Origin of the sequence: Pusillimonas sp. DMV24BSW_D (assembly GCF_011388195.1) — a bacterium.
In the GTDB taxonomy this organism is placed as follows: Bacteria; Pseudomonadota; Gammaproteobacteria; order Burkholderiales; family Burkholderiaceae_B; genus Neopusillimonas; species Neopusillimonas aestuarii.
Genome location: NZ_CP049990.1, coordinates 1,591,335 through 1,705,236 on the forward strand (window position 1 = coordinate 1,591,335; position 113,902 = coordinate 1,705,236).

109 protein-coding genes and 2 pseudogenes (2 of these 111 only partly in view) are annotated in these 113,902 nt (G+C 53.2%); 71 read left to right on the forward strand and 40 right to left on the reverse strand.

The annotated features are described in order from the left end of the window. From G9Q38_RS07760 to G9Q38_RS15375, 19 genes and pseudogenes are all read left to right on the forward strand, one after another. Positions 1-69: the 3' end of an imelysin family protein gene (locus G9Q38_RS07760; RefSeq protein WP_166129622.1), read on the forward strand. It extends 1,065 nt beyond the left edge of the window; only the last 69 of its 1,134 coding nucleotides appear in the window; its start codon lies off the left edge, out of view; it ends in the stop codon at positions 67-69. After that, complete coding sequence (locus tag G9Q38_RS07765) at positions 59-1,189, forward strand: DUF1513 domain-containing protein (RefSeq protein ID WP_166129624.1); 1,131 nt, start codon at positions 59-61, stop codon at positions 1,187-1,189. Before G9Q38_RS07760 ends, G9Q38_RS07765 begins: the two co-directional genes overlap by 11 nt. Positions 1,190-1,655: 466 nt before the next feature. Beyond that, positions 1,656-2,825, forward strand: a complete 1,170-nt coding sequence (locus tag G9Q38_RS07770) for a porin (RefSeq protein WP_166129627.1) — start codon at positions 1,656-1,658, stop codon at positions 2,823-2,825. Between the two features lie 173 nt (positions 2,826-2,998). Beyond that, positions 2,999-3,358 carry an NADH-quinone oxidoreductase subunit A gene (locus tag G9Q38_RS07775; protein WP_114419853.1) on the forward strand — a complete coding sequence of 120 codons (360 nt, stop codon included), beginning with the start codon at positions 2,999-3,001 and terminating at the stop codon, positions 3,356-3,358. A 66-nt stretch (positions 3,359-3,424) separates the two neighbouring features. Continuing rightward, positions 3,425-3,901: a NuoB/complex I 20 kDa subunit family protein gene (locus tag G9Q38_RS07780; protein WP_017524972.1), complete on the forward strand. Its 477-nt coding sequence runs from the start codon at positions 3,425-3,427 to the stop codon at positions 3,899-3,901. A gap of 36 nt (positions 3,902-3,937) precedes the next feature. Then, complete coding sequence (locus G9Q38_RS07785; protein WP_119440962.1) at positions 3,938-4,549, forward strand: NADH-quinone oxidoreductase subunit C; 612 nt, start codon at positions 3,938-3,940, stop codon at positions 4,547-4,549. A 1-nt stretch (position 4,550) separates the two neighbouring features. Further along, positions 4,551-5,807: an NADH-quinone oxidoreductase subunit D gene (locus G9Q38_RS07790; protein WP_166129631.1), complete on the forward strand. Its 1,257-nt coding sequence runs from the start codon at positions 4,551-4,553 to the stop codon at positions 5,805-5,807. A 34-nt stretch (positions 5,808-5,841) separates the two neighbouring features. Further along, positions 5,842-6,336, forward strand: a complete 495-nt coding sequence (gene nuoE / locus G9Q38_RS07795) for an NADH-quinone oxidoreductase subunit NuoE (RefSeq protein ID WP_114419848.1) — start codon at positions 5,842-5,844, stop codon at positions 6,334-6,336. Continuing rightward, the gene (gene nuoF / locus G9Q38_RS07800; RefSeq protein ID WP_166129634.1) at positions 6,333-7,700 is read left to right on the forward strand and encodes an NADH-quinone oxidoreductase subunit NuoF; all 1,368 of its coding nucleotides are present in this window, start codon (positions 6,333-6,335) and stop codon (positions 7,698-7,700) included. Before nuoE ends, nuoF begins: the two co-directional genes overlap by 4 nt. Positions 7,701-7,715: 15 nt before the next feature. Next, the gene (nuoG, locus tag G9Q38_RS07805; RefSeq protein WP_119516171.1) at positions 7,716-10,043 is read left to right on the forward strand and encodes an NADH-quinone oxidoreductase subunit NuoG; all 2,328 of its coding nucleotides are present in this window, start codon (positions 7,716-7,718) and stop codon (positions 10,041-10,043) included. Continuing rightward, a complete protein-coding gene (gene nuoH / locus G9Q38_RS07810) occupies positions 10,044-11,117 on the forward strand; it encodes an NADH-quinone oxidoreductase subunit NuoH (RefSeq protein ID WP_119516172.1) in 1,074 nt (357 codons plus the stop codon). A gap of 20 nt (positions 11,118-11,137) precedes the next feature. After that, the gene (nuoI, locus tag G9Q38_RS07815) at positions 11,138-11,626 is read left to right on the forward strand and encodes an NADH-quinone oxidoreductase subunit NuoI (protein ID WP_114419843.1); all 489 of its coding nucleotides are present in this window, start codon (positions 11,138-11,140) and stop codon (positions 11,624-11,626) included. An 18-nt stretch (positions 11,627-11,644) separates the two neighbouring features. Further along, positions 11,645-12,271, forward strand: coding sequence for an NADH-quinone oxidoreductase subunit J (locus G9Q38_RS07820; RefSeq protein WP_166129636.1), 627 nt, complete (start codon positions 11,645-11,647; stop codon positions 12,269-12,271). Then, the gene (gene nuoK, locus G9Q38_RS07825; RefSeq protein WP_114419840.1) at positions 12,271-12,579 is read left to right on the forward strand and encodes an NADH-quinone oxidoreductase subunit NuoK; all 309 of its coding nucleotides are present in this window, start codon (positions 12,271-12,273) and stop codon (positions 12,577-12,579) included. The genes G9Q38_RS07820 and nuoK overlap by 1 nt, the downstream gene beginning before the upstream one ends. 14 nt (positions 12,580-12,593) lie before the next feature. After that, a complete protein-coding gene (gene nuoL, locus G9Q38_RS07830; RefSeq protein WP_166129639.1) occupies positions 12,594-14,603 on the forward strand; it encodes an NADH-quinone oxidoreductase subunit L in 2,010 nt (669 codons plus the stop codon). Next, positions 14,600-16,102, forward strand: a complete 1,503-nt coding sequence (locus G9Q38_RS07835; protein ID WP_205962363.1) for an NADH-quinone oxidoreductase subunit M — start codon at positions 14,600-14,602, stop codon at positions 16,100-16,102. Before nuoL ends, G9Q38_RS07835 begins: the two co-directional genes overlap by 4 nt. A 12-nt stretch (positions 16,103-16,114) precedes the next feature. Next, on the forward strand, positions 16,115-17,599 hold the full coding sequence (gene nuoN, locus G9Q38_RS07840; RefSeq protein WP_114419835.1) for an NADH-quinone oxidoreductase subunit NuoN: 1,485 nt from the start codon (positions 16,115-16,117) through the stop codon (positions 17,597-17,599). Between the two features lie 52 nt (positions 17,600-17,651). After that, positions 17,652-17,747, forward strand: a pseudogene (locus tag G9Q38_RS15370) (DUF2818 family protein); the annotation flags it as partial. Positions 17,748-17,903: 156 nt separating this feature from the next. After that, a complete protein-coding gene (locus tag G9Q38_RS15375; protein WP_370523888.1) occupies positions 17,904-18,158 on the forward strand; it encodes a DUF2818 family protein in 255 nt (84 codons plus the stop codon). Positions 18,159-18,163: 5 nt separating this feature from the next. On the opposite strand, the gene serB is transcribed toward G9Q38_RS15375, so the two are convergent. Both serB and mfd read right to left on the reverse strand, forming a co-directional pair. Then, on the reverse strand, positions 18,164-19,009 hold the full coding sequence (gene serB, locus G9Q38_RS07850) for a phosphoserine phosphatase SerB (protein ID WP_166129645.1): 846 nt from the start codon (positions 19,007-19,009) through the stop codon (positions 18,164-18,166). Between the two features lie 61 nt (positions 19,010-19,070). Continuing rightward, positions 19,071-22,562 (reverse strand): transcription-repair coupling factor, encoded by a 3,492-nt coding sequence (gene mfd / locus G9Q38_RS07855; RefSeq protein WP_166129648.1) that lies wholly within the window; start codon positions 22,560-22,562, stop codon positions 19,071-19,073. Between the two features lie 29 nt (positions 22,563-22,591). Between mfd and ispD the strand changes: the two genes are divergently transcribed. Further along, complete coding sequence (gene ispD, locus G9Q38_RS07860) at positions 22,592-23,350, forward strand: 2-C-methyl-D-erythritol 4-phosphate cytidylyltransferase (RefSeq protein ID WP_166129650.1); 759 nt, start codon at positions 22,592-22,594, stop codon at positions 23,348-23,350. Further along, a complete protein-coding gene (gene ispF / locus G9Q38_RS07865) occupies positions 23,347-23,832 on the forward strand; it encodes a 2-C-methyl-D-erythritol 2,4-cyclodiphosphate synthase (RefSeq protein ID WP_119440948.1) in 486 nt (161 codons plus the stop codon). Before ispD ends, ispF begins: the two co-directional genes overlap by 4 nt. Positions 23,833-23,836: 4 nt before the next feature. Here the strand turns inward: ispF and G9Q38_RS07870 are convergent, their stop codons facing one another. The 3 genes from G9Q38_RS07870 to ompR all read right to left on the reverse strand — a co-directional run bounded on the left by G9Q38_RS07870 (position 23,837) and on the right by ompR (position 26,566). After that, entirely contained in the window at positions 23,837-24,385 is a 549-nt protein-coding gene (locus G9Q38_RS07870) for a peroxiredoxin (protein ID WP_119440947.1), read from the reverse strand. Positions 24,386-24,457: 72 nt separating this feature from the next. After that, positions 24,458-25,753 carry a sensor histidine kinase family protein gene (locus G9Q38_RS07875; RefSeq protein ID WP_440971557.1) on the reverse strand — a complete coding sequence of 432 codons (1,296 nt, stop codon included), beginning with the start codon at positions 25,751-25,753 and terminating at the stop codon, positions 24,458-24,460. A gap of 78 nt (positions 25,754-25,831) precedes the next feature. After that, positions 25,832-26,566, reverse strand: coding sequence for an osmolarity response regulator transcription factor OmpR (ompR, locus tag G9Q38_RS07880; protein WP_114419823.1), 735 nt, complete (start codon positions 26,564-26,566; stop codon positions 25,832-25,834). 171 nt (positions 26,567-26,737) lie between these two features. Between ompR and tsaB the strand changes: the two genes are divergently transcribed. Further along, the gene (gene tsaB / locus G9Q38_RS07885) at positions 26,738-28,012 is read left to right on the forward strand and encodes a tRNA (adenosine(37)-N6)-threonylcarbamoyltransferase complex dimerization subunit type 1 TsaB (RefSeq protein ID WP_228276077.1); all 1,275 of its coding nucleotides are present in this window, start codon (positions 26,738-26,740) and stop codon (positions 28,010-28,012) included. Further along, the gene (locus tag G9Q38_RS07890) at positions 28,009-28,848 is read left to right on the forward strand and encodes a uracil-DNA glycosylase (RefSeq protein ID WP_114419821.1); all 840 of its coding nucleotides are present in this window, start codon (positions 28,009-28,011) and stop codon (positions 28,846-28,848) included. Before tsaB ends, G9Q38_RS07890 begins: the two co-directional genes overlap by 4 nt. Before the next feature lie 4 nt (positions 28,849-28,852). Here G9Q38_RS07890 and lplT read toward each other — a convergent pair whose 3' ends face one another. Beyond that, complete coding sequence (lplT, locus tag G9Q38_RS07895) at positions 28,853-30,157, reverse strand: lysophospholipid transporter LplT (RefSeq protein WP_114419820.1); 1,305 nt, start codon at positions 30,155-30,157, stop codon at positions 28,853-28,855. Between the two features lie 153 nt (positions 30,158-30,310). Here lplT and smc point away from each other — a divergent pair, with 153 nt between their 5' ends. From smc to ligA, 3 genes are read left to right on the forward strand one after another with little or no spacing between them, the layout of a single operon-like run. Next, on the forward strand, positions 30,311-33,838 hold the full coding sequence (smc, locus tag G9Q38_RS07900; protein ID WP_166129656.1) for a chromosome segregation protein SMC: 3,528 nt from the start codon (positions 30,311-30,313) through the stop codon (positions 33,836-33,838). A gap of 46 nt (positions 33,839-33,884) precedes the next feature. Further along, on the forward strand, positions 33,885-34,916 hold the full coding sequence (locus G9Q38_RS07905) for a cell division protein ZipA C-terminal FtsZ-binding domain-containing protein (protein WP_119516182.1): 1,032 nt from the start codon (positions 33,885-33,887) through the stop codon (positions 34,914-34,916). Further along, positions 34,913-36,955 (forward strand): NAD-dependent DNA ligase LigA, encoded by a 2,043-nt coding sequence (gene ligA, locus G9Q38_RS07910; protein WP_228276079.1) that lies wholly within the window; start codon positions 34,913-34,915, stop codon positions 36,953-36,955. The genes G9Q38_RS07905 and ligA overlap by 4 nt, the downstream gene beginning before the upstream one ends. 45 nt (positions 36,956-37,000) lie before the next feature. On the opposite strand, the gene G9Q38_RS07915 is transcribed toward ligA, so the two are convergent. The 4 genes from G9Q38_RS07915 to msrB are packed head-to-tail and all read right to left on the reverse strand — an operon-like array spanning position 37,001 to position 39,001. After that, positions 37,001-37,777, reverse strand: a complete 777-nt coding sequence (locus G9Q38_RS07915; RefSeq protein WP_114419815.1) for a peptidylprolyl isomerase — start codon at positions 37,775-37,777, stop codon at positions 37,001-37,003. An 8-nt stretch (positions 37,778-37,785) separates the two neighbouring features. Next, on the reverse strand, positions 37,786-38,070 hold the full coding sequence (locus tag G9Q38_RS07920; protein ID WP_114419814.1) for a BolA family protein: 285 nt from the start codon (positions 38,068-38,070) through the stop codon (positions 37,786-37,788). Beyond that, positions 38,067-38,609: a septation protein A gene (locus tag G9Q38_RS07925; protein ID WP_114419812.1), complete on the reverse strand. Its 543-nt coding sequence runs from the start codon at positions 38,607-38,609 to the stop codon at positions 38,067-38,069. Before G9Q38_RS07925 ends, G9Q38_RS07920 begins: the two co-directional genes overlap by 4 nt. Then, positions 38,606-39,001: a peptide-methionine (R)-S-oxide reductase MsrB gene (msrB, locus tag G9Q38_RS07930; RefSeq protein ID WP_114419810.1), complete on the reverse strand. Its 396-nt coding sequence runs from the start codon at positions 38,999-39,001 to the stop codon at positions 38,606-38,608. Before msrB ends, G9Q38_RS07925 begins: the two co-directional genes overlap by 4 nt. Positions 39,002-39,223: 222 nt before the next feature. Between msrB and G9Q38_RS07935 the strand changes: the two genes are divergently transcribed. The 3 genes from G9Q38_RS07935 to G9Q38_RS07945 are packed head-to-tail and all read left to right on the forward strand — an operon-like array spanning position 39,224 to position 42,870. Continuing rightward, positions 39,224-40,261 (forward strand): branched-chain amino acid ABC transporter permease, encoded by a 1,038-nt coding sequence (locus G9Q38_RS07935; protein ID WP_114419809.1) that lies wholly within the window; start codon positions 39,224-39,226, stop codon positions 40,259-40,261. Between the two features lie 3 nt (positions 40,262-40,264). Further along, positions 40,265-42,109 carry a branched-chain amino acid ABC transporter ATP-binding protein/permease gene (locus tag G9Q38_RS07940; RefSeq protein WP_119516183.1) on the forward strand — a complete coding sequence of 615 codons (1,845 nt, stop codon included), beginning with the start codon at positions 40,265-40,267 and terminating at the stop codon, positions 42,107-42,109. Further along, positions 42,106-42,870 carry an ABC transporter ATP-binding protein gene (locus G9Q38_RS07945; RefSeq protein WP_119516184.1) on the forward strand — a complete coding sequence of 255 codons (765 nt, stop codon included), beginning with the start codon at positions 42,106-42,108 and terminating at the stop codon, positions 42,868-42,870. Before G9Q38_RS07940 ends, G9Q38_RS07945 begins: the two co-directional genes overlap by 4 nt. Here G9Q38_RS07945 and G9Q38_RS07950 read toward each other — a convergent pair. The 6 genes from G9Q38_RS07950 to fdxA form a co-directional block, all read right to left on the reverse strand. Beyond that, the gene (locus G9Q38_RS07950; RefSeq protein WP_119516185.1) at positions 42,821-43,591 is read right to left on the reverse strand and encodes an ATP-binding cassette domain-containing protein; all 771 of its coding nucleotides are present in this window, start codon (positions 43,589-43,591) and stop codon (positions 42,821-42,823) included. The genes G9Q38_RS07945 and G9Q38_RS07950 overlap by 50 nt on opposite strands. 92 nt (positions 43,592-43,683) lie before the next feature. Then, positions 43,684-44,328 (reverse strand): endonuclease III, encoded by a 645-nt coding sequence (gene nth, locus G9Q38_RS07955; RefSeq protein WP_119516186.1) that lies wholly within the window; start codon positions 44,326-44,328, stop codon positions 43,684-43,686. Continuing rightward, positions 44,325-44,960: an RnfABCDGE type electron transport complex subunit B gene (locus tag G9Q38_RS07960; RefSeq protein ID WP_119516187.1), complete on the reverse strand. Its 636-nt coding sequence runs from the start codon at positions 44,958-44,960 to the stop codon at positions 44,325-44,327. The genes nth and G9Q38_RS07960 overlap by 4 nt, the downstream gene beginning before the upstream one ends. Further along, positions 44,957-46,189 (reverse strand): polyhydroxyalkanoate depolymerase, encoded by a 1,233-nt coding sequence (locus tag G9Q38_RS07965; protein ID WP_119516188.1) that lies wholly within the window; start codon positions 46,187-46,189, stop codon positions 44,957-44,959. Before G9Q38_RS07965 ends, G9Q38_RS07960 begins: the two co-directional genes overlap by 4 nt. A gap of 35 nt (positions 46,190-46,224) precedes the next feature. Then, entirely contained in the window at positions 46,225-47,010 is a 786-nt protein-coding gene (locus G9Q38_RS07970; protein WP_119516189.1) for a ferredoxin--NADP reductase, read from the reverse strand. Positions 47,011-47,013: 3 nt separating this feature from the next. Then, a complete protein-coding gene (gene fdxA, locus G9Q38_RS07975; RefSeq protein ID WP_114419798.1) occupies positions 47,014-47,337 on the reverse strand; it encodes a ferredoxin FdxA in 324 nt (107 codons plus the stop codon). A gap of 187 nt (positions 47,338-47,524) precedes the next feature. Here fdxA and pncB point away from each other — a divergent pair, with 187 nt between their 5' ends. The 5 genes from pncB to accD all read left to right on the forward strand — a co-directional run bounded on the left by pncB (position 47,525) and on the right by accD (position 54,013). Continuing rightward, positions 47,525-48,700: a nicotinate phosphoribosyltransferase gene (pncB, locus tag G9Q38_RS07980; protein WP_114419796.1), complete on the forward strand. Its 1,176-nt coding sequence runs from the start codon at positions 47,525-47,527 to the stop codon at positions 48,698-48,700. Between the two features lie 14 nt (positions 48,701-48,714). Beyond that, on the forward strand, positions 48,715-50,976 hold the full coding sequence (locus tag G9Q38_RS07985) for a RelA/SpoT family protein (RefSeq protein WP_166129659.1): 2,262 nt from the start codon (positions 48,715-48,717) through the stop codon (positions 50,974-50,976). A gap of 93 nt (positions 50,977-51,069) precedes the next feature. Continuing rightward, on the forward strand, positions 51,070-52,269 hold the full coding sequence (trpB, locus tag G9Q38_RS07990) for a tryptophan synthase subunit beta (RefSeq protein WP_166129662.1): 1,200 nt from the start codon (positions 51,070-51,072) through the stop codon (positions 52,267-52,269). Next, entirely contained in the window at positions 52,266-53,102 is an 837-nt protein-coding gene (gene trpA, locus G9Q38_RS07995) for a tryptophan synthase subunit alpha (protein WP_166129664.1), read from the forward strand. Before trpB ends, trpA begins: the two co-directional genes overlap by 4 nt. 29 nt (positions 53,103-53,131) lie before the next feature. Then, positions 53,132-54,013: an acetyl-CoA carboxylase, carboxyltransferase subunit beta gene (gene accD / locus G9Q38_RS08000; protein ID WP_166129667.1), complete on the forward strand. Its 882-nt coding sequence runs from the start codon at positions 53,132-53,134 to the stop codon at positions 54,011-54,013. Between the two features lie 73 nt (positions 54,014-54,086). On the opposite strand, the gene G9Q38_RS08005 is transcribed toward accD, so the two are convergent. Next, positions 54,087-57,080, reverse strand: coding sequence for an Rne/Rng family ribonuclease (locus G9Q38_RS08005; protein ID WP_166129670.1), 2,994 nt, complete (start codon positions 57,078-57,080; stop codon positions 54,087-54,089). Between the two features lie 501 nt (positions 57,081-57,581). Here G9Q38_RS08005 and G9Q38_RS08010 point away from each other — a divergent pair. Genes G9Q38_RS08010 through G9Q38_RS08025 form a run of 4 tightly spaced genes read left to right on the forward strand, consistent with a single transcriptional unit; the run spans position 57,582 to position 60,806 of the window. Next, positions 57,582-58,553 carry an RluA family pseudouridine synthase gene (locus tag G9Q38_RS08010; RefSeq protein ID WP_166129673.1) on the forward strand — a complete coding sequence of 324 codons (972 nt, stop codon included), beginning with the start codon at positions 57,582-57,584 and terminating at the stop codon, positions 58,551-58,553. Then, positions 58,550-59,218: an HAD family hydrolase gene (locus tag G9Q38_RS08015; RefSeq protein WP_166129676.1), complete on the forward strand. Its 669-nt coding sequence runs from the start codon at positions 58,550-58,552 to the stop codon at positions 59,216-59,218. The genes G9Q38_RS08010 and G9Q38_RS08015 overlap by 4 nt, the downstream gene beginning before the upstream one ends. 44 nt (positions 59,219-59,262) lie before the next feature. Continuing rightward, positions 59,263-60,219, forward strand: coding sequence for a protein-methionine-sulfoxide reductase catalytic subunit MsrP (gene msrP, locus G9Q38_RS08020; RefSeq protein ID WP_166129679.1), 957 nt, complete (start codon positions 59,263-59,265; stop codon positions 60,217-60,219). Between the two features lie 14 nt (positions 60,220-60,233). Beyond that, positions 60,234-60,806 (forward strand): protein-methionine-sulfoxide reductase heme-binding subunit MsrQ, encoded by a 573-nt coding sequence (locus G9Q38_RS08025; protein ID WP_166129682.1) that lies wholly within the window; start codon positions 60,234-60,236, stop codon positions 60,804-60,806. 47 nt (positions 60,807-60,853) lie between these two features. On the opposite strand, the gene G9Q38_RS08030 is transcribed toward G9Q38_RS08025, so the two are convergent. Next, positions 60,854-61,561, reverse strand: a complete 708-nt coding sequence (locus G9Q38_RS08030; RefSeq protein WP_166129684.1) for an SAM-dependent methyltransferase — start codon at positions 61,559-61,561, stop codon at positions 60,854-60,856. A gap of 2 nt (positions 61,562-61,563) precedes the next feature. Continuing rightward, positions 61,564-62,148, reverse strand: a complete 585-nt coding sequence (locus G9Q38_RS08035; protein WP_166129687.1) for a Maf family nucleotide pyrophosphatase — start codon at positions 62,146-62,148, stop codon at positions 61,564-61,566. Positions 62,149-62,234: 86 nt separating this feature from the next. Between G9Q38_RS08035 and G9Q38_RS08040 the strand changes: the two genes are divergently transcribed. The 19 genes from G9Q38_RS08040 (at position 62,235) to G9Q38_RS08130 (ending at position 78,343) form a co-directional block, all read left to right on the forward strand. Beyond that, the gene (locus tag G9Q38_RS08040) at positions 62,235-62,765 is read left to right on the forward strand and encodes a YceD family protein (protein ID WP_166129690.1); all 531 of its coding nucleotides are present in this window, start codon (positions 62,235-62,237) and stop codon (positions 62,763-62,765) included. A gap of 50 nt (positions 62,766-62,815) precedes the next feature. Continuing rightward, complete coding sequence (gene rpmF, locus G9Q38_RS08045; protein WP_114419776.1) at positions 62,816-62,998, forward strand: 50S ribosomal protein L32; 183 nt, start codon at positions 62,816-62,818, stop codon at positions 62,996-62,998. Between the two features lie 39 nt (positions 62,999-63,037). Then, positions 63,038-64,120 carry a phosphate acyltransferase PlsX gene (plsX, locus tag G9Q38_RS08050; RefSeq protein WP_166129692.1) on the forward strand — a complete coding sequence of 361 codons (1,083 nt, stop codon included), beginning with the start codon at positions 63,038-63,040 and terminating at the stop codon, positions 64,118-64,120. 28 nt (positions 64,121-64,148) lie between these two features. After that, positions 64,149-65,123, forward strand: coding sequence for a beta-ketoacyl-ACP synthase III (locus G9Q38_RS08055; protein ID WP_166129695.1), 975 nt, complete (start codon positions 64,149-64,151; stop codon positions 65,121-65,123). 51 nt (positions 65,124-65,174) lie between these two features. Then, positions 65,175-66,113: an ACP S-malonyltransferase gene (gene fabD / locus G9Q38_RS08060; RefSeq protein ID WP_166129698.1), complete on the forward strand. Its 939-nt coding sequence runs from the start codon at positions 65,175-65,177 to the stop codon at positions 66,111-66,113. Further along, positions 66,110-66,850 (forward strand): 3-oxoacyl-ACP reductase FabG, encoded by a 741-nt coding sequence (fabG, locus tag G9Q38_RS08065; RefSeq protein WP_166129700.1) that lies wholly within the window; start codon positions 66,110-66,112, stop codon positions 66,848-66,850. Before fabD ends, fabG begins: the two co-directional genes overlap by 4 nt. Before the next feature lie 172 nt (positions 66,851-67,022). Continuing rightward, positions 67,023-67,262, forward strand: coding sequence for an acyl carrier protein (gene acpP / locus G9Q38_RS08070; protein ID WP_114419768.1), 240 nt, complete (start codon positions 67,023-67,025; stop codon positions 67,260-67,262). A gap of 146 nt (positions 67,263-67,408) precedes the next feature. Continuing rightward, on the forward strand, positions 67,409-68,638 hold the full coding sequence (gene fabF, locus G9Q38_RS08075; protein WP_166129703.1) for a beta-ketoacyl-ACP synthase II: 1,230 nt from the start codon (positions 67,409-67,411) through the stop codon (positions 68,636-68,638). 12 nt (positions 68,639-68,650) lie between these two features. After that, positions 68,651-69,085 carry a hypothetical protein gene (locus G9Q38_RS08080; RefSeq protein WP_166129706.1) on the forward strand — a complete coding sequence of 145 codons (435 nt, stop codon included), beginning with the start codon at positions 68,651-68,653 and terminating at the stop codon, positions 69,083-69,085. Further along, positions 69,072-69,674, forward strand: a complete 603-nt coding sequence (gene rpoE, locus G9Q38_RS08085; protein ID WP_114419765.1) for an RNA polymerase sigma factor RpoE — start codon at positions 69,072-69,074, stop codon at positions 69,672-69,674. Before G9Q38_RS08080 ends, rpoE begins: the two co-directional genes overlap by 14 nt. 12 nt (positions 69,675-69,686) lie before the next feature. Next, positions 69,687-70,175 (forward strand): sigma-E factor negative regulatory protein, encoded by a 489-nt coding sequence (locus G9Q38_RS08090; RefSeq protein WP_166129709.1) that lies wholly within the window; start codon positions 69,687-69,689, stop codon positions 70,173-70,175. A 17-nt stretch (positions 70,176-70,192) separates the two neighbouring features. Continuing rightward, a complete protein-coding gene (locus G9Q38_RS08095; RefSeq protein ID WP_166129712.1) occupies positions 70,193-71,191 on the forward strand; it encodes a MucB/RseB C-terminal domain-containing protein in 999 nt (332 codons plus the stop codon). Between the two features lie 23 nt (positions 71,192-71,214). After that, positions 71,215-72,693, forward strand: coding sequence for a DegQ family serine endoprotease (locus tag G9Q38_RS08100; RefSeq protein WP_166132348.1), 1,479 nt, complete (start codon positions 71,215-71,217; stop codon positions 72,691-72,693). 120 nt (positions 72,694-72,813) lie between these two features. After that, positions 72,814-74,607, forward strand: a complete 1,794-nt coding sequence (gene lepA, locus G9Q38_RS08105) for a translation elongation factor 4 (RefSeq protein WP_166129714.1) — start codon at positions 72,814-72,816, stop codon at positions 74,605-74,607. Positions 74,608-74,640: 33 nt separating this feature from the next. Next, positions 74,641-75,528 carry a signal peptidase I gene (gene lepB / locus G9Q38_RS08110; protein ID WP_166129717.1) on the forward strand — a complete coding sequence of 296 codons (888 nt, stop codon included), beginning with the start codon at positions 74,641-74,643 and terminating at the stop codon, positions 75,526-75,528. Then, positions 75,528-76,289 (forward strand): ribonuclease III, encoded by a 762-nt coding sequence (rnc, locus tag G9Q38_RS08115; protein ID WP_119440908.1) that lies wholly within the window; start codon positions 75,528-75,530, stop codon positions 76,287-76,289. The genes lepB and rnc overlap by 1 nt, the downstream gene beginning before the upstream one ends. Beyond that, positions 76,286-77,173, forward strand: a complete 888-nt coding sequence (era, locus tag G9Q38_RS08120) for a GTPase Era (RefSeq protein ID WP_166129719.1) — start codon at positions 76,286-76,288, stop codon at positions 77,171-77,173. Before rnc ends, era begins: the two co-directional genes overlap by 4 nt. Then, positions 77,166-77,753: a DNA repair protein RecO gene (gene recO / locus G9Q38_RS08125; RefSeq protein ID WP_166129722.1), complete on the forward strand. Its 588-nt coding sequence runs from the start codon at positions 77,166-77,168 to the stop codon at positions 77,751-77,753. The genes era and recO overlap by 8 nt, the downstream gene beginning before the upstream one ends. Continuing rightward, complete coding sequence (locus tag G9Q38_RS08130) at positions 77,750-78,343, forward strand: PIN domain-containing protein (protein ID WP_166129725.1); 594 nt, start codon at positions 77,750-77,752, stop codon at positions 78,341-78,343. The genes recO and G9Q38_RS08130 overlap by 4 nt, the downstream gene beginning before the upstream one ends. Here the strand turns inward: G9Q38_RS08130 and G9Q38_RS08135 are convergent. The 3 genes from G9Q38_RS08135 to G9Q38_RS08145 form a co-directional block, all read right to left on the reverse strand. Further along, the gene (locus G9Q38_RS08135; RefSeq protein WP_114419756.1) at positions 78,314-79,024 is read right to left on the reverse strand and encodes a Bax inhibitor-1/YccA family protein; all 711 of its coding nucleotides are present in this window, start codon (positions 79,022-79,024) and stop codon (positions 78,314-78,316) included. The genes G9Q38_RS08130 and G9Q38_RS08135 overlap by 30 nt on opposite strands. Before the next feature lie 118 nt (positions 79,025-79,142). Then, positions 79,143-79,595, reverse strand: a complete 453-nt coding sequence (locus G9Q38_RS08140) for a DNA polymerase III subunit chi (protein ID WP_166129728.1) — start codon at positions 79,593-79,595, stop codon at positions 79,143-79,145. Between the two features lie 5 nt (positions 79,596-79,600). Beyond that, a complete protein-coding gene (locus G9Q38_RS08145) occupies positions 79,601-81,106 on the reverse strand; it encodes a leucyl aminopeptidase (RefSeq protein ID WP_166129731.1) in 1,506 nt (501 codons plus the stop codon). Positions 81,107-81,162: 56 nt separating this feature from the next. On the opposite strand from G9Q38_RS08145, the gene lptF reads away from it, so the two are divergent. The 3 genes from lptF (at position 81,163) to G9Q38_RS08160 (ending at position 83,754) form a co-directional block, all read left to right on the forward strand. Further along, positions 81,163-82,272: an LPS export ABC transporter permease LptF gene (gene lptF, locus G9Q38_RS08150; protein WP_166129733.1), complete on the forward strand. Its 1,110-nt coding sequence runs from the start codon at positions 81,163-81,165 to the stop codon at positions 82,270-82,272. A gap of 92 nt (positions 82,273-82,364) precedes the next feature. Further along, on the forward strand, positions 82,365-83,315 hold the full coding sequence (locus G9Q38_RS08155) for a CysB family HTH-type transcriptional regulator (protein ID WP_166129736.1): 951 nt from the start codon (positions 82,365-82,367) through the stop codon (positions 83,313-83,315). An 88-nt stretch (positions 83,316-83,403) separates the two neighbouring features. Continuing rightward, complete coding sequence (locus G9Q38_RS08160; protein ID WP_166129739.1) at positions 83,404-83,754, forward strand: DUF2325 domain-containing protein; 351 nt, start codon at positions 83,404-83,406, stop codon at positions 83,752-83,754. On the opposite strand, the gene G9Q38_RS08165 is transcribed toward G9Q38_RS08160, so the two are convergent. Further along, positions 83,697-84,341 carry a C40 family peptidase gene (locus G9Q38_RS08165; protein ID WP_166129742.1) on the reverse strand — a complete coding sequence of 215 codons (645 nt, stop codon included), beginning with the start codon at positions 84,339-84,341 and terminating at the stop codon, positions 83,697-83,699. The two genes, G9Q38_RS08160 and G9Q38_RS08165, sit on opposite strands and share 58 nt — an antisense overlap. A gap of 206 nt (positions 84,342-84,547) precedes the next feature. Here G9Q38_RS08165 and G9Q38_RS08170 point away from each other — a divergent pair, with 206 nt between their 5' ends. From G9Q38_RS08170 to acs, 3 genes are read left to right on the forward strand one after another with little or no spacing between them, the layout of a single operon-like run. Then, complete coding sequence (locus G9Q38_RS08170) at positions 84,548-84,955, forward strand: heme-binding protein (protein WP_166129744.1); 408 nt, start codon at positions 84,548-84,550, stop codon at positions 84,953-84,955. A 38-nt stretch (positions 84,956-84,993) separates the two neighbouring features. Next, positions 84,994-86,343, forward strand: coding sequence for an MFS transporter (locus tag G9Q38_RS08175; RefSeq protein WP_166129747.1), 1,350 nt, complete (start codon positions 84,994-84,996; stop codon positions 86,341-86,343). A 5-nt stretch (positions 86,344-86,348) separates the two neighbouring features. Next, the gene (acs, locus tag G9Q38_RS08180; protein WP_166129750.1) at positions 86,349-88,331 is read left to right on the forward strand and encodes an acetate--CoA ligase; all 1,983 of its coding nucleotides are present in this window, start codon (positions 86,349-86,351) and stop codon (positions 88,329-88,331) included. 72 nt (positions 88,332-88,403) lie between these two features. On the opposite strand, the gene G9Q38_RS08185 is transcribed toward acs, so the two are convergent. Further along, positions 88,404-90,050, reverse strand: a complete 1,647-nt coding sequence (locus G9Q38_RS08185; RefSeq protein WP_166129753.1) for an electron transfer flavoprotein-ubiquinone oxidoreductase — start codon at positions 90,048-90,050, stop codon at positions 88,404-88,406. A gap of 121 nt (positions 90,051-90,171) precedes the next feature. Between G9Q38_RS08185 and G9Q38_RS08190 the strand changes: the two genes are divergently transcribed. The 7 genes from G9Q38_RS08190 (at position 90,172) to G9Q38_RS08220 (ending at position 98,306) form a co-directional block, all read left to right on the forward strand. Further along, on the forward strand, positions 90,172-91,965 hold the full coding sequence (locus G9Q38_RS08190; RefSeq protein WP_166129756.1) for an aminopeptidase P family protein: 1,794 nt from the start codon (positions 90,172-90,174) through the stop codon (positions 91,963-91,965). Between the two features lie 68 nt (positions 91,966-92,033). After that, on the forward strand, positions 92,034-93,692 hold the full coding sequence (gene pyrG, locus G9Q38_RS08195; RefSeq protein WP_166129759.1) for a CTP synthase: 1,659 nt from the start codon (positions 92,034-92,036) through the stop codon (positions 93,690-93,692). Continuing rightward, positions 93,689-94,537 (forward strand): 3-deoxy-8-phosphooctulonate synthase, encoded by an 849-nt coding sequence (gene kdsA / locus G9Q38_RS08200; protein ID WP_119440894.1) that lies wholly within the window; start codon positions 93,689-93,691, stop codon positions 94,535-94,537. Before pyrG ends, kdsA begins: the two co-directional genes overlap by 4 nt. A 20-nt stretch (positions 94,538-94,557) precedes the next feature. After that, positions 94,558-95,934: an MBL fold metallo-hydrolase RNA specificity domain-containing protein gene (locus G9Q38_RS08205; protein WP_166129762.1), complete on the forward strand. Its 1,377-nt coding sequence runs from the start codon at positions 94,558-94,560 to the stop codon at positions 95,932-95,934. Positions 95,935-96,011: 77 nt separating this feature from the next. Continuing rightward, positions 96,012-97,298 (forward strand): phosphopyruvate hydratase, encoded by a 1,287-nt coding sequence (gene eno, locus G9Q38_RS08210; protein ID WP_166129765.1) that lies wholly within the window; start codon positions 96,012-96,014, stop codon positions 97,296-97,298. A gap of 44 nt (positions 97,299-97,342) precedes the next feature. Then, on the forward strand, positions 97,343-97,630 hold the full coding sequence (ftsB, locus tag G9Q38_RS08215; RefSeq protein WP_119440892.1) for a cell division protein FtsB: 288 nt from the start codon (positions 97,343-97,345) through the stop codon (positions 97,628-97,630). A gap of 397 nt (positions 97,631-98,027) precedes the next feature. After that, a complete protein-coding gene (locus tag G9Q38_RS08220) occupies positions 98,028-98,306 on the forward strand; it encodes a hypothetical protein (RefSeq protein ID WP_166126486.1) in 279 nt (92 codons plus the stop codon). Positions 98,307-98,309: 3 nt separating this feature from the next. On the opposite strand, the pseudogene G9Q38_RS15380 reads toward G9Q38_RS08220, so the two are convergent. From G9Q38_RS15380 to G9Q38_RS08290, 15 genes and pseudogenes are all read right to left on the reverse strand, one after another. After that, positions 98,310-98,477: pseudogene (locus tag G9Q38_RS15380) on the reverse strand (TadE/TadG family type IV pilus assembly protein); the annotation flags it as partial. A 58-nt stretch (positions 98,478-98,535) separates the two neighbouring features. Continuing rightward, the gene (gene hslO, locus G9Q38_RS08225; protein ID WP_166129771.1) at positions 98,536-99,450 is read right to left on the reverse strand and encodes an Hsp33 family molecular chaperone HslO; all 915 of its coding nucleotides are present in this window, start codon (positions 99,448-99,450) and stop codon (positions 98,536-98,538) included. Between the two features lie 37 nt (positions 99,451-99,487). Next, positions 99,488-100,009: a gamma carbonic anhydrase family protein gene (locus tag G9Q38_RS08230; RefSeq protein ID WP_166129775.1), complete on the reverse strand. Its 522-nt coding sequence runs from the start codon at positions 100,007-100,009 to the stop codon at positions 99,488-99,490. A 22-nt stretch (positions 100,010-100,031) separates the two neighbouring features. Further along, positions 100,032-101,405, reverse strand: coding sequence for an AMP-binding protein (locus tag G9Q38_RS08235; RefSeq protein ID WP_166129778.1), 1,374 nt, complete (start codon positions 101,403-101,405; stop codon positions 100,032-100,034). Between the two features lie 121 nt (positions 101,406-101,526). Continuing rightward, positions 101,527-102,042 (reverse strand): RDD family protein, encoded by a 516-nt coding sequence (locus G9Q38_RS08240; protein WP_166129781.1) that lies wholly within the window; start codon positions 102,040-102,042, stop codon positions 101,527-101,529. A 158-nt stretch (positions 102,043-102,200) separates the two neighbouring features. After that, entirely contained in the window at positions 102,201-102,395 is a 195-nt protein-coding gene (locus G9Q38_RS08245; RefSeq protein WP_114419737.1) for a hypothetical protein, read from the reverse strand. Positions 102,396-102,551: 156 nt separating this feature from the next. Continuing rightward, on the reverse strand, positions 102,552-103,916 hold the full coding sequence (locus G9Q38_RS08250; RefSeq protein ID WP_119516210.1) for a THUMP domain-containing class I SAM-dependent RNA methyltransferase: 1,365 nt from the start codon (positions 103,914-103,916) through the stop codon (positions 102,552-102,554). A 14-nt stretch (positions 103,917-103,930) separates the two neighbouring features. Then, positions 103,931-104,347: a CopD family protein gene (locus tag G9Q38_RS08255; protein WP_119441350.1), complete on the reverse strand. Its 417-nt coding sequence runs from the start codon at positions 104,345-104,347 to the stop codon at positions 103,931-103,933. Positions 104,348-104,355: 8 nt separating this feature from the next. Then, positions 104,356-105,621 carry a glutamate-5-semialdehyde dehydrogenase gene (locus G9Q38_RS08260; protein WP_119516211.1) on the reverse strand — a complete coding sequence of 422 codons (1,266 nt, stop codon included), beginning with the start codon at positions 105,619-105,621 and terminating at the stop codon, positions 104,356-104,358. Continuing rightward, positions 105,618-106,697 (reverse strand): DNA polymerase III subunit delta, encoded by a 1,080-nt coding sequence (holA, locus tag G9Q38_RS08265; protein WP_119440886.1) that lies wholly within the window; start codon positions 106,695-106,697, stop codon positions 105,618-105,620. Before holA ends, G9Q38_RS08260 begins: the two co-directional genes overlap by 4 nt. Before the next feature lie 18 nt (positions 106,698-106,715). After that, positions 106,716-107,408: an LPS-assembly lipoprotein LptE gene (locus G9Q38_RS08270; RefSeq protein WP_228276081.1), complete on the reverse strand. Its 693-nt coding sequence runs from the start codon at positions 107,406-107,408 to the stop codon at positions 106,716-106,718. Then, positions 107,401-110,061, reverse strand: coding sequence for a leucine--tRNA ligase (gene leuS / locus G9Q38_RS08275; RefSeq protein WP_166129784.1), 2,661 nt, complete (start codon positions 110,059-110,061; stop codon positions 107,401-107,403). The genes G9Q38_RS08270 and leuS overlap by 8 nt, the downstream gene beginning before the upstream one ends. A gap of 151 nt (positions 110,062-110,212) precedes the next feature. After that, entirely contained in the window at positions 110,213-110,380 is a 168-nt protein-coding gene (gene rpmG / locus G9Q38_RS08280) for a 50S ribosomal protein L33 (protein ID WP_003810296.1), read from the reverse strand. Positions 110,381-110,408: 28 nt separating this feature from the next. After that, entirely contained in the window at positions 110,409-110,645 is a 237-nt protein-coding gene (gene rpmB / locus G9Q38_RS08285; protein ID WP_114419731.1) for a 50S ribosomal protein L28, read from the reverse strand. A gap of 171 nt (positions 110,646-110,816) precedes the next feature. Continuing rightward, the gene (locus G9Q38_RS08290; protein WP_228276082.1) at positions 110,817-112,004 is read right to left on the reverse strand and encodes a multidrug effflux MFS transporter; all 1,188 of its coding nucleotides are present in this window, start codon (positions 112,002-112,004) and stop codon (positions 110,817-110,819) included. Positions 112,005-112,193: 189 nt separating this feature from the next. On the opposite strand from G9Q38_RS08290, the gene G9Q38_RS08295 reads away from it, so the two are divergent. Next, the gene (locus G9Q38_RS08295) at positions 112,194-113,510 is read left to right on the forward strand and encodes a class I SAM-dependent methyltransferase (protein ID WP_166129787.1); all 1,317 of its coding nucleotides are present in this window, start codon (positions 112,194-112,196) and stop codon (positions 113,508-113,510) included. Between the two features lie 3 nt (positions 113,511-113,513). On the opposite strand, the gene G9Q38_RS08300 is transcribed toward G9Q38_RS08295, so the two are convergent. Further along, positions 113,514-113,902, reverse strand: the 3' portion of a protein-coding gene (locus G9Q38_RS08300) for an MATE family efflux transporter (RefSeq protein ID WP_166129789.1). The gene runs 1,018 nt beyond the window's last position; only the last 389 of its 1,407 coding nucleotides appear in the window; its start codon lies off the right edge, out of view; it ends in the stop codon at positions 113,514-113,516.

The window sequence follows — 113,902 nt, forward strand, 5'->3', positions numbered from 1 at the left end:
TTAACCGATGCCGATCTTGCGTTGGCGTTAGGTGTCAACGTAGGGTTTAACGCACTCGATGGGGATTAACCGACGACAATGGCTGGGCTTGGCATTTGTGGCCGCTGTGGCACCTCAGCGAGCGGTCAGGGCGGCGGTGGAGCCCGGCTCCGCGTTACGCGGACCACTGTATCTGGCGGCACGTAAGTTTGGCGGCAATTATGAGGCGGTGCTGCTAACGGAAGGGGGGCAGGTCTTGCGCTCCGTCAGGCTGTCAGGGCGGGGACACAGTTTTGCGCTTGACTCAAGCAGCGGCACAGTGGTGGCGTTTGCGCGACAGCCAGGTACGCAAGCGGTGATGTTTTCCTGTGATCCCGGCAAATTGAACGAGCCGGCACAGGTTTTTCATACCCCACAAGGGCGCCACTTTTCGGGCCATGGTGCGTTTTCAGCCGATGGGCAATTACTGTATGCGGCTGAGAACGATTTTGAGGCCGGGCGTGGCATGATTGGTCTTTATCGGTTGAACCCATCCTCGGGCGGATTCGACAGAGTGGGGGAGTGGGCGTCTGCAGGTATCGGCCCCCACGAAATAATTCTTGATGTAAAGCAACACCGTTTATGTGTTGCCAATGGCGGCTTGTTGACGCATCCGGATTACGACAAGCTGGTATTGAATCGCGACACCATGCAAGCGTCATTGGCCTATTTGGATGTATCCAATGGCCAAATGCTGTCGCGCCACGTTTTACCCGCTCACCAACATCAGCAATCTATCAGGCACGTGGTTCTGGATCATCAGCAATCTGTGTGGTTTGGCTGCCAGTATCAAGGAAGTCGTGCGCATCAGGTACCTTTGGTGGGTTATCACAGCGGGCCGGGCCCCCTTGAGTGGGTGCAGGCCGACGACGAAATCTGGCATGCCATGCAACATTATGTGGGTTCAATCGCGTTCGACCCCATCACCCGTGTTGTCGCGGCAAGTAGCCCGGTAGGGGGGGTGGTGGCCTATTGGGATGCCGAAAGCAAGACGTTTCTTGCGATGCACGATCTGCCCGACGGGTGTGGTGTTGCACCGGCTTCACAGGGGGGGGTCATCGTGAATAGTGGGTTTGGTCGGTGGGCGTACTGGCGCTCCGGTATGGACGAGCCCAAAGTGATAAAAAGCGATCAATCGGTAGCGTGGGATCACCACTTGCGCACCCTTTAGAAAGCCCTTGAAATATGACAAAAATGTTTCAGTTTTGATTTTGGTATTAGAACTATCCCGTAGTCGATTGTTATTACACGTTTTTCTAAATTGACAGTCTCTTTTATGATTTATATTTGTACTGTACGGTACAGAATTTATAATTAGAAAATATTAAATGAAACAAATGTTTAACAATTCTATTTAAAATAAAACATCGGTTTAAAGTTGGCTTTTTTATTCTTTTGGAAGAAATTTTCCTAGGGTTATTCAGATCAGTGAAAACCCTTTGTTTTGATCATTTTTTGATCACTTTTGTTGTCGGTTAGCAACACAAAAACAGAAAGAACCGGGTTTTTGCGTGTTTGTGATGGCAAGAAGTCGGGATTTTTGTTGGAATACTCTTCAACTTCCCATCGCGGAGTTCAACAAGGCAACTGGGCAATGACCGGGTTGCCACTCAACTCAAATCTACGGAGATTTACTCATGAAAAAAAGTCTGCTTACAGCCGCGTTGATCGCCGGCTTCGCTGCAGGTGCGGTACAAGCTGAAACTTCCGTTACGCTGTACGGCCGCGTTGACGGTGGTTTTGGTTACCAGCAATTCAAAGGTACTGATGCTGCCGGCGCCGACGTTAAAGGCACAAACACTGGTATGGTCAGCGGTATCAACTCCGGCAACCGCTGGGGCTTGAAGGGTACCGAAGATCTGGGTGAAGGTCTGAAGGCGGTTTTCCAATTGGAAAGTGGTTTCGACCTGGGTACAGGTGAATCCGGTCAGGGTCAGCGTTTGTTCGGTCGCCATGCTACTGTTGGTTTAATGTCCGATTCCTGGGGGCGTCTCGACTTTGGCCGTCAAGCCAATATCGCCTCGAAATACTTCGCGGATATTGCAACTCCTTTTGGTACGACTTTCGGCCAAGCGAGTGTTGGATCGGCATTTAGCGTTGCTGGAAATCACCGCCTCGACAACATGATCATGTATCAAACCCCCAGCTTCTCCGGCTTCCAGTTCGGTGTTGGTTATTCCTTTAATGCCGACGGCAATCAGGAATTCAAGCGTTCGGGTGGCGGTGATCCCAACGTGCGTTCCTGGACAACGGGTTTGCGTTACGCAAACGGCCCTCTGGCCGCCGCATTGGTTTATGACCAGTTCAAGAACAGCGAAGCTGCCGGCGTAGCTGCTGCTGACAGCGGTGTAACAGTTAAGTCCTGGAATCTGGCTCTGAGCTATGACTTCGAAGTAGTTAAAGTTCACGCTGCAGGTGGTCAAACACGTAATGGCTGGTTCTCCGCTAACTCCAGCTTGGGCAGCAACAGCTACCTGGGCGACTTCCAGGGTAACTTGTCCGACGGTCTTGAACTCGATTCGTTCGCCGTTAACGACAACCTGAAAGTGAATTCCTACGCTTTGGGTCTGAGCGCACCTGTTGGTTCCGCCGGCAAGATCATGGCCAGCTGGATGATGTCTGATCCCAGCAACGCTGGTATCTACAACTGGGGTGAGGACAAGCAGAGCGTATACAGCCTTGGCTACAGCTACAAGCTGTCCAAGCGTACCAACATCTACGCTTTGGGTTCTTATGCTGACAACGTCAACTTCCAAGACGACCTGAAAGCTACTCAGTTCGCTGTTGGCTTGCGTCACCAGTTCTAATTTGAAGTTGTATTTCGCTTCAAATCTGAACGCGTCGTAAAAGACAAAAGCCACCTCTCGGGGTGGCTTTTGTTTTGCGTCGTTGTTTTGTATCAAAACAGGGTTAACCCCCAAATGTGCGTTCGCAAAATGATACAATCCAAAAGTTTACTTATCACGGTTGGACGCATGGCATGAACCTGCAAGAGTATTTCCCCGTTCTGCTGTTTGTTATTGTTGCCACGGGCATTGGCTTTGCGCTTTTAACGGTTGGCCGCGTGTTGGGGCCTCATCGCCCTGATGCTGAAAAGTTGTCTCCCTACGAGTGTGGTTTCGAAGCATTCGATGATTCGCGCATGAAGTTCGATGTGCGTTATTACCTGGTTGCCATTCTCTTCATTTTGTTCGATCTTGAAATTGCCTTTCTTTTCCCCTGGGCAATTGCGAACGATGCCCTGGGCATGGTTGGGTTCTGGACTGTAATGGTATTTCTGGCGGTGCTCACCGTTGGTTTCCTTTACGAGTGGAAGAAGGGCGCGCTCGACTGGGAGTAGTCGACGCTGCGCGTGGCAGATTTGTTATGGCCGGCATACGGCATTTATCGTTATTTGGGCTAAATCATGGCAATCGACGGCATTCTGAAAGAAGGCTTTATCACGACCAGTGCAGACAAGTTTTTGAACTGGGCCAAAACCGGTTCTTTGTGGCCAATGACATTCGGTCTGGCTTGCTGTGCCGTGGAAATGATGCACGCCGGCGCGGCGCGCTACGACCTTGACCAATTCGGTATTATTTTTCGCCCCAGTCCGCGTCAGTCCGATCTCATGATCGTGGCCGGCACTTTGTGCAACAAAATGGCACCTGCCTTGCGCAAGGTTTACGACCAAATGCCTGAGCCGCGTTGGGTGGTTTCCATGGGCTCCTGTGCGAACGGGGGCGGCTATTATCACTATTCTTATTCTGTCGTCAGGGGCTGCGATCGAATTGTCCCGGTCGATGTTTATGTGCCGGGGTGCCCCCCCACAGCGGAAGCGCTGGTTTACGGGCTTTTGCAAATGCAAAATAAAATTCGCCTCACCAACACCATCGCCCGCTAATTTGCGCGCCCCTTTAAATCGTCCGACGAATTTATTATGACCCGGCTTGAAACTCTGAAAAATCACCTGCAGACACAGTTTGCCCAAAACTGTTCCCTGAAGGAAGCGTTGAACGAGCTCACTCTTGATGTCCCGGCGGGCCAGTGGGTAGATGTCTGCACTGCTTTGCGTGATACACCGGCATTGTCTTTCGAACTATGCATCGATTTATGCGGGGTCGATTACGCCACATACGGCGAACCCGCCGCGCAGGTTGCGCCGCCCAAGTTTCCTCAACGTTATGCCGTTGTGATTCACCTGCTGTCTGTTGCGCACAATTGGCGGTTGCGAGTTCGTACATGGGTGCAAAACGATGAATTCCCCGTGATAGATACGCTGTTCAATGTCTGGCCTTCGGTGAACTGGTTCGAGCGCGAAGCATTCGATTTGTATGGCATTGTGTTCGAAGGTCACCCTGATTTGCGGCGCATTCTTACCGATTATGGGTTTATCGGGCATCCCTTCCGCAAAGATTTCCCTCTGTCGGGCAACGTTGAAATGCGTTACGACACCGAGCAGAAACGGGTGATTTATCAGCCGGTTTCCATTGAGCCGCGCGAAATTACGCCGCGTATCGTGCGTGAAGAGGGCTACGGAGTAGAGCGATAACATGGCTGAAATCAAGAATTACACCCTGAACTTCGGGCCTCAGCACCCTGCGGCACACGGCGTGTTGCGCCTGGTTCTTGAGCTCGACGGCGAAGTTATTCAGCGAGCCGATCCTCACATTGGTTTGTTGCATCGCGCTACCGAAAAACTGGCCGAGCACAAAACTTATTTGCAAAGCTTGCCTTACATGGATCGTCTTGATTACGTTTCCATGATGTGCAATGAGCACGCCTATGTGATGGCGATTGAAAAGCTCGCCGGCATAGATGTGCCGTTGCGCGCGCAGTATATCCGGGTCATGTTCGACGAAATCACCCGGATTCTGAATCATTTAATGTCTCTCGGCTCGCATGCGCTCGACGTGGGCGCCATGGCGGTATTTCTTTATACGTTCCGCGAGCGTGAAGACTTAATGGATTGTTACGAAGCCGTGTCTGGTGCCCGCATGCATGCGGCATACTATCGCCCGGGCGGCGTGTATCGCGACCTGCCTGACACCATGCCGCAGTATGGTGAAAGCAGCCAATACCGCAGTGCCAAAGAATTAAAAGCCATGAACGATGCACGTTCCGGCTCATTGCTCGACTTCATCGAAGATTTCACCAATCGTTTCCCAACCTGTATTGATGAATACGAAACACTGCTAACCGACAATCGCATCTGGAAGCAGCGTTTGGTGGGCGTTGGTGTAGTCGACCCGGATCGCGCCAAAGCGCTGGGCTTTACCGGGCCTATGCTGCGTGGTTCCGGTGTGGAATGGGATTTGCGTCGCACACAACCTTACGAAGTGTACGATCGCCTCGATTTCGACATACCGGTAGGTGTGAACGGCGACAGCTACGATCGTTATCTGGTGCGTGTGGCTGAAATGCGTGAAAGTAACCGCATTATTCGCCAGTGCGTTGAGTGGTTGCGCAATAACCCCGGCCCGGTCATCGTCGACAACCACAAAGTCGCGCCGCCTTCGCGCGAGGAAATGAAAACCGGGATGGAAGATCTCATTCACCATTTCAAGTTGTTTTCCGAAGGGATGCATGTGCCGCGTGGCGAGGCCTACAGTGCGGTTGAACATCCCAAAGGCGAATTTGGTATTTACATGATTTCCGATGGGGCCAATAAGCCGTATCGCTTGAAAATTCGTGCGCCGGGGTTTGCGCATTTGCAAGCGCTTGATGAAATGTCACGTGGGCACATGATTGCCGATGCGGTAACCATTATCGGTACGCTCGATATTGTGTTTGGTGAAATTGACCGCTAACGGGCGCAAGCCAAGGTAACGACCGGATCAAACTATGCTGCTTTCCGAAAAAGCCTATCAGAAAATTGACCGGGAACTGATCAAGTTCCCCGAAGAACAGAAGCAATCAGCCATTATGGCTGCATTGGCCATAGCCCAAGACGAGAAAGGTTGGGTTTCTATCGACGTTATTGAAGATGTTGCCCGTTATTTGCAGGTTCCACCTATTGCTGTTCAAGAGGTGGCAACGTTCTACAACATGTTCGATACCCAGCTTCCTGGTCGTTTCAAAATATCCGTGTGCACTAATTTGCCCTGTGCTTTGCGCGACGGCGTTAGCGCAGCGGAGCATTTGAAGAAAACGTTGGGTATCGGTTTTCATGAAACAACGCAAGACGGTCTCTTCTCATTGGTTGAGGGTGAGTGCATGGGCGCTTGTGGAGATTCCCCGGTCATGTTGGTGAACAACAAGCACATGTGTGTGCGCATGATGCCGGAAAAGATCGATGCCATGATCAATGAATTGAAACAGAACGGGGGGGCGCAATGAGCACCGCCGCTATTTTGCAAAAATTTTCGGAAGGCCTCGATATTGCGCCCAACAACGACTTGTCGCGCAGTATGATTTTTCATGGTCGTCATATCAGCCCGCAAATCGTGGCCGGTCTCGATGGCACGAATTGGCGCCTGGAAGATTACGTAAAGCGGGGCGGGTATGAAGCCTTGCGCAAAATTTTGTCCTCCGGCATGACACCGGAAGACGTCATTGAAGAGGTTAAAACCTCTGGTTTGCGTGGTCGTGGGGGGGCAGGCTTTCCCACCGGTTTGAAGTGGAGCTTCATGCCCCGCAACTTACCTGGTCAGAAATATCTGGTGTGTAACTCAGACGAAGGCGAACCGGGTACGTTCAAAGATCGCGATATTCTTCGCTTCAACCCGCATATTGTCATTGAAGGTATGGCCATTGCAGCTTACGCCATGGGTTGCAGCGTGGGCTACAACTATATTCACGGCGAAATTTTCGAAATATATGATCGTTTCGAAGAAGCGCTGGAAGAAGCGCGTAAAGCCGGTTTTCTGGGTGACAAAATCCTGGGCAGCAATTTCAGCTTCCAGTTGCACGCATTCCATGGTTACGGCGCCTATATTTGCGGGGAAGAAACCGCATTGTTGGAGTCGTTGGAAGGCAAGAAAGGTCAGCCACGTTTCAAACCGCCTTTCCCCGCCAGCTACGGTTTATACGGCAAGCCCACCACCATTAACAACACGGAAACGTTCGCTGCGGTGCCCTGGATTTTCCGCAACAGCGGTCAAGCCTATCTGGAAACCGGTATCCCCAATAATGGCGGCACAAAGCTGTTTTCTGTGTCGGGCGACGTTGAATTGCCCGGGAATTATGAAGTTCCAATGGGCACGCCGTTTTCGGAGCTTTTGAAGTTGGCAGGCGGCATGCGTGGCGGGCGTAAAATCAAAGCGGTGATTCCCGGAGGGTCGAGTGCTCCGGTGGTGCCGGGCGACGTCATGATGGAAACCACCATGGATTACGACGGCATTACCAAGGCCGGCTCGATGCTGGGTTCGGGGGCCGTCATCGTCATGGACGAAACCCGCTGCATGGTGAAATCTTTGATGCGTCTGTCTTATTTTTACTATGAAGAAAGCTGCGGGCAGTGCACACCGTGTCGCGAGGGTACGGGCTGGTTGTATCGCATGGTGCATCGAATTGAGCACGGTCAAGGGCGTCCGGAAGACCTTGAGGTTCTTGATTCCGTTGCGCATAACATTATGGGCCGCACGATTTGTGCACTGGGCGATGCTGCAGCCATGCCCGTTCGCAGCTTTATCAAGCATTTCCGCGACGAGTTCGCACACCACATCGAGCATAAAAGCTGTGTGGTGCCCAAATATTTGTAGGGTCAGGATACGCTAATGGTTGAACTCACCATCGACGGCAAGAAAGTTGAAGTGCCCGAAGGCAGCATGGTTATGCATGCGGCCAATAAGCTCGGGCTGTATGTGCCGCATTTTTGCTATCACAAGAAATTGTCTATTGCGGCCAACTGCCGCATGTGTTTGGTTGAGGTTGAGAAAGCCCCCAAACCCATGCCCGCTTGTGCCACCCCGGCCTCCAACGGCATGGTTGTTCACACCGCGTCTGAAAAAGCGGTGGCGGCACAAGAAAGCGTCATGGAGTTCCTGCTGATCAATCACCCTCTCGATTGTCCCATTTGCGATCAGGGCGGTGAGTGCCAATTGCAAGATTTGTCGGTGGGCTACGGCGAGTCGGCTTCGCGCTATAAAGAAGAGAAGCGCGTGGTCTTTCATAAAGAGATGGGGCCGCTCATTTCCGCAGAGGAAATGCCGCGCTGTATTCATTGCACACGTTGTGTACGCTTCGGTCAGGAAATCGGCGGCATGATGGAACTGGGGATGATTAACCGGGGAGAACACTCCGAAATTACCAGCTTCGTGGGTCGAGCAGTCGAGTCCGAACTGTCGGGAAACATGATCGACATCTGCCCGGTTGGGGCGCTGACCTCCAAGCCGTTCCGCTATTCGGCACGTACATGGGAGCTGGCGCGTCGCCGGTCGGTTAGCCCGCACGACAGCCTGGGTGCGAACCTTGTTGTACAAGTGAAGAACGATCAGGTGATGCGTGTCGTTCCCTTCGAAAATGAAGAGGTTAACGAGTGCTGGATTTCCGACCGTGATCGTTTTGCCTATACCGGTTTGTATGCCGGCGATCGCCTGGCGCATCCCATGGTGAAAGACGCCGACGGCAATTGGTCGGAAGCGTCTTGGGGCGATGCGTTGCAGGCTGTAGTGAAAGGCCTGAACAAAGTACGCGACCAACACGGTGCGAATCAAATCGGCGCATTGGGCAGTGAACTGGCTACGGTGGAAGAGTTATCGCTATTGGCCCGGCTTACGCGCAGCCTTGGTTCGGAAAATATTGATTTTCGTCTGCGCTATAACGATACGGATTTTGTCCAGGCATTCCAGGGTGCCCCTTGGCTTGGCATGCCGGTTGCCGAGTTGAATACGCTGGATCGTGTTTTGGTTGTAGGCAGTTTTATCCGCAAAGATCAGCCTCTCATGGCGCAACGCTTGCGTCAGGCCGCCAAAATGGGTACCCAGATCGCATTTATTGGTAGCGCCTACGACGATCCGCTCATGAATGTTGCGTCCCATTTTGAAGTAAAACCTTCAGCCCTGCCCAACGCGCTGGCGGAAGTCGCGGTGGCATTGGCTGAGTCTGCCGGTGAATCACCTGCTCAGGCTTTCGCGGGTGTCAAAATCTCGGACGCGGCAAAACGTGTTGCCGAAATGTTGGCTTCAGGTCAACGTGTTGCCATTTTGTTGGGTAACACCGCGGTCACTTCGCCTTTTGCTTCTCAGATTGCGGCCAATGCACAAGAGGTTGCACGGCTGGCGAAAGGGCGTCTTGGGTTGCTGACAACCGGTGGTAACACGGTAGGTGGTTATTTGGCAGGGGCTGTACCGGCCGTCGGCGCGCAAACGGCTGCGCAAATGCTAAGCAAGCCATTAAAAGCGTATGTTGTCATGCACGCTGAACCCCTGTTTGATGCCGATAACGGCCGGCAAGCTGTGCAAACCCTGAAGCAGGCGGAGTTCAACGTGGCGCTTACCCCTTACGCCAATGCGGCTGCTGATTGGGCCGATGTTATGTTGCCGGTTTCTCCCTACACAGAAACGTCGGGCACGTTTGTGAATGCGGAGGGGCGTGCGCAAAGCTTCCGTGGCACAGCGGCGCCATTCGGTGAAACGCGTCCAGCCTGGAAAGTGTTGCGTGTTCTGGGTAACTTATTCGAATTGTCGGGTTTCGACGAAGAGACATCAGAGGCGGTGCGCGATGCCGTGTTGTCGCCCAACGCGCATGAAAGGCTATCCAACGAAGTTCGTATTGCGCCGGCCTTGGTGAATGAGGTCGAGGGGCTTGAACGCGTTGCCGATGTGCCGGTGTATCGTAGTGACTCAATTGTTCGTCGCGCCAAACCTTTGCAGGAAACGCCGGCCTCCCGTCCGCCCGTTTTGCGCGCGCATGTCGAAACATTGAAGCAATATGGTTTGCAAGCAGGCGATGCCGCGCGGGTTCGTTCAGAAACCGGGCAGGTGGTTTTGCAAGTACAGGCAGACGACGCCGTGGCGCCGGGTACTGTGCGTGTTGCTACAGCGTTTCCGCAAACCGTTGACCTGGGTAGTGCCTTTGGCCAAGTTACGTTGGAGCGTGCCTAAATGGAATGGCTGAACACAATTAACGAGTTTGGGGCGGGTCTGATCGGGCCAACTGCGTGGTATGTGGTTTGGACGCTGGTAAAAATTGTGGTGATTGCCGTTCCGATCATTCTTTGCGTTGCCTACCTTACCTATTGGGAACGGAAAATGATCGGTGCCATGCATATTCGCCTGGGGCCCACACGGGTGGGGCCGCGGGGGCTGCTGCAACCGTTTGCCGACGTTTTTAAATTGCTCACAAAAGAACTGGTGGTTCCCAGTCAGGCGAATAAGGTTTTGTTTATTCTGGCACCGGTTGTCACGCTAATGCCGGCTTTAGCCGCCTGGGCCATCATTCCGTTTGGGCCCGAGCTCGTGCTTTCCGATATTAATGCGGGCTTGCTTTACCTGATGGCCATTACGTCGGTGGGGGTCTACGGCGTTATTGTCGCAGGGTGGGCATCGAATTCGAAATATGCTTTTTTGGGCGCAATGCGCGCAGCGGCTCAAATGGTTTCGTATGAACTGGCAATCGGGTTCGTGTTGGTTACGGTACTGCTGGTATCGGGTTCGCTGAATTTAAGCAATATTGTGTTGGGTCAAGACCGTGGCCTGTTTGCCGATATGGGGCTGAACTTCCTGTCGTGGAACTGGCTGCCACTGCTGCCGCTGTTTGTTATTTACGTGGTGTCCTGTGTGGCGGAAACCAACCGACATCCATTCGATGTCGTGGAAGGTGAGTCGGAAATTGTTGCCGGCCATATGGTGGAGTACTCGGGTACGGCTTTCGCGCTGTTCTTCCTGGGCGAGTACGCCAATATGATTCTGTTGTCGGCCATGGCCTCCATTATGTTTCTGGGTGGTTGGCTGCCCATTATTGATATCGCACCCTTCACCTGGATTCCAGGCTGGTTGTGGCTAGGTCTCAAGACCTTTTTCGTAGTTTCCCTGTTTGTGTGGTTCCGTGCAACGTTTCCCCGTTATCGCTACGACCAAATTATGCGCCTGGGCTGGAAAGTATTTATTCCATTGACGGGTGTCTGGCTGGTTGTTGTGGCGATCTGGATGCAAACGCCGTGGAATATTTGGCAATAAAGGGTTAACTGGGGCTAGATATGGAAGCGATTAAAGATTTTTTTGGCAGTTTAATGCTTACCGAAATGCTTAAAGGCATGCGGTTAACCGGCAAAAATTTTTTCAAGCGGAAAGTGACGTTGCGCTATCCGCAGGAAAAAACGCCTGCTTCACCGCGTTTTCGCGGGTTGCATGCATTGCGTCGTTATCCGAATGGTGAAGAGCGTTGCATTGCCTGCAAGCTCTGTGAGGCAGTGTGTCCTGCCCTGGCCATTACGATTGAATCGGAAGAGCGCGATGACGGCTCCCGCCGTACTAGCCGCTACGACATTGACCTGGCCAAATGTATCTTCTGTGGGTTTTGTGAAGAGAGCTGTCCAGTCGATTCTATTGTGGAAACGCATATCCATGAATACCACGGTGAAAAACGGGGCGATCTCTACTACACCAAAGACATGTTGCTGGCGATCGGTGATCGCTACGAATCTGAAATTGCGCGCCGTCGATCCGAAGACGCGCCTTATCGCTGATCATCAGGACTGACTCTTATGACATTTGCTACTGTCCTGTTTTATTTGTTGGCCGTTGTTCTGGTGGTGGCCGCGTTTCGCGTTATTACCGCTGCAAGCCCGGTTACCGCCGTATTGAATCTGATTCTGGCATTCTTTAATGCTGCAATGCTGTGGATTCTGATCGGTGCAGAATTCCTTGGTTTGTTGCTTGTGCTGGTTTATGTGGGCGCGGTGATGGTGCTTTTCTTGTTCGTCGTCATGATGCTTGATGTGCGGATGGAAAATCTGCGCCGTGGAGTGAAAGCGTATTTGCCCATGGGTCTGATTATCGGGTTGATCATGGTGCTGGAAATGGCCTTTGTGCTCATTACCACATGGGGCGACAGCGGCGGCCCGGCAGCGCAGCAAGCGGGTTACAACAATACCGCTTCACTGGGCGAGCTCATGTACGGCCAATATTTTTTCGCCGTTGAAGTTGGTGCGGTTATTTTGCTGGTCGGCATGGTTGCGGCAATTGCACTTACCCTGCGTCGTCGACGCGATGTGAAGTACAGCAATCCGTCGCAGCAGGTAAAAGTGCGGGCCAAAGATCGCGTGCGTCTGGTTAACCTGCCGTCTCAAACTGAAAAGGTCGATGAGTCGCGCGACCAGGGGGAAAAATAATGACCATTACCTTGGCCCACTATCTGGTTCTGGCAGCCATTCTTTTCTGCATCGGTGTTTTTGGTTTTTTTGTGAATCGACGAAATTTGTTGATTCTGCTCATGTCCATTGAGCTGATTCTTCTGTCGGCCAATATTAATTTTGTGGCGTTTTCCACCTGGCTGGGCGAAGCCTCGGGTCAGGTCTTCGTGTTCTTCATTCTTACCGTTGCCGCCGCTGAGGCTGCAATCGGTCTGGCTATTTTGGTGTTGTTGTTCCGTAACCTGAACACCATCAATGTTGAAGAACTGGATCACCTGAACGGTTGATGGAATAAATAACTATGAGTTCAACCACTTTATATCTTGTTGTTGCCTTGGCTCCATTGGTGGGGGCGATATTGGCGGGTCTTTTCGGTACAGGGTTTCTGGGGCGTCAGGTGGGTCGCTCGGCTGCCCATAGCATCACCATTCTGGGTGTGCTTATTTCGTTCATTGGCTCGGTTGTGGTGCTGTTTCAGGTACTGAATGGGGAAACCTTTAATGGCGCCGTATACACATGGAATGCCATTGGCGGCACCTCTATCGAAATCGGCTTTTTAATCGATAGCCTGACTGCTTTAATGATGGTGATCGTCACGTCAGTTTCACTCATGGTGCACATTTACACCATTGGCTATATGGCAGATGACCCGGGTTACCAGCGCTTTTTCGCCTACATTTCATTGTTCACCTTTTCCATGCTCATGCTGGTTATGGCCAACAATATGCTGCAACTGTTTTTCGGTTGGGAAGCGGTGGGCTTGGTGTCGTATTTGCTGATTGGTTTCTGGTATACCCGTCCAACCGCTATTTTCGCCAATATGAAAGCGTTTCTCATTAACCGTGTCGGCGATTTTGGTTTTATTTTGGGTATTGGCTTGCTGTTTGCCTATACCGGCAGCATGAATTACGACCAGGTTTTCTCACAGGCAGGTTCACTGGCGGAAACGTCGTTCCCCGGCACCGATTGGTCGCTTATTACGGTGGCGTGTATTTGCCTGTTTATCGGTGCCATGGGTAAATCCGCCCAGGTGCCGTTGCATTCCTGGCTGCCCGATTCGATGGAAGGCCCGACACCTATTTCGGCGCTGATCCACGCAGCCACAATGGTTACCGCCGGTATTTTTATGGTGGCCCGCTTTTCACCGGTATTCGAACTTTCCGATACGGCTTTGTCATTCATTATCGTCATTGGTGCCATCGGCGCCCTGTTCCTGGGTATTCTGGGGATTATCCAGAATGACATCAAGCGCGTTGTCGCTTATTCCACGCTTTCCCAGCTGGGCTACATGACAGTTGCGCTGGGTGCATCAGCATACTCGGTGGCCATTTTCCACTTAATGACGCACGCTTTTTTCAAAGCGTTGCTGTTCCTGGGTGCGGGCTCCGTCATTATCGGCATGCATCACGACCAGGATATTCGCAACATGGGTGGCCTGCGAAAATATATGCCGATTACCTGGATTACTTTCCTGATGGGGACGCTAGCCCTGGTGGGTACCCCGTTCTTTTCAGGTTACTACTCGAAGGAACACATTATCGAAGCGGCCGGCGCGGCAAATGTGTGGGGCGCGGGTTTTGCCTATTACGCAACCCTGATTGGCGTATTGGTGACTTCGCTTTATTCCTTCCGCGTATATTTTCTTGTCTTCCATGGCAAAGAGCGCTTCCCTGCGCATGGCACGCCAGAGCATGGTAGCCACGGTCACGATGATCATGCTCATCATGGCGGTGCGCCCCATGAATCACCCTGGGTGGTAACGCTACCGCTGGTATTGCTGGCGATTCCGTCGGTGATTGCAGGTATCTGGTTTGTCGACCCCTTGCTGTTCAACGGCTACTTTAGTGGTGTTATTGCAAACCTGCCGTCGCACCCGGCCATGGCGGATCTGTCTGAAGGCTGGCACGGCTGGCTGGCTTATGGCTTGCACGGTTTTATCACGCTGCCATTCTGGTTGGTGGTCGCAGGCTTCGTTATTTGCTGGTATTGCTACATGGTGAATCCTGCCGTGCCGGCAGCCATCAAGTCGAAGCTTTCCGGGCTGAACACAGTGCTGGAAAACAAATACTATGCCGACTGGTTCAACGAGCAGGTTATTATGCGCGGCGCGCGGTGCCTGGGTCGTGGCCTGTGGCAGAAGGGTGACCGCGGCTTCATCGACGGTGTGCTGGTTAATGGCAGTGCCCATGTGGTTGGCATGGTGGCGGCCGTTAGCCGGCATATCCAGTCCGGCTACATTTATCACTACGCGTTTGCCATGATTATCGGCATTCTGGCGTTTCTAACCTATTTTGTGCTGATGGTTCACTGATGGCTAGCGATATGGCGTCTTCCTCTCTTCCTTGGCTTACCTTGTCGATTTTTGTGCCCATAGTGGCAGGCCTTCTGGTGCTGCTGCTGGGCCGCGACGACCGGCCCGGTCTGACGCGCTGGCTGTCATTGGCGGGTGCTGTTCTGGGCTTTCTGGCCACGTTGCCCTTGTATGTCGGTTTCAACAACAACACAGCCGACATGCAGTTCGTGGAAAAATCACCATGGATTGAAACGTTTGCCGTTAATTACCACCTCGGCATCGATGGAATCTCCCTGTGGTTTGTGCTGTTGACCGCGTTTATTACTATCATTGTGGTGGTGGCCGGTTGGGAAGTCATTACGCGCAAAGTGGCGCAGTATATGGCTGCGTTCCTGATTTTGTCGGGTTTGATGGTGGGTGTGTTTGCCGCGCTCGACGGTCTGCTGTTTTATGTTTTCTTCGAAGCCACCCTGATACCCATGTACATCATTATCGGGGCATGGGGCGGTCCGAATCGGGTCTATGCGGCATTCAAGTTTTTTCTGTATACCTTGTTGGGTTCGTTACTAACGTTGGTTGCGTTCATCTATTTGTGGCACGCCTCCGGCGGCTCTTTCGATATTCAAACCTGGCATCAACTGCCGCTGGCCTACACCCCTCAAGTGCTGATCTTCCTGGCAATGCTGGCTGCCTTCGCTGTGAAAGTGCCGATGTGGCCGGTACATACCTGGTTACCCGATGCACACGTTGAAGCACCGACGGGGGGGTCGGTAGTGCTGGCCGCTATCATGTTGAAGCTGGGGGCTTATGGTTTCTTGCGCTTTTCGCTGCCGATCGCGCCCGATGCATCACAAGATCTCGCCTGGCTCATGATTTCACTGTCGTTGATTGCAGTGATATACATTGGCCTGGTCGCCATTGTGCAAGACGACATGAAAAAACTGGTGGCGTACTCTTCGGTGGCGCATATGGGCTTTGTGACCCTGGGCTTTTTCATTTTCAATACCGCCGGTGTTGAAGGGGCCATTGTTCAAATGATCTCGCATGGTTTCGTTTCAGGTGCGATGTTCCTTTGTATTGGCGTACTTTACGACCGCATGCATACACGTCGCATCGACGCGTACGGCGGCGTAGTGAATGTCATGCCGCGTTTTGTCACCTTGTTTGTGTTGTTTTCCATGGCCAATGCCGGCTTGCCTGCAACCAGTGGTTTTGTCGGCGAATTTACGGTCATTATGGGCGCAGTTGAATACAACTTCTGGATTGGCTTGCTGGCGGCCACTGCGTTGATTCTCGGCGCTGCGTATTCATTATGGATGGTCAAGCGCGTGGCTTTTGGTGACATCACCAACGAAGAAGTACGCGGCATGTCGGATCTGAATGCGCGCGAATTCCTCATTCTGGGTGTGATGGCGGTCGCTGTGCTTTACATGGGCATTTATCCGAAGCCGTTTACCGATGTCATGCATGTCTCGGTTGAGGCATTGCTGCAACATGTCTCTGTTTCGAAACTGTAGGCCTGAATCATTATGCAATATCAATTTTTGTTCTCTATGGCATTACCCGAGATTCTGCTCTTGATTCTGGCCATGGCCGTATTGCTGATCGATGCGTTCAGCGACAGCCAGACCCGTTTACGTACTTATGGGTTGACGCTGTGCACTTTGGGGGTGCTGACGGTTGTCAGTGCCTATCAGTGGATGCAGGGCCTTGAAGGGGCGACATTCAACGGTTTGTATGTCGTCGATGACCTGTCGCATTTTCTTAAGATTGCTTCTTACATTGCCGTTGCCGTAACGCTTATCTATGGGCGGGAGTATGCCGAAAAGCGCGACATGATGGCGCGTGGAGGGGAGTTCTACACGCTGACGCTGTTTGCCCTGTTAGGGCAAATGGTGATGATTTCGGCCGGTAATTTGTTAACCGTCTATCTAGGCATTGAGCTGATGTCGTTCGCTTTGTATGCACTGATAGCATTGCGTCGTGACCACATTCAATCGACGGAATCCGCCATGAAGTATTTCGTGTTGGGCTCCCTGGCGTCCGGCATATTGCTTTACGGTTTGTCCATGTTATACGGTGCCACCGGTAATCTCGATTTGGCAGGCATTGCGCAGGTTATCGAAAGTGATCAAGCTGAAACGCTGCCCTTGGTGTTCGGGCTGGTTTTCGTTGTGGCGGGTTTGGCGTTTAAATTGGGGGCAGTACCATTTCATATGTGGGTGCCCGATGTTTATCAGGGCGCACCTACCTCCGTAACCCTCATCGTAGGCGCCGCGCCAAAAATTGCCGCTTTTGCCATTGTGATGCGTTTGCTGGTCGACGGCCTGCACGGTTTGTCGAGTGACTGGCAGCCGATGTTACTGATTTTGGCTGTATTGTCGCTGGCCATTGGTAATCTTACGGCCATTGTGCAAACCAACTTTAAACGCATGCTGGCGTACTCAACCATTTCGCATATGGGCTTTGTGTTTCTGGGCTTGCTTTCGGGTGTCACTCAAGATCAACCGCTGGTCTCTACCGAAGCTTACGGCGCTGCGTTGTTTTATATGTTGGTGTACGTGCTCACAACGCTTGCCTCGTTCGGGATTATTTTATTGCTGAGTCGCCAGGGCTTTGAGTGTGAAGAAATTTCTGACTTGAAGGGGTTGAACCAGCGTAGCCCCTTATTGGCCGGGATTCTTTTGCTTGCCATGTTTTCATTGGCGGGTATTCCTCCACTGGCAGGGTTCTACGCCAAGCTGACCGTACTGCAGGCCTTAATCGGAGCAGGTCATGTGACTGTTGCTGTCATTGCCGTATTGTTCTCGCTTATTGGGGCGTTTTACTATTTGCGTGTTGTAAAGGTAGCGTACTTCGACGAACCTGAAGAGGGGGCGCCCGCTGTACCGGCAGGAACGGTATCCAGTACATTAATGTCGGTTAACGGTCTGGCCATTCTGGTTTTGGGTATTTTGCCGGGCGGTTTAATGGCCTTATGCGTTGCGGTTATCGATAGCTCGCTCGGGTTTTAAGCGTGTCGTTTTGCCTGAACGTAACGTAACAACTTAACGGAAGCTGCCGGCTATGGATCTTACGCTTGCCATTGTGCTTTTAGTGGGCTTGTCACTGGTAACAGCGAATCTGCCGTTTCTGGTCGAGCGCTCTTATCTGGTAGTGCCCTGGGCGGCTCCCGGCGGTCGATTCCCAAATGGGCCGCTTCGTTGGCTGGAGTCTTTGCTGTTTTTTGCTGTTTTAGCGGCCTTCGCCTGGATTACATGGGTGTGGATTGGCAGAAGTATTGCCGGGCCTCTTGGTCTGATCTTGCGCGTGGTCGTAATGAGTGTGCTGTTTGGGGCGGTGTTGGCCTACCCAGGGCGGCGGATGCACAAAAGTGGCGTTAAGCCATTTTTGCTTCGCTTGTGTGAAGTTTTGGTTTTTTATTGCCTGATTGGTTTGCTGGCCTTTGCGTTTGAGGCCAGCATGGGCAATGTGTTTCAGCAAAACTGGGAATTCTACGTGATTACGTTAAGCCTTTTTTTGGTTATGGCTTACCCCGGTTACGTTTATCGTTATCTGCTGCGTCGTCGCTAATAGGATTAGTGCTTGAACCAGTTCAGTACGGCGTCAAGGCCGCTTACGTTCAAACTGAAATGGGTTTGTTGCCGAACAATGGGTTTGGCACGATAAGCAACCGAATAATACGATAGCGCCAGCATCTTTAAATCATTTGCCCCGTCTCCCAGCGCAATGATCTGTGAAGGCTCGGCTTGTGTTTCTTTGGCCAGCCAGGTTAAGTGGTCTGCTTTGCCTTGCGCGTCAACAATGTCGCCCAGAACCTTCCCAGTGAGTTTTCCCTGTTCTATTTCAAGGGTGTTGGCAAAAGCGAAATCCAGACCCAGCTTTTCCTTCAGGCGCTCGGTATAGAGCGTGAACCCACCGGATACCAGCATGGTTTTCAGCCCAGCCGCCTGAGCTGTTTGAATAAGTTTTTCGGCGCCGGCATTCAGGCGCAACCGCTCTTCAAACACCTTGTCCAGATCATGAACGGAAACGCCCTGAAGTAACGCCACGCGACGCCGCAGGCTTTCGGCAAAGTCTTTTATTTCGCCTCGCATGGCAGCTTCCGTAATCGCGGCAACTTCAGGCTTACGGCCAACCATATCCGCAATTTCATCGATACATTCAATATTAATGAGCGTTGAGTCCATGTCCATGGCCAGCACGCGGCAATCAGAAAAAGGTTTGATTTCTTCAAGAAATGCGCCGTCGACACCCAATGCGTCGCATGTTTGCCTAATCAACTCCTGTTCTTCAACGTCGATATTCTGCAGACAAGTGGCCGTGCTGCTGATGCGTTGTATGCTTGCCGCCTGAGCGACCGCTGCGACTTTCTCAACGTGGGTAGGATTTAAGTTCGGTGCTTGAATGACGAGATGGGTCATGACAAAAGGTGATAACGATTTAAGTGAAAACGCTTGTCGTGGCGCGAAGGTGGGTGGGTCTTTATTCCAGCGCGTTCAGAATATTGCGCAAGACGGTTATTCTGGCTTGAATGAGTTCTAGCGAAGTGTTCTTTTCGACGGGTTTCATTTCAATTTTCAATTTGTCCTGCCCCGCCAGTTTAACGTGGCGCTGACTTTGCACCAGTTCGATAATCTTGACGGGGTCGACATTAGGTTTTGCTGAAAACTGGATAAGCGCCTGCGTTTCTCCAGCATCGATTTTGGTAATACCCAATGGCTCTGCAACCAGACGCAATTGATGCGTAGCCAATAAAGTCCGGGCGGCATCGGGCAGTTTGCCATAACGATCAATTAATTCTTCCTGAATCGATGTGAGGTCGTCGGGGCTGGTGGCATGCGCCATTTTCTTGTATAGCCCAAGGCGTGCGTGAACGTCCGGGCAATAGTCGGCCGGCAATAACGTAGGGGTGTGCAGGTTAACCTCGCATTTGGCGTCGAAAGGCGATTCCAGGTCGGGCTCTTCGCCATTTTTAAGCGCTTTAACTGCTGTATTCAACATGTCGGAGTACATGGCGAAGCCCACTTCCTGGATATTGCCTGATTGCGATTCCCCCAGAACTTCGCCGGTTCCCCGGATCTCCAGATCGTGCATGGCCAGGAAAAAGCCAGAGCCAAGTTCCTCCATGGCTTGAATGGCTTCTAGTCGTTTCTTGGCGTTGCTTGTAATGGCATCTTCGCCGGGCGTTAGCAAGTAGGCATAGGCTTGATGGTGCGAACGACCCACCCGGCCACGCAATTGGTGTAATTGAGCCAACCCCAGGCGATCGGCGCGGTGGATAATAATGGTGTTGGCACTGGGAACGTCGATACCCGTTTCAATAATAGTGGTGCATAGCAACACATTGAAGCGTTGCTGATAAAAGCCCTTCATGACATTTTCCAGTTCACGCTCGGGCATCTGGCCGTGTGCCACAGCGATACGCGCTTCCGGAACCAATTCTTCCAGCCGTGCCCGACGGTTATGGATGGTGTCGACTTCGTTATGCAGAAAGTACACCTGGCCGCCGCGTTTCAGCTCGCGCAACACTGCTTCGCGGATGGTACTGCCATCCTCACGGCGCACGAACGTTTTGATTGCCAGTCGTTTCTGAGGTGCGGTGGCGATTACCGAGAAATCCCGGATGCCTTCCAACGACATGCCCAGAGTACGGGGAATCGGTGTGGCGGTTAGTGTCAACACATCGACTTCGGCGCGAAGGGCTTTCAACGCCTCTTTCTGGCGGACACCGAAACGATGTTCTTCGTCGATGATGACCAGCCCCAGAGATTTGTACTTAACGTCTTTTGACAGAATTTTGTGCGTGCCGATCACGATGTCGACTTTACCGTTCTTGAGCCCTTCGATCGCCGCATTGACTTCTTTGGTAGAGCGAAAGCGCGAGAGCTCAACAATATTGACCGGCCAGTCGGCAAAGCGGTCGGAGAAGGTTTGCGCATGCTGCTCCGCCAATAGTGTCGTGGGACATAGCAACGCGACTTGCTTGCCGTTGGCTACGGCAAGGAAAGCAGCACGCAGGGCAACCTCGGTTTTGCCGAAGCCGACATCACCGCATACAAGACGATCCATGGGTTTGTTGGAGGTCATGTCTTGAAGCACGGCTTCAATCGCGTTGGCCTGATCAATCGTCTCTTCAAAACCGAAGCCTTCTGCGAAAGTTTCGTAGTCGGTAATGGGGAGCTTGAACTGATGGCCTTGTCGGGCGGCGCGCATGGCGTAAAGCGCCAGTAATTCGGCAGCGGCATCGCGCACATTCTTTGCAGCCCTGCGCCGCGCTTTATCCCACTGGCCTGAGCCCAGTTGATGCAGCGGGGCATGTTCCGGGTCGGTACCACTGTAGCGAGAGATCACGTGCAGTTGAGAAACCGGGACATATAGGGTGCTGCCCGAGGCGTATTCCAGGTGCAGGAACTCCATCGTGCCTTCACCCAGGTCCATGTTGATCAGGCCTTTGTAGCGTCCGATGCCATGATCAACGTGTACCACCGGATCGCCTTCGCGCAATTCCGACAAATCACGGACCATAGCCTCAACATTGCTGCCCCTTTCCTGGCCGCGCCGCTGGCGTCGCACTCCGTGTGTATGACCGGGGTATAGATTGTTTTCGGTTAAGAGCGTGAGCGGAACATGGGGCAGTTGAAAGCCGCGATCAAGGGGAGCGACGGTAAGAATAAAACCGGGAGCATGTCGCAACGCATCGTTCAGGGAGTCAACAATTGCGTCCGGGCGCAAATCAAACTCAGTGAGCATTTGCAACAAGGTTTCCCGACGCCCCGCAGAGTCGGCGCAAAGGACGATTTGCCCGGAGGAATGCGTAACGAGTTGGCGCAGTTTGGCCAGTGGGTCATCCGCACGCCGCGCCACCGCGACATCCGGGTTGGCTTGAATTTCAACATGTTCCCCTTCGTCTGCCACGCTGACTCGGGCGAACTCGCCTAGTGTGTGAAAAAACGTCTCTGCATCGAGGAAGAGGGTTGACGGCGGCAGTACGGGTCTTTCCCGGTCGCTTTTCAGGAATTGATAACGGCTTTGGGTGTCTTGGGTGAAATGGGTAATGGCGTTTTCAACCAGGCCCAGGGTAACGACAAGTGTATCGGCACTCAAGTAATCAAACAGGGTGGCCGTCTTTTCAAAGAAAAGCGGCAAATAGTACTCTACCCCGGCGAACGCAATGCCGTTTCCAATGTCGCGATAGGGCAGCGCCCGTGAAGGATCGCCTTCGAAAACCTCACGAAAGCGCGCACGGAATTGATTGCGTGCTTCCTCGTCCATGGGGAATTCCCGGCCAGGTAAAAGCTGGACCTCTTTAACCGGATAAATACTGCGTTGTGTGTCAACGTCAAAACTTCGAATCGTCTCAATTTCATCGTCGAACAAGTCGATGCGATACGGCACGGCCGACCCCATGGGGAAAAGGTCAATCAGGCCACCACGTATACTGAATTCTCCGGGCGCGGTAACCTGACTTACATGCGCATAGTTGGCCAACATGAGCTGTTCGCGCAATGCCTCTTCATTCAACGAGTCCCCTTGGCGAAATGAAAAGGTATAAGCTGCCAGGAACGCGGGCGGAGGCAGGCGGTAAAGCGCTGTGCTGACAGGTACCGTCAGAATATCGACGTTTTGCTGCATCAAGGCGTGCAGGGTGTGAAGGCGTTCTGAAACGAGGTCCTGATGAGGTGAGAAGCCATCGTAAGGCAGTGTTTCCCAGTCGGGTAAAGGTCTAACGTTTAATTTGGGATTGAATAAATGTATTTCGTCGGCGAGACGTTGTGCAGTGAGTGGTTCGGCGCATAGAACGAGAATGGGGCGTTTGGCCTGTGTGCTGAGTTCGGCAAGCAACCAGGCGTCGCCCGAACCGGCCGGTGGCGGTATTGCATATCGCGCACCGGGTTTAACGGCCTTGAGCAGTTGAGATAATGAGGGCAGCAAATTGGGGACGGCGTGAGCGTCGGAAAATATTTCGGTTGTCATTTCACTGTGCATTATAAAATCGGTTTGTTATGTCTAAGAAAATTATTGCGATCGTGCCCGCAGCCGGAGTGGGTCAGCGCGCTTTGGATACCTCTAACGAAGGCGCTGCCGTGCCCAAGCAATATCGATTGCTTAAGGGCAAGCCCATGTTGCGCTGGTCGGTGGAGGCGTTGTTGGCTGATCCGCGCGTGGAGCAGGTCAGGGTTGTGGTCGCAGCCGACGATTCGCGAGCCCAGGCAGTGCTTGACGGTTTAGCGCGGGTGGTTGTGCGCCCGGTGGGCGGGCCAACACGGGCTGAAACCGTTTCGGCGGGTCTGGCTGATGCCGCTTTAGATAATGACGCCTGGGTTTTGGTCCATGATGCGGCACGACCAGGGTTGCCGCTTTCCAGTTTAAATCGCTTAATTGACATCTGTTTGTATGAACAACAGGGCGGTTTGTTGGCTCTGCCGGTTGCAGACACAGTTAAAAAGGCGCATAAAGCGGCTGCATTTGCTCCGGCCGAGGGTTGCGTTTTAACCGGCACTGCCGGCAAGCCCGCAACCCGTTATGCCGTTGCCGGAACGCTTTCCCGGGAATCGTTATGGTTGGCTCAAACACCGCAAATGTTTCCTGCTGAGCTGTTGCGCAAAGCGCTTTTGCAGGCCCACCGGGCTGGTGTCGAAATCACGGATGAGGCGTCGGCCATGGAGCGTTATGGGGTTGAGCCACGCCTGATTCCGGGCGATCCGCGCAATTTCAAGGTAACGTGGCCAAGTGATTTTGATTTGATGGAAAAGTGGTTATGAGTTTGTCTATTCGTGTTGGGCAGGGGTTTGATGTTCATGCGTTTGTTGAGGGTCGTCCACTTATTCTGGGCGGCGTGACAATTCCCTATGAGAAAGGTCTTCAGGGGCACTCCGACGCCGATGCGTTGCTGCATGCGCTTACCGACGCTTTGCTCGGCGGGGCAGGGCTGGGGGATATTGGTCGTCATTTTCCTGATACTGATCCACGTTTTAAAGGGGCCGATAGCCGCATACTGTTGCGAGATGCTTACCAGTTGGTACGTGAAGCCGGCTGGTTGGTGGGCAATATCGACGCCACAATACATGCACAGGCGCCAAAAATGGCGCCTTATGTCGCAGACATGATTCAATATATAGCGGATGACCTTCAAATTGACGCCGGTCAAGTCAACATCAAGGCGAAAACAAATGAAGGTCTTGGCTACCTGGGGCGTAAGGAAGGCATTGCAGCCAACGCAAGCGTGCTGCTATTTCGCCCCTAGTGTCTTAAAGCGTTTCACCACCGGGCTCGCGACCGCAGGGGCACAACTCTTCCGTTTGCAAGGCATCGAGAATTCGCAAAATTTCTTTCGGATTGCGTCCTACGTCGAGTGTATTAACCGAGACATGCTGAATAACGTTGTCGGGGTCGATAATAAAAGTGGCGCGTAACGCGACGCCCTCGTTGCGTTCACGAATGCCCAGTTGGTCGATTAATGCACCGCTGGTGTCGGCGAACTGGAAATGGGCAAGCTTGGCCAGATCGGCGTTTTCACGGCGCCATGCCAGTTTAACGTGTTCGTTATCAGACGAGCCTCCCATGAGAATCGCGTCGCGCTTATCGAACTGTTCAGTCAGGTCGTTGAAACCAACAATTTCGGTGGGGCAAACGAAAGTGAAATCTTTCGGGTAAAAATAAACGACTTTCCATTTGCCCGGGAATGAACTTTCCGTGATGTCCTCGAACGCAGACACCCCGTTTTCCTCATGCTGACTAAAGCCGGGTTTCACGCCGGTAACCTTGAAAGGTTCCAGTTTGTCTCCCACTGTTTTCATGTGCACTCCTGCGAGGTTTTTCTGGGCACAACTTTGCGCCCGCTCAGTTGATTGTATGCGATTCAGCCGGTTTTAGTGGCGAGCCAGGGGCAGGGCAATGCGTGCAATAAGGCCGCCTGAGGGTGGTGAGATGAGCGTTAGGCGGCCGCCAACATGCCCCAGCAGGCGCTCGACAATGGCTAACCCCAGGCCTGCTCCGCTAACGCCGGTTCGCGCCGCTTCCCCGCGTGAAAACGGGCGTAACAGACGTTCGATCTCAGAGGCTTCAACACCCGCCCCCTTGTCGCTGACCTCGATCAAGGTTTGTGATCGCTCTTGTCTGGCACTTAAATGGATGTGACAACTGTCGTCGACGGGTGAGCGACCATAGCGGCGTGCGTTCTCAATGAGGTTGCCGACAATACGTTTTAAGTCGTGCGCGGTGATACGGGCGGTGAGCTTGTCGGGGATGTCTGCCGTCAGGTGGCCACCTAGTGCCTCTGTGTGTGTTCTTTCACGCTCGTAGATATCGTGCAGAACTTTCGAAATATCAATGCCTTTTTCGGGCAGGGCGGCCGCCGGCCGAGCGTATTCCATAAGCTGCCCAATGCTGTGGTCGACCTGCGCCAGATCTTCATCGATTGCCTGTCGGGCTTCATCGTCGACATTGCTCATTTCTATTTCCAGACGCATGCGTGCCAGCGGGGTGCGCAAGTCGTGGGAAATACCGGCCAGCATAATTTCGCGATCGGCTTCAATACGACGCAGGTCACTGAGCATGCGGTTGAACGCGTCATTCATTTCCCGCACTTCCAGTGGGCCCGCTTGTGGCAGGGGGGACGGTATTTGCCCCCGGGCGACTTGTCGGGCCACTCTGGCCAATTGGGCCAGCGGGCGATTGACAAAGCTGACGCTGATTGCCGAGCCGATCAGTGCCAGCAAAAGTGCGGTAGCGCCCCACCAGAACCATTGCAAGCCAACGGTTAGCCCGAGTTGTTCGCGATCAAACACCAGCCAGTAGTGGTCATTTTCAATATCGAAACTGACCCAAATGCCGGGAACCTGGTTAACCGACCACATGACCTGCGCGTTGGGCCCCAGACGGGTTTTTATTTCCTCAACAACATGATCCCAATAACTTGACTCCGGGATCGGTTCAAGTTCATCTGTTGGTTCGCGGGGTTGGACGCGCAAGCTTTCTTTGGTTGCCAGATCCAGCAACAGAGCGGGTCTGACCTCTTGCGGTGCATAAATTAACGCAGATCGGGTGATACTGACCGATGTTGTGACCCGTTGCGCCATTTGGGTGGCGCGGGGGCCTTCTTCCATGCTGAAAAATACGTGCAGCCATGTTCCCAGGCTAACCAGCATCAGAAGGGCGAGGAGCAAAAAAGACCGGCTGAAAAGACTCAGCCGGATCTTCGAAGTGAAACGCTGCAACTGTTTTTTCAGAAGCGGCATTTTTGTTTAATTACCGCCATCGGGGATAAAAACGTACCCCAGCCCCCAGACGGTTTGAATGAAAATGGGTTTGGACGGGTTAGGCTCGATCAGTTTGCGCAAACGGGATATTTGCACATCGAGACTGCGGTCGAACGCTTCATATTCGCGCCCACGTGCCAATTCCATGAGTTTGTCGCGTGATAGGGGAATTTTAGGGTGGCGCGCGAATACTTTCAGAACCGAGAATTCGCCCGTCGTAATGGGGACGGTCTCGTTGTTGCGCGTGAGCGTGCGGGTAGACAGATTCAGCACATAAGGCCCGAATTCGATTGCCTCGTTATCCTGGCTGGGTGCGCCGGGGTGCTCTTCAGTACCACGGCGGCGCAAAATTGCATTCACACGGGCCAATAATTCGCGCGGATTGAATGGCTTGGACAAATAGTCGTCGGCCCCCATCTCAAGCCCGACAATGCGATCAATTTCTTCAGCTTTGGCTGTAAGCATGATAATGGGTGTGTTGTCGTGGCTGCCGCGTAAGCGCCGGCAAATCGACAAACCATCTTCACCGGGCAGCATGAGGTCGAGCACCAGAAGGTCGAAGTGCTCGCGCTGCCAAAGTTTGCTCATTTCCTTGGCGTCTTCGGCAACAAATACGTTGAAGCCTTGTTCAGATAAGTAGCGACGCAATAGGTCGCGCAGACGTGGATCGTCGTCGACGACCAGTATTTTTCGTGCAGGAGACGGGTTTTGTGTGTTCATGGTCGAAAATGTAACAGGGACGGGCAAGCCCGTATAGTAGCCGGTAGCAAGATATTACATAATTTTCATTCTCTTTAAGCTTATCACCGCCTTGGCGTTTTTGGTAATTTTTTTAGTGCACCCGGCCGGCGTTGCGATCTCTCCATGGCACCTAGGCGCAACTGGCATAAAATGCCCGACATGGCCTTCAATCTGATTGCATTTGAAACATCCACAACAACCTGCAGCGTGGCGCTCTTGACCGAGCGTGACGGCGCACTGCAGGTTGTGTCTGCGAGTCACTCGTCGCAGGGGCATGCCGAACAGGTTTTGCCTTTGGCGGAGCGTTTGTTGAATCAAACCGGGTTAACACGTGACGACCTGGATCTGGTGGTTTTTGGGCAAGGCCCTGGTGGGTTTACTGGTTTACGGGTGGCGTGTGGGGTGGCGCAGGGAATGGCTTACGCGTTAGGGGTATCGGTTGTGCCAGTGCCGACATTGCAAGCAATCGCGGCGTCTGCAGGCCCGGTCAGGGCGCCGGGAGTGTGCCGCATTGTGGTTCAGGACGCCCGGATGGGCGAACTTTATGTCGCTGCCTACTGGCTCGCTTCAGGCATGCGGGAAACACAAGCAGCCTGGCAGGAAATTCAACCGTGTGTGCTGGTGGCAGCGGAAGATTTCGACTATTGGCTGGACCAACAAGCCCGCGAGTGGGTGCTGCCCGGTGCCATTGGCTATGTGGAAATGGTGGGTGATGGTATTCAGGCCCATCCGTCACTGCAGTTTACTGCAACAGTTGTGGTCGCCGGTAACGCGTACCCGTTGCAAGTGCTCTCCGGCGTTCCTCTCGACGCAAAGTCCATTGCCTTGCAGGGGTTGCAGTTATTTCAATCCGGTCACTTTATGACACCTGCCGAAGCTGCACCGCTCTATGTGCGCGACAAAGTCGCGTTCACGACGCAAGAGAGAGAAAAAGGGCTGGGGGGGAATCCCAGGGTGCACGGCAAGTTGCGTATTGAACCCATGCGTCTGGAACATTTGGATGCGGTCGTTGATATCGAAGCAGAAGTTCAATCGTTTCCCTGGACGCGAGGCAATTTTGCCGATGCCTTGAACGCAGGCTATGGCGCCTGGGTCGCGCTTCAGCAAAACAAGGTAGTTGGCTTTAGTGTGGTTATGTTCGCACCCGATGTGGCTCACTTGCTGGTTATTGCAGTGGCCCCCCAACTGCAGCGTGGAGGCGTCGGCTACGTGCTTTTACGCCATGCCGAACAGGCAGCACGCGACAAAGGCCTGGTTTCGATGTTGCTCGAGGTTCGCCAGTCCAATTTGAAAGCGTTGAATTTTTATCGTAATCGCGGCTTTCAATCGTTAAGCGTCAGGAAAGGGTATTACCCGGCCGCTCGTGGCCAAAGGGAAGATGCTTTGGTTTTGCAAAAAGATTTGAGCGCGACGGGGGCGTCATGACAAGGCCCGAACGATTTCACGTTTTAACGCCCCTGCAGATGGCATGGTTGCAGGAATTGGGTCTCGACCGACGCCTGTTGCAGGTTGCATTTGATGCGACACAGACAGATGCTGATAAAGATGCAGATTCCCCCCAGGGTTTGAAGAGGCAAGCGTCGACAAAGCCTGAATCAGAGCCGACTAAGTTGCCAGGTCTGCCGACCAAACGGGAAAAGGCTCCTGCCGTTGTCGAACAGGCGATTTTGCCGGCAGATCTTGATTCCTTGAAAGCAGAGGCAGCCGGATGTACCCGCTGTGGTTTACATGCCGGGCGTCATCAGGCGGTCTTCGGCAATGGCCAAACCGCGTCACCCGACTGGATGGTCATTGGTGAAGCTCCGGGAGACCACGATGATCAGGTCGGACTGCCTTTTCAGGGAGCGGCCGGCCGGTTATTGCAGCTTATTTTTGAGGCCTCAGGTCTGGCCCCGCATGCCTCGTTCTATTATGCGAACGCAATAAAGTGTCGGCCTCGCGGGGGGCGTGTTCCCAGGAAAGAAGAAATAGAGGCTTGCTTACCGTTTTTGCAGGCGCAAATTGAACAGATTCGACCTCGGGCCATTCTGGTGTTGGGCTGGTTGGCTGCCGGAGCGTTGCTGCAGGAAAAGGACGATATTGAACAATTACGTGAGCGCGTGCACACCTACACCGCGCCGCATGGCCGAATTCCCGTAGTGGTGACTTATCACCCCGCTGCGCTACTGTTGCGTGGTCGGCACAAGGCCCAGGTCTGGCGGGATATGCAATTGGCGCGACGGCTTAAGGAAAGTTCTTCAGAAAGCCAGACGAACGAGTAACGCGTTAGTGCAATGCCTGGCCGTGGCCATGTTGCCCGATTTGGTCTTTTAAAGAGGGGTCGCGTTTCTGGTTCAGGTAATGCCAACGTGCAAAAACAATCATTAACAGGGCAACCAGCAGGCCAAAAATAACAATAATGATATTGATGGGCAAATTAAGCCAGAGCAGTAAACTGTATATGCCCAGCATCAACAGAATGTTCAATTGTTCATTGAAGTTTTGCACCGCAATTGAGTGCCCCGCCGAAAGAAGCACGTGTCCCCGGTGCTGCAACATGGCATTCATGGGCACAACGAAAAACCCCGACAAAGCCCCAATTAAAATCAATAACGCATAAACAGTCCAAGGGGAGTACACCACGGGCATCAGCAGCACGACAAACCCCATGATCACACCAAGCGGCAATACCGAGAAGGCTTTTTTAAGCGGTACACGCCCGGCAAATACGGCCCCTATTACGGTGCCGACAGCGGCCACGCCCATCAGTATCGAAGCCTGATCCAGGCGGTAGCCCAAATGCTGCGCACCCCACTCAATAAGAATGAGCTGCAGTGTTGCGCCGGCGCCCCAGAATAATGTGGTTACAGCTAACGATATTTGTCCTAGTTTGTCGCTCCACAGCGTTTTAACGTAGTAACTGAATTCGCGCACAAGTTTGAGGGGGTGCGTTTGTTGTTTGGGGTAACTAATGTTGGTGTTTGGAATCAGAAGGTTGCAGGCCGCCGCCATGAAATACACAAGACCAATCACAAAAATGGCTGCCTCACCCCGGCTTTCGACTACGCTGCCAATAACGGGGTTCGCCAACAAAACGGCGGAAACATTTGGGTTAATAAGTATGCCGCCCAGTACCGTGCCGAAAATAATGCTAAGCACCGTCAGGCCTTCAATCCAGCTATTGCCTTTAACCAGTTGGTCGGGGGGAAGCATTTCAGTAACGATGCCGTATTTTGCCGGTGAATAAGCGGCTGCGCCCACGCCAACCAGCGTGTAAGCGCAGAAAATAAGCGCAAGCTGGCCGCCAACTTCAAAACCGAAGCTTTGATAGCTGAACATGATGATGCAGCCTGTGACCTTTACGGCATTGGTGGCAAACATGACTTTCCCTTTCGGGAACGAGTCGGCGAAAGCGCCTACAAAAGCAGCCAACACAACGTAAGAAAGTGCGAACCACCATTTCATCATCGGGGCCATCCAGTCGGGGCCCTGAAGATCCACAATAATTGCAATGGCGGCAATGAGTAGCGCGTTATCAGCCAGCGACGAGAGCGCCTGGGCCGCCATGACCAGATAAAAACCTTTTTTCAATCTAAACGCCCCAGTTGCGGGTTAGAGTGCCGGGTAGCCGGAAACCATGTTTGGATACAGAGTATAGCGCCCCGACTGAGGCGCTTTGTCCTGGGGTATCATACAAACGATAAAATTCGACCTTTCCGTAATCGTTTTGAAGACTCTTGCATTGTGCGTCTAACTCAAATCAAGCTCGCTGGTTTCAAGTCGTTTGTTGAGCCCACTGTCATCCCAACGCCCAGTCAACTGGTCGGGGTGGTGGGCCCCAACGGTTGCGGCAAGTCGAATATTATCGATGCAGTGCGCTGGGTGCTTGGTGAAACCCGTGCGTCGGAATTGCGTGGGGAATCCATGCAAGACGTCATTTTTAATGGGTCAGGTCAGCGTAAAGCCTCAGCAAGGGCGTCGGTGGAGTTGGTTTTCGACAATAGCGATGGGCGTGCGTCGGGGCAATGGAGCACGTATGCAGAGATTGCCGTGCGTCGCGTGCTGACGCGTGATGGAACCAGCAGCTATTACATTAATAATCAGCAAGTTCGCCGTCGCGACATCCACGACATTTTTCTGGGGACGGGGTTAGGTACGCGCGGCTACGCCATTATTGGCCAGGGCATGATTAATCGTCTCATCGAAGCGCGCCCCGAAGATCTTCGTGTTTATCTTGAAGAGGCGGCGGGGGTTTCCCGCTATAAAGAGCGTCGCCGTGAAACTGAAAATCGCCTGGCGGATACTCGTGAAAACCTAAGTCGGGTTGAGGATATTCTGCGGGAGCTCGATACCCAACTTGAAAAGCTTGAGGCTCAGGCGGAAGTGGCGACGCGCTATCGCGGGTTGCAGGAAGAAGGCGAACGCAAACAGCATGCATTGTGGTTGTTGAAAGAAGAGGGTGCGCGTAACGATCAGAAAACGAAATTCGTTGCGATTGAAAAAGCACAAACCGAACTTGAGGCGGCGGCGGCCGGCTTAAGACGGATTGAGTCTGAGCTTGAGTCGCGTCGACAGGCGCATTATGCGGCCGGTGACCGTGTGCACGCGGCCCAGGGCAAGTTGTACGAAGCGGGGGCGCAAGTAAGTCGTCTTGAGGCTGAAATTCGCCATGTTGTGGATTCTCGCGCAAGAGTGCAGGCACGTCGCACGCACTTGGAAACCCAGCAGCAGGAATGGCAGGCACAGCAAATGCACTGTGAAGAGCAAATCGCCGCCTCCGACGTTGCTCTGGAGGAAGCGGCCGCGCAAACGGAGGAGCTTAGACTCCAGGTCGACGACGCTTGCGCGGCATTGCCGGGAATTGAAGAGCGGGTGCGTTCGGCCGGCGCCGCCCGTGACGACATGCGTTCCGGTTTATCACGTATAGAGCAGGATTTGGCGTTGGCGGCTCAGTCCCAACGTGATGCTGATCGTCAGCTTGAAGCGTTGACGGTACGCCGGGAGCGTCTGGAAGCCACGTTGCGCTCACTTGATGCGCCCGACCCCGAGCGTATTGACCAATTGGCGGGCGACATGGAAATGTTGTCGGGTCAGCAAGAAGAGGCTCAGGCGCGTTTACTGGAGCTTGAAGAACGCCTGCCGGAGCTCGATGAAGGGCGGCGCGACGCCCAACGTAGTTCTCAGGAGGAAGCGGCTGCGCTTGCACGCCTTGAGGCGCGTTTAACCGCTTTGGAAAAATTGCAGCAAGATGTCCAAACGCAAGGCAAACTTCAACCTTGGCTTGAAAAGCATGGCTTGGCGAATATGTCGCGGTTGTGGCAGCACTTAGGTATCGACTCTGGCTGGGAGCCGGCGTTGGAGGCCGCACTGGGCGATGTCATGGGTGCGCTCGAAATGCGCCAGCTTGAAATGGCTCAGGCGTTTGTTAACGACCCTCCACCCTCGAAGTTAGCGTTTTATCAACATCCTATCGCCGGTAAACCACCGTCAAATCAAGCGTCGTTAACACCGTTGTCGCGTTTGTTGCGGGTTAATGACGCCGATCTGCGCAGCTTGCTGGAGCATTGGCTGGCCCATGTTTATACCGCCGACTCCATAGAACAAGCCATGCGTTTGCGTAGCGACTTACCCAACGGTCAAGGGTATTTCGTCGTGCCGTCAGGGCATATTATTGATGCCCACAGTATTCGTTACTATGCGCCCGATACCGATCAGGCGGGCATGCTGGCACGGCAGAAGGAAATCGCTAATCTGCAAAGGGAAATAAAGGCGCGCCAGCTGATGGCTGATCAGGCAGTCGCGGCTGTGGCCCGCGCGGAGGCCGCCTGGAAAGAGGCGGGTCAGGCGCTGCCTCCGGCACGTACCCGGGTGGCGGAAATGACGCGCCGTTTGCACGATATACAACTTGAACACTCCCGGCTCGTTCAGCTTGCCGAACAGTCGGGCCAGCGTGCCAATCAGATTCGCGACGAGTTAACCGAGATTGCAACTCAAACGGAAACGTTGAAAGGCATTCGCGAAGAAGCCGAAATGCGTTTTCAGTCGCTGGATGAGTCGTTGGCAGAGCAACAAGGCCGTTACGAAGATGCGCAACTGTCGGGGGAGGCGCTTGCCAATGAGGCGGAACAAGCGCGCCGGCGCGTGCGTGAACTTGAGCGTCGGGTACAGGAATCCGAGTTTGCAGAACGTACCTTGCAAACACGTATCGACGATTTGCGCCGCAATTTCAGTCTGGCGCGCGAGCAGGGTAGCAAAGCCGTCGACGAACTGGCCTCGCTGCAAAATGAATTAGCGGAACTGGATGCTTCGGCGGCCCAGGCCGGGTTGCAAGATGCATTGGAAGAACGCGCTGCTTGTGAGGAGGTGTTGGGCCAGGCTCGAATCGAACTCGATAATCTGGCCGCCGGGCTGCGTGAAGCCGATGAAAAGCGGCTGGAAAATGAGCGTCAGTTGGAGCCGCTGCGGTCAAAAATTACCGAATTGCAGTTGCAGGAGCAGGCGGCAAGACTGGCCGTTGAGCAGTTTTCAGAGCAGCTCGATGCTCAGCAGGTTGATCGCGATACGTTACGACGTTTTCTTGAAGAGCAGGCTGAGTCATGGCAGCGCGTGGGTTGGCTGCAATCCGAAGTACAGCGTATTTCGCGCGAGGTAGATGGCTTAGGCGCAGTAAATCTGGCGGCGCTTGAGGAGCTGGGGCAGGCGCGCGAGCGTAAATCATATCTGGATTCCCAGCATACCGACTTATGTAATGCAATTGAAACGCTGGAAGATGCAATCCGCAAAATTGATCGGGAAACCCGCGCGTTGTTGCAGGAAACATTCGACACCGTCAATCATCATTTTGGTGAGCTGTTTCCAAAATTGTTTGGTGGTGGTGAAGCCAAGCTGATTATCACCGGCGAAGAAATTCTTGATGCCGGCGTACAGGTAATGGCGCAGCCTCCGGGCAAGCGAAACAGCACAATTCATTTGTTGTCGGGGGGAGAAAAAGCCTTAACCGCAACGGCATTGGTTTTTGCACTGTTTAAACTTAACCCGGCGCCGTTTTGTTTGCTCGACGAGGTTGATGCCCCATTGGATGATGCCAACACCGAACGTTATGCGAGCCTCGTCACCAATATGAGTGAGCAAACCCAGTTTTTGTTTATCTCACATAACAAAATTGCCATGCAGATGGCACGGCAATTAATTGGTGTCACAATGCAGGAGCAGGGCGTTTCGCGTATTGTTGCAGTCGATATCGAGTCTGCCATGCAATTGGCGCAAGCGTAATTGAATACACTATGAAAACCATGAAACCGCTAAGCGGAGTGCGTACATGAGCGATTTGCAGATCGGGCTGGTTGCCCTGGGGGTTGTCCTGATTTTTGCCGTGCTGGTTTTTAACTGGTGGCAAGACAGGCGTGTACGTCGGCATATGCAGGAAAATTTTCCGCAAACTGATGAAGATCCGTTGTTGGGAGGCCTGCCGCCAACCGTTGGTCGTCGCGAGCCGGGTCTGGGGGAAAGTCTTGACGTGGTTGCTGAAAGTGAATCCGGTGGTGATGATGTCGACGAGGTTGATCCCTTGTGCGAGGCGGTGATTGATGTTGTCTTCGCGCAACCCGTATCTGGTGCCCAATTGAAAGATGCAACTCGAACTTTGGCGGTCAGTAGCAGCAAGCCGGTACGTATTTTTGCAGAAACTACTACTGGTGTTCATCGCGCCGGTTTACCTGCAGAGGAGTCGTGTGTGTCAATCCAATTGGCGATTTTGCTCGCCAACCGTGCCGGCCCGCTCACTGATGTCGAGTGGTCTCGTCTTTGGACCGCGGCTCAGGGCTTGGCCGAACGATTTGATGGCTCCGTCGAAGGACCCGAGCAAGATGAAGTTGTAAGTCGTGCTGAGCGGCTGGACGAGTTTTGCGCCAACCTGGATGCCCAGGTGGGCTTGGTGGTTCAACTCAACGGCGCGCAACCTCTTGGCAAAGTATGCTCGGTTGTGGAAGACGCTGGTTTCGTGATGCTGGTTAATCAGTATGTTTGGGTGGCCGAGTCCGGGCAAGCCCGCTTCGCGCTTATGTTTGATGGTGAAGCGGCTGCCGGCTTCAAGGGTGCAAGCGTCTCGCGTCTTGATTTGCTGCTTGATATTCCGAACAGTCCCAGTGACAGTCAAGCATTCAGCCGAATGGCGGGAGTGGGGCGTGACCTGGCTCAGCGTTTCCAGGCTCAGTTGGTGGATGACCAGGGGCGCCCTGTTACTGAGTCGGCCGACGCACGTATCGATGAGCAGCTTACGCCACTTTATGAGCGCTTGGAGCAAGCCGGGTTTACGCCGGGCGATGAGCGTACGGCAAGGTTGTTTTCGTGACCGGTTCATTGTTTGATATTTCGGAAACGGTGCTCAAGAAGGTCGCCCGGTTGCGCGACGATATCGCGCTGCATAACCATCGGTATTACGTTTTGGACGCCCCTGTGATTTCCGATGCACAGTACGACCGGCTGATGCAGGAGCTGGCTGACCTTGAGGCACAGCATCCCGAATTGGTTACGCCCGAGTCTCCCACCCAGCGCGTCGGCGCAGCACCGCTGGATGCTTTTGATAGTGTGCGACATAAAGTACCGATGTTATCGCTGGGTAATGGCTTTGACCCAGACGATATCCAGGCGTTCGACCGTCGCGTGACGGACGGTCTGCTGGGCAGCGGTTTGTTGAAAGACGGCGAGCATGTGGCTTATCACGCCGAATATAAGTTCGATGGGCTGGCCGTGAACTTGCGTTACGAGGCGGGCAGACTTGTGCAGGCAGCGACACGGGGTGATGGTCAGGAAGGGGAGGACATTACATCCAATATTCGCACGCTGCGCTCTGTGCCCCTGCAGTTGAAGCAGGGTTATCCCAGTGTGCTCGAAGTGCGTGGCGAGGTGTTCATCAATATTCGCGACTTTCAGCGTCTGAACGAAAGCCAGCAAGCACGTGGCGAGAAAGTTTTTGTGAACCCGCGCAACGCAGCTGCCGGCAGTTTAAGGCAGCTCGATCCCCGGATTACCGCCCGTCGCCCATTGCGTTTTTTTGCTTATGGGTGGGGTGAAATCGACACTGATTTGCGTGCCACGCAAGCTGAGATGCTCGACTGGTTCGATCAACTGGGCTTGCCGGTTAATCGTGACCGCGAAGTGGTTAAAGGTGCGCAAGGCATGTTGGATTTCTACGGTAACGTCGGGCAACGGCGCTCTTCTTTACCCTTCGATATCGACGGCGTCGTGTACAAGGTGAATTCGCTTGAGGCTCAGGAGGTGCTCGGTTTCGTAGCACGTGCCCCACGTTTTGCCATTGCCCACAAGTTCCCCGCCCAAGAGGAAACGACCGTGTTGTTGGGTATCGATATTCAGGTTGGGAGAACGGGCGCGATTACACCTGTTGCCCGTCTGAAACCGGTTTTTGTGGGCGGGGTAACCGTAACGAACGCCACGTTGCATAACGAAGACGAAATTCGCCGCAAAGATGTGCGTATCGGCGATACGGTGGTTGTCCGGCGCGCCGGCGATGTCATTCCCGAGGTGGTGGGGCCGGTGCCTGAGTTGCGGCCGGAGAGCGCCGCTTTTTTCGTGATGCCGAAACAGTGTCCTGTTTGTGGGTCGACAATTCATCGGCTTGAGGGAGAGGCGGTCTCCCGTTGCACGGGTGGGCTTTTTTGTGCTGCACAACGTAAACAAAGCCTGATACACGCCGCGGGTAGAAAAGCGCTTGATATTGAAGGTTTGGGCGAAAAACTGGTAGATCAACTGGTCGACAGCGGGCGTATAAAGTCTATTGCCGATTTGTTTTCATTGCGCGTTGAAGAGTTGTTGAACTACGAGCGAATGGGCCGCAAGTCGGCCGAAAATCTTGTGAAGGCAATTGATGCTGCCCGTGCGCCGGCTTTGGGGCGTTTGGTGTTCGCGTTAGGTATCCGGCATGTTGGTGAAACGACGGCACGTGATCTGGCTCGTCATTTTGGTTCCATACAGGCCATCATGAATGCCGACGAAGACGCGCTCATGACGGTTCCTGATGTCGGGCCGGTTGTGGCGCATTCCGTTCTGGAGTTTTTCGCCGAGGCTCACAATCGCGATATTGTGCATTTATTGGAGCAGGCCGGTGTGCAGGCCAAGGTGGAAAGCGAACCAAACCGCCAGTTGCTGGCCGGCAAGACCTTTGTATTAACGGGTACGCTTCCGTCCTTAACGCGCGATGAAGCCACGCGCATGATTATGGCTGCCGGTGGAAAAGTAAGTGGGTCTGTTTCAAAGAAAACCGCGTATGTGGTTGCCGGCGACGACGCAGGCAGCAAATTGACCAAGGCTCAAGAACTTGGGGTTGCGGTTCTGGATGAGCAAGGCTTAAGGGAGCTGCTGGCTCAGGCCTGATTTCACCTGAGCGCAGCTTAACCCTTTTTAACTGTGTTTCAAGCCTTATTGGATCTTTGCTTTTTCCATTAATTCTTCCTGGTATTGCGACAATTTTTCCTGTTGCAGCATTTCCTGTAACTGGGGCTTAACTTCGGCCAGCGCAGGGAAAGTAACCGGCCGGATATCTTCCAGTTCAATAATATGCCAGCCAAATTGCGATTGCACCGGGTCGCTGGTGCGTTGCCCTTTTTCCATGCTTTCAACAGCCTGTGCAAATGGCGGTACATAGCTACTGGTGGTCGACCAGCCTAAATCACCGCCTTGGCTGCCTGTTCCTTTGTCTATTGAGTGTTCCTTGGCAGCATTTTCAAAGCTTATTTCGTTCGCTTCGATTTGGGCGAGAAGGTCGCGGGCGGCCTGTTCTTCCTCAACCAGAATGTGACGGATTTTGTATTCTTTGCGATCAGACTGGGCTTTCTTGATAGCTTCGTATTCCTCTTCAATCTGTTTATCCGTAACGGGATTTTTTTCGAGATAGTTTTCCATAAGGGCGCGAACCAGAATACCTTGGCGCGCCAGTTCCAGCTCCTGACGCACTTCGGGTTCCTTGTCGACACCGGCACGCTCAGCCGCTTGCACGGCAACCAGACGACCGATCATTTCTTGTTTTACCTGTTCGCGCAGTTCCGGGGATTCTTTTGCGCCCTGACTGACCAGCAAACTAATAAATTGGTCGAGCTGGTCTTGGGTGATGGCTTTGCCATTCACTGTAGCCACGTTCTGGGCGTACAGCGGAGCGGAAACGGCAAAAGCAGCAGCGAACATAACAAGTTTCTTCATACACATCCTTAAGCGTTGGCTGTGGCCACAATGGCCAAAGCATGAATGGGAAAGGGGATCAGATCCTGGACCTGATCATACACGAGGCGATGACGGGCAAGCGGGCGCAGCCCGTTGAACTGCGCACTGCTGATGATGACACGTAAATGACTGGCTCCGGTTTGTGCACCGGCATGACCCGCATGCAAGTGCGACTCATCAATAATTTCAAGGGTTGACGGTGCGAGCGTTTGCAGGCGCTCGCGAACAAGTTGGATACGGTCTTGAGTTTGAGATGATTGGGGGTGGTTCATGGGGTATCTTTCATGTGGCGGCTAAGCCAAATAGATTGCACAACAACAAAAACCAGCAATAAAGCCATTAGGCCGAAAACCTTGAAGTTGACCCATTGCGACTCTGAAAACCGGCCTGAAAATGCAACGTAAAGATTCAAGGCGCCTGAGCAAATAAAAAACGTTGCCCAACTTATGTTGAGTTTGTCCCAAACAGCAGGCGGAAGTTCAATTTGTGCCCCCATGAGTTTTTGCATAAGGTTGCGCTTGAACAAATAACGGCCTCCCAGCAAGACGATGCCGAAGATCCAGTAAAGAACCGTGGGCTTCCATTTAATGAACGCATCGTTCTGTAATAGCAGCGTGGCGCCACCGAACAAAACGATCACGGTCAGGTTGATCCAGTGAGTGGCTTCAATTTTTTTTGCCATCGCTTTTAGCCAAACGAACTGGCCGATGGCTGCGACGATAGCTACGCCGGTTGCCAAGTAGATGTCGGCATACCGATAAGCGATAAAAAACAGAATTAGGGGGAAAAGGTCGAACAGCAGTTTTTTCATTTTTCCGGTTCGAATTTTAATGAAAGGGAGTTGATACAGTAGCGCAGGCCCGTTGGCGGTGGGCCGTCGGGAAAAACATGGCCCAGATGCGAGTCGCATACTTTGCAGATGACTTCAGTGCGAATCATGCCGTGCGACGTATCCGTTTCTTCCAGAACCAGATCGGGATTGAGAGGGGCAAAATAGCTTGGCCACCCGCATCCGGCGTCAAACTTGGTATCGGAAGCAAATAGCGGTGTTCCGCAACCCACGCAGCGATAGATTCCCGATTCGGTTGTGTTCCAATATCGGCCTGTGAAGGCACGTTCCGTGCCTTTTTCGCGGGTAACATAGTATTCTTCGGGCGTAAGCTGCGCCCGCCATTCGGTTTCCGACTTGCGAATTTTTTCCATTCTGAGCCTTTTAGTACCAGTAACATCTATGCGGAGTTAACTCTAATGTTAAACGACTTTGATAAAGACAACAGGGAAACCCCGTAAAGACACCGGTTGATGAATTAGGCATAATTCTTTAGGTTTAGAAAGTAAGCTGGTTTGCGAATATTAGGTGAACGCTGTTTCATGAGCGACTTTTCTACGTCAAGACACGTTGTTGTCTTTTTTTTGGTGTTGTAGATGGACTCAACAATTTTTCTTATTTTGCTCCAAGACGGGGTTCTGAATGGTGCAGTGTATGCGCTGCTTGGGCTTGCTCTGGTGCTTGTTTTTGCCGTTACCCGGGTTATTTTCATTCCCCAGGGCGAGTTTGTTGCTTATGGCGCGCTCACGTTGGCCTTTATGGCGAATGGGAAAATTCCCGGTACGGTAGCCATGTTGCTTATTGCGGGGGTGGTGACATTTCTCATGCAGCTCTGGTCAGCGGCGCGCAATAAAGACTGGTCGACATTGCCCCGGGCGGCCCTTGGTTCCCTGGTATTGCCTGTTGCGTTGTATTTATTGGCACCGTATGTCATTAGCGAGACTACGCCGCTCTGGTTGAACGTCGTGTTTGCGCTAGCGTTGGTTATTCCGTTGGGCCCGATGATCTATCGTATTGCCTACCAACCGGTGGCGGAAGCCAGTGTATTGGTTTTACTGATTATCTCGGTTGCGGTTCACTTCGCCATGTTGGGTCTGGGCCTGGTGTTTTTCGGTGCAGAAGGGTGGCGTACTCCGGCCTTCCTGGAAGGTGAGGTGTCCATGGGGGTTATTTCCTGGTCGGCACAAACCTTCTTCGTATTGGGCACAGCAGCGGTCCTCATCATTGCGTTGTGGCTGTTTTTCGGTAAAACCCTGTATGGTCGTGCGTTGCGCGCCACAGCCGTGAACCGGCGCGGGGCGCGGCTTATGGGTATTAGCACCAATATGTCGGGCAGTCTTACATTCACGCTTGCAGCCGCCATTGGCGCGCTGTCCGGCATGCTTATTGCACCGGTAACCACCATTTATTACGACACCGGCTTTTTAATTGGGCTTAAAGGTTTTGTCGCCGCCATTATCGGCGGTTTGGTCAGCTACCCCGTTACTGCCGTCGGTGCGCTTTTCGTGGGTATTCTCGAGGCATTTTCATCGTTCTGGGCCAGTGCTTACAAAGAGGTTATTGTGTTTACACTGATCATTCCTGTGCTGTTGTGGCGTTCGTTCGGCACTCATCATCACGACGACGAGGATTAAGCCATGAACAGATTCATACTCATTCTCTTCGTTGTTTTTATGGCGTTTGTGCCTCAATGGTCGGCTACCCCGGAATTCTGGGTCACGCAGTTGAATTACATTGGCCTTGCGTCTTTGGTCGTTTTAGGGCTTGTGCTGCTTACGGGCGTGGGCGGGTTAACGTCTTTCGGTCAGGCGGCGTTTGTGGGGTTGGGTGCCTACTCCACTGCTTACCTCACTACGGCAGCGGGCTGGTCTCCCTGGCTGGCGCTTATCATCGGCTTGGTGCTGACGCTGGTCGTGGCTTATGTGCTTGGTGCCATCACGTTGCGTTTGTCAGGGCATTATTTGCCGCTGGGCACAATCGCCTGGGGTTTGTCGCTTTATTACCTGTTCGGGAACATGGCGTTTCTGGGCCAGTACGACGGGATTGCCGGCATTCAGCCCGTTAATGTGTTTGGCTTTTCCCTGGACAGCGGGCGCGAAATTTTCTATTTGATCTGGGTGTGCGTGCTGTTGGCTATGTGGGGTACGTATAACCTGCTGAGCTCCCGCCCTGGGCGAGCCATTCGTGCTCTCAAGAGTGGTTCGGTCATGGCTGAGTCTTTCGGCATCAATATGGCATCGTACAAAATTATTATTTTTGTTTATGCCGCTTTGTTGGCTTGTCTGTCGGGCTGGTTGTATGCACATATGCAACGCGCAGTGAGTCCCAGTCCTTTTGGCTTGAACTACGGTATCGAGTATTTGTTCATGGCCGTGGTTGGGGGGAGCAGCAGTGTCTGGGGCGCTATCGTTGGTTCCGGAGCTATCCTGACACTTAAAGACCAAATCCAGAATGTCCTGCCTGCTATTCTCGACACGACAGCGAACTTCGAGCTGGTTGTGTTTGGGGTTCTGATGGTGTTGGTGCTGCAATATGCGCGCGATGGTATATGGCCATTGATTGCGTCTGCGTGGAATAGTGTTACTGGGCAAGGTGCAACCCGCCGTATGGCGCCGCCGCCCAAGGCGGAGCAACTGCCGCAACGCACTCGGCCCGAGCAAGGCAAGTTGGTGCTTGAGGTTGAAGGTGCTCGCAAAGAGTTCGGGGGGTTGGTTGCTGTTAACGATATTAGTTTCAAACTGAAGGCCGGCGAAATCATGGGCCTGATCGGCCCTAATGGTGCAGGTAAAAGTACAACGTTTAATCTAATAACAGGTGTTCTGCCGGTTACCAGCGGAGCGGTAAATTTTATGGGCCATCAGCTTGAAAAGCTGCGTTCACGCGAAATTGCAAAGTTGGGCGTGGGCCGTACGTTTCAGCATGTTCAGTTGCTGCCTACCATGACCGTCCTCGAAAACGTCGCAATTGGCGCGCATTTGCGCCGCAACGTAGGGGTGGTGTCGGCCACGCTGCATACCGAACGCAAGAGTGAAGCCGAGCTACTTCACGAAGCGGCTGTTCAGCTTGAGCGTGTGGGTCTAGGTGATCATCTGTATGAAGAGGCCGGCAATCTGGCGCTGGGGCAACAACGTATTCTCGAAATTGCGCGGGCTTTGGCGGCTGATCCCGTGTTGCTGCTGCTCGATGAGCCTGCGGCTGGCCTGCGTTACAAAGAAAAGCAGGAGTTGGCGAAAGTGCTGGATCAACTGCGTAATGAGGGCATGAGTATTCTCTTGGTTGAGCACGATATGGATTTCGTGATGAACCTCACCGATCATCTGGTGGTGATGGACTTCGGTACCAAAATTGCCGAAGGTCGCCCGGAAGAAATCCAGAAGAACCCGGCAGTGCTTGAGGCTTACCTGGGGGGCATCGAAGAAGGGCTTGATCTGGACGACGGTGTCGATGGACACGCGTCGGCAACGGCAGGGGGTGTGGCATGAGCGCAACGGAAAATCTGGTCTTGCAGGTGAACAGCCTGACATCACAGTATGGCAAGGTGACTGCCCTGAATGAGGCGAGTATTAAAGTGGCCCAAGGCCATATTGTTACCGTCATTGGGGGCAACGGCGCGGGTAAGTCGACCTTACTGAATTCGCTTATGGGTTCTTTGCCCAGTAATGGACACTGCACGGGGGAAGTGCGGTATCGCGACCGTGATATTTCCGGTTGGCAGGTTGAGCAAAGGGTGGCGCATGGCATCTCCCTTGTTCCTGAAACGCGTGAATTATTCGGCAGTATGTCTGTTGAAGACAATCTGTTATTGGGTGGCTTTCGTCTTTACCGCGCCGGCAAAACGGGCTGGAAAGATAAAATCGATGAGGTTTATGAGCTTTTCCCCCGTTTGAAAGAGCGTCGCATACAGCATGCCGGCACGCTTTCCGGCGGTGAACGGCAAATGCTTGCAGTGGGGCGTGCGCTAATGGCGCAACCGGAATTGCTAATGCTTGACGAGCCTAGTCTTGGTCTGGCGCCGCGTATTGTGCGTGAAATTTTTCAGATTATTGCACGGTTGCGGCAGACCGGCGTTTCGATTTTGCTGGTCGAGCAAAATGCCCGTGCTGCCCTGCAGGTGGCTGATTACGGCTACGTGCTGGAAACCGGCGAGGTGATTCTCGAGGGGCCGGCCAAAGAGCTTAGCGACAATCCGCGTGTTATCGAGAGCTATCTGGGGCTGGGGAACAAGAAGGCTGAAGTGGCATAGGGGGTGCAGCTTGTGGGGGCGCAGGTGGTGTATCCAGCTCGTCCCAGGTAGGTGCCGGTGAAAAACTATTCAGTAGCTGCCCATTTTTAATGACGTGAAAGTAGTCGGTAACCTGGGCGGCAGCGCCCGGTTGATGATCCGCCATGACAATGGTGTAGCCCTGTGTTTTCAGTGTGCTAATGGCGTGGCTGAGAATGTGGGCTATATTGGGCGTGATGCTGTCACTGATTTCGTCTAGCAACAGTATGTTGGTTCCCTGCCGCAATACTTTTGCAACAGCAAGTAATTGCCTTTCAGGCGTTGATAAATGTGCTACGGGGTGATGCCGGAAATGTCGTAAAAGCGGCATGAGTTCGTAAATGCCCGCCAATGACATCCCCCCGCCCAGTGTCTCTGTTGCCTGCATTGGTTTGAGCAGGTTTTCTTCGCAGCTTAGGTCTTCGGCAAGCGTGTGTTCGTCAGGCCCGTAACTAATACCTAAATGGGCGATTTTCTGTGGGGGCATATGAATGGACTCAACACCGTTGACTCTCACTGAACCGGTTCTGGTGCCTGTTAGGCCGAGAAGTGAGCGAAGCGTGGTTGTGCGGCCGGAGCCATTGTCGCCGAGTAAACCAATAACCTGGCCGGGCATGACGGTAAGGTCGATGCCTTTGAGGACGTGGGTATGATCGTCGTACCACGCATTCAGGTTTTTGATTTCGAGGGCAGGGTGCGCCATGCAACCCCCTTATGATTGCTTGTGAAATACAGAACAGTGTTCAGCCAGACGTCAGTATGACGGGACTCGAACCAAAAGCAAATGAGGGTTTGTCATAGCGGGACAATCCCTGATTTTTCTTTGTATTCACATAAATCGTTAATGCCGCATTGCTTGCATTTGGGTTTACGTGCCAGGCATACGTAGCGACCATGCAAAATCAGCCAATGATGTGCGTCCAGCTTGTATTCTTGCGCAACCACCTTTTCCAGTTTTCTTTCAACCTCCAGCACTGTTTTGCCCGGAGCCAGGCGTGTGCGGTTGGCGACACGGAAAATATGCGTATCAACTGCGATGGTGGGATGACCAAAGGCCGTGTTGAGCACGACGTTGGCTGTTTTTCGGCCTACCCCGGGCAGTGCTTCAAGTGCCGCGCGATCTTGGGGGACTTGGCCATTGTGTTGTTCCAAAAGGATCCGGCACGTTTTGATCACATTTTCCGCTTTGGTTCGATAAAGCCCAATTGATTTGATTTTTTCGGTTAGGCCTTCCAGCCCCAGAGACAAAATACCTTCGGGTGTTCCGAACTCAGGAAAGAAACGGGCGGTGGCAAGATTGACCGATTTGTCGGTTGCTTGCGCCGATAGGATGACGGCAATCAGCAACTGGAAGTTGGTTTCATATTCCAGTTCGGTGGTGGGGTTCGGATTGGCGCTCTGCAGGCGGGCAAAGATGGCTTTGCGTTTTTGTTGATTCACGGTGTTTGGCCCCGACGTCGGGCCCGTGCACGTGCCAGCGCATCAGCAATGGTTTTTTTGCGGGCTTCTGCATCATTGTTGGCAGAAGCAGTTAGTGCGGCCTTGTTGCTGAGCGTGCGTGCAGCCAGTGGTTGGTCTTCAGGATGCTTGCGTTTCAGACGCGCTTCGCGACGCCGGGTGTTTGTACGTGCCTTGTCGGCATCTTCGGCAGTCCATTCCCGTTCAGCCGGAACCATATTGATACAGTCTACCGGGCATGGGGCAACACAAAGTTTGCATCCCGTACAGGAGTCGGGTAGGACGGTGTGCATGAGTTTTGAAGCGCCCACAATGGCGTCGGTTGGGCAAGCCTGTATGCACAGGGTGCAACCAATGCAATGCGCCTCGTCGATTTGGGCTACTTGCAGTGGTTCAGGCTGCCCGCAGTTTGTGTCAAGTGCGGTAACAGCGCGGTTCAACAAGCGAGACAAGGCCTCAATGCCGGCGTCCCCCCCAGGGGGACATCGATTGATGGGTGCATGCTCGGTGACAATGGCTTGCGCATAGGGCAGGCAGCCGTTGTACCCGCATTGCGTGCATTGTGTTTGCGGCAAAATTGCATCGACTTGTTCAACAAGCGCGTTCTGGTTCATGAAGCTGGACGTGCATTGGCAATGAATTGAGCCAGTTCCGGATAAATAATATTCCTCCAGCGCCGGCCGGAAAATATACCGTAATGCCCTGAACCCGCTGCCGTGTAACGATGTTTGTACTTGGCTGGAATGGCGGTGCACAGTTCATGCGCGGCATGCGTTTGACCTTGTCCGGAAATATCGTCGAGTTCGCCCTCAATGGTTAACAGGTGGACGCCCTTTATTTTCCCTGGATCAACACGCTCTCCTTGTACATCCCAGCATCCGCGTGGCAGAAGATGTTGTTGGAATACGATATCGATTGTGTCCAGATAGAACTCAGCCGGCATGTCGAGAACGGCGTTATATTCATCGTAGAAACGACGGTGCGATTCAGCGTCGTCATCGTCACCCTTGACCAAATCCAGATAGAAATCGTAATGCGATTCCATGTGGCGATCCGGATTCATGGCGATAAACCCCGCATGCTGCAGAAAGCCGGGATAAACCCGACGGCCGGCGCCCGGGTATTTGGCCGGAACGCGATGGATCAGGTTGTTTTCGAACCACGAGTGTGATTGCGTTGTGGCAAGACGGTTAACTTGCGTGGGAGACTCCCGCGCATCGATGGGACCGCCCATGAGGGTCATGCTGACGGGCAGGCATGGGTCGCTGTCTGCAGCCATAAGTGATACCGCGCCCAGTACGGGAACAGTGGGTTGGCATACCGACACCACATGTGCGCCGGGCCCCAGGTAGTGCAGGAAATCACGAATGTAGTTTACGTAATCATGTAAGTGAAAAGCGCCGTCGCGCAGCGAGACCATGCGGGCATCGACCCAATCGGTAATGTATACCTCATGCGCAGGTAAAAACGACTTTACTGTGTCTCTTAACAGCGTGGCGTGATGTCCGGATAAGGGCGCAACCAGTAATACGGTTGGCAGGTCTCGGTCGACTGGTTCTTCACGCTTGAAATGGATGAGCTTACAAAACGGAAGTTCTTTGACGCTTTGCGGTTCTACCGGAATTTTTTTTCCGTCGATGACAGTGTGGTCAATGTCCCATTCGGGCTTTTCATAGGCTTTGCCCAACCGGTGCATGAGCTCGTATGTTGCGGCAATATGGCGAGATACCGGTGTGTACGAGAGGGGGCTGTATGGGTGGGTAAATAGTTGCGAGCCCTGACCGGTAAAGGAAACGAGCGGCATGAGAAAAGTGCGTTGCAATTCGTGTAGATCGTAAAGCATTGCGAGTGGTTTCCTTTTTGTGACAGGGGATGGGTTTACCAATAATTTTCAACGGCAAGATTGCCCGGGTTGCCGCGTCGACCGACGGCAAAACCTTTCTTCTTCAGTATGGCACGGGCGTCAGCCAGCATTTCAGGGTTTCCGCAAAGCATGATTTTGTTGCGGTCCGGGTCTAATGGGCAGTGGGCCAGTTTTTCGAGCTCGCCATTCTCGATAAGTGTCGTAATGCGTTCTTGTGGAACGCCGGGCATGGGCTCACGGGTTGGGATGGCAAGGTAGACAAACTTTGCCGGCAAGGCTTGGGTGCCGCTATCAGCCTGCCACTGGCGTATTTCTTCGCTGTAAGCAAGTTCGTCTTTGGTGCGTACGCCGTGAATCAGGATGATTTGATCGAAGGCCGCCCATGTGGCGGGATCGTTCAGCATCGACAGGTACGCCGACAGCCCGGTTCCGGTGGCGATCATCCATAGCGTACCACCCGGTTCAAAGCGGTCGGCCGTCAAAAAGCCGAAAACCGTGTTGTCGATGTAAATGGTGTCGCCCGGTTTCAAGGCGGCCAAACGAGGGCTGAACTCACCTTCGGGCACGACGATGGAATAAAACTCCAGTGGTGTCTGGTCAGGCCCATTCACCATTGAATACGCCCGCCAGATTGAAGGTTCGGTGTCTGTTTCGATTTTTTCCGATAGCCCAAGACGTGCGTATTGGCCGCCTTTGAACTTGAAGTTGTCTGGGCGGCTTACCTTGATGGATAGCAACTTCCCCGGTACCCACTCACGAACTTGTAAAACTTTCTGGCGTGTGTATTTCTGTTCAGTCATGCCCTATCTTTCCAGATGCTGTTCTTTACCTTCAACCCCATTCCATTCATCGGCGTCGGGCAAGCCGCCTTTCGAGCGGTTTATGGGTCCGAATTCCGGGGAAAGATCTGCATTGATCTGGATAAAGCGAACCTGGTCGGCAGGAACATCCTCTTCCGCGAAAATGGCGTTGGCCGGGCACTCAGGCACGCAAACCGCGCAGTCGATGCATTCGTCGGGGTCGATAACGAGAAAATTGGGCCCTTCCCGGAAGCAATCGACAGGGCAGACGTCGACACAATCAGTGTACTTACATTTAATACAGTTTTCGGTAACCACGTGGGTCATTCAGAGACTCCGGCAAAAATGACATTCAGGTTTGTGACGTATACCTTGCGCGACCGCAATGTGAGATGCCAGGTTAAACATTACAATGCCTGTTTTGATACATTGGGTAAAACCCCTTACGGGCATTTTACCTAATAATGATTCAATTACCCGGAAGGCAACCCGCGTAGGCAGCGCAAGCGAACACATGATCATTACATCACTTTTGGATACCGACCTATATAAATTCACCATGATGCAAGTGGTTTTGCATCATTTTCCCGCTGCGCAGGTGGAGTATCGGTATAAATGTCGCACGCCCAACGTCAATTTGGCGCCTTATCTCGATGAAATCCGTGAAGAGGTGCATGCCTTGTGTCAATTGGAATTCACCGATGATGAGCTCGAGTATTTGCGCGGGCTGCGGTTTATTAAAAGTGATTTTGTTGATTTTCTCGGGTTGTTTCATTTGCCCGAAAAATGTATTCATATTGATCATGGCGAACTTCCCGGCGAAATCGCCATTTCCGTGAAGGGGTCGTGGCTGCACACCATTCTGTTCGAAATACCTGTTCTGGCCATTGTGAATGAAGTGTTTTTTCGCAATACCTGCAAAGAACCTGGTTGGGATGAAGGGCGCCGTCGGCTACGTAAGAAAATGAATCTCGTGATAGATGATCCGGCGCTGGCGGATTTCCGCGTTGCAGAGTACGGCACGCGACGTCGGTTTTCCAAGCAATGGCACGATGAAGTAGTGGAAACGATGCACGATCAAATGGGCGCGCATTTCGCCGGAACGAGCAATATATTTCTTGCGCGAAAGCATGGCGTGACCCCTTTGGGTACCATGGGGCATGAGTATCTGCAGGCGTGCCAGGCATTAGGGCCGCGTTTGCGCGACTCACAGGTTTTTGCGCTTGAAACCTGGGCGAAGGAATACAGGGGCGACTTGGGTATTGCGTTGTCAGATGTATACGGTATGGACGCTTTCTTACGCGATTTCGACATGTATTTTTGCAAGCTCTTCGATGGCGCGCGTCACGACTCCGGCGACCCATTCCAGTGGGGTGAACGCCTGCTCGCGCATTACGTCGCCAATCGGGTCGATCCACGAACCAAAACGTTGGTTTTTTCCGACGCTTTAACCTTTCCGCGCGCTATCGAGCTGGCCAAGCAGTTTTCCGGCCGTTGTAAAGTGTCGTTTGGAATTGGTACCAATCTGACTAACGATCTGGGTCATGAGCCACTGCAAATTGTGATGAAAATGGTACGTTGCAATGGGCAGCCCGTTGCCAAAGTGTCTGACGCACCTGAAAAAACAATGTGTGATGATCCGGCCTACTTGGCTTATTTGCGGCAGGTGTTTCAATTGCCGCCTGTTTGAGCATGAGGTGAAGCGTGACGTCTGAGTCTGGTGACACCGCTGGGCTGCAAGCGCCATTCAACGCTGTTTGGCTGGCACAAGCAGCTGAAGGTCTTGATCCCCCGGGGCATGCGCTACTGGTTCAGGCTGTGCGCACCGCCCAACCTTTACTTGAAGGGCAGCGTGCCAGCACTGGTGAGCCATTGGATACGCATGCCGCGGCCGTAGTTTGTATTCTGGCGGAAATGAAAGCCGATGCGGCAACGCGTGCAAGTGCGGTGCTTGCGCCTATTTCGTCGGAAGACACTTTTTTAACGGGGCGTAAAGATCCACTGGTAAAGAAATTTGGCAGCGAGATCGCGTCTTTGGTGCAGGGAGCCCGAAAGCTGCTTGGTATGAGCAGGATGGCCAGGCTTAATACTGATGACCCACGAACCGGTGTAGATCAAAGAGAGCTGCAGCGCAAAATGTTGCTTGCCATGGCGGCCGATTTGCGAATCGTTCTGCTGCGCCTGGCTTCCCGGTTGCAAACGTTGCGTTGGCACGCTAGCTCCAAAACAGTATGTCCTCCGAACCTGGCCCAGGAAACCATGGAGTTGTATGCGCCGTTGGCTAACCGCCTCGGAATTTGGCAATTAAAGTGGGAAATTGAGGATTTGGCTTTTCGCTTTTTGCAGCCGGAAACGTACAAAATGATTGCCAAGGAACTGGAGGAAAAGCGGGTTGAGCGCGAGCAGTTCATTGACCGGGTAGTAAGCCGGCTTAGGCAGGCGTTGCAAAACGAGGGGGTGCAGGCCGATGTGTCGGGGCGACCCAAACACATCTACAGCATCTGGAACAAGATGCGCAACAAACAGTTGTCTTTCGGGCAACTGTACGATTTGCGTGCATTGCGGGTGATTGTTAATGATGAGCGCGACTGCTATGCAGCGCTTGCCCTGGTGCATTCCATGTGGAGTCCGATCAGCGAAGAATTTGATGATTACATTTCGAGGCCCAAGCCGAATGGTTACCGATCTTTGCATACGGTTGTTGCAGATGCCGATGGCAAGCCTTTCGAAGTGCAGATTCGTACCCACGAGATGCATCAGTTTGCTGAATACGGTATGGCCGCGCATTGGCGTTATAAAGAGGCCGGCCCTAAAGGTGGAACGCAGGTTGCCGCCTCGGAGTACGACCGTAAAGTGGCCTGGATGCGTCAGCTTTTGTCCTGGGGCAAAGCCGACGACGCGTCCCCCAAAGAAGCTTCGCCAGGCAGAAGTTCGGCCGCAAGCGCTGCAAAAACTGTGGCAGATGAGCGAATCTACGTTTTAACGCCGCAGGCGCGTGTTATTGAGTTGCCGGCCGGCGCTACACCGGTTGATTTTGCTTATGCGTTGCATACTGATTTGGGCCATCGCTGCCGCGGAGCCCGGGTGGATGGCCAGATGGTGCCACTGCTGACAAATCTGCAAACCGGCCAAACCGTTGAAATCATTACGGCAAAGTCGGGGGGGCCGTCGCGCGATTGGCTGAACACGCAACTGGGTTATCTGGCCAGCAACCGTTCTCGCGCCAAGGTCAGGGCCTGGTTTAATGCCATTGAGCTACAGGAACGTATTGCTCAGGGGCATGCACTGGTTGAGCGCGAGTTGCAGCGACTTGGCAAAACCGCTGTCAACCTGGAGCAGTTGGCAGACCAATTGGGTTTCGCCCGTGCTGATGATCTGTATGTTGCTGTGGCGAAAGATGAATTCAGCCTGCGCCATATTGATCAACATTTTCGTCAGGAACGTGATGGGAGCGTAAGCGAAACCACACCTGTTGGGCCTGGGCGACTTCAACTGGAAGGCGCGGCGGATAACGTGACCCGGTCGGGTAAGAGCGGTGTGCTGGTTGTGGGCGTTGACTCACTCATGACACAGTTGGCACGCTGTTGCCGCCCGGCTCCACCCGATGATATTCGCGGGTTCGTTACAAGAGGGCGCGGTGTATCGATTCATCGGTCCGACTGCCAGGCATTCTCGGCACTCGCCATCAAGCACCCGGAGCGTATCATTGAGGTGAGTTGGGGCGACACCCAGGATCGCGTCTATCCGGTTGCCGTGAGTATTCATGCCCCGGATCGACTGAATCTTTTGCGAGATATTACCGATGTTTTCGGTCGTCTTCGCTTAAATGTAATTGGTGTCAATACGCAAAGCCGTCGTTCGTTGGCCCATATGATTTTTACCGTTGAAGTGCAAAATGGTGATCAAATCACCCGCGCCCTGACCGCCCTGAATGAAATTCCAGGCTTTAGCGCGACCCGCTTGTAACTGCGTGCGTTCCGCGGGAAAGTTCGGTCGCTGTTAAAATGGCCCTAAGTTGTTATTAAGCCGCTAATACCGGCCCAACCAGAGAGTTATTCCTTGAAACCTTATCAGTTCCCAGACGAAAAAGGGCATTTCGGGCCCTACGGTGGTTCGTTTGTTGCCGAAACCCTGGTGCACGCACTCGACGAGTTGCGTCAGGCCTATGACAAATTCAAAGAAGATCCCGACTTTCTGCGTGAGTTCGATTACGAGCTAAAGCATTTCGTGGGGCGGCCCAGTCCGGTGTATCACGCCAAGCGATGGTCGGAAGAGCTCGGGGGCGCCCAAATCTGGTTCAAGCGTGAAGACCTTAACCACACGGGGGCGCACAAAATCAACAACTGCATTGGGCAGATATTGTTGGCCCGACGTATGGGCAAGCCTCGCATCATTGCCGAAACCGGAGCAGGGCAGCATGGCGTGGCCACGGCAACCGTAGCAGCGCGTTATGGTCTTGAGTGCGTTGTATATATGGGCAGTGAAGATGTCCGACGTCAAGCGTCCAACGTATATCGCATGAAGCTGCTGGGCGCCACAGTCGTGCCGGTAGAGTCCGGCTCGCGCACATTGAAAGATGCTTTGAATGAAGCCATGCGCGATTGGGTGACCAACGTCGAAAACACCTTTTACATCATCGGAACGGTTGCGGGGCCGCATCCTTACCCTGCGATGGTACGCGATTTCCAATCTGTTATCGGCACTGAGTGTCTTGCACAAATGCCGGAGTACGCGGGTCGTCAGCCGGATTACGTGTTGGCGTCGGTCGGGGGGGGGTCCAACGCCATGGGCATTTTTTACCCCTATATCAACGAGTCGAATGTGAAGCTGATTGGTGTTGAGGCGGCGGGAGACGGGCTTGATACCGGTCGCCATGCTGCGTCCCTTAATGCCGGAGTGGTGGGGGTTCTGCACGGTAATCGCACTTATATTATGCAAGACGAGCATGGACAGATTCAGGAAACACACTCAATCTCTGCCGGGCTTGACTACCCTGGTGTTGGGCCTGAACACGCCTGGTTGAAAGATTCGAAGCGTGCCGAGTATGTGGGCATTACGGATGCCGAGGCGTTGGAAGCATTTCACAAGTGCTGTCGTACCGAGGGAATCATGCCTGCGCTGGAGTCTTCCCATGCCATTGCGCACGCCGTCAAGCTGGCACCTACGTTGTCGAAAGACCAAATTATTTTGGTGAATTTGTCCGGTCGCGGCGATAAGGATATGCACACCGTGGCTGAAATGAGCGGAATCAAATTATGAGTCAGGTAACACAAGCCCAAACCGATCGTTTGGCAGCGGCCTTCGCGAGAACGAAGGGGCGGGCGGCGCTCATCCCCTACATCACGGCAGGCGACCCCTCGCCACAGGCAACGGTTCCGCTCATGCATGCGCTTGTTGCGGCCGGTGCCGACGTTATTGAGTTAGGTGTGCCTTTTTCCGATCCGATGGCCGATGGCCCGGTAGTGCAACGTGCAACCCAGCGTGCCATCGAAAAAGGGGTTGGGATGCGCCATGTTTTCGACATGGTTCAGGCGTTTAGGGAAAGTGATAAAACAACACCGGTGGTGTTAATGGGTTATGCCAACCCGGTTGAACGTTACGGGCAGCTTGAGTTCGCCCGGAAAGCGCGGGAAGTGGGCGTAGACGGCGTGTTGGTTGTTGATTACCCACCCGAGGAAATGCTTGAGTTCGCCCGCTATCTAGACGACGTCGACGTTGCCCCTATATTTTTATTGGCCCCCACATCTACCGATGCGCGAATTCAAAAAGTTGCCGAAATCGCGCGCGGATATGTGTACTATGTGTCATTGAAAGGGGTAACCGGCGCTGCCACCATCGATCTTTCCGAGGTTGAGCAACGTGTACAGGCGATTCGCCGTCATGTTTCCATTCCTATTGGGGTGGGCTTTGGCATTCGCGATGCACAAAGCGCGCAGCGTGTGGGGCAGGTGTGCGACGCCGTTATTATTGGCAGTAAATTGATTGAAACCATGGAAGAGGCCGTGGCCCAGGCAAATGGTCATGAGGCCGATCAGGCCGCAGTCAAGGCAGCCGGAGCGTGGTTGGCGGGGATTCGTCAGGCTCTCGGTTAAACAATAAAACTTCAATCAGGAAAATTACAATGAGCTGGATTGACAAAATTCTGCCGCCGCGGATTAACCGGAATAATGATGCTAGTTCGCGGCGTGTCCCAGAGGGCTTGTGGATTAAGTGTCCGGGCTGCGAATCAGTACTCTATAAAGACGACTTGGCGGCAACGCTGAATGTTTGCCCCAATTGCAGTCACCACATGAGAATCGGCGCGCGCCGGCGTATTGATGCTTTGCTCGACCCGGATGGGCGGGTGGAGATCGGTGAAAATACCCGGCCCGTCGATCCTTTGAAATTCAAAGACTCCAAAAAGTATCCCGACAGGGTGACTCAGGCCACCCGGCAAACAGGTGAAACTGAGGCAATGGTGGTCATGAGTGGGCGGATTCTTACATTACCTGTCGTGCTGTCGTGCTTTGAGTTCGAGTTCATGGGTGGCTCAATGGGCTCGGTAGTGGGTGAACGTTTTGTTAGAGGCGTACAAGAAGCGATTCGTTTACGCTGCCCGTTTATTTGTGTGGCAGCCTCGGGTGGTGCGCGCATGCAGGAAAGCTTGTTTTCGCTCATGCAAATGGCTAAAACGAATGCCATGCTCACGCGCCTGTCGCAAGAAGGATTGCCGTTTATTAGTGTTCTTACCGACCCGACAATGGGTGGGGTATCCGCCAGTTTTGCTTTTATGGGCGATGTGGTGGTGGCGGAGCCCAAGGCGTTAATTGGTTTTGCCGGCCCTCGGGTAATTGAACAAACAGTCAGGGAAAAACTGCCTGAAGGCTTTCAGCGCGCGGAATTCCTGCTTGAGAAAGGCGCGATTGATTGTGTGGTTGATCGTCGTGAGATGCGCAAAGAGCTCGCGCATATCCTGGCGTTGCTTACCCGTCAACCCGTTGAGGCAATCGCTCGTATGGAATGAGCGTTAGTTATTAAGTAAAAAAATGGCCGGAAAACCAAATAGTTTCCCGGCCATTTTTGTTGCTTCAAAAGGATTATTGCTTGGCGCTCGTTTCGACTTGTTGTAACGGCTCGTCGTGAATGACGACCGCCGATTTACGTGGCCGGCCAAGTGAAGCAGATGCTGAAGTGGCCGTGCTGTTTTGAGGCTTGACAGCATCAGGGCGTGTCTCCACCAGCTGCAGCCCCGATGAGGCAACAAGGTCTTTTAGCGAGGAGCCCGTATCGGCAACCTTGGAGTGATGCAAGCCGTTGGCTTTATGGGTTGCGGTTGACACTTGTTGCGGTTGCTCTTTCGCCTCTGTCTCAGACGGTTCGGTGACTGCTTCTGTGGTTACTTCAGTTCCGTTTTCGGTATCGGCGGTGAGTACCTCACCCGTTTGAACGACTTCCGCGTTCTGTTTTGCTGCGTCAGGCTGTGCCTCAGGTTTGGCAGCTTCAACAGGTTCAACATTTGCCGGGGTTTCCTCTTGAGCAACGGCAGGTACTTCCTGAGCCGTTGGCTCTTCTTGAACCGCTGGTGCTTCTTGAGCCGTTGGCGCTTCTTGAACCCTTGGTGTTTCCTGAGCGGTTGACTCAGAGGCATTAGCAGTTTCTTCAGCCGCTTCAAGTTTGGCGGTGTCTGCCTGTTCTTGATTGGCAACAGGAGCAGGAACGGCTACAGGTTCTGAAGTGGTTTTGGCTGTTTGTGCTTCCGTATTCTGATCCGCTGAGAGATCAGTGTTCGACTCGGCGCTTGCTGCTCCGGTTTCCGCAGAGCTGCGACGCCCGCGACGGCTACGACGACGACGGCGCTTGCGTTCGGTACCGGTATCGTGCGTCTCGGCAGAGGCGTTGTCGTCATCCGCTTCAACTTTCTGATCTTCTTTCTCGTTGACGTTGTGTTGCGCATCTTTTGCCTGTGGCCGGTCTGACGCGGCTGTTGGCGTATCGGTTGTTTCGACAGCGTCATTGTTTGATTGCGCGTTTTGATCAACCGCGGGGTCGTTGCGATCACGCCGGTTTCGGCCACGTCCGCGGCGCCCACGTCGATTTGAGCTGGTGCGCTCTTCATTTTGGCTGTCATCGGACGTGTTGTCCTTTGCTACGACCGTATCGGACGTTTCTTTTGAGTCGTTCTCTTCCGACCGATGTCGCGTCCGACGCCCACCTTGTTGGTGAGATGTTTTTTCAGCCGTCGTGTCGTTTTCGTTACGACGACGTCCTCGTCCGCCGCGCCGCCGTGAACGATGTTCAGTTTTTTCTTTCGACTCTTCGCTTGCTTCAGGGGTTGAAGCAGCCTGGGTACTACTGGTGCTCCCTGTACCGCTGAGCCAATTCATCAGGCGTTTGAACAAACTGGTTGCCTGTTGCGCAGCAGACTGGCCCGAAGCAATCGTTCCGGTAACTGCCGTAGGAGCCGTTACCGCTACTACCGGCGCCGGCTGTGCGTGGGTAATGCTTTTAACAATGGCTTCCTGACGTGGCTTGCTATCAGTTTCTTTGCTACCTGGATAGCTAATGTCGGTGTCAGGCGCTTCCACCAGTTGGAAACTGGTGACGGCATTGTCCAGGCGAGGATCGTCGTGCCGCAAACGCTCAATGTGGTGATGAGGTGTTTCCAGGTTCTTGTTGGGAATCAGAACCAGGTTAACCTTCAGGCGCGATTCGATTTTGGTGATGTCGGCGCGCTTTTCGTTCAGCAGGAACGTGGCAACATCGACCGGTACCTGTGCATGCAAGGCGGCCGTGTGTTCTTTCATGGCTTCTTCTTGCAACAGGCGCAGTACGTGAAGTGCACTGGACTCTGCGTCGCGGATAACGCCGGTGCCGTTGCAGCGAGGGCAGGTAATGTGAGAGCCCTCGTTCAATGCAGGGCGCAGCCGCTGTCGCGACAGCTCCATGAGGCCGAAACGGGAAATTTTGCCCATTTGGACCCGGGCGCGGTCAAAGTGCAAGGCATCGCGCAGGCGTTGTTCAACAAGACGCTGATTCTTGTTGTCTTCCATGTCGATGAAGTCAATGACAATCAGGCCGCCAAGGTCGCGCAAACGAAGCTGACGGGCAACTTCGTCGGCTGCTTCCAGATTGGTTCGCATGGCCGTTTCTTCGATATCGGCGCCACGCGTTGACCGTGCCGAGTTGACGTCGACTGCCACCAATGCTTCCGTGTGATCAATAACGACGGCACCGCCTGACGGCAACTGTACCGTGCGGGCATAAGCGGTTTCAATTTGGTGTTCGATCTGGAATCGTGAGAAAAGCGGGACGTCGTCTTTATAAACCTTAACCCGCTGGACGTTATCGGGCATAACCACGCTCATGAACGCGGTGGCTTGCTCGGCGATTTCTTCAGTGTCGATCAGAATTTCGCCGATTTCAGGCGAGAAATAGTCGCGAATGGCGCGGATAACCAGGCTGGACTCTAGGTAGATGAGGATTGGGGCCGCATTATCTTTTGCTGCCGTGTCAATCGCTGTCCAGAGTTGCAGAAGGTAGGATAAGTCCCATTGCAATTCTTCTGCGCTTCGGCCAATACCGGCGGTGCGCGCAATGATACTCATGCCTTGAGGAACGTCGAGCTGATCCATTGCTTCGCGCAGTTCCTGGCGCTCTTCGCCTTCCACCCGGCGTGATACACCACCCCCGCGAGGATTGTTCGGCATCAGAACAAGGTAGCGTCCGGCCAGCGAAACAAAAGTGGTCAGTGCGGCGCCTTTGTTGCCGCGCTCTTCTTTCTCAACCTGAACGATCAGTTCCTGGCCTTCGTAGACCGCATCCTGGATGCGCGCAGACCGAACATCGACACCGTCTTTAAAGTAGCCGCGTGCGATTTCCTTGAAGGGTAGAAAGCCGTGGCGTTCTTCGCCATAGCTGACAAAGCATGCTTCAAGGCCTGGTTCGATGCGGGTGATGACCCCTTTGTAGATATTGCCTTTGCGCTGTTCGCGCCCGGCGGTTTCAATGTCGAGGTCGATGAGTTTCTGACCGTCGACAATGGCAACGCGCAACTCTTCTTGGTGCGTTGCATTGAACAACATGCGTTTCATGAGTGTATTTCTCCGTAGTCATGGCACGCCACATGGCTGGCGCACGACCTTGGACCACTCGGTGTGAGACGTTTAGTTTTGCAAAGAAAAGGAGTGCCGGCTGACCGATGTCAGGGGGCGTCCACCTTTTTCGTTAGGCAGGAATGACTTGCCACTTGGCACACGGTTCAGGCAGCAGGAAGGTCAGATTCACAATAATTAACGTGGTTGACGAACAATTTGCTGGGAACAGCAGATGCGCCGTTTGCGCGCATCTGGTGCATTAAAACTTTCGAGTAACGAAGCAAAGACTAAAACGTCGCACGCGGTTTGCGCAGTGTCTGACACAAAAGCAGTTTTTTCTTCTTCTGCTATTGCGCCGACGCATGACGCTCCGGCGACCGATTGGCCCGGAAGCTGAAACACGTAAGCAGTACAATATGGTCTTTCGCGACCCACGGAGACGTAACACTTTCGTCTCTACGCAGGTGGGTTTCAGCTTCTATAGGCTAATAAGATTATATGCCTGTTTTGTCTATGCGCAAACCGGAATCTTTACAAACCATGAATATGGTCGTTCAAACGTTACAAATCGGCGCGGAGCAAGCTGGGCAGCGCATTGATAATTTTTTGTTGAAAACCTGCAAAGGGGTGCCGAAAAGTCATATTTACAAAGCCATTCGCTCTGGGCAGGTTCGAGTGAACAAAGGGCGGTGCCAAGCAGAGTATCGGCTACTAGAGGGAGATGCGGTTCGCGTGCCGCCGTTTCGCATGGCCGATCCAAACGCCCGACCGTCTGCGCCGGCAGCCAGCTTTCCGGTTGTTTACGAAGACGATGCCCTCTTGGTTATCGACAAGCCTGCCGGTGTTGCCGTGCATGGTGGTAGCGGAGTTTCTTTCGGGGTCATAGAGCAGTTGCGTGCCGCCCGCCCGGCAGCCAAGTTTCTCGAACTTGCGCATCGTCTTGATCGTGAGACGTCTGGTTTGCTTATTATTGCGAAAAAGCGGGTTGCGCTGGTGGCTTTGCATGAAATGATGCGTGAAGGGAAGGGGCGCAAACGTTATCTGGCTTTGGTGGAGGGCGATTGGCAAAATGACCGGCAGCATTTGCGCCAACCTTTGTTGAAATGGTTGACCGCATCTGGTGAGCGGCGTGTCAAGGTAGATGCCTTGGGAAAGCCGGCACACACGATTATTAATTTGATGCACCGCTACGGTGGTCGCTTTTCGTTAGTCGAGGCGGAATTGAAAACCGGGCGGACACATCAGATTCGCGTACATCTGGCGGCCAGTGGATATCCCATTGTGGGGGACGACAAATACGGCCACGATGAAGTCAGGGCCCGTTTTTCGCGGCATGGGTTCAATCGTATGTTTCTGCATGCCTGGAAACTGGATATTCCTCATCCAGTCGGCGGTGAAATACTGAAACTCGAGGCCGCACTTCCGCCTGCATGTCAGGCCCTTCTTACAGAGCTGGAGCAGATGTCTTGAAACAGTATGATGCGGTTATTTTTGATTGGGACGGAACCATTATGGATTCCACCCAGTCTATTGTAAGTGCGATTCAGTTGGCGTGCGCCGATATGCAACTGCCGGTGCCGCCTCGTGAGCGGGCCGCCTGGGTAATTGGCTTGTCATTGGAAAGCGCGCTTTATCATGTGGCGCCTGATTTACCGGCTGACCAGCTTTCTGCATTTGTGGACCGTTACAAGCATCATTTTTTCCAAAATGATCAAACGATTCCGTTGTTTGAAGGGATTCCCGAGGTGCTCTCGGGCTTAAAAGAGGAACGGGTCAGTCTTGCCGTGGCGACCGGGAAAGGCCGGGTCGGGCTTGATCGGGTGTTGCAGGCGTCGAACCTGCAGCATTATTTTGACATGACTCGGTGTGCCGATGAGGCAAAAGGAAAGCCGGATCCAACCATGTTGTTCGACATTATTCATGGTTTGGGTCTGGATCCGGATCGGGTGGTGATGGTAGGTGACACAACGCACGACGTTGTCATGGCGCATAACGCGGGTATCGACAGTATTGCGGTTAGCTACGGCGCACACGATGTGGATACTTTGTTTGGCGCGGAGCCGACTGTGTTGGTTCACAGTGTTGAGGAAATGAGCGACTGGCTGTCTGGGCGGCTGGTTCCAGTAGTACGTTAGTCGGGGTGACCCGGCTTCGTGAAATCAAAACGAAGGTGGGTGAAATGTCTCGATTCAAGATACCGCAAATTGCACCGTCTGAAATTACACCGGAATACATCTGGACCTCGCGCCGAAAGTGGTTGCAGCGCGTTGGAGCGGCGATGGGGGCGGGGGTTTTGTCGTCTTTGCCGCTGCAGGCTTGGGGCCGGGAGGGCATAAGTTACGGCCAACGTAATCCCGAATTTGGTGCCGACGAAAAGCTCACGCCTGAAGAGGACGTCACAACCTACAACAATTTTTATGAGTTCGGTACCGGCAAGGAGGATCCGGCGCGGTATGGCGGGGACATGCGTCTGCAGCCGTGGAAAGTTAAAGTGGATGGCGAAGTTTTGCGCCCTCAGGAGTTTGACCTGGACGACCTTTTGAAGCTCGCGGCACTTGAGGAACGGGTATACCGCATGCGCTGTGTGGAAGGATGGTCGATGGTGATACCCTGGAATGGCTACCCGTTATCAGCTTTGTTGAAGGCGGTGGAGCCGACGGGTAATGCGAAATACGTGGAATTCATTACCGACATGCAACCCGACGCGATGCCTGGGCTGCGCAGCCGGATTATCGACTGGCCTTATCTAGAGGGGTTGCGGCTTGATGAGGCGATGAATCCTCTTACCCTGCTTGTGTTCGGTGTGTATGGCAAAGCGCTGCCGGTTGCCAATGGAGCCCCTGTGCGTGTCGCCATCCCCTGGAAGTACGGTTTTAAATCAGGCAAGTCTATTGTTCATATTCGCCTGACTGAAAAGCAGCCCGAAACCAGTTGGGTCCGTATCGCGCCGCACGAATATGGTTTTTACGCCAACGTGAACCCTGATGTTCCGCATCCACGGTGGAGTCAGGCGACCGAAAGGCGTATTGGTTCGGGAGGCTTGTTTGCCCCTCGGCTGCCCACCCAAATGTTCAATGGCTACGGCGAGCAGGTTGCGTCGCTATATTCAGGCATGGATTTGTCGCGTTATTACTAAGCTAACAAATAATAATGATTTCGGTGTTGATGTTTTTTGCCTGCCTGTATCCATTTTTTTTGTGGGTGGGGCTGGGTTTAACCGGGGGGCTAACCGCGAACCCGCCCGAATATCTGATTCGCTCTTCTGGTGAGTGGGCGCTGGTGGCATTATGTGTTGTCCTGCTGGCAACGCCATTAAGCCGCTATGCCCGGATATCGGTCTTGTTGAAGCATCGTCGCATGTTAGGTTTATTCGCCTATTTTTATTCGATTTTGCACCTTCTGGGCTGGGCCTTTTGGGAACAGGGTTTTGGTTTGGAAGCGATGTGGCTCGATGTGGTGACACGCTGGTTTATTACGGTGGGGGTCGTCGCGTTTGTATTGCTCACGCCCTTGGCTTTAACGTCTACTTATGGCTGGATGCGTCGCCTCGGGCGCAATTGGAAGCGCTTGCATTACGGTATTTATCCCGCAATTGCGCTGTCGATATGGCATTTTTGGCTGGTTAGGGCCGGTAAAAACGATTTTTTTGAGGTATGGATTTATTTGGCCGTGGTGTTTTTGTTGTGCCTGCCGCGTATTATTCAATTAAGGCACCATAAATAGTGGCCGGTTGTTACCCACCGGTGCTTGCCATGTCATGATTTGCTGAATCAGGCCTGAAAGAGAAATAAAGTGGGTTGTTTCTGTAAAACCGGGGCAGGCCGTTTTTTCCAGTCATCGATAGAGTGGGTTTGTATCCATTCATGGTCGGTGGTGAGGGCGCGTGCGATACAGAGTCGGGTAGATCCGGAAAGTGTCAGGATCAAAGTTTCGAACATGGCATCGTTGCGGTACGGTGTTTCAATGAATATTTGTGTTTGCCGGGCTTTGCGTGACGCAGCCTCCCATGCGCGCAGCTGTTGTGCCCGTTCAGCGGGGGCAACAGGCGCATAGCCATGAAATACAAAATTCTGCCCATTCAGGCCGCTTGCCATTAGCCCAAGAATGATTGAGGAGGGGCCTGTCCAGGGCGCCACCCGTATTCCCATTTCATGAGCTGTTTGTACGACCAGTGCGCCGGGGTCGGCCACAGCAGGGCATCCTGCTTCGGATACCAGGCCGATGTCGCCGGTTGCGCCTGATTGCTTTAGCCACTGGCGTATTTGCGTAGCGTCGGTGTTGCGGGACAATGCGTGGATGGTGATGTCTTGTATTGGCTTTTCGGTGCCGATCAACTTCAAGAACGCGCGCGCGGTTTTGGCGTTCTCGGCAATGTAGTAATCGAGTTTGCTCGTCGTCGTTTGTGCTTCGAGAGGGAGCCAGCGTGATGCGGGGCTTTCCCCCAGGCTGACAGGGATCAAGTGAAGAGTCTGTGGCATGGTTACGGCGAATCCGGTTGCAAAGGATTAATGTTAAACCGGCGCAGCATACGGCTTAATGTAATGAGAGGAAGGCCGATAATGGCGGTAGGGTCGTCCGAACGAATATGCTCCATCAGGGTGATGCCCAGAGACTCGGCCTTGGCGCTACCGGCTGTGTCGTAGGGTTTTTCCTGGTCGAGGTAATAATGAATTTCGGCTTCGTTCAGCACCCGGAAGCGGCAATGGGTAACGATATTTTCAGTTTCCGTTGCCCCTTCGTGCGAAACGCATAGCGCGGTGTGGAACATGACCGTCTGGCCGCTTAGCATTTTAAGCTGATTCATTGCGCGCTCATGGTTGCCCGGTTTGCCGATGGCGACACCATTAATGGTGGCCACCTGGTCGGACCCAATGACGACGGCACTTGGGTTGCTTTTGGCAACGATCGTTGCTTTCTCCTCCGCCAGCCGTAGAGCAAGCTCAATCGGGCTTTCGTTTTTCAGGGGTGTTTCGTCGATATCGGGTGCAATGGTTTCGAATGGCAACCGCAGTCTTTCAAGCAGTGCGCGGCGGTAAGGTGAGCTTGATGCCAGAATCAGACGCATAGGCCGGGGTTCTTCCAGAAGGTTTGACGCAAGAGTGGTGAAAGCGGTATTATCTAATGTTTTCTTTAATAGGCAAAGAGCAACCCGTGAGTGATTCACTTATCGACGCCCTTGGTTTTGCGCGGGCGGGGTCGTTTTTGCAGGGTCAGGCGCCTCTTGGGTTATTTACCCGCATGCTGGATGGCCAGCTTGCCCAGCCTGATGCACAGCGTGAAAGCTTTGTGAACTGGACGCTGGAAGGTGAAAACACTGCTTCCGGCCGGTACTTTTTGCACGTTACCGCGCACGCAGAACCCATGCTTGAATGCCAGCGTTGCCTGCGTCCGTTTATTTGCAATATTAACGTCGATAACCGGGTTGAGCTGGTGCGAACACCGGCTGAGCAAGATTCTGACGATCTTGATGACGACGGTATCGAGCGTATTGTTGGGTCAAAACGGTTTAGCGTGCTAGGCTTTGTTGAAGACGAACTGATCCTGGCGATGCCCTATGTGCCAAAGCATCACGAGTGCCCGTCGGATAACGGAATTCAGGCAGATCGGTCTGCCTCTTCCCAGGAACAGGAAACCAGGCGTCAATCACCATTCTCGGTGCTTGAGCAGCTTAAAAAGAATTGATTGTTTTGAATTAACCCCGGGGGTAAAAAACCCCTTTACCAGGAGTCATCATGGCTGTTCAACAAAATAAAAAGAGTTCGTCCAAGCGCGGAATGCATCGTGCGCACGATTCTCTTACCACGCCTCCCACCGCGATTGAGCCAAACACAGGCGAATTGCATCTTCGTCACCACATCAGCCCCAACGGTTTCTATCGTGGCCGTAAAGTGCTGAAAACAAAGAACGACGAATAAACCGGTATTTCAGCAATCTGTCGTCAGGTTGCCTAATTAATGCCACATAAGAAGATTCGAATCGCCGTAGACTGTATGGGCGGTGATGTAGGGGTTTCCGTTACGGTTACCGCTTCATACCAGTTTGCGCAACGTTTTCCCGATACCACCTTCTTGCTGGTTGGCGACGCCGTCGCCATTCAGTCTCAGTTGGCGCGGTTAGGTTGCGACCGTGCCGATTGGTATCAAATACTTCCCGCTTCCGAAGTCGTCGCTATGGACGACCCGGTCGAGGTCGCTTTGCGTCGCAAGAAAGATTCTTCCATGCGGGTTGCAGCACAGGCGGTCAAAGATGGGGTCGCAGACGCCTGCATTTCCGCTGGGAATACCGGCGCCTGGATGGCAATTTCCCGTTATGTGTTGAAAACGCTCGACGGCATTGATCGACCGGCAATCGCTGCGTCGATTCCCAATCAGCATGGCGGCGCGACCACTGTTCTCGATTTGGGCGCCAACGTAGATTGTTCAGCGCAGCATCTGTTGCAGTTCGCCATTATGGGTACGGCTCTGGTGAGTGCACTTTACGGCACTGGTGCGCCCAAAGTTGGCTTGTTGAATATAGGTGAAGAAGTCATCAAGGGAAACGAAGTCGTTAAGCAAGCGGCTGAGTTGTTGCGTGGCAGTGGTCTGAATTTTTACGGCAATGTCGAAGGCGATGATATTTGCAAGGGTACTGTCGACGTCATTGTTTGCGATGGTTTTGTGGGTAATGTCGTTCTGAAGTCCATGGAAGGCCTGGCGCGTATGGTGGCAACCATGATTCGCGCTGAGTTCAAAAGCGGGATTTTGTCGATGTTGGCGGGGCTGATTGCGTCGCCGGTGTTGAATCGTTTTCGTAAGAAAGTGGATAACCGCCGTTACAATGGCGCCGCTTTGCTGGGTTTGCGGGGCATTGTCATTAAAAGCCATGGCTCCGCTGATGTTTATGCTTTTGGCTGCGCCTTGCAGCGCGCAAGGGAAGCCGTAAATAACGGTCTTCTGGAAGGAACGACGACGGCAATTCATGACTTGCACCAAAGCCTTGCCAAAGCCAAGTCGCTGCAAGCGAATGTGTCTAACGATGTAACGGGTCGGGCAGCATAAGCTGCCATCCAATGGAAGTGGTTTCACTATGCCTTATGCCAAGATAGCAGGAACGGGGGGCTATTTGCCGCCTCGTGTGGTGTCAAACGATAATCTGGCCGCTGAGTTGGCGACCCGGGGGGTCGAAACCTCCGATGAATGGATTACCGAGCGCACGGGTATCCGGCAACGGCATATCGCCGGCCCGGATGTTAAAACCAGCATGCTGGCTACTGAGGCGGCAAAAATTGCGATGGCTGATGCGGGGGTTGCTCCCGCAGATATCGATTTGCTGATTGTGGCTACCTCAACGCCTGACGTCATTTTTCCCAGTACGGCATGCCTGGTGCAAGCTCAATTGGGTATTCGTCAGGGAGCGGCATTCGATGTGCAGGCCGTGTGTAGTGGTTTTGTTTACGCGTTAACCACTGCCGATGCGTTTATTCAGGCGGGCCGTGCACGTACCGCTTTGGTCATTGGCGCCGAAATCTTTTCCAGTATCCTTGATTGGGACGATCGACGCACGTGTGTGCTGTTTGGCGATGGCGCGGGCGCAGTGGTGCTCAAGGCTGCCGATGAGCCGGGTATTCTGGCCGCAGAGCTTCATGCCGACGGCAGTCAACAGGGCATTCTATGTGCCAACGGTCGTATCGAGGCCGGGCAGGTAGTGGGTGATCCTTTTGTGCGAATGGATGGTCAGGCCGTGTTTAAAATGGCGGTCAACGCATTATCAAAGTCTGCGCATGATGTTTGTCGGTCGGCCGGCGTTAGTTTGGCGGATATCGATTGGATGGTTCCGCATCAAGCGAATGTCCGTATCCTTAACTTCCTGGGTAAAAAGTTGGGCATTCCAACAGAAAAAATTGTTATCACACTCGATCAACATGCCAACACCTCCGCTGCCAGTGTGCCGCTTGCGCTCGATGTCGCTCGCCGTGACGGCCGTATCAAAAAAGGGGATGTGGTACTCATGCAGGGTGTGGGTGGCGGATTCACTTGGGGCTCTGTGCTTGCCCGCATGTAAAATCACGCAAATTTGCCATATTTCGCGTTCAAATAAATCAATTCAATTGTCATGAAAGTTGCTTTTGTATTTCCGGGGCAAGGGTCTCAATCCGTAGGTATGATGGATGCCTGGTCAGGTAATTCCATTGTGCAGTCTGCACTCGCCGAAGCGTCTGATGCGCTGGGACAGGACCTGGCCGCGCTTATTGCTCAAGGCCCCGCTGAAGACCTGAACTTAACGACCAACACCCAACCAGTGATGTTAAGCGCGTCTGTCGCCGTTTACCGTGCCTGGCGTGATGCCGGCGGCCCGGTGCCGCACCTGGTGGCAGGGCACAGTTTGGGTGAGTATTCCGCCCTAACAGCGGTTAACGCGCTTACTTTGGCCGACGCCGTACGTCTTGTGCGTGTTCGTGCTGATGCCATGCAGGCTGCGGTGCCGGTGGGCAGTGGCGGAATGGCGGCGATTTTGGGTCTGGATGATGATCAGGTTCGCCAATTGTGCGCCGAGGCCGCACAAAACGAGGTGGTCGAGGCTGTAAATTACAACGCGCCGGCCCAAGTCGTGATTGCCGGTCATAAGGCGGCGGTGGAACGCGCGTGTGAGCGGGCACGCGAGGCAGGCGCCAAGCGCGCTTTGGTTTTGCCTGTCTCCGCCCCTTTTCATTCAAGCTTGCTCGAGCCTGCCGCCAAAGTGCTTCAGAACGCATTGGCCGGTGTCAACCTAATGCCCCCCCAAGTGCCTTTGGTCAACAATGTCGACGTGGCCTCTCCTGCGGAGCCTGAAGCCATCAAGGATGCATTGGTTCGCCAGGCCTGGCACCCGGTGCGCTGGGTCGAGACATTGCAGGCAATGAAAGCTCAGGGTGTCACCCATGTTGTCGAGTGTGGGCCGGGTAAAGTGCTGGCAGGTCTTACCAAACGTATCGACCGAGATCTTGTCGGTCTGTCGATTACGGATCCCGCGTCGCTGGATTCGGTGTTGGAAACCATCAAGGGGGCATCATGAGTGAGCAACTGGAAGGAAAGGTTGCGCTGGTAACCGGCGCAACGCGTGGGATTGGTAAAGCCATTGCCCTTGAACTGGCCGCACGGGGCGCGAAGGTGGTTGGAACGGCAACGTCGCAAAGCGGGGCCGATAGCATTTCGGCCATGCTGGCCGACTTTGGTGGGCGCGGGGTCGTGCTGAACGTAACAGACGGCGCTGCGTGCGATGCCTTGTTGGCGGATATCGGAGCCAATGAAGGCGGGCCGCACATTTTGGTCAATAATGCGGGTATTACACGTGACAACCTGGCGATGCGTTTGAAGGATGATGATTGGTCGGATGTGATCAACACCAACCTTTCCGCAGTTTTCCGTTTATCGCGTGGCGTGCTCAAAACCATGATGAAAGCGCGTTGGGGGCGGATAATCAATATCACCTCGGTTGTCGGTGCCAGCGGCAATCCTGGTCAGGCAAATTATGCGGCGGCAAAAGCAGGCGTTACCGGGATGACCAAAGCCCTGGCGCGTGAGCTGGGCAGCCGCGATATTACGGTAAATTGCGTTGCGCCGGGTTTTATTGAAACTGACATGACGCGCGCATTGGGTGAAGCGCAAACTTCGGCACTTTTATCTCAAATTCCGCTGGGACGCTTGGGCGCACCGGCCGATATTGCGAATGCCGTGGCTTTTTTGGCAGCGCCCGAGGCAGGTTACATTACAGGTACAACGCTTCATGTAAATGGCGGGATGTACATGTGATGATTCATACAGGTTAAAATCCTGTTTTGGTACGAGGTGTTCCAATGCTGTCGCCGGTACAGCTTTGTGTATGGCAAGTATTGAAACACTGTTTTTTTTGTCATAGCCGTTTCCTATTATTCAATACGTTTGGCTATAATTCGCGGGAATTTTTCCCTAATTGGAGAACTGCATGGAAAGCATCGAACAGCGCGTCAAGAAGATCGTCGCTGAACAACTTGGCGTTAACGAAGCCGAGATCAAAAACGAATCTTCCTTCCTTGACGACCTCGGTGCCGATTCGCTCGATATGGTCGAGCTCGTAATGGCACTCGAAGACGAATTCGAAACTGAAATCCCTGACGAGGAAGCAGAGAAAATTACGACCGTTCAACAAGCCGTCGAGTACATCAACTCGCACAGCAAAGAATAATTTCAACAAAAAGGCTCGGAGTTGCGCTCAGCGCAACTCGAGTCGGAGCGGTTTCTAGAGAGTCTATTGGCGGTGGCAGTGGCAGTAATTGCGCCTGCATGAATAGGCTGGCTTTAAACCGCTTTTTTTATTTCTAGGAGTCATCTGTGAAGCGACGTGTCGTCATAACGGGTCTGGGTATTATTTCGCCCGTGGGGAATGATATCGACAACGCCTGGAGTAACTTGGTTAGCGGGCGTTCGGGTGTGGGTCCTATCACACGTTTTGATGCCTCAGGTCTGAACGCGCAGATCGCGGCGGAAGTAAAGGACTTCGACGTCACGGACTACATGTCGGCCAAAGAAGCCAAGCAAATGGATACCTTTATCCATTACGGCGTGGCGGCGGGCGTGCAGGCATGGAAGGATGCCGGCCTGGAAGTTACCGACGAGAATGCTGATCGTATTGGTGTCATCGTCGGTTCCGGTATCGGTGGTTTGCCTCGCATCGAGGAAACGCAATCCGAGTATCTGGCGCGCGGCGCGCGGCGTATTTCGCCGTTTTTTGTGCCGGGATCGCTCATTAATCTCGTTTCCGGACAGTTGTCGATTATGTTGGGCTTGAAGGGGCCCAGCTACGCCGTGGTGTCAGCTTGCACAACAGGTTTGCACTCAATTGGCGACGCCGCCCGTCTCATCGAATACGGGGATGCCGATGTCATGGTTGCCGGTGGTGCCGAGTCGACGGTTTCGCCATTGGGTGTCGGTGGTTTTGCCGCTATGCGAGCCTTGTCTACTCGAAATGATGATCCGGGAACCGCATCGCGGCCTTGGGATGTCGACCGGGACGGCTTCGTGCTTGGTGAAGGTGCCGGTGTGCTGGTTCTTGAGGAGTATGAGCATGCCCGTAAACGCGGCGCTCGTATTTACGGTGAGTTTGCCGGATACGGAATGAGCTCGGATGCTCATCATATTACTTCGCCTGACAAAGACGGTCCGCGTCGTGCAATGCTGTTGGCTATGCGTAACGGCGACATCGATCCCACCGAGATCTCTTATGTCAATGCCCACGGCACATCAACCCCTCTTGGCGATAAAAATGAAACGGAAGCACTGAAGCTTGCCTTTGGTGATCATGCGCGTCATCTGGTGGTTAATTCCACTAAATCCATGACAGGCCACTTACTGGGCGCAGCGGGCGGAATCGAAGCCGTTTTTACAACGCTGGCGGTGTATCACCAAGTGTCGCCCCCGACTATCAATATTTTTAATCAAGATCCTGATTGTGACCTTGATTATTGCGCCAACGAGGCACGCGACATGAAAATTGATGTTGCTCTGTCTAATTCGTTCGGTTTTGGCGGCACGAACGGGTCGATGCTGGTGCGACGGGTTTAGGTGGCAACCGGAATGCAAAAGCCGGTCGAGTGGCAGGTCAGGACGCCTTTTTGGGTCTGGTTCGTCACTGTCACTGTGCTTTTGTTGGTGTCGTTAATTCTTGTGTTTCAAAGCTTTGTGCTGTTCCTGAGCGCGACGTTGGCTACTTTTTTGTGTTGTCGACGTCGCGTTGTGCATTCTTTATTCGCACGGGGTTCTTTGCGTTTCGAAAACGGGGGCTGGTTCTATGTCGCCCATCATGGAAGTGAACGTCAGGTATTATTGAAGCGGGTCTGGCCCAATGCGTTTTGGACGACATTGCGCTTTACACAGGAAGCTTCCGGGGCGAACCAAATTATGGAATTAACAGTCTGGAAATCTCGAGTACCCGAGCAGGCGTGGCGTGCGCTGGGTATGCTGGTTGCCCAACACATCGCGGCGGCAGGGGGTGTGCGTGAGCGAGCGTGATGTAGATGCGGAACTGGTTGCTCGCGTTCAGCGGGGTGACAAGCGGGCTTACGACTTATTGGTATTGAAGTACCAACGCAAAATCATGCGTTTATTGTCGCGTATGATCCGCGAGCCGTCCGAAGTGGAGGATGTGGCGCAAGAGGCGTTTATTAAGGCGTACCGCGCCTTGCCGCAATTCCGAGGCGACAGCGCGTTTTATACGTGGCTGTATCGCATTGCGATCAATACTGCGCGGAACTGGCAGGCCTCCAGTCAACGTCGCCCGATGTCTTCGTCAATTGTTTCGAATGAAGATGATGAAACTTTTGACCAAATTGACAACCTAACCGATATCAGTACGCCCGAATCGGTTCTGGCCAGTCGACAGGTGATCAGTACAGTTAATGAGGCAATCGATGCGCTGCCCGAAGAGTTGCGCACCGCTATTGTGCTGCGAGAAATTGAAGGTATGAGCTATGAGGATATCGCCCAGGCGATGGGTTGTCCCATAGGAACAGTTCGCTCGCGTATTTTTCGTGCGCGAGAGGCAATTGCGGCGCAGCTGCGCCCTGTGCTGGACACAGGGGCAGACACGCAACGGTGGTAAGGAGTGACAATTATGCATACTCAAACGCGTTCCGATTACGATCCTTCATGGGAGGAAAGTGTTTCCACCTGGGTCGATGGGGAAGCGGAAATTCGAGCTGAAGATCTCGATACCCCTTATGGCAGGCAATTGTGGGATACCTACCATTTGATTGGCGATGTTATGCGCAGCAACGAGCTGGCACTGCAACCCTCAGACCGTTTTTATGCCCGTGTGTCAAAAGCAATCGATGATGAGCCGGCCATCGTCGCTCCCCGGTTTCGCAAACCGTCGCCTGTCTGGCGTGCAGGTGTATCGGGGTTGGCGGTTGCCGCCGCAGTGGCGTCGGTTGTGTGGGTTGCGTTGCCGTACTTTGTCGGCGGACAGGGTAACGATAATCCCCCAGTATTGGCGACGGCTGATGAATCAGGCTTGCACGATTACGTGAGTGCGCATCAACAGTTCGCTGGTGTGAACCCAGTGCGGCAGGTATCGTTTCAAGCGGGGGCCGGGGTACAATGAGAAGGGTAACTCGGCAGATGTCAGCCTGGCACATGGCTTGGTTATTGGTGGGTGTGCTGGCTGTGTTGCCTTCGGTCCAGGCGCAACAGAACGAGAAGCCATATAAAGCGGTGTTTGAGTTGTTGCAGCAGGCGCAGCAAGCGGCGCGCAATACTGATTATGCGGGTGTATTTACTTACACGGAGCGTGGAACCATGCGCTCATCCCGTATTGTTCACTTGGTTGATGGCACGGGAGAGCGCGAGCGACTCGAGGTGCTTGATGGTTCGCCGCGCGAATTTATCCGGCATAATGAAACCCAGCTTTGTCTGATACCCGAGAAAAATCTCGTTTTGGTCGATAAAGCGCGTACAGATCGGTTTCCCAGCCTGTTTTTGGGTAATACCGATGCGATTGTCGATCACTATGAGTTGTTTTTCAGTGATACAGACACGACACGTGTTGCAGGGCGTGAATGCCAGATGATTCACGTTGAGCCGCGCGCGGATGACCGATATGGTTACAAATTTTGTGTCGACACGGAAACTAAATTATTAATCAAGGCTCAAACCGTCAGTGACCAAGATGTTATCGATGAAATTGCCTTTACCATGCTACAAACCGGTGAAAATGTTGTCAGTGAAGAGCTGGACCCTTCATGGGATACGTCAGACTGGAAAAAGGTACAAATTTCAACACGCGACATTGACGTTACAGAGTCGGGATGGCGTATTCAATCGCCTCCAGGCTTTTCTTTTACGAAGCAGCTTGCTCGCCCCATGAAGTCGGGCGACGCGGTAAAGCATGTCGTGTTGTCTGATGGGTTGGCTACGGTTTCGGTGTTCATTGAAGCGTTTGATGCGGCGAACCAGACACGCACCTTGCAAAAGGGCGTAATGCGTAATGGTGCTATCAACGTTTACGGCACACGAATCGATGATTATTGGCTGACAGCCGTGGGTATTATTCCTGCATCCACCTTGCAGGGTATTGCCGAGCAAACGCAATATGTCGAGCCCCCGACCGGACAACAATAATTTATTTTCAAGGAGATTTCATGATGCGAACAACCAGCGTTGAAGGACGCGTGAAACGGTTTTTTGCAGGCGCGATGGCTGCCTGCGTCTTGGCGGGAGCAGCGGTGTCGGTACAGGCACAAACCACTCCCGTACCAACGCTAACCGTTCCCGACTTCACCGAAGTGGTGGCGCAATCGGAAGGGTCGGTTGTGAATATTCGTACGACCGAGAGCATTCCCGTACGCTCTCAAATGGGGCCGGGTACCGACCCCTATGAGTTGTTTCGCTGGTTTTTCGGCCCCGATTTTGTTCCTCCCGGTCGTGGAGGACCTCCTGGCGCGCCGGCACCGGATGGGGCACAACCCCAGGAGCGTACTGTTCCCAGGGGGGTGGGTTCCGGGTTCATTATTTCCGAAGATGGCTACATCCTGACCAACACGCACGTTGTCGCAGGGGCGTCGGACATTCATGTCACCTTCACAGATGGTCAGGAGTACGAAGCTGAAGTAGTTGGCACAGATGCACGAACCGACGTTGCACTCATTAAAATCGATGCGAAAAATTTGAAACCTTTGCCGATTGGCACATCCACCACCCTTAAGAAGGGGCAATGGGTGTTGGCTATCGGATCCCCTTTTGGTCTGGAATCAACGGTTACTTCGGGTATTGTTAGCGCCATCAATCGCGACACAGGCGATTATCTTCCGTTCATTCAAACCGATGTTGCAGTGAATCCCGGCAACTCGGGTGGACCGCTGTTGAATTTGGGCGGTGAAGTGGTGGGTATTAACTCGCAAATAGTATCCCGCAGCGGCGGATTCATGGGTATTTCGTTGGCCATTCCCATTGATGAAGCCATGCGTGTTGTTGAACAGTTGAAAGAGCACGGCAAGGTTACGCGTGGTCGCATTGGCGTTCAGATTGGGCCGGTCTCAGAGGAAGTGGCCAAAGCAATTGGGCTGGATAGCGCCAAGGGCGCCATGGTCAGTCACGTTCAGCGTGATGGGCCTGCCGATAAGGCAGGAGTTCAGGCGGGCGATGTAATAACCGATTTCAATGGCGAGCCAATTGTTCAATGGTCGGATTTACCCCGTATTGTGGGGGGGACCAAACCGGATACCCGAGCAACCATGAAAGTGTGGCGCAAAGGCAAAGAGGTATCGCTGCGCGTTCGTGTCGGCGAGTTTGAGTCCGACGATGCGGCGACCCCATCCGAATCCGGCTCACAGGCTGAGGAAATGGCAACCAATGCACTGGGCCTCGGAGTACAGCCGGTGCCTGCCGACATCCTCGAAAGCGAGAACCTTAAGCAGGGTGTGATGGTGACGGCGGCCAAAGGTCCGGCAGCCATGGCAGGTATTGCGCCCGGAGACATTATTCTGACGGTGAATGAAACGGACATCACCAATCCTGAACAGTTCGCCAAAACGGTTGCGGGGCTTGATACTTCAAAAACTGCGGCATTACTGGTGTATCGTGAAGGGCAAACACAATGGGTTGTTGTAACGCCCACAAAATAATTCGCCAAACCGGCTAAAATGCGGTAGTCGCTACAAGAGGGGCGCCCAGTGCGCTCCTCTTTTTGCTTATATTTTTATCCGTGGCTGTTATCTCAGCCCGGATTTTATTCATTCAGGTTTATGAACCACATCCGCAATTTTTCCATTATTGCCCATATCGATCATGGCAAATCCACTTTGGCCGATCGCCTGATTCACCGTTGCGGTGGTCTGCAAGACCGCGAAATGGCTGCGCAAGTACTTGATTCAATGGATATTGAACGTGAGCGTGGCATTACAATCAAGGCTCAAACGGCTTCACTGTCCTATACAGCACAAGACGGAAAGGTCTATGCGTTGAACCTTATCGATACGCCCGGCCACGTCGATTTTTCCTACGAGGTGAGCCGTTCTTTGTCTGCGTGCGAGGGGGCATTGCTTGTTGTTGACGCCTCGCAAGGCGTCGAGGCTCAAACCGTCGCAAATTGTTATACAGCAATCGAGCAAGGCGTCGAAGTGATTCCCGTGCTGAACAAAATGGATTTGCCGTCGGCCGAGCCTGAGGCGGCCCGTCAGGAAATTGAGGACGTAATCGGTCTTGATGCATCGGATGCTGTTTTGGCAAGCGCCAAAACGGGTATGGGGATTGACGAAATTCTTGAGCAGGTTGTTGCCAAAGTGCCGCCGCCCAAAGGGGACCCAGACGCTCCGCTACAGGCTCTCATTATCGATTCCTGGTTCGATAATTATGTGGGTGTCGTGATGCTTGTGCGCATTGTGAATGGTGTATTGAAGCCAAAAGACAAAATTCGCCTGATGGCGACAGGTTTCACACATTTGTGCGAGCAAATCGGCATTTTCACACCGAAATCAGTACCGTGTGAACAGCTATCGGCGGGGCAGGTTGGTTTCGTGATTGCCGGAATCAAAGAGTTGGCGAATGCCAAGGTGGGTGATACGGTTACATTGGCCAACCGTCCCGCCGACAAGCCGTTACCCGGCTTTAAAGAAGTAAAGCCGCAGGTCTTTGCAGGTCTGTATCCGGTAGAGAGCAGCGAGTACGACCAGCTGCGCGACTCTTTGGAAAAATTGCGCCTGAATGATTCGTCGCTGATGTTTGAGCCTGAAGTCTCCCAGGCACTGGGTTTTGGCTTCCGATGTGGTTTTCTGGGTCTGCTGCACATGGAAATTGTGCAGGAACGGCTGGAACGAGAGTTCGATATGGACATCATCACGACAGCGCCGTCTGTCGTGTACGAGGTTGAGCAGCGTGACGGTACGGTTATTATGGTTGAAAGTCCGTCACGTATGCCGGAAGTGGGTGCCATAACCGACATTCGTGAGCCAATTGTCAAAGTTACCTTGTTCATGCCACAAGATTACGTGGGGCCGGTCATGGCTTTGTGTAATAACAAGCGGGGCATTCAGGCCGACATGACCTACCACGGGCGCCAGGTACAACTGGTTTACGAAATGCCTCTGGCGGAAATCGTACTCGATTTCTTCGATCGTTTGAAATCCGTATCGCGTGGCTATGCGTCGATGGATTATGACTTCATCGAATATCGCTCATCCGATGTTGTTCGGGTGGACTTGCTCATTAACGGCGATCGCGTCGATGCCTTGTCAATGATGGTGCACCGAAGCAATGCACGGTATCGCGGGCGCGAGGTTTGCGCCAAAATGCGAGGCTTGATTCCCCGTCAAATGTTCGATATCGCTATTCAGGCGGCGATCGGCTCGGAAATTATTGCGCGTGAAAGTGTTAAGGCTTTGCGCAAGAATGTTTTGGCCAAATGTTATGGTGGCGACATTTCACGCAAGAAAAAACTCCTTGAGAAACAGAAAGCCGGTAAAAAGCGGATGAAACAGGTGGGTAACGTTGAAATTCCGCAGGAAGCGTTTCTTGCCATTCTTCAGGTCGACGACAAGTGATGTTGCGTAGCAGCTATAGGAATAAATAACGATATGAGTTGGGATTTTGCGCTGATTTTGTTTGTTTTATTGGTCGTTACCGGTGTCGTCTGGTTTCTGGACTATTTTTTCCTGCGATCCCGCCGGCGCCAACGTGCCGCTGAGGAAATGGCGCGTTACGATGCTGCTCCTGCGGGCGTCGGATCGGTTGAAGCGGCAAAGTTAAGGCGCGAGGCATACGAGAAAGCCCATAAAGTGCCTTGGCTTATTGAGTACTGCGTGAGCTTTTTTCCGGTCATTCTGTTTGTGTTTGTTCTACGCTCATTTATTGTCGAACCGTTTCGCATTCCTTCGGGTTCGATGCTGCCAACTTTGCAAAATGGTGATTTAATTCTGGTTAACAAGTTTGATTACGGTATTCGCTTGCCCGTAATCGACCGCAAAGTGGTGCCTTTGGGAAACCCGGATCGGGGAGATGTGATTGTATTTCGTTATCCGGTTGATACCAATGTGGACTATATCAAGCGTGTGGTGGGCGTGCCCGGTGATGAGGTGGTCTATCGAAATAAAGTGCTTTATTTGAATGGGCAAGAGGTACCCCTCGAGCGGGCAGGTGACTTTTACGAGCCTGATCGTTCATCATATGTGAGTGAGTTCATTGAAACGCTGGGGGCGGATAAACATCGAATTCTTCTCGACCGTCAACGGCGCCAGGACCTCATGCCCATTACCGATTACCCCTACCGAAAGAACTGCAACTATTTTTCAGGTGGTGTCCGGTGTGTTGTACCTGAAGCGCATTATTTTGTCATGGGTGATAATCGCGACAATAGTCTCGACAGCCGTTATTGGGGTTTCGTACCCGATGAGAATATCGTAGGCCGTGCGTTTTTTATCTGGATGAATTTCGGTGACTTGGGCCGAATAGGTCGGTTTAACTAATGGAAAAACTTGCAAATCTTGAGAAAGCGCTGGGTTACACCTTTTCCGACCCTTCATTGCTTGAGCAAGCCTTAACGCACCGAAGCCATAATGCCCGTCACAACGAGCGGTTTGAGTTTTTGGGTGATGCCATACTTAACTTTGTGGTGGCGTCTTTATTGTTTCACCAGTTTCCAAAGGTCGATGAGGGCGATTTATCGAGGCTGCGGGCTAATTTGGTTAAACAGGCATCGTTAGCTGAGATCGCTCAAAACCTTAATTTGTCGAATTTTCTTCGTTTGGGGGAAGGGGAGCTGAAAAGCGGGGGTTTTCGTCGTCCTTCTATTTTGGCGGATGCGCTTGAGGCGGTTTTTGGCGCAGTTTTTCTCGATCAGGGTTTTGACGCGGCGCGCAAGGTTATTGGCGGTTTGTATGCTCCCAAGCTCGAGAATGTTGATCCAAAGACACTTGGCAAGGACCCCAAAACCCTTTTGCAGGAAGTGCTCCAAGGTCGCAAGCTTGAATTGCCACAATATACCGTTGTCGGCACGCACGGAGCTGCGCATAATCAAATGTTCGATGTCGAATGTTCGGTACCCAAGCTCGATATAAAAGTGACTGCGTCCGGGTCAAGCCGCCGGGCGGCGGAGCAACTTGCCGCGACACAGGTTATTGCTTTAATTCAGCAAATGGCGCCGGCTAAAGGGGCGGCAGGGCGCGCACGTGCGCGAAAAAACGCGCAACTGACGTTACCGGTAGCCGTATCTCAGGAAAATAAATGAATTCAGCCTTTCGGTGCGGCTTTGTTGCAGTAGTCGGGCGCCCCAATGTGGGTAAGTCGACGCTGACCAATGCGTTAATCGGTTCTAAAATATCCATTGTGTCACGTAAGGCTCAAACGACCCGGCATCGTATTAATGGGGTGCTAACCCGCGAGCGCGAACAGTTTGTTTTTGTCGATACGCCGGGGTTTCAAACGCGGCATGGCGGTACGATGAACCGTATGATGAATCGCGTCGTTACCCAGGCATTGGCCGATGTTGATGTTGTGTTGCATGTGGTTGAGGCCGGCAAGTGGTCCAAGGGCGATGAAGAGTTGTTACCGCTGTTGCCGACGTCGCAGAAAACCATTCTTGTGCTTAGCAAGGTCGATCAGTTGAAAGACAAAAACAGTCTTTTCGGGTTCGTAAACGATTTGATGGCTAAGCACCCGTATGCAGCAGTCGTTCCGGTTAGCGCGGTCAAAGACACGCAACTTAACGTGTTGCTCGATGAAATTGCTGCGCGTTTGCCCGAGGGCGAACCGATGTTCGAAGCCGATACACTGACCGATCGCCCGATGCGTTTCATTGTGGCCGAACTGATCCGTGAAAAAGTATTTCGTCTGGTAGGTGATGAATTGCCCTACGCTTGTACCGTTGTGATAGAGCAATGGGAGGAGCACGAGCGTGGTGCCCGAATTGCGGCGTGCATTGTTGTTGAGCGTGAAACGCATCGTCCGATTTTGCTGGGAGCTCAGGGCATGCATATGAAGCGTATTGCCACCGAAGCCCGTCAGGATATTGAAAAACTACTTGAAAAGCCGGTACATCTTGAGGTGTATATAAAGGTCCGAAAAGGGTGGTCGGCGCGCGAGTCTTCATTGCGCGATTTGGGATATGAGTAAACGGGTTATCCGGGTTACGAATGGCTTGGCCTATCTGCTTCATGCTGTTCCCTGGCGTGAAACGTCTCTATTGATTCAGGTGTTTTCGCGTGATCACGGCATTGTTGCGATGGTTGCCAAAGGGGCGAAACGCCCTTACTCGTCGTTACGCAGCGTATTGGCCGGGTTTCAGCCTTTGCATTTGTCGTGGTCGGGTGGTGGGGATGTAAAGACCCTCACACGCGCTGATAACGCAGGGCTCAGGCCATTGTCGGGGCGAACGCTCATGTCGGCGTGGTATATGAACGAGTTGCTGCTCTCGCTTTTACCGCGCGAAGATCCGCATCCCGCATTGTTCGAGGCTTATGATGCCGCGCTGATACAACTGGCTGCGGGATCCGCCGCTGCGTCGGCACTGCGTCGGTTCGAATGGATTCTTTTACATGAAACCGGTTATGGCCTGGAGGGTGCCCCTCCTGATTTCGACGATCCCGCTTCTGAGCCGGAACTGCGGCGCAGTCTTCGCGAACGCATTGATTCCTTGCTGGTAGGCCGGCCGTTGCGTACGCGGGCGGTGTTAATGGCGCTGCAACGGTTGTGACGACTACACTGCCTCGTTTTGTGGTGCTCGATACATGTGTGCTCATTTCCAATGTTCTGCGCCCGGTGCTGTTGCGCCTGGCTACTGAAAATGTTTTTTGCGTAGCCTGGAGTCCGATAATAGCTGACGAGTGGTGCCGTACAGCCGAACGTCTTTGGTCTGTGCCGAAAGAGGATGTTCGTGCTCAATGGCTGGCTCTGCAATCAGATTTTCCCAATGCCGATCAAGGGGATGTGTCGGTTTATAAAACGGGTTTGAAATACAGCGATCCTAAAGATTGGCATGTTATTGCAGTAGCCCGTGCTGTTCAGGAGCAGAACCCAGGCTGCCCGGTGGGCATCCTGACCCGAAATATAAAAGATTTCAACCGCAGTGAGTTGCGTCGGCTGGGTATTCAGCGCTGGGAGCCCGATGCGTTCCTGGCGTTATGTTTTCAAACACACGGCGAACTTGTATATGAAGCCTTGAGTGCGCTTCTGGGAGATGAAAAAACGGCTCGCCGTTATGACGAGCCGCTGATTGAAATGCTAAAGCGGGAACGCTTGTTCCGTTTAAACCGCCTAATCGCCGTCGCCACCAAAAATGCCTAATAACATGAGCAAGTTGGCAAATATGTTGTACAGGTCGAGATAAACCGCCATTGTTGCAGAGACGTAATTGGTTTCGCCTCCGTTCACAATGCGCTGCAAGTCGACCAATAACAGGACGGAGAACAGCCCGATGGCGATCACGGAAATAGTGAGCATTAAGGCCGGCAATTGCAGGAAAACGTTAGCGACCGCCGCCACGATCAACAGAATGACGCCGATGAACAGGAATTTTTGCAGGTGAGTGAAATCACGCTTTGTTGTAGTGGCAATACTGGCCATTGCGCCGAAAACAACGGCTGTGCCGCCGAAAGCCATCATGATTAGCTGGGTGCCGTTACCCATACCTAATATAAATCCAATGAGCCGCGACAGCATCAGGCCCATGAAAAACGTAAAGGCAAGTAGAAACGCAACCCCTATGCTGCTGTTCTTGTTTTTTTCAACCAGGTACATAAGGCCAAACGCACCCACAAAGAACAAGATAAGACTCATGCCGGGGCTGGACGCCATCGCGGAGTTAATGCCGGTGGCAACACCCACCCAGGCGCCTAAAACCGTGGGAATCAAGGACAACGCCAGCAGCCAGTACGTATTACGCAAGACGCGATTACGTACAACCTCTTGGGAGGCCGCACCGTAGGTTTCCCGGCCAGGGAAAGAGGGTTGACGGGAGTCGCTCATAGTGAATCCTTTTAATTGAGTGTCATGATCGTACAAAAATTTTTTGACCTCAGTGTATCTGACCTGCAAATACACCAAGAGTTCCTAGTTGGAAGCTTAACTGACACCATGCTGAACATCAAGTGGGTGTGCGCGCGGAAAGGTCGTGTGCATGGAGCTTGTGGCCGTCATTTTTGTAATCAAGCCAGCGTTGTCGTGCCGGTTCAATGTCGCCTGGTTGCAAACTGACAATTTCAAGAATACGTTCAAATTGATGCGCGGTGGAAGGGCATGCTGTATCAAGGTTGAGCAGCCATACGGGCTGAGTGTCAGCCTGCGTGTGCATAGTCGGTTCAGGCGGCCTTGTGGTCAGTAACACCGGCGTGCATGAAGCCAGGGGGTCGTCCGCGTCGACATGAGGGATAAACGCATCCGGCTCAAACGACCATAACAACTGGTCGAACTGCCCCAAAAATTCGGCTTGACTGCAGTAAATCAGTAAAAGACGGCCCTGCTGGTGGTGTTTGCGAACCACCTCACAGGCGGTTCGCAAACGATCCTGGGCACCGAATGCAAAGTCGATTCGTGCCATTACGCTCAATTCTGGTTAAGCAGAAATTGAATGAGTAATGGGACGGGACGGCCTGAAGCGCCTTTTTCTTTGCCGCTGCGCCATGCCGTACCGGCAATGTCGAGGTGAGCCCAGTCATAGGCTTTGGTATAGCGTGACAAGAAACACGCCGCAGTCACCGATCCAGCGGGTGGCCCACCAATATTGGCCATGTCGGCAAAATTAGACCGTAATTGCTCCTGATAGGCGTCATCAAGTGGAAGGCGCCATGCGGGATCATTGGTTTGCCGCCCGGCTGTTTGCAATTGTGTTGCAAGCTCATCGTTCGGTGAGAAAAGGCCCGTATTGACATGGCCCAGAGCGACAACACATGCACCGGTAAGCGTGGCGATATCGATCACTGCCTGGGGTTTGAACCGCTCAACATAAGTGAGCGCATCGCACAGAACCAGGCGACCTTCGGCGTCGGTATTAAGAATTTCAATCGTTTGCCCCGACATGCTGGTAACCACATCGCCAGGCTTGTTCGCCCGCCCACTGGGCAGGTTTTCGCATGCGGGGATGACACCAATCACTGAATGGTTAAGTTCCAACTCGGCAACCGCCCGCATGGCTCCCAGCACACTTGCCGCACCGCACATGTCGTATTTCATCTCGTCCATGTTTGCGCCGGGCTTAATGGATATCCCTCCCGAGTCGAACGTAATGCCTTTACCGACAAGTACGTAGGGCTTCTTGCCGCGCGCCGTTTTCGTTTTTCCGGCAGGAGGGGTGTACTTCAGGACAATAAATGCGGGAGGTTCGTCTGAGCCTTTGGCAACCGACAGGAACGCATTCATCTTGAGATCCTGAATCTGTTTTAGCCCTAATACTTCAGCTTTCAACGTTTTGAACTCTTTCGACAGTTTCTTCGCGGTTTGGCCCAGGTAGGTGGGGGTACAAACATTGCCCGGCAAGTCGCCCAGCAAACGGGTTAGCTGCATACCATTGCCGATTGCCTGTCCGGCTTGCAGGCCCAGTTTTGCCTGCGCGGCGTCGCCACGACTGACCCATTGCGTTATTTTTTTTAATTTGGCGGGTTTGTTGCGGTTTTCTTTCCCCAGCGTGGCATCATAGTGATAAGTGGCCTGGCTGGCTGCGGTTGCGGCAATTTGGGCGCGCTGCCGAATTCCCGTTTCCTGGTAATCGAGGCTTGCAAGGGTGGACACACCTTCCGCGACCTGCGCCTGGATGCAATATTTTGCAAATGCCAGTTCGGCATTTGCATGAATTTTGCTGTTGTAGCTGTCTTGTTTGCCTAACCCGATTAAAATGATCCGCTCGGCGGCAATGCCGTCGAGGTTTCTAAGCAGGGTTTGGGTCCCGGCTTTGCCGGGAAATTCGCTTTTAACAATACGCGATAGCGCGCCGTTGCAGGTTTGATCGAGCAGTTGCGCAGGTTGTGTGAGCTGGCCTTCGGCAAAAACGCCGACAGCCAGTGCCGCAGTTTTAATTTGGTTCGGTGCTGCGTTGGTTTGTGTGCTGAATTCCATATAAGCTTTCCGTAGTTGATCGGCAGAGTGTTGTTGATTATCTCGCATTTTTGTTTATGTCTCTATTCAAACGATCTGTCGTATCCGAAATCATGAGTCATGCCGGCGTGGTTTTTTCCACGTTATTGGTGGTTTGGCTTAGTGTCCTGCTGGTTCGGCTGTTGGGTGACGCCGCCAGTGGCAGCATTGGTGCCGACGTTGTGTTCGGCCTGGCGACGTTTTCAAGTATTACCGCCTTGCCGGTTATTTTGTCGGTTTCATTGTTTATTGCTGTTCTTACCACCGTAACACGTAACTTTCGTGAGTCGGAAATGGTAGTGTGGTTCGCCAGCGGCCTGTCGTTAAAAGACTGGATTGGGCCGGTGATGCGTATTGCCGTGCCGGCGGCCATGCTTATCGCTTTTCTTACCTTGTTCGCGTCGCCGTGGGCTTATCGGCAAATTGCTGAGTATCGTCAGCGTTATGAGCAGCGATCTGATTTGTCCAAAGTGACGGCCGGGCAGTTTATTGAGACTGAAAACGGTGCGCGGGTATTTTTTGCAGAAGAGCCTGTGAATGAAGGCGATGAGCTGGGTAAGGTTGTGGCCCGAATTAAAGATGATGGCTGGCTGAGCGTGGTAACCGCCAATAGCGCGCGGGTTGAAACGCAGGATAACGGCGATCGTTTTCTGGTTTTGTCGGAGGGGCACCGGTACGATTTGAAACCGGGTCAAACTGAATTCCGTTTGCTTGATTTTCAGCGTTATGGTTTTCGCCTTGAAGGGGAGAGCGATACAACCCCCGAGGCGCTGCGTGCACAGGCAGAGAGTCAAATAAAGGCGCGTCCCACGCAACAGTTGTTCAGCGACAATAACGATAACGCCGACTCTCAAATTATGTGGCGTCTCGCTTTACCGCTTGCGGCGTTGAACCTGGCTTTGCTGGCGATTCCATTGGGCGCGGTGAATCCACGCCTGGGGCGTTCCGGTGATGTCTTGATTGCGGGTTTGGTGGGCTTGTTGTACATGAACCTGATTAACCTGTCGCGTGGCTGGATTGGCACAGGCCAACTGAACTTTTATGTGGGCATTTGGTTAGTTCATGCCATTTTTCTAGCCTTAATGGTGTTCATGATGTGGCGCAAATTACGTATTCGCGCACCGAAGCCTCCCAAGCCTGCATCCTGACCAACCTGCTTTTTGGGTATAGGCTTATTACTGAATATTATTTGAATTTGTTTCTATATTACGTATAATTTTGCCCCTATACGGGGTAAAAAATGAATCTTCAGCAATTTCGCTTCGTGCGAGAAACCATTCGACGCAACTATAATTTAACGGAAGCCGCCCGCTCTTTGTACACATCCCAGCCAGGGGTGTCGAAATCGATTATTGAGTTCGAGGAGGAGTTGGGCGTCAAAATATTCGAGCGTCATGGAAAACGCATTAAAGGTTTGACCAAACCGGGCGCTGTCGTAGCCCAGGTTATTGAACGCATCATGCGCGAGGTGGATAACCTCAAAAAGGTCAGTGACGAGTTTGCCCAGAAAGACGAGGGTGGCTTGGTGATTGGTTGTACTCATGCCCAAGCGCGGTATTTGTTGCCTAAGGTGATTCCGGCGTTTCGGGCCCGTTTTCCCAAGGTCAGAATGTCTTTGGCGGAAGGAAACCCTCCCACTTTGGCGCAAATGGTGTTACATGAACAAGCGGATCTTGCCATTGCTACCGAGTCGCTGGCACATACCCCGGGCCTGGTTGCCTTGCCGGTTGTTTCATGGGAGCACGTTGTTGTGGTGAAGCCAGACCACCCGTTAACGGAGCTGACATCGTCGCAGGCGCGCAATTTAACGCTGGAACAACTGGCGCAATATCCCATCGTTACGTATGATCGCCAGTTTTCCGGGCGTCGTGTCATTGATGAAGTTTTTGAAACTCGTCATATCACCCCCGACATCGTTTTGGAAGCAATTGATGCCGACGTTATTAAAACCTATGTCGATGTCGGCCTGGGAATAGGCATTATCGCGGGTATTGCCTACGACCCGCGTCGAGACAAAGGTTTGGTGGGCATTCCAGTTGGGCATTTGTTCGGAACTCATGTAACCCGCGTAGCGATGAAGCAGGGTGTGTTTTTACGTGATTATGTTTATGCTTTGCTGGAAATGCTGGCACCCGAGCTCACACGTGAAGTCGTGCAACAGGCGCTGGAGAAAACGCCTGTATCCGAATAAATAATTTCGTCGTAGTTGTTGATACTGATTGACAATACAAATAAGAATGATTATCGTTTGTCTTAATTTAAAGGCAAAAGGGGTCATTATGACGACGTGTGTAAATGCGGTAATTGTGGGTGCCGATCGCTTAGGCAATATTCCTGATTTGTTGAAGGGTCATAATATTTCTATTCACCGGCACATTAGCGGCCGGGATCCCGCCCATCAGAAGAAAAATTTGCAATTGCCCTCAGGCACGGATTTATTAATTTTGTTAACTGATTTTCTGGGCCATAACGTAATGAAAACGTTCCGGATGGCAGCCCAGCGTTCTGGTGTAAGGGTTGTGGCTTGCCGCAGGTCGGTGTGTTGTATGCAGCAAGCGCTGATGCAATGCGGCTACTGCAGCGAAGCTGAGTGCAAGGTTTCAGGCCCGAGCCGGCGTGCCCCGTTGTAGCGTTTCTTCCAGTAAGCAATGTCCATGCTTTCAACCCTTACCTGGGCGCCCCGGCGGGGCGCATGGACGAATTCTTTATTTCCCAGGTAAATGCCTACATGTGAGAAGCGACTGCCCAAGGTGTTAAAAAACACCAAATCACCTTTGCGTAGTTCCGATTGTTTGACCGCAATACCCTGACGGGCAATGTCGGCTGAACGGCGGGGGAGCTTCAAACCGAGCGATTTTTCGGCAGCATAAATAACCAACCCACTGCAGTCGAAGCCGGTGTCGGGTTCATCGCCCCCGAATTTGTAGTCGACCCCCAAATGTTCCAACGCCGCGCTGGCAAGCGCACGTGAATCGTTGTAATACGTTTCAGAGGCCCGGCTAAGGCCGAAATCGTTTTTGGCCAGATAAGCCCCCAGCGGATCGGAGCGCAAATGTGCCTGATAAGCTTCGCGGCCGGCACCGGCTTGAGAACCGGGGTCGGTAGACGCGCACCCTGCCAAAAAAGTGACCGCAGCGAAGACGAATACTTTTACACCGACCGATACGATTGGCGCGCGACGTTGGCTCCCAGATAAAACTGGCACGTTATCCGACATGGTTCCCCGATAAAAGGCCTAAGTATTATGGCCTGTTGCTGGTTGGCGTTTTTTGCGTGCCCGAGTTTAACCAAAACTTTGTGTCAGGTAAAGCGTGAAATGTTACAAATCGCACGTGTTGCGCCGTTCGGGTTGCGATGGGGAACTTATGGCATTATGCGGGTTCATCGTTGAACAACGCATTACATACTAAAGGAGACAGTCCGATGAATACCAAACCTGTACTCGGCGCGAGCGACGTCACAAAAATTTTGACTGCGGCAACGGATTTTGCCAAAACCAATAATTGGGCGGTGGCGATTTCAGTGACCGACGATGGCGGCCACCTGCTGGGTATGGTGCGTCTCGACGGCGCGACCCCCATGACAGCCAAAATGTCGGAAGCGAAAGCCAGAACAGCGGCAATGGGGCGCCGGGAAACAAAAATCTTCGAAGATATTATTGCTCAAGGGCGTGTTGCGTTCCTGTCGGCGCCCAATCTCGATGGTTTGTTGGAAGGCGGTGTGCCTGTAATTGCAGATGGCCATGTCGTTGGCGCCGTCGGTGTTTCCGGCGTGAAGTCGTCTGATGACGCCGAAATTGCGCGTGCCGGGATTGCCGCGCTTAAGCTTTAACGCTAATCAGTGTTACGCAACGTGTTGTACTGCAATACATGACGGGGTCAGTCAGAACAGCCCCTCAGCCCTCAGCATTTACGAACGCGCTGCGTCCCGGCGTGCGTCGTCGGGAGTTGTGGGCTTGGGCGATGTACGATTTCGCCAACTCAGGCTACACCACGGTTGTTCTGACCACGGTGTTCAACAGCTATTTTGTGTCGGTGGTCGCTCAGGGGCGGTCATGGGGTACTCTCGCGCTCACAGCGGCCTTGTCAGTATCGTATTTGCTGGTTATGTTCACCATGCCCTCTTTGGGGGCGTATGCCGATGCAAGCGGGAAGAAGCGTCGTGTTTTATTCTTAAGCACGCTTGGTTGTGTGGCGGCTACGGCCATGCTTGCTGTGGTTGGGCCTGGCGCTGTGTTGCTGGGGCTGGTGATTTTGGCCGTATCGAATTATTGTTACTGTGTGGGTGAGTCGGTTATTGCCGCGTTTCTGCCGGAAATTGCACAGCCTAATGCGTTGGGTCGTGTATCAGGCTGGGGCTGGGGGTTTGGTTACTTTGGCGGTATGCTGGCTTTGGGGTTTTCGTTATATATCGTTACGTCACTTGCCGCCGGAGGGTTTGAAGCCCCTCAGTATGTCGCAATCGTCATGCTGTTCACGGCCGGTTTGTTTGCATTGTCAGCGCTGCCATCGTTCCTTCTGTTGCACGACCGCTCGTTGCCGAATCGGCGGTCACGTTCCGCTCCGCTTAAACAACTGAAGCACGCCTGGCGGGAAACATCCGGTTTTTTTCCCGATTTTCGCCTGTTGCTGATATGCGGGGCGTTTTATCAAGCCGGGATTGCTGTGGTGGTGACACTGGCCGCAGTGTATGCCAATCAGGCCATGGGGTTTACCATGGCCAAAACAATGTTACTGGTCTTTGTGGTGAATATCGCTGCGGCGACAGGTGCCCTGACGTTTGGACATTTTCAGGATCGGGCGGGTCATAAAAAAGCGCTTGCTTTGACCCTGATGGGTTGGATTCTGATGGTGTTGGTTGCCTATGCCGCAGTCAGCGAATGGATATTCTGGATCGCTGCCGGATTGGCCGGCTTATGCATGGGCACAAGTCAGAGCGCCGGGCGTGCCATGGTGGGCGCGCTGGCGCCACAGGGTCGGTTGGCGGAATTTTATTCGCTTTGGACGTTCGCCATTCAATTGGCGGCTGTCGTGGGTCCGTTCACGTACGGCCTGGTTACCTGGCTAACCGATGGCAACCATCGGCAGGCACTCTTGGTAACCGGTTTGTTTTTTGTTGCGGGTTTGGTGGTGTTACAAAGGCTTGATTTTGCGCGCGGCGTCAAGGTGCGCGATACTTACTCTCTGTCAGGCCATGAAAATTCATTGAACGAGGAGTAATGAGAATGGCATCTACAGATATTAAATCGGTGCTGGTTGAAAATCGCGTGTTTCCACCGTTTGCCGGCATAGAGAAAGACGCAACCATTTCCGGTATGCAGGCTTACGATGATCTGGTACAGGAAGCACGGCAAGATCCGAATGAGTTTTGGGGGCGTCTGGCCAAGGAACATCTTAATTGGACCACCCCCTTCACGCAGGTGCTCGATGAGTCTGAGGCGCCGTTCTATAAATGGTTTTCCGACGGTGAGTTGAATGTGTCGGCGAATTGCCTTGACCGCCATCTGGGCACGCCCACCGAAAATAAAACCGCCATTATTTTTGAAACCGACGACGGTAAGGTGCTGCGCGTTACCTATCGTGAACTTTACGATCGGGTATGTGAGTTTGCCAACGGCTTGAAAGCGTTGGGCTATAAGAAGGGTGATCGTGCCATTATTTATCTGCCGATGTCGATCGAGGCGGTGGTGGCCATGCAGGCATGCGTGCGGTTGGGCATGATCCATTCGGTTGTATTCGGTGGTTTCTCTTCCAAAAGTATCCACGAGCGTTTGGTGGACGTAGGAGCGTCGCTGGTGATTACCGCCGATGAGCAAATGCGGGGTGGGAAAACCATTGCATTAAAGCCGGCGGTCGATGAAGCCATTGCCACGGGGGGCTGCGAGGCCGTGCGACACGTTGTCGTTTATAAACGCACCGGCGGCAAAGTGCAGTGGCATGAAGGGCGCGACCTTTGGATGCATGATGTATGCGAAGGGAAGGCCGGGCCGTGTGAGCCGGTACCGGTTAATGCCGAGCATCCGTTGTTCATTCTTTATACCTCGGGCTCAACGGGCAAGCCCAAGGGCGTTCAGCATGCATCGGCAGGCTATTTGTTGTGGGCCTCTCTTACGGTGAAATGGGCCTTCGATGCTAAAGAGTCTGATGTTTACTGGTGTACCGCCGATGTCGGCTGGATTACAGGTCATACATATATTGTCTATGGGCCGTTGGCCGCAGGTATTACGCAGGTGATGTTCGAGGGCGTACCGACCTATCCCAACGCGGGCCGTTTTTGGGAGATGATTCAACGACACGAAGTGAGTATCTTCTACACGGCGCCGACGGCGATTCGTTCGCTTATCAAAGCGGCGGAAGCACAGCCGGAGTGTCACCCGCGCAAGTACGATTTGAACAGTTTGCGCATCATCGGTTCAGTAGGTGAGCCCATTAACCCTGAGGCCTGGATGTGGTATTTCAAGGAGGTGGGTCGAGAGCGTTGCCCCATTCTGGATACGTGGTGGCAAACTGAAACCGGGGGCCACATGATCACGCCTTTGCCGGGTGTGACGCCGCTGAAACCGGGCTCGTGCACCTTGCCGTTGCCTGGTATCGAGATGGCCATTGTTGATGAGAGTGGCACCGATGTTAAGTCCGGCACTGGTGGCTTTTTGGTTGTGAAGCGCCCCTGGCCCGCTATGATTCGAACCATTTGGGGCGACCCCGAGCGTTTCAAGAAAAACTATTTCCCGCCTGAAATGAAAGGCTATTACCTTGCCGGCGATGGCGCGCAACGTGATACCGACGGGTATTTCTGGATTATGGGTCGCGTCGACGACGTGTTGAATGTATCAGGCCATCGCCTGGGTACGATGGAAATTGAGTCTGCCCTGGTGTCCCACTCGTTGGTGGCGGAGGCGGCAGTAGTCGGGCGGCCGGATGATACGACGGGCGAGGCTATTGTGGCGTTTGTTGTGTTGAAGCGGAGTTTGCCTGAGGGTGACGAGGCAGCAAAAATTGCCAAAGAGCTGCGTGATTGGGTGGCCAAGGAAATTGGCCCGATTGCCAAGCCGAAAGATATCCGTTTCGGCGAAAATTTACCGAAAACCCGGTCTGGCAAAATTATGCGGCGTTTGTTGCGTAACGTAGCCCGGGGCGAGGAAATTACGCAAGACGTTTCCACGCTTGAAAACCCAACAATTCTCGACCAGTTATCGCAGTCGGTTTAAAGGCGGATGTGGTTTAGGTAAAAAAATGGGCGCCTCTGCGAACATGAGGCGCCCATTTTTTATACGGTTTTTTTACATGCCGTTGTAAACCGGGCCTTCACCCCCTTGGGGGGTTACCCAAACAATATTTTGGGTTGGGTCCTTTATGTCGCAGGTTTTGCAATGCACACAGTTCTGCGCGTTAATTTGTAATTGATCTTCGCCGTTTTCCGTTTTCACGAATTCATATACGCCTGCCGGACAATAGCGCGCTTCCGGTCCACCATATTTCGCCAGATTAACAGCAACCGGAACCGAAGCGTCTTTCAACGTTAAGTGGATCGGCTGGTTTTCCTCGTGGTTGGTGTTCGACAAAAATACTGAACTGAGTTTGTCGAAGGTGAGTTTGCCGTCGGGTTTGGGGTAGTCGATACGGGCGCATTCAGCCGCCGGTTGCAAACAGGCGTGGTCGGGCTTGGTGCGGTGGATGGTCCAGGGCATTTTGCCTTTCAGTAACCACTGTTCTACGCCGGTCATGATGGTGGCGACTGTACGGCCTTTCTTGAACCATTGTTTGAAGTTACGTGACTTATTGAGCTCTTCATAAAGCCACGATTTTTCAAATGCCTGCGGGTAAGTGGTTAGTTCGTCGCGGCTGCGTTCTGCCGCCAGCGCGTCGAACGCGGCTTCGGCTGCCAGAGCGCCGGTTTTAATGGCCGCGTGGCTTCCTTTGATGCGGGAAGCGTTCAGGGTGCCTGCCTCACAGCCCACCAGTACCCCCCCGGGGAAACAAAGTTTTGGTAGCGATAGCAGGCCGCCGGCGGTAAGCGAGCGGGCACCATAGGCAATGCGCTTGCCCCCTTCAAACGTTGAGCGGATGGCCGGGTGGGTTTTATAGCGTTGGAACTCTTCATAAGGAGAGAGCCACGGGTTGGCGTAGTCCAGGCCAACGACCAGCCCCACCACAACCAGGTTGTTGTCGAGGTGATACAGGAAGGAGCCGCCATAGGTATCGGCATCGAGCGGCCATCCGGCAGTGTGAACGACCAGGCCGGGTTTGGATTGTGAAGGGTCGACCTCCCACATTTCTTTGATGCCGATTGCGTAGCTTTGCGGATCTTTGCCTTGATCAAGCTTGAAGCGTTCGATTAACTGACGCCCCAGTTGGCCGCGCGAGCCTTCGGCAAAAATGGTGTACCGCGCATGCAGTTCCATGCCGGGCTGGTAATTAGGTGTTTCAGAGCCGTCGCGCGCCACGCCCATATCGCCGGTGGCCACCCCTTTTACAGCGCCATTTTCGTCGTACAGCACTTCAGCGGCCGAAAAGCCGGGGAAAATTTCCACGCCCAGCGCCTCAGCTTGTTCGCCCAGCCACTGGGTTACTTCGCCCAGGCGGACAACGTAGTTGCCGTGGTTTTGAAAACACTCAGGCAATAGCCAGTTAGGGGTTGCCCGTGCGCCTTTTTGCGTCAGGAAGAGGAATTTGTCCTCCTTGACTTCGGTATTCAGCGGCGCGCCTTTTTCTTTCCAGTCGGGGATCAGTTCGGTGAGTGCTTTCGGATCCATGACCGCGCCCGACAAAATATGGGCGCCGACTTCCGATGCTTTTTCCAGGACACAGACATTGATGTCTTGCCCTTTGTCGTTGGCGAGTTGTTTCAGGCGGATGGCGGCTGACAAGCCGGCCGGCCCGGCGCCGACCACCACTACGTCGTATTCCATCGATTCGCGTTCAGCCATGGATGTTGACCTCCGTTATATGTTTTCTGTGGGCGTATACTTTGTGCATTGTACTTCCGATATGGCCTGCCTGCGCGTTTGAAGCGCGTGCACGGTCGGCTTGACGAACAAGAAGGTGTGAATGTCTGAAACTCAAATTGTCATCAAAAAGCGGATTCAGCACTTGCGTGAATTGATGCTTTCCCGAGGGGTGAAGGCCTGCGTGGTTCTCTCGGCTGATCCGCATTTGTCTGAATATCTGCCTGAACATTGGCAAACGCGTGCCTGGTTAAGTGGTTTTCAAGGGTCGGCCGGCACACTGCTGGTAACGCCTGATTTTGCGGGTTTATGGACCGACAGCCGCTACTGGGAACAAGCGATTGTTGATCTGACCGATACTGACATTGAGCTTATGCGGGCCGGGCAAGAAGGGGTGCCGTCTCCATCCGATTGGCTTGTTTTGAATCTGGCGGCCGGCGACTGCGTTGCCGTTGATGGTGACACGCTTAGCGTTGCCGCTCATCGGCAGTGGCTACAGGTCTTGTCTGGTTCAGCAATTCGGCTGCAAACCGATCTCGATTTGCCGGGTGAGGTTTGGGCGGATCGCCCTGCGTTGCCGCATGCGCCGGTTTATGCACACGCATCGCATTTTGCGGGTCGCAGTCGCGCCGACAAGCTGGCGGCGGTTCGCAAGGAAATGAGTGAAAAGAAAGCCCAGTGGCATTGGTTGTCGTCGCTCGACGATATCGCCTGGATACTGAATCTGCGTGGTCAGGATGTGGCTTATAACCCGGTTTTTCTCAGCCATTTCTTAATTGGGGAGCGCGACGCCCGTCTTTTTATCGATCAATCCAAAATTCCGGATGAATTGCGACGTGATCTTGAGGTGGATGGCATTGTGCTGGAGTCTTACGACGCTTTGGCCGGTGTACTTGCCTGCTTGCCGGAGTCGGATACTTTGTTGTTCGATCCGGCTCGCACGACGGCGGGGCTCTTGTCGTCGGCAGCGTTTGTTAAACAATGCGAGGCCGACAATCCTTCGCAAATAATGAAGGCATGCAAGACCGAGGCGGAACTGGCCCATATTCGCGAGACCATGGAAATGGATGGTGCGGCGTTGTGTGAGTTTTTTGCCTGGTTCGAAGATCGCGTTGGGAAGGAAAGAGTGTCTGAGCTCATGGTGGATGAGCGCATTACCGCCGCGCGTGCCCGTCGGCCGCATTTCGTCTGTCCCAGCTTTTCCACGATTGCTGCGTTTAACGCCAATGGCGCCATGCCGCACTATCAGGCTACTGAGCAGTCGCACGCCTGGATAGAGGGGGATGGCTTGCTGCTGATCGACTCGGGAGGGCAGTACCTGGGAGGTACAACAGACATCACCCGGGTTGTTCCCATCGGCACGCTCACTGCATCCCAAAAACATGATTACACTTTAGTGCTTAAAGGGATGATTGCTTTGTCTCAGGCGGTGTTTCCGAAAGGGGTGGCCGGCTCGACGCTCGATGTGCTTGCACGCATGCCTCTTTGGCAGTCAGGGTTGGAGTTTGGCCACGGTACGGGGCATGGTGTGGGGTACTTCCTGAATGTGCATGAGGGGCCGCAATCCATTTCCTATCGCGCTCCACGCGCTGTGCCCATGCAGGTGGGTATGGTGACGTCAAATGAACCGGGGTTGTATCGTCCGGGCCAATGGGGCATTCGTATCGAGAACTTAATCGCCTGCCAACCGGCCCGACAAACTGATTTTGGTGATTTCCTGCAGTTTGAAACGCTTACGCTGTGCCCGATTGATACACGTTGCATTGAGCCCACGCTCATGACGGATACCGACAGACAGTGGTTGAACCATTATCATGGGCAAGTACGGCAACGTTTATTGCCGCATGTTAGCGGCGCAGCAAAGAATTGGTTGATCACTCGCACCGAGCCCCTGTAAGGTTGGGGTGTGTCGGCTATAATTTCAATTTCCCGCTACCGCCTGGTGATCCCGGGTGCTGAAAACCGATGACAAAATATGTATTTGTAACGGGTGGGGTGGTGTCTTCGCTAGGCAAAGGCATCGCTGCTGCTTCTCTGGCTGCCATTCTTGAATCGCGCGGCTTGCGCGTCACCATGTTGAAACTGGATCCCTACATTAATGTGGATCCGGGCACCATGAGTCCTTTCCAGCACGGGGAGGTCTTCGTGACTGAAGATGGGGCCGAAACCGATCTTGATCTGGGCCACTACGAGCGCTTTATTTCTACGCGTATGCGCAAGGTGAACAATTTCACCACCGGGCAGATTTACGAGTCCGTCTTGCGCAAAGAGCGCCGCGGCGATTATCTTGGTAAAACGGTCCAGGTCATTCCGCACATTACCAATGAAATCCAGGATTTCATTGCGCGTGGGGCCAAAGCCGCCTACGAGGGGAATGCCGATATTGCAATTGTGGAAATTGGCGGCACGGTGGGCGACATCGAGTCTTTGCCTTTTCTGGAAGCGGCGCGTCAAATGAGCCTGCGTCTGGGGCGCAATCAGGCTGCGTTTGTGCATCTTACCTTGGTGCCTTACATTCCATCGGCCGGTGAACTGAAAACCAAACCCACCCAGCACTCGGTGCAAAAGTTGCGTGAAATTGGTATCTATCCGCATGCTTTGTTGTGCCGCGCCGACCGTCGGATTCCCGACGATGAACGTGCAAAAATTTCACTGTTTTCAAATGTGCCGCTTGATGCCGTCATCTCGGTTTGGGATGTCGATTCAATTTACAAAATCCCGGCCATGTTGCATGCACAGGGGCTGGATAATCTTGTTTGTGAAGCGTTGGCCCTTACTGCCCCACCGGCTGATTTGTCGGAATGGAATCAGTTGGTTGCGGCTATTGAAAACCCTCGCAACGAGATTCGTATCGGCATGGTTGGCAAATACGTTGACTTAACCGAATCATACAAATCATTAACCGAGGCACTGATTCACGCCGGGATTCATACCGAGTCGCATGTTTCCATTGAATACATCGATTCCGAGGTGATTGAAACGGAAGGGCCGGAATGTCTCGCTCATCTCGATGCCATTTTGGTGCCGGGTGGTTTCGGCAAGCGGGGAACCGAAGGCAAAATTGCCGCCATTCGTTATGCCCGTGAAAATAATGTACCTTATCTTGGCATCTGTTTAGGCATGCAGCTTGCCGTGGTTGAGTTCGCTCGCAACGTGGCGCAGCTGGGTGGCGCGAACAGTACCGAGTTCGACCCTTCCACTCCGCATCCGGTGGTGGCGCTTATTACGGAATGGCAAGACCGGGAAGGGCGGGTTGAAAAGCGCGATGAATCATCCGACCTGGGCGGAACCATGCGCAAAGGCGCGCAACGCTGTCCCGTTAAACCAGGAACCAGGGCGCAACGCATATACGGAGATGAAGTCTATGAGCGGCATCGTCACCGTTACGAGGTGAATAACGTGTATGTATCACGCCTGGAAGAGTCGGGATTGGTTATTAGTGCCCGTACACCCACCGAGCAGTTGCCTGAAATCATGGAGCTACCTGATCACCCATGGTTTATGGGCGTGCAGTTTCACCCTGAATTCACATCAACGCCGCGTAGCGGCCACCCGCTGTTTACGAGTTATATCAAAGCGGCGCTTGCGCATCAGGCGCAGCGCAAGCAAAAGGCGCTTGTATGAAATTGTGCGGATTCGAAGCGGCGCTTGAGAACCCTTTTTTCCTTATTGCGGGTCCGTGTGTTATTGAGTCGCGTCAAATGGCGTTCGACACGGCCGGCCAACTCAAGGAAATGACGGCCGCCCTTGGAATTCCATTTATTTACAAAAGCTCTTTTGATAAGGCTAATCGCAGCTCGGGCAAGTCGTTTCGGGGGCCCGGCATGCAAGAGGGCCTGCAAATTCTGGCCGACGTTCGGGCGCAATTGGGCGTGCCGGTTTTAACCGATGTGCATGAGATCAGCCAAGTGAACGAAGTTGCGCAGGTGGTTGATATCATGCAAACCCCCGCGTTTCTATGTCGGCAAACCGACTTTATCCAGGCTTGCGCCGCAACGGGAAAACCGGTCAATATCAAGAAAGGCCAGTTTCTGGCACCGCATGATATGACACAGGTTGTGAACAAAGCGCGTGAAGCCTCTTTGGACGCCGGCCACGATGGCAATAATATTCTGGTGTGCGAACGCGGTGTTTCGTTCGGCTACAACAATTTGGTGTCGGATATGCGTTCGTTGGCTATCATGCGTGAAACGGGGTGTCCGGTTGTTTTCGATGCAACGCATTCCGTACAACTGCCGGGAGGGTTGGGAAATGCGTCCGGCGGGCAACGAGAGTTCGTTCCGGTGTTGGCAAGGGCTGCAGTTGCGGTGGGTATTGCGGGTCTGTTTATGGAAACACACCCCGAGCCCGAGAAGGCGTTGTCCGACGGGCCCAACGCTGTGCCGTTGCATTTAATGCCCAGTTTATTGAAATCGTTGGTCAGCATCGATCGTTGCGTTAAGGAAAACGGCCTGTTTGCGTTCGATTGACCCTATTAGGGGGAAAGGCTATGGAATTATCGTTCCTTGGGGCGGCAGGCACTGTTACCGGCTCGCGCCATTTGCTCGAATCCGGCGGTAAACGTGTCCTGGTCGATTGCGGGCTGTTTCAGGGGTTGAAGTTTTTACGTCAACGCAATTGGGCTCCTTTTCCGGTTGATCCGGCCGGCATCGATGCCGTTGTGCTGACTCACGCACACCTCGATCACTCGGGCTATTTGCCGCGCCTGGTGCGCGATGGTTTCAAAGGGCCAATTTATGCGTCACCGGCCACGCTGGAGTTGGCTCAGGTGCTACTGCTCGACAGTGCACACATTCAAGAGTCCGATGCAGAGTTCGCAAACAGGCATAACCTGTCTTCTCATGACCCGGCCCTGCCGCTTTACACAAGAAAAGACGCGCAACGTGCCATTGACTTGTTTCAGCCTCTTGAGCGTGATTCGTTTCACCCGATTGCCGGAAATATAAAGATCAAATTGCATCGGGCCGGGCACATATTGGGCGCGTCCATTGTGGAAGTGAAGTGGGATGGCCGTACCCTGGTATTTTCCGGTGATTTGGGTCGTTATAACGATCCGGTCATGCCTGATCCCGATCTTATCGAGCAAGCCGATTATCTCGTTCTGGAGTCCACGTACGGTGATCGCTCCCACGACTCAAGCCCCCCGGAGAGCGTGTTGGAAACATTGATCGTGCGCACTGCAGAGCGGGGCGGGACGGTTGTAATTCCTGCGTTTGCAGTCGGGCGAGTGCAACTGCTGCTTTATTATTTGTATCGTCTGCGCTCGCAACACCGGTTGCCGCAGAATATGCCCATTTATCTCGATAGCCCTATGTCGGTCAGGGCTCAGGAAATTCATTGCGACTATCCGGGCGAACAGAAATTAACTAAAGCACAAGTGCGCGATGTTAATGCGGTGGCAACGCGTATTGAAAGTGTGGAAGAGTCCAAGGCTTTGGATACGTCAGTGATGCCGAAAATTATTATTTCGGCAAGCGGGATGGCGACGGGGGGGCGCGTTATTCACCATTTGAAACGCTATGCACCCGACCCCCGGTCGTCAGTTTTGTTCGCCGGTTATCAGGCGGCGGGAACGCGCGGCGCTAAAATGCTGGCTGGGGCCCAAACAATCAAAATTCACGGAGAGTATATTCCGGTGAAAGCGGAGCTTGATAATCTTTCCATGCTTTCAGCCCATGCCGATGCGAATGAGATTCTGCGTTGGTTAAATGGTTTTCGTCAGGCACCGTCTCATACTTTTCTGGTGCATGGCGAACCCGAGGCGGCGGACGCTTTACGTTGTCGTATTAAAGACGAGCTGGGCTGGCGGGTAAGAGCCGTTGAGCATCTTGAAAAAGTAGACTTGACGCATAACGAGCGAAGGTAATGGGCATAGCCGGGCATCGCAGTACAATGCTTTTCTAATTCAATGACTTTTTAAATTCAGGCAGGGTATTTCAAATCATGAGTGCTATTGTAGATATCATCGGGCGCGAGATTCTGGATTCGCGCGGGAACCCAACCGTTGAGTGTGATGTATTGCTGGAGTCCGGTGCAATGGGTCGGGCTGCGGTTCCTTCGGGTGCATCAACGGGGGCGCGTGAAGCCATTGAGTTGCGTGACGGCGATCCAACCCGTTATCTGGGCAAAGGGGTGTTGAAAGCCGTTGAGCATTTGAATACCGAAATATCCGAAGCGCTGATGGGTTTGGACGCGCAAGAGCAAACGTTTGTCGATCGCACGTTAATTGATCTCGATGGAACGGAATCAAAAGGTCGTCTGGGTGCTAATGCGATTTTGGCGGCCAGTATGGCCGTTGCACGTGCCGCCGCCGATGACTCAGGTCTCTCGCTGTATCGGTATTTCGGCGGCAGCGGCCCTATGCAAATGCCGGTGCCGATGATGAACGTTATTAATGGCGGCGCGCACGCGAACAATACTCTCGATATGCAGGAGTTCATGATTCTCCCGGTGGGTGCGAGCAGCTTCCGTGAGTCGCTGCGCATGGGTGCCGAGGTTTTTCACGCGCTTAAAAAACTGATTCACGATCAGGGTATGTCGACAGCGGTGGGCGACGAGGGTGGTTTTGCGCCGAATGTTGCCAATCATGAGGCGGCAATTCAGTTGATTCTGCAGGCAATCGATGCGGCCGGCTACGAAGCCGGTTCTCAAATTGCGTTGGGCCTTGATTGCGCCAGCTCCGAGTTTTATCGCGATGGTAAATACCATTTGGCCGGTGAAGGTGGTGTGTCTCTCGAGGCTGCCGATTTTGCGAACCTGTTGGCAACATGGTGCGATAAATATCCCATTATTACCATTGAAGATGGTATGGCCGAAAATGATTGGGATGGCTGGAAAATCTTAACGGACCAACTGGGCAAGAAAGTGCAACTGGTGGGTGATGACCTTTTCGTAACCAACACTGCCATTTTGAAGCAGGGTATCGAGCAAGGCGTTGCCAATTCCATTCTGATCAAGATTAACCAGATCGGCACACTGACCGAAACCTTCGCCGCGATTGAAATGGCCAAGCGCGCAGGTTATACCGCAGTCATTTCGCATCGCTCGGGTGAAACGGAAGACGCCACCATTGCCGATATTGCAGTGGCAACTAACGCCATGCAAATTAAAACAGGTTCATTGTCACGCTCCGACCGCATGGCCAAGTACAACCAGTTGCTTCGTATCGAGGAAGAGCTCGCTGAAGTCGCATCGTTCCCCGGTCGCGAGGCTTTCTACAACTTGCGTTAAACAACAGGTATGCCCCCGAGCCCGGGGGCTGACAGGGAGCGGGCATGCGATTGCTTCTGCTGGTGCTGGTGATACTGACCCTGGCGATTCAATATCCGTTGTGGTGGGGTAAAGACAGTTGGAGCCGGGTGGCGGAACTTGAGGCCCGAGTGGCCGAGCAGCAAGCCGAAAACGAAGCCCTTACGATGCGTAACAACGCTTTGGCAGCGGAGGTACACGATTTGCGAGCCGGAACGACGGCTGTTGAAGAGCGTGCGCGGTCGGAATTGGGGATGGTGAAAGAGGGTGACGTCTTTGTGCGTATTTTGCGTTCCGATACAGCTCCCCGTTGACGCAGCTTACGTCTGAATCGGGTTCAGGATCAATGGACCCATTATTGGTGTTCGGGGCGTTGGGGTTGGTTTCTGGAAAGCCTTCAATTGGTTTGTGTTGCGGGGTATGCGGCGCTGTTTTCAGATTGGTTTCAGCGTTTATTTCCGGTGAGGCCCCTTGCCAGGGTTCGCGGCTAACCTGTGTATGAATGGTGTCCGGCCAGAGTACAGGGTTGGATTGCATCACTACCTGTGCTTCCCGACGAATAATAAGTGGGCCTGGTGTCAGAGCGGATAAGCCCGGCACCAGCGGCGTGTATTGATACGTTAGCAACAGTGATAGGGTATTGGCCTGGAAAATGGTTTCGCCTGATTCCGGACCGATACCGTTTCCCCAACCGTTTTTCATGGCCTTCAAATGTTGTTCACGTTGATAACTATTGCGGATAGCCGGGTAATTGAGCGTGTTGCCGGGCAAGTTTGCGGGGAAGTCGCTGAAAACGGCGGCGGATGGCGAACGAACTTGAATATGCCAGGGAGAAGCTTTCCCGCTTGGCGTAGCCTCATGCAAGGTGAGCGTACTTTGCTTGAACGCGTGGGCCATGGCAGAGGGATGGGCGTGGTGAATGCTGCCCGCTTTAGCGGCGCTGACAAGCGCCGCCCCGACAGCCTGACGTGTGTAAATCCAATGTGTTAGTTCGACCGCGCCAACTCCGGCAAGGATCATGGGTAACGTAATGAGCGAAAACTCGACCATGCTCGCGCCCTTTTCATACCGCGCGTATGCGCGGTGTAATACGGCACTGTAAGTTGTTTTCAGGGGGCATCGACTTGAAGGTGGGATCAAAGCCGGGTTGATTTTCGTCATACCCTTATTTTGGCTTTGCCTGAGATGGCTTGTCGATTGCGACTTCTACGGTAGGCGTTTAATGAATTGAGCGAGGGTGCGCATGCGCGCTGTCGGGATTGTGCGTAAACAAGCTTGCACAATCAACCGCATCGAATTGATAGGGTTTCCCGCAAAAATTGCACGAAACGTCGACCGTCTCACGCTCAGTCAGAATACTTTCCACTTCATCGCGCCCAAGCATACGCAGCATATTACCGACTCGTTCGCGGGTGCAGGGGCAGTGCCACCGTATGGATTGCGGCTCAAAAGTCAGTAACGTTTCTTCCCAGAAGAGACGTTTGATTATTGTGTCGACACCCAATTCGCGCAGCTCTTCGGGTTGTAAGGTATCGGCCAGCGTAACCGCGCGGTTCCATGATTCCTCTGAAGAGGCGTCTGCGTTGCCTCCGTGATCGGGCAGTTTTTGCAACAGCAAGCCACTACTGCTGTTTTCGTCGGCAGCCAGCCACAGGCGGGTGTCAAGTTGTTCCGAGTGTTGCATATAGTGTTCGAGCACTTGTGCAACGGTTTCGCCTTCAAGCGGCACAATTCCCTGGTAAGGTTGCAAGTCGGTTGTGTTCTTGTCTGGATCCAAAATAACGCTGAAACGACCCTCACCTTGGGTGTTCAACAAACTTTGCAGTGATCCATTGTCGGGGATCTCGGCCCCTTCACGCAATGTGGCCGTCGCCCGAATTGTGAGATCGGCGTTGCACTCGACGACGATGAGCGAAACAGGGCCGTCGCCCTGTAATTGCAGTACCAGCGACCCATTGAACTTGATGTTCGATGCCAATAAGACGGCCGCCGACATGAGCTCGCCCAATAAGTTACGAACGCAATCGGGCAGATGCTGATGGGCCATGCCGGTTTGCCAGGCCTGGGTTAACCGAACCGCCTGAATGCGGGTGCTGTTGTCTTGAAACAGGTATTTTTTAAGAAGGTCGCTCATGCCGACCATTTTAGCTTATTGGGGCGTTGAGCAGGCTTTACGCCAGCCTGACCAGATCGCGCTTGTACTCATGGCCGCGATCGATATAGTGCTGCGTGTTGGCATGCATTGTCTGGATTTCTTCGTCGCTCAGTTGGCGTAGGATTTTCCCGACACCCACAACCAGTGAGCCATCGGGAATTTCACGGCCCTCTGGAATAATGGCGCCGGCGCCAATCAGGCAGTTTCTTCCCACAACAGCATGGTTCAATACGATGGCCTGCATGCCGATAAGCGCCCCATCTTGTATTGTGCAGCCGTGCAGCATGGCTTGATGCCCCACCGTAACACGACGCCCGATATTCAAGGGTACGCCTTCATCAACGTGTAGTACGCTGCCTTCCTGAACATTGCTTCCCTCGCCGATGGTAATGCGTGCGTTGTCGCCGCGAATGGCAACGTTCGACCAAATACTGACGCCGGCAGCCAGGTGAACGTCGCCGATGATATCGGCGCTGTCGAAAATGAATGTGTCCGGGTCAATGTGGGGTGTCAGGTTTTTGAATTGGTAGATAGGCATGGTTACAACAATGGAAAAGGTGTCAAAGGCTTAATGATACCGAACCATTGCGCTTTGCAGTTACGTGGCTTTCATTGTTTGAGTGATGCCCAACATACCAGAAATACCCATCGCGATCGATACGCGCGCATTCGCCCGTGAGATACCAGTCGCGCAGAAATGTTTGCTGGGTTGATGTGTCATCTTGCCAGTAACCCAGAAATAATGCCGGATCGGGAAAACCGTGGATGTCGTATCTGTTGACGGCTATTTGCCCGCTGACGCCGGCCGGACATGGGCGCCCGGCGTCGTCGAGTACGGTGACTAAATGGCCTGGAAAAGCTTTGCCCATACTGCCTGGGCGCGCGGGCCAGCGAACATGGCTATGGCCGATAATATAGGGTGCTTCGGTTTGCCCGTATACATGGTTTGGCGTTAACCCAAGCGTGTTTTCACACCATTCATGGACTTGTTCAGAGGGGTGTTCGCCGGTTGACATAATTGCCCGCACCGACAGACCGTTGAAATCGGCGTGGGGCTCTTCCATCACGGCCCGCAGCGATGAGTAGGGCAGGCTGACATTTGTCACTTTGTATTTTTGCAGGCATTCAATGGTTTGCCGGGTGGACAAATGGCCGTCAAGCGCGACAATCGGGCGACCGAAATACAGGCAGGGCAGCAACCCCCCTAAAAGACCGTCGATATGAGTCCAATAATGTTGCGTCCAGAAAATATCTTTGGACTGCGGAAACCAATTCTGCGATGCGACGAACCCGGGTAAGACGCCAATTAATGCGCTATGCGGTAAAACAACCCCCTTCAGGGTGGGTGTGGGGCCGATGGGATAGAGCAAAAAGGCCGGACTGGAGGAGAGCGTGGGGGCGACGTGCAAGTCGCTGTTCTGACGGGCCAGCAGGCTGCTCCACGATAGTGTTAACTCGTGCTGGAAACCGAAACTGATAATCTGGCTGAGCCCGGGATATTGACCATATGCTTGCAGGATGCCGGGTGCATGAGGCATATCTATGATGGCCGCCCGGGCCTGGGCGTGACTCAGGCGTTCGGTGACCTGTTTAGCGTTAAGAATAGTGGGAATTGGTACAACAATTGCACCAACTGCAAGAATTGCCATGCAGGCGGTAATGTATTCGGGTGATTGGCCCATGGCCACTGCAACCCGGTCACCGCGGCCGATACCCATTTTCAGCAGGCCATTAGCCAGTTTGCCCGTGGTTTCGGCCAGTTGGCCAAAAGTACGCACGGCTGTCTCGCCGAACTCGTTTTCGGCAAATACCGCAGGGCGACGCCCTTCCAGCGTATTGGATGCCCATCGCAAAAGGCAATATTGCGCAATATTAAACTGTGATGGAACAAGCCAACGGAATGATGAGTACAGCTCCGGATACTGGTCGTTCATAGGTGTCCGATAAATCAACGGCGCGCACTACTGGCGCGGTAGCTGTGTTACCGGTGCAAGCATGAACGAAGCAGGCTATCTATGCAACGATTTATTGTTACAAAGCCTCAAAGGCTAGGGTTTACACTGATATGAGCCGTGTTCCAAGTATTCGATCGTGAAGGAACTGGCGGTCCGGGTCGAACCACGTCCAGATGAAAAGGGTAAAAGGTGCAAATACAATCAGTAGATCGGTGGAGGGGTAGCCCGTAATGCGGCTTAGCCCTTGAATAAGAAGGATTGCAATAAGGGGAATTGGCCAGGCCAAAACATAACGGAGTATCAATCGTCCGACGGTAGGAGGCAGGCCGTTTTTGTCGATTAGGCGGATATTCCAGGTTTTCATCGGCAAGGTTTGGCCTTTGTATTTCCAAGACAATACAAAGTAAATACCGATAGCGAGAAAAAGCGCGACTTGTCTTTCGTGCCGGAACATAAGCCCGCTTCGGCTCTGGGTTAACGTGTCGAATAGATAACTGGCCAGAAAAACCACGGCAAAAAGCAACACGCCTTCGTACATCATGCTGGAAAAACGGCGCCAACGACTGGGCGTGTTCATGCTATTGGGGTAGTGTGATTCACGGGATGTTTTTTGCATTGCGCAACTAAATAAGTAGTTCAAACGTTCAGGAAAACGTCATTATCACCCAATAAATTGCCTGGAATGTGTCGTTAAGTTATAAAAAAAGCCGCTTGCGCGGCTTTTTGGAACCTGCTTCGTTTCGCAGCGGGTTCTTGCAATACGTTGGGGCCTAATTAAGCAGCCGATTCAACGTTGCGGCTAGGAGCAACATTTACCGTCGTTGCCTTGTTAACATTACCACCCAGCTTGGTGAACAGCTTCTTCAGTGCACGACCGGGGCGGAAGCGGTTTTGCTCCTCAATGGCGGCTTGCATCAGTTGGCGCTCAAGTTCATCGGTAAGACGGATATCGCTGTGTAGTTTGTTCATAACTGGCCTCTCTTTCGTAAAAATTGAACGTTTCGTTCAGGGTTAACCCTATTATAGGGAAAACCCTAGGAAAGTGCAAGCCTAGTTGTTGCGTTGCATAAAAAAGGCGTTCCGAGGTGCAATTTGTGTTTTTAAAACTACAGTGTATGCGCTTCTTTAGGTTCGGTATTGGTCTTTCACAATATCAAAACCGAATAACCGGCAATCTAGTGCTCCATTATGGAGTGGGTAGCGCTTAAGAGGTTTGAGCCGCATTTTTTGTGGCAGTGCGAGGTCATTTGAAATAATGTGTACATGCCACCCATCGTAATGCTGCTTCAGGTTGCTCGCCCATTCCTGCCAGAGCGTTAAAGCTTCGTCGGGAAGGCGCTCGCCGTAAGGCGGGTTGGTGACCAACCAACCGTTGCCGGCGGGCGGAATGACATTGCGTGCGTCGGCTACCTCAAATCGAATTGTATCGGGCGCCAGTCGGGCTCGATCTTGATTTTGCTGCGCTGCGGCAATAGCTTGCGGGTCGACATCTGTTCCCACAAGAGGCGTTTCAAGATGCGTACGAATGGCGTCACGGGCTTCGTCTTTGATGTCTCGCCAGTGCCGGAACGGATGGTCGCGTAGACGTTCAAAAGCAAAAGGGCGCCAGATGCCGGGCGGCACACCCAAGGCAATCCACGCCGCTTCGATCATAATCGTGCCGCTGCCGCAGAATGGGTCCAACAAGGGAGCATCCGGATTCCAGCCCGATAGTGCAAGTAGGCCGGCAGCCAGGTTTTCGCGAATGGGGGCTTCGCCTTTATCCAGTCGCCAGCCTCGCTTGAACAACGATTCGCCTGATGTGTCCAAATAGAGGGTGGCCGAGGTTTCGTCGAGGAAAAGGTGGACGCGGGCGTCGGGACGGACAGTGTCAATACTGGGTCGTTCCCCTTCCTGATCACGCAGGCGGTCGCAAATGGCGTCTTTTGTGCGCAGGTTGCAAAATTGCAGGCTTTTCATCGGGCTTCGAATAGCCGAGGTGTCCACCCGAAGTGTTTGTTCAGCGCCAAACCAGCGTTCCCACGGCGTGTGGTAGGCCAGATCGAAGATATCTTCCTCGTGGCGAACCGGCGCATGGGAAAGTTGAACCAAAACGCGTGTGGCCAGCCGGGAAAAGAGGTTAATGCGCATGACGCCCGTCCAGTCTGTTTTTAACCGACAGCCTGCGCGGTCGGCTTCAGCCGACTCGAAACCCAGGGCTTGCAACTCCATAGACAAGGGCAATTCAAGACCGTGCGGGCAAGGAACAAAAACCTGATAGACCTGGGCCTGTTTCACGAAGGGCTTACGTTCATGCTTGCGTGAGGGGGCTTTCTCTTTTTCTTGCGGCACCACCGGCGCAGGTGTCGCATACTTCTGTTTTGTGATTTCCTGTTGCGCCACATGGCGTGCCCGCGCACCACTGCGCCTGCGGGGTTTGCCTGCATCTTCCTGGTGCTGAGCGGGTTTGCGTTGTAGCGTTAATGTTTTCTTTTTTGACGTGTCGGTCATGGGGCGGCCCGAGGCTAGAAGGGACGAATGAATACCATGATGAGAACCAGGGTAAGCAAAAGCACCGGTATTTCATTAAACCAGCGATAAAATTTTTCCGAGTGGGAATTGCGGTTTTGCTGGAAAAGCTGCAGATAGCGGTAGCAGACGCCGTGATACGCGAGCAGCAGAACGACGAGTCCCAGTTTCGCATGCATCCAGCCCTGGCCGCGCCCCAGGCCATAACCCAGGTAAAGCCACAACCCCAATACCACCGCCGGAATCGCCAGAATCGTCATGAAGCGAAACAGCCGACCAGCCATACCGATTAATCGGGTGTGGGTATCCGGTGAATTGTGTTGCGCAAGGTTGACATAAATACGTGGCAAATAAAACAAGCCGGCAAACCAGGAGATGACAAATAGAACATGGAAGGTTTTAATCCAAAGCATCATTTGTATTAGCCGCGTAGCTGGCCGTCTCCGGTTAACACCCATTTCAATGTGGTTAAGCCTTCCAGCCCCACTGGGCCGCGCGCATGCATCCGGTTGGTTGAAATGCCAATTTCCGCCCCCAATCCGTACTCAAAGCCGTCAGCAAAGCAAGTGGGCAGGTTAACGTAAACAGAGCTGGAATCCACATAGCGCTGGAATTGGGTTGCCGCGCCGATATGTTCGGTGACAATGGCTTCCGTATGGCCTGAACTGTAGTGGGCTATATGGTTTATTGCCTCATCTAGCGTGTTAACGACGCGAATGGCCAGGATAGGGGCAAGGTACTCGGTTTGCCAGTCTTCTTCGGTAGCTGCCGAGGCCTGTGGCACCAACGCTCGTGTTTTATCGCAACCTCGCAGTTCAACGCCTTTGCTGGTGAGCGTGTTCGCAATACGCGGCAAAACGGCCGGGGCGATATCTTCGTGCACCAAAAGTGTTTCCATTGCCCCGCACACCCCATAACGATACGTTTTTGCGTTTACAGCAATATCGTGGGCTTTATCCGGGTCGGCGGCTCGGTCGATATATACGTGGCAGTTTCCGTCCAGGTGCTTGAGCAGCGGTACTTTGGCTTCCGCCGCCAAGCGGGTAATAAGCCCTTTTCCGCCACGGGGAATAATAACGTCGATATAGTCGGTTAAGGTGATTAAACAGCCGACTGCGGCGCGATCAGTTGTATCCACAACCTGTACAGCTTGTTCAGGCAAGCCGGCCTCTTTGAGGCCGGCTTGAATAATTTGACCCAGCGCACGGTTACTATGAAATGCTTCACTGCCGCCGCGCAAGATGGTGGCGTTGCCTGATTTCAGGCAAAGTGCCGCAGCATCAATGGTTACGTTAGGGCGCGATTCATAAATGATCCCTATAACCCCCAAAGGAACCCGCATTTGGCTCACACGCATGCCGTTTGGACGCGTGACCGTGGCTGTCTGGCTTCCTACGGGATCCGGCATGTCGGCTATTTGACGCAAACCCGTGATCATTGTTTGCAGCGCTTTGTCGGACAGCGTAAGGCGATCGAGCAGCGCGGGTGACAATTGATTTCGACGAGCTGTTTCGAGGTCTTTTGCATTCTCGTCTTGCAGCCACGTTTTTCGGCTTTCCAACTGGGTTGCCATACTGTGTAACGCGTGCGCTTTTGCTTGATCGGAGGCGACCATAAGTATGCGCGATGCTTTTCGTGCCTGTTGGCCCAGAAGATTGACGAGGTTGGCGATATCTTGATCTTTCATGCTGCTTGCCGGGGTGATTGATTAGGTTTTTTCGAGGTGGCCAATGAGATACGTAACACGAGTCGGGCCAGCTCTTCCCATGGATCCGGCAAGCGGCCGCTTACGTTCAAGCCCTTGATCAGGCGGTCGATGTCGTGCGCGTGTTGAATCGATGCGGCCCATACCGCCGGCTTGACTGTTTCAAGAGCCCTCCGGGCGATCGTTTCGCGTTGCCCGAACAACCGATGGGTACGCATAAGCTCACTTAAGGGGTGGCCTTGTCGTACGGCAAGCGAAAGTCGTGAAAGGATCCGTATCTCGTCGGCAACAGCCCATAATACCAAAGGCAAGGCTTCTCCTTCGGCTTTCAGGCCTGACAATACTTTAAGCGCCCGCGCCGACTGTCCTGAAAGCATTGAGTCGCGCAGGCTGAAAACGTCATAGCGTGCGACGTTTAAAACGGCACGTTCCACTTCAGAAGGGTCAAGCCGGCCTTCCGGATACAACAAACCGAGCTTCATGATTTCCTGATGTGCGGCCAGCAAGTTACCTTCCACACGATCGGCAATCCAGTGTTCCGTTGCGGTGTCGGTTGATTGATTCTGGCGTGCCAGGCGTCGACCAATCCATTGGGGCAAGTCGTGACGTTGAACAAGGGGTATTTCAACCACGGTGGCTGATTGCCATAATGCGGTGGCCCATTTTGAGGCTCGGCCAGCTTTGTCGAGCCGAGGCAAGGACACAACGCAGGAAACCTCCTCGGCTCCGGCGTCGTTTTGGCGTTTTGCCAAGCTTATTAAAGCTTCGGCACCACTCTTTCCCGGTTTGCCGGTTGGAATCTGAATTTCAATCAGGCGACGGTCACCAAATAGTGAAAGATTCTGCATGGCACCATCAACTTCCGCCCAATCGCTGCGGGCGTCCATGACAAAACTGCTGCGCTCAGTATAAAGGGCGTTGCGCGCGGCCTGACGCAAGGCATCGGTTGCCTCGGTTACAAGCAAAGGCTCGTCGCCGGAAATGACGTAGAGTGCGTCGAGTGCGTTTGCTTTCTCCAGACTTTTGGAAAAAGTGTCGGGGTCAAGCCTGCGGGGCATGGCGAAAATCTTTGACCGTTAATAAAAAGAACTGGTTGGATTCATGTTCGGCATACGCAGCAAATCGCGATCGATGCCTAAGTCGTCATCCTGTACGGGCGCATTGTCATTTTGTACCTGGCTTTCATCAATAGGCAAGGTGTCTGCATTTTCGTACGCCTTCATGACCTCGGGTGAAGTGATACGGCGCACCATACGATCAATGAGACTTTGTTGCATTTCAACATACAACGAGCCAATTTCACCTTGTTTCGCCTGCAGTGCGCCGGAGTCGTAGGGAATCTCACGTGTTGTGCCGAGCGTGGTGGGTGCCAGCAAAATATGACCTTCGGCGTCGGTGAGCTGGAAGACAATGGTGACACTGAGCTCATATACTTCTACTTGCCCTTCAACACTGATTGAAACCTCTTCGAGATCGCGTGTAAGCGAAAGTTGCGTTAAGTGCACTTGTGCTTCTTTCGGGTCTTCCACAAAACGGGTGTTGGGTGACGTGGCGCGAATGACACGGCGCAGTTGCGCACCGAAAGCAGAGTTCTCGGCAATATTGGTGTACATCGTTTGAAACGGCAGAGGCGTTTGGCCCTTAAGGCGAAAGCCGCAGGCGGTTAAAAGCGCCAACAGCCCTACTGCAACGAGCCAGCGCAACGAGTGTCGCGCGGTAAAGACGGACGAAGCGGGCAGGGCGGCATGATGCATAGTGGTGTTATCCAACAATATTGACCAGTTTTCCAGGTACAACAATGATTCGTTTTACAGGGCGGCCTTCGAGAAAGCGACTGACGGCATCGTGCTGCGAAGCCAGTTGTTCGATTTCGGCTTTAGGGGCGCCATTTGCAACCTTCAGGCTGCCCCGAAGCTTGCCGTTAATTTGCACCATCAGTTCGATTTCATCGGCAATCAGCGCTTGTTCATCCACTTCCGGCCAAGGGGCATCGAGCAGGTCGCCAAAGTTCGCACTGTAACCCAGCTCCTGCCAAAGTTGCCAGGTAATATGGGGTACAACCGGATAGAGAACACGCAATAATATGCCCAGTGTTTCTGCCAAAGCCTGTTGCGCTGCGGGTGTGTCGGGCAGCTTGGCGCTTTCCAGTGTGTTCAGCATTTTCATGCAGGCCGATACCACCGTGTTGTACTGGATGCGTTGGTAATCGTAATCAGCCTGTTTCAAAAGGCCATGAATTTCGCGTCGCAGCGTTTGGCTGGTTTCGTCGGCGTTTGACCAGTTCGGTTGGCCGGCTTGCAAGCCTGCTTTAACCGAATTGTGCTGTGCGTGGGCAAAAAGCCACAGCCTGCGAAGAAACCGGTGTGCGCCGTCGACACCCGAATCGGACCATTCAAGAGTTTGTTCAGGCGGGCTGGCAAACATCACGAATAAACGTGCAGTGTCTGCACCCATGGTGTCAATTAAGGATTGGGGGTCGACACCGTTGTTTTTCGATTTCGACATCGTGCCGATTCCGCCGTACTCAATGGCTGAATTATCGGTCTTAAGGCGTGCGCCGGTGATGGCGCCTTTTTCGTCGTACTGGTTCTCGACCTCGTCGGGCCAGAAGTATTCGATGCCGCCTTGCGCATTCTTGCGGGAATAGATGTGATTGAGCACCATGCCCTGGCAGAGCAGCCGGGTAAAGGGTTCGCTGAATTTCACCAGCCCCAGGTCGCGCATGACACGCGTCCAGAAACGTGCATACAGCAAGTGCAACACCGCGTGCTCAATGCCGCCAATGTATTGGTCCATCGGCATCCAGTAATCATTGCGCTCGTCGACCATGGCTTGATCGTTACCGGGTGAGGTGTAGCGCATGAAATACCATGATGAATCGACAAAGGTGTCCATGGTGTCGGTTTCGCGTCGCGCGGGCGCACCGCATTTCGGGCATGAGCACGACAGGAAGGCCTCGTTCTTGGCCAGCGGATTACCCGTGCCGTCGGGGATGAGGTCGTCGGGCAAAACAACAGGCAGGTCTTGTTCGGGTACGGGAACTGGGCCGCAAGTATCGCAGTGGATAATGGGAATGGGCGTACCCCAGTAGCGCTGGCGGGAAATGCCCCAATCGCGCAGACGCCAGGTGGTTTGTTTTTCGCCCAGGCCTTTTGCTGAAAGGTCTTTGGCAATGGCATCCACCGCTTGCGCGTGGCCAAGTCCGTTATAAGGCGCTGAATTAACCGTTATACCCAGTTGTTTGTCGCCATACCATTCCTGCCAGTTGTCGGTGGAATACGCTTTCCCTTCGACTTCAATGACCGGTTTAATGGGCAGGTTGTACTTTTTGGCGAAGGCGAAATCGCGCTCGTCGTGTGCCGGTACGCCCATGACGGCGCCGTCACCGTAGCTCATGAGTACGTAATTTCCCACCCAGACATCGACAGGCTCACCGGTAAGCGGATGCTTTACCGTTAGCCCGGTTGGCATGCCCTCTTTTTCGCGCGTTGCAATTTCAGCTTCCGTTGTACCGCCTTGTTGGCAGGATTCAATAAATGCAGCAAGCTTCGGGTTGGTAGCGGCGGCATGCTCGGCCAGAGGGTGCTCGGGCGCAACAGCGCAAAAAGTTACCCCCATGATGGTATCGGCACGTGTGGTGAACACGTACATGCGGCCGTCTTGAATCAACTCGTTATTTGCGTTGCGAATATCGTGCGTAAAGGCGAAACGCACGCCTTCACTTTTACCGATCCAGTTTTCCTGCATTAAGCGAACGCGCTCGGGCCAGCCCGGCAAACCATTCTTCACCTGGTCAAGCAATTCGTCGGCATAGTCTGTAATACGCAGGTAGTAGCCGGGAATTTCGCGCTTTTCGACCGGTGCGCCCGAACGCCAGCCACGGCCATCGATCACCTGCTCGTTGGCTAAAACCGTTTGATCTACCGGGTCCCAGTTCACGACTTGTGTTTTGCGATACGCAATGCCTTTTTCCAGCATTTTCAGGAATAGCCATTGATTCCATTTGTAGTAGCTGGGGTCGCAGGCACACATTTCGCGCGACCAGTCGATAGCCAGCCCCATTGCCTGCATTTGCTTCTTCATGTAGGCAATGTTGTCGTATGTCCATTTTGCAGGGGGAACCCCTGATTTCATCGCGGCGTTTTCCGCCGGCATGCCGAAAGCGTCCCAGCCCATTGGCATCAGTACGTTGTAACCGCGCATACGCAATTGCCGCGCCATCATGTCGTTGATGGTGTAGTTACGTACGTGGCCCATGTGGAGTTTGCCGCTGGGGTAGGGCAGCATGGAGCAGGCGTAGAATTTTGGCTTGGGTTCGCCATTCTTGTTCTTGGCATGTTCCGTTACACGGTAGGCGTCTTGCTGTTGCCACTTTGCCTGTGCGGCCGCTTCAACTTCGGTGGGGTTGTATCGTTCCTGCATGGTCTTTGTATGGGTTGGTATAAGTGCAAACCCCACATTATAGGGTGCATGTCGGGCTTGCGTTTCAGAAGAGTGCAAAAGGCATTGGCCGGCATTGCCGGATATAAAAAAACCCTGCCGGGGCAGGGTTTTCAGGGCCAAGCTTCAGGGCTTATTTAAGCTTGGTTTCCTTGTAGTCCACATGTTTGCGCGCGACCGGATCAAATTTCTTGATGAGCATTTTCTCGGGCATGTTGCGCTTGTTCTTGGTGGTGGTATAGAAGTGGCCCGTGCCGGCGGTGGACTCGAGCTTGATCTTTTCGCGAATACCTTTAGCCATGATAAGTTTCCTTTACGCTAGCAATAAGTTAAACCGCTTCGCCGCGTGCGCGGAGGTCGGCCAGAACGGCGTCGATGCCGTTTTTGTCGATAGTGCGCAGGGCGTTGGTGCTGACACGCAGGCGCACCCAGCGGTTTTCACTTTCAACCCAGAAACGACGTGTTTGCAGGTTGGGAAGAAAACGACGCTTGGTTTTGTTGTTAGCGTGTGAAACATTGTTGCCCACCATTGGGCCTTTGCCTGTAACTTGGCATACGCGTGCCATAATTTTGCCCCTTTTCTACCTGACCTTGTTCTTTTACCGGGCCGCACTTTCAGGCCGTGGCAACTGCGTTCTACAAGGCTTGTAGCAATAAAGTAGTAATTAAGTAAAACCGAAAAATTCGAAAGTTATTTCAACTAAGCCTGCTATTCTAATACGAAAAGTGTATTTATATCAAGCGGTTTTAGCGGGCGGACTAAACGCCATTCGACCTGAAAGCCAGGAAAATGCCGCACTGATCAGCAAGAGCCCCATCATGGGTAATGCCGTATCGGTGTGCCATGCACTAATCGCAAGCCCGGCCATCGTTCCGCAAAGCATTTGAATTGTACCCATTAAGGCCGATGCCGACCCCAGTCGCTTGCCCTGGTGATTCAGCGCAAGCGCCCCCGAATTCGGGAGAACGAAACCCTGGCTGGCCATAAATGCCATGAGGCACACCATGAACAGCCACAAGTTCAAAACCCCTGCCAACGTAAGCGCAACCCCTATAAGCGCGACAATAACAATACTGTTTTGCGCCAGTTTGAGCAATTTTTCTGGACTGTGGCGGTTTAGCAGCCGCGCGCTAAGTTGCGACATGGCGATAAGTGACGCTGCGTTCAGACCGAACAGAAAGCCGAAATATTCGGGGTCGACTCCATAAACATCGATTAGCACTCTGGGTGAACCTGCTATGTAGGTAAACAACCCGGCAGAGCCAAACCCGCCCGCCAGTGAGTAAAACATAAACTGTCGATGCTGCAGCAGTGCCCAGTAATTGCGCCCGATATTGCGAATGTTAAGCGGGATCTGCTTTTCTACGGGGAGTGTTTCCCGCATATGGCGCGCAGCGGCGTAAACAAGCAAAGCGCCGCACACCACCATAATGACGAAAATGCCACGCCAGCCGCCGATAAACATGACTTGGGCACCAAGAATGGGCCCCAGAATGGGGGTGACGCCCATGATCAAAATCAATAAGGAAAGTGCTTTTGAGGCATCACGCGTTTCCAGATTGTCGCGAATGACTGCGCGGGGAATGACCATGCCGGCGGCCCCACCAAAGGCCTGAACAATGCGTAAGAGAGTGAGATGAGTGACATCGTTTGTGAAGGCGCAACCAATGGATGCCAGGGTGAAGAGGGTAACGCCGAAGATCAGGGGCTTTTTGCGGCCAAATCGATCGGCAACCGGGCCGTAGGCCAATTGCGCCAGTGAAAGGCCGAAAAGGTAACTGGCCAGTGTTCTTTCCACCTCGCCTTGGGAAGCACCCAGCCCTTGTGCGATGTTGGGAAACGCCGGGAGATACATGTCGATGGCAAGAGGCCCCAGGGCGGTCAGGGCGCCCATGAGCAGTAGCCATCCAGGAATATTCATCATAATTCAACTTTACTGAAGGCAGGTCGTGCGAGCGGACGTGCATTCAAAAGTCGTCAGTGTAATAGAAATTGAAATGCTAATGTAAGTGAAATTTAGTTAACATGAAGAAAATGGCCGTGCGGCACGTTTCGTACTCGATATGACGGAATAATGCTAAATTGACGGCACAAAAAAGAAGCGTGGTGAAGAATGCCGCGTCGAGGATATGTATCTAGACTTGTTTTTGTTTGTTTACATAGGGAGCGGAGTGTGAGTTCGGTTTTGTCGATGGTAGAAAAAAAACTGGCGGCGTTGCCTGTCTCAGTGCAAATGCAATTGCCGGGTGGTGAAACAGTTGGGGCCTCAAACCCGGAAATGAAACTAATCGTCAAAGATCGTGCGACGTTAGTGAATTTTGCCACCGGCCAGGCCGGAAATTTGGGTGAGGATTATGTAGAGGGCCGCTTCGTGGTTGAGGGCAGTATGCGCAACCTGATGAAAATTGCGGCGGCGATTCTGGATCAAAACCCTGTTGATGCGGCCAAAGGGAACTGGTTAACGGCGCTGCTCCGGCACTTGGTGTCTATTCGTCGCCACTCGACAGCCCGCGACGCTGAACAAATTCAGTTCCATTATGATTTGTCCGACGAATTTTACGCGCTTTGGCTGGATCCTCGTCGTGTGTATTCGTGCGCATATTTCCGCGAGCCCGATATGACACTGGCGCAGGCGCAAGAGGCCAAACTCGACCACATCTGCCGCAAACTTGATTTGAAAAGCGGTGAGCGTTTTCTTGATATCGGCGCCGGGTGGGGTGGTTTGTTGCTTTGGGCGGCCGAGAATTACGGTGTTGACGCCACTGGTATCACCTTATCGAAAAATCAACATGCTCATGTGAATCGTTTGATAGAGGAAAAAGGTTTGAGCGGGCGCGTACGCATGAATTTGCTCGATTACCGCGATCTCGACGAGTCCCGGCCATACGACAAGATTGCGTCCGTTGGCATGTTCGAACACGTCGGGCGGGCGCAACTGGAAGCGTATTTTGCAAAACTTCGTCGTTTGCTGGCACCCGGCGGCTTGATTATGAATCATGGCATTACCGCAGGTGGCGTATATAACGCCGAAGTGGGCGCTGGCATGGGACGCTTTATTGAAAAATATATTTTCCCCGGCGGTGAGCTCACCCACATCAGCAATGAGCTGGCCAAGATTGCGTTAAGTGGCCTGGAGGATGTCGACGTTGAAAATTTGCGTCCGCATTATGCGCGTACCTTGTGGCACTGGAGCGACACGCTGGAGGCGAATCTGGATGCCGCGCGTAAAACCCTGAAGCCGGGCGAGCAGGGCGATAAGTCTTTGCGTGCTTATCGCATTTATCTGGCCGGTTGTGCGTTGGGCTTTGAACAGGGCTGGATTGCCTTGCATCAGGTTTTGTTAAAGCATAAGGCGACCGGGCGTCACGATGAACTTGATTATCCCGCCGATGAGGCCTACCCGTGGCGTCGCAATTATATTTATCGGTAATATTCAATGTCTAAACTGGTTCTGGTATTGGCGCACGATGCGCCCGTACCAGAATTTCAGCAAGATTGCTGATAAGCCCAGCCCCAGTGCGGCCATGAACCAAAGGCTGCCGGCCCCAACCGGGGCGCCGGGCATAAGAATATCCAGCAGGGGTTGAAGTGCGCCTTTCCAGGGGCCGAAGCCCAGCAGCCAGCCGCCAACCAAACCAAAAACGGTCAGCGCCACCACTTGCATGATCAGTGGCACAACCGCAACCTTATACGCTCGCAACAAGTAGGTCATGATGCATTGCATGGCATCACAGAAAAGAAATAGCGGCAGTATCGTTAACAGGGTTAAAGCGACAGCGGCCACCTTGGTATCATCTGTATAGGCCGACACAATCAAGTCGC

What these genes read in the sequence shown, in the direction of transcription:
- G9Q38_RS07765 (WP_166129624.1), top strand. Translation starts at nt 59, where the DNA reads ATGGGGATTAACCGACGACAATGGCTGGGCTTGGCATTTGTGGCCGCT.
- G9Q38_RS07770 (WP_166129627.1), top strand. Translation starts at nt 1,656, where the DNA reads ATGAAAAAAAGTCTGCTTACAGCCGCGTTGATCGCCGGCTTCGCTGCA.
- G9Q38_RS07775 (WP_114419853.1), top strand. Translation starts at nt 2,999, where the DNA reads ATGAACCTGCAAGAGTATTTCCCCGTTCTGCTGTTTGTTATTGTTGCC.
- G9Q38_RS07780 (WP_017524972.1), top strand. Translation starts at nt 3,425, where the DNA reads ATGGCAATCGACGGCATTCTGAAAGAAGGCTTTATCACGACCAGTGCA.
- G9Q38_RS07785 (WP_119440962.1), top strand. Translation starts at nt 3,938, where the DNA reads ATGACCCGGCTTGAAACTCTGAAAAATCACCTGCAGACACAGTTTGCC.
- G9Q38_RS07790 (WP_166129631.1), top strand. Translation starts at nt 4,551, where the DNA reads ATGGCTGAAATCAAGAATTACACCCTGAACTTCGGGCCTCAGCACCCT.
- nuoE (WP_114419848.1), top strand. Translation starts at nt 5,842, where the DNA reads ATGCTGCTTTCCGAAAAAGCCTATCAGAAAATTGACCGGGAACTGATC.
- nuoF (WP_166129634.1), top strand. Translation starts at nt 6,333, where the DNA reads ATGAGCACCGCCGCTATTTTGCAAAAATTTTCGGAAGGCCTCGATATT.
- nuoG (WP_119516171.1), top strand. Translation starts at nt 7,716, where the DNA reads ATGGTTGAACTCACCATCGACGGCAAGAAAGTTGAAGTGCCCGAAGGC.
- nuoH (WP_119516172.1), top strand. Translation starts at nt 10,044, where the DNA reads ATGGAATGGCTGAACACAATTAACGAGTTTGGGGCGGGTCTGATCGGG.
- nuoI (WP_114419843.1), top strand. Translation starts at nt 11,138, where the DNA reads ATGGAAGCGATTAAAGATTTTTTTGGCAGTTTAATGCTTACCGAAATG.
- G9Q38_RS07820 (WP_166129636.1), top strand. Translation starts at nt 11,645, where the DNA reads ATGACATTTGCTACTGTCCTGTTTTATTTGTTGGCCGTTGTTCTGGTG.
- nuoK (WP_114419840.1), top strand. Translation starts at nt 12,271, where the DNA reads ATGACCATTACCTTGGCCCACTATCTGGTTCTGGCAGCCATTCTTTTC.
- nuoL (WP_166129639.1), top strand. Translation starts at nt 12,594, where the DNA reads ATGAGTTCAACCACTTTATATCTTGTTGTTGCCTTGGCTCCATTGGTG.
- nuoN (WP_114419835.1), top strand. Translation starts at nt 16,115, where the DNA reads ATGCAATATCAATTTTTGTTCTCTATGGCATTACCCGAGATTCTGCTC.
- G9Q38_RS15375 (WP_370523888.1), top strand. Translation starts at nt 17,904, where the DNA reads ATGAGTGTGCTGTTTGGGGCGGTGTTGGCCTACCCAGGGCGGCGGATG.
- serB (WP_166129645.1), bottom strand. Translation starts at nt 19,009, where the DNA reads ATGACCCATCTCGTCATTCAAGCACCGAACTTAAATCCTACCCACGTT.
- mfd (WP_166129648.1), bottom strand. Translation starts at nt 22,562, where the DNA reads ATGACAACCGAAATATTTTCCGACGCTCACGCCGTCCCCAATTTGCTG.
- ispD (WP_166129650.1), top strand. Translation starts at nt 22,592, where the DNA reads ATGTCTAAGAAAATTATTGCGATCGTGCCCGCAGCCGGAGTGGGTCAG.
- ispF (WP_119440948.1), top strand. Translation starts at nt 23,347, where the DNA reads ATGAGTTTGTCTATTCGTGTTGGGCAGGGGTTTGATGTTCATGCGTTT.
- G9Q38_RS07870 (WP_119440947.1), bottom strand. Translation starts at nt 24,385, where the DNA reads ATGAAAACAGTGGGAGACAAACTGGAACCTTTCAAGGTTACCGGCGTG.
- ompR (WP_114419823.1), bottom strand. Translation starts at nt 26,566, where the DNA reads ATGAACACACAAAACCCGTCTCCTGCACGAAAAATACTGGTCGTCGAC.
- tsaB (WP_228276077.1), top strand. Translation starts at nt 26,738, where the DNA reads ATGCCCGACATGGCCTTCAATCTGATTGCATTTGAAACATCCACAACA.
- G9Q38_RS07890 (WP_114419821.1), top strand. Translation starts at nt 28,009, where the DNA reads ATGACAAGGCCCGAACGATTTCACGTTTTAACGCCCCTGCAGATGGCA.
- G9Q38_RS07905 (WP_119516182.1), top strand. Translation starts at nt 33,885, where the DNA reads ATGAGCGATTTGCAGATCGGGCTGGTTGCCCTGGGGGTTGTCCTGATT.
- G9Q38_RS07915 (WP_114419815.1), bottom strand. Translation starts at nt 37,777, where the DNA reads ATGAAGAAACTTGTTATGTTCGCTGCTGCTTTTGCCGTTTCCGCTCCG.
- G9Q38_RS07920 (WP_114419814.1), bottom strand. Translation starts at nt 38,070, where the DNA reads ATGAACCACCCCCAATCATCTCAAACTCAAGACCGTATCCAACTTGTT.
- G9Q38_RS07925 (WP_114419812.1), bottom strand. Translation starts at nt 38,609, where the DNA reads ATGAAAAAACTGCTGTTCGACCTTTTCCCCCTAATTCTGTTTTTTATC.
- msrB (WP_114419810.1), bottom strand. Translation starts at nt 39,001, where the DNA reads ATGGAAAAAATTCGCAAGTCGGAAACCGAATGGCGGGCGCAGCTTACG.
- G9Q38_RS07935 (WP_114419809.1), top strand. Translation starts at nt 39,224, where the DNA reads ATGGACTCAACAATTTTTCTTATTTTGCTCCAAGACGGGGTTCTGAAT.
- G9Q38_RS07940 (WP_119516183.1), top strand. Translation starts at nt 40,265, where the DNA reads ATGAACAGATTCATACTCATTCTCTTCGTTGTTTTTATGGCGTTTGTG.
- G9Q38_RS07945 (WP_119516184.1), top strand. Translation starts at nt 42,106, where the DNA reads ATGAGCGCAACGGAAAATCTGGTCTTGCAGGTGAACAGCCTGACATCA.
- G9Q38_RS07950 (WP_119516185.1), bottom strand. Translation starts at nt 43,591, where the DNA reads ATGGCGCACCCTGCCCTCGAAATCAAAAACCTGAATGCGTGGTACGAC.
- G9Q38_RS07960 (WP_119516187.1), bottom strand. Translation starts at nt 44,960, where the DNA reads ATGAACCAGAACGCGCTTGTTGAACAAGTCGATGCAATTTTGCCGCAA.
- G9Q38_RS07965 (WP_119516188.1), bottom strand. Translation starts at nt 46,189, where the DNA reads ATGCTTTACGATCTACACGAATTGCAACGCACTTTTCTCATGCCGCTC.
- G9Q38_RS07970 (WP_119516189.1), bottom strand. Translation starts at nt 47,010, where the DNA reads ATGACTGAACAGAAATACACACGCCAGAAAGTTTTACAAGTTCGTGAG.
- fdxA (WP_114419798.1), bottom strand. Translation starts at nt 47,337, where the DNA reads ATGACCCACGTGGTTACCGAAAACTGTATTAAATGTAAGTACACTGAT.
- pncB (WP_114419796.1), top strand. Translation starts at nt 47,525, where the DNA reads ATGATCATTACATCACTTTTGGATACCGACCTATATAAATTCACCATG.
- trpA (WP_166129664.1), top strand. Translation starts at nt 52,266, where the DNA reads ATGAGTCAGGTAACACAAGCCCAAACCGATCGTTTGGCAGCGGCCTTC.
- accD (WP_166129667.1), top strand. Translation starts at nt 53,132, where the DNA reads ATGAGCTGGATTGACAAAATTCTGCCGCCGCGGATTAACCGGAATAAT.
- G9Q38_RS08005 (WP_166129670.1), bottom strand. Translation starts at nt 57,080, where the DNA reads ATGAAACGCATGTTGTTCAATGCAACGCACCAAGAAGAGTTGCGCGTT.
- G9Q38_RS08010 (WP_166129673.1), top strand. Translation starts at nt 57,582, where the DNA reads ATGCCTGTTTTGTCTATGCGCAAACCGGAATCTTTACAAACCATGAAT.
- msrP (WP_166129679.1), top strand. Translation starts at nt 59,263, where the DNA reads ATGTCTCGATTCAAGATACCGCAAATTGCACCGTCTGAAATTACACCG.
- G9Q38_RS08025 (WP_166129682.1), top strand. Translation starts at nt 60,234, where the DNA reads ATGATTTCGGTGTTGATGTTTTTTGCCTGCCTGTATCCATTTTTTTTG.
- G9Q38_RS08030 (WP_166129684.1), bottom strand. Translation starts at nt 61,561, where the DNA reads ATGCCACAGACTCTTCACTTGATCCCTGTCAGCCTGGGGGAAAGCCCC.
- G9Q38_RS08035 (WP_166129687.1), bottom strand. Translation starts at nt 62,148, where the DNA reads ATGCGTCTGATTCTGGCATCAAGCTCACCTTACCGCCGCGCACTGCTT.
- rpmF (WP_114419776.1), top strand. Translation starts at nt 62,816, where the DNA reads ATGGCTGTTCAACAAAATAAAAAGAGTTCGTCCAAGCGCGGAATGCAT.
- plsX (WP_166129692.1), top strand. Translation starts at nt 63,038, where the DNA reads ATGCCACATAAGAAGATTCGAATCGCCGTAGACTGTATGGGCGGTGAT.
- G9Q38_RS08055 (WP_166129695.1), top strand. Translation starts at nt 64,149, where the DNA reads ATGCCTTATGCCAAGATAGCAGGAACGGGGGGCTATTTGCCGCCTCGT.
- fabD (WP_166129698.1), top strand. Translation starts at nt 65,175, where the DNA reads ATGAAAGTTGCTTTTGTATTTCCGGGGCAAGGGTCTCAATCCGTAGGT.
- fabG (WP_166129700.1), top strand. Translation starts at nt 66,110, where the DNA reads ATGAGTGAGCAACTGGAAGGAAAGGTTGCGCTGGTAACCGGCGCAACG.
- acpP (WP_114419768.1), top strand. Translation starts at nt 67,023, where the DNA reads ATGGAAAGCATCGAACAGCGCGTCAAGAAGATCGTCGCTGAACAACTT.
- G9Q38_RS08080 (WP_166129706.1), top strand. Translation starts at nt 68,651, where the DNA reads ATGCAAAAGCCGGTCGAGTGGCAGGTCAGGACGCCTTTTTGGGTCTGG.
- G9Q38_RS08090 (WP_166129709.1), top strand. Translation starts at nt 69,687, where the DNA reads ATGCATACTCAAACGCGTTCCGATTACGATCCTTCATGGGAGGAAAGT.
- G9Q38_RS08095 (WP_166129712.1), top strand. Translation starts at nt 70,193, where the DNA reads ATGTCAGCCTGGCACATGGCTTGGTTATTGGTGGGTGTGCTGGCTGTG.
- G9Q38_RS08100 (WP_166132348.1), top strand. Translation starts at nt 71,215, where the DNA reads ATGCGAACAACCAGCGTTGAAGGACGCGTGAAACGGTTTTTTGCAGGC.
- lepA (WP_166129714.1), top strand. Translation starts at nt 72,814, where the DNA reads ATGAACCACATCCGCAATTTTTCCATTATTGCCCATATCGATCATGGC.
- lepB (WP_166129717.1), top strand. Translation starts at nt 74,641, where the DNA reads ATGAGTTGGGATTTTGCGCTGATTTTGTTTGTTTTATTGGTCGTTACC.
- rnc (WP_119440908.1), top strand. Translation starts at nt 75,528, where the DNA reads ATGGAAAAACTTGCAAATCTTGAGAAAGCGCTGGGTTACACCTTTTCC.
- era (WP_166129719.1), top strand. Translation starts at nt 76,286, where the DNA reads ATGAATTCAGCCTTTCGGTGCGGCTTTGTTGCAGTAGTCGGGCGCCCC.
- recO (WP_166129722.1), top strand. Translation starts at nt 77,166, where the DNA reads ATGAGTAAACGGGTTATCCGGGTTACGAATGGCTTGGCCTATCTGCTT.
- G9Q38_RS08135 (WP_114419756.1), bottom strand. Translation starts at nt 79,024, where the DNA reads ATGAGCGACTCCCGTCAACCCTCTTTCCCTGGCCGGGAAACCTACGGT.
- G9Q38_RS08140 (WP_166129728.1), bottom strand. Translation starts at nt 79,595, where the DNA reads ATGGCACGAATCGACTTTGCATTCGGTGCCCAGGATCGTTTGCGAACC.
- G9Q38_RS08145 (WP_166129731.1), bottom strand. Translation starts at nt 81,106, where the DNA reads ATGGAATTCAGCACACAAACCAACGCAGCACCGAACCAAATTAAAACT.
- lptF (WP_166129733.1), top strand. Translation starts at nt 81,163, where the DNA reads ATGTCTCTATTCAAACGATCTGTCGTATCCGAAATCATGAGTCATGCC.
- G9Q38_RS08155 (WP_166129736.1), top strand. Translation starts at nt 82,365, where the DNA reads ATGAATCTTCAGCAATTTCGCTTCGTGCGAGAAACCATTCGACGCAAC.
- G9Q38_RS08160 (WP_166129739.1), top strand. Translation starts at nt 83,404, where the DNA reads ATGACGACGTGTGTAAATGCGGTAATTGTGGGTGCCGATCGCTTAGGC.
- G9Q38_RS08165 (WP_166129742.1), bottom strand. Translation starts at nt 84,341, where the DNA reads ATGTCGGATAACGTGCCAGTTTTATCTGGGAGCCAACGTCGCGCGCCA.
- G9Q38_RS08170 (WP_166129744.1), top strand. Translation starts at nt 84,548, where the DNA reads ATGAATACCAAACCTGTACTCGGCGCGAGCGACGTCACAAAAATTTTG.
- G9Q38_RS08175 (WP_166129747.1), top strand. Translation starts at nt 84,994, where the DNA reads ATGACGGGGTCAGTCAGAACAGCCCCTCAGCCCTCAGCATTTACGAAC.
- acs (WP_166129750.1), top strand. Translation starts at nt 86,349, where the DNA reads ATGGCATCTACAGATATTAAATCGGTGCTGGTTGAAAATCGCGTGTTT.
- G9Q38_RS08185 (WP_166129753.1), bottom strand. Translation starts at nt 90,050, where the DNA reads ATGGCTGAACGCGAATCGATGGAATACGACGTAGTGGTGGTCGGCGCC.
- G9Q38_RS08190 (WP_166129756.1), top strand. Translation starts at nt 90,172, where the DNA reads ATGTCTGAAACTCAAATTGTCATCAAAAAGCGGATTCAGCACTTGCGT.
- pyrG (WP_166129759.1), top strand. Translation starts at nt 92,034, where the DNA reads ATGACAAAATATGTATTTGTAACGGGTGGGGTGGTGTCTTCGCTAGGC.
- kdsA (WP_119440894.1), top strand. Translation starts at nt 93,689, where the DNA reads ATGAAATTGTGCGGATTCGAAGCGGCGCTTGAGAACCCTTTTTTCCTT.
- G9Q38_RS08205 (WP_166129762.1), top strand. Translation starts at nt 94,558, where the DNA reads ATGGAATTATCGTTCCTTGGGGCGGCAGGCACTGTTACCGGCTCGCGC.
- eno (WP_166129765.1), top strand. Translation starts at nt 96,012, where the DNA reads ATGAGTGCTATTGTAGATATCATCGGGCGCGAGATTCTGGATTCGCGC.
- ftsB (WP_119440892.1), top strand. Translation starts at nt 97,343, where the DNA reads ATGCGATTGCTTCTGCTGGTGCTGGTGATACTGACCCTGGCGATTCAA.
- G9Q38_RS08220 (WP_166126486.1), top strand. Translation starts at nt 98,028, where the DNA reads ATGTTGTTCACGTTGATAACTATTGCGGATAGCCGGGTAATTGAGCGT.
- hslO (WP_166129771.1), bottom strand. Translation starts at nt 99,450, where the DNA reads ATGAGCGACCTTCTTAAAAAATACCTGTTTCAAGACAACAGCACCCGC.
- G9Q38_RS08230 (WP_166129775.1), bottom strand. Translation starts at nt 100,009, where the DNA reads ATGCCTATCTACCAATTCAAAAACCTGACACCCCACATTGACCCGGAC.
- G9Q38_RS08235 (WP_166129778.1), bottom strand. Translation starts at nt 101,405, where the DNA reads ATGAACGACCAGTATCCGGAGCTGTACTCATCATTCCGTTGGCTTGTT.
- G9Q38_RS08240 (WP_166129781.1), bottom strand. Translation starts at nt 102,042, where the DNA reads ATGCAAAAAACATCCCGTGAATCACACTACCCCAATAGCATGAACACG.
- G9Q38_RS08245 (WP_114419737.1), bottom strand. Translation starts at nt 102,395, where the DNA reads ATGAACAAACTACACAGCGATATCCGTCTTACCGATGAACTTGAGCGC.
- G9Q38_RS08250 (WP_119516210.1), bottom strand. Translation starts at nt 103,916, where the DNA reads ATGACCGACACGTCAAAAAAGAAAACATTAACGCTACAACGCAAACCC.
- G9Q38_RS08255 (WP_119441350.1), bottom strand. Translation starts at nt 104,347, where the DNA reads ATGCTTTGGATTAAAACCTTCCATGTTCTATTTGTCATCTCCTGGTTT.
- G9Q38_RS08260 (WP_119516211.1), bottom strand. Translation starts at nt 105,621, where the DNA reads ATGAAAGATCAAGATATCGCCAACCTCGTCAATCTTCTGGGCCAACAG.
- holA (WP_119440886.1), bottom strand. Translation starts at nt 106,697, where the DNA reads ATGCCCCGCAGGCTTGACCCCGACACTTTTTCCAAAAGTCTGGAGAAA.
- leuS (WP_166129784.1), bottom strand. Translation starts at nt 110,061, where the DNA reads ATGCAGGAACGATACAACCCCACCGAAGTTGAAGCGGCCGCACAGGCA.
- rpmG (WP_003810296.1), bottom strand. Translation starts at nt 110,380, where the DNA reads ATGGCTAAAGGTATTCGCGAAAAGATCAAGCTCGAGTCCACCGCCGGC.
- rpmB (WP_114419731.1), bottom strand. Translation starts at nt 110,645, where the DNA reads ATGGCACGCGTATGCCAAGTTACAGGCAAAGGCCCAATGGTGGGCAAC.
- G9Q38_RS08290 (WP_228276082.1), bottom strand. Translation starts at nt 112,004, where the DNA reads ATGATGAATATTCCTGGATGGCTACTGCTCATGGGCGCCCTGACCGCC.
- G9Q38_RS08295 (WP_166129787.1), top strand. Translation starts at nt 112,194, where the DNA reads ATGCCGCGTCGAGGATATGTATCTAGACTTGTTTTTGTTTGTTTACAT.